Origin of the sequence: Flectobacillus rivi (genome assembly GCF_030056655.1) — a bacterium.
GTDB lineage: Bacteria > Bacteroidota > Bacteroidia > Cytophagales > Spirosomataceae > Flectobacillus > Flectobacillus rivi.
Window position 1 is genome coordinate 57672 of sequence record NZ_JASHIE010000010.1, and the last position, 115343, is coordinate 173014.

Sequence of the window (115343 nt, forward strand, 5' to 3'; positions counted from 1 at the left end):
TTAAATTTGTAGCTTATGTCAAAGTCACTTTCTTATCTGCTTACCTTCGTTATGAGCTTGGCTCTTTTCGAAGTATCTGCTCAGGATATCAGCAAATATAAGTTTTTAGCTTATGGCGCATTGCCTGCTTGGACGGGTGTGGCGGTAGACTGGAGTACTACTTCCAAAGTGTATATTTATGACCCCAAAGAAACCCGTGGTCACGCCGAATTTGTAAACAAAAAGTTAGGGAGAACTATTACATTTAAGCAGTTTAAAACATTGGCTTCAACCTCAAAAACACGCCAATATCTTCCTTTTTTTGTATATGACCTTAGTGCTAAACCTTATATGGTTTCTGGTAAAAAATATACCTATGCTATACGTGTAGAGGATTATTCGTATGATGATACTCCAGCTTCAATGACAAGCTCTATACAGAAATTGACGCAACTGATATCAACAACTTACAAGCAGTTTAAGGGAAAACCATTAATAGTTCTCAATACAAAAGAGAAACATATTTTAAGTCAGAAGGTGCTTGCGCCCCTTCTTCTCAAACAGCAATTACAGTCGGTAACAGCTATGAATCTCATTAAGCATTTCAATGGATTCAAGGTTGAAGTGCTCAATGAAGTTGTAGCAGTAGGTCGATTGGTTTATGTTAAAAATGAGAAAAACCTTACAGAATTAAGTTCAAAAGATATTGCCATTTTTGAGCACATTCCAGAAAGAGTGCCGCCATTGGCAGGTATTATTACGCTCGAACCCCAAACACCTCTTTCGCATGTAAATCTTTTAGCTAAAAATAGAAAAACGCTCAATGTCTCATTGACAAGTCTTTCGGATTGGCCAGAATTAAAGGCAAAAATTGGTCAAATAGTAGAAATAAATCCAAAATTTCAGAAACTGATTATTAAAACGGTTACAGCAGATTATGCGGCAAAGTTTTTGGAAAAAAATCAACCCCCAAAAGTAAATATTCCTAATCCTGAATTGACATTTGAGTCTACTATTCCGCTTAATAAACATTTCAAACAATACCAGAAAGTAAACTTGATTGGAGCGAAAGCCAATAACTATGCTTTGATTCATGAGCTTTTGGGTGAAGAGTATGTTTTGCCTGCTTATGCGATTGGTTTTAAGCCTTATATGGACTTACTAGCACAAGGAGCTGATAAGGAAATAAACTTTTTTCTGAGTAAAAAAAGTACGTTAAATAAGTCTGAGAGGCAAAAAGCTTTAGCCAGAATTCGAAGTGTGATCGCAAAAAGCACCCCAAGTGTGGCAATGCTTGAGTCTTTGCGTGGAATATTGAATAAGTATTATGCAGGTAAAAAAGTAAAACTTCGTAGCTCAACTAATTGCGAAGATTTACCCCAGTTCAATGGAGCAGGTTTATATACCTCCAAAGGATTTAATGTGGCAGATAACGATAAAGTTTTAGCCGAAAAAATCACGAAGGTTTATGCGTCATTGTGGAACGATGAGGCATTTGAAGAACGAGAATATTTTGGGATTGACCACAAAAAAGTGGCTATGGCTATTTTGGTGAGTCCAGCCTTTGTAGATGAATATGCCAATGGTGTCATTTTGGTTACACCACATGAAAAGAGTGGAAATGTGGATGTGTTAGTCAATACCCAACCAGGCGAAAATGAAGTGGCAAACCCGAAGAAAAATGACAAGCCAGAAGCTTTTTTGGTAGGACAAAATGGGGTGGTTAGCTCCGTAAAAAGTCATTCAAATATCGGCAAGGTATTTATTGGAAACGAACAAGCTTCTTTACTGCTAAAAGTCTTGAGAATCAATGCCATCAAAGTACATCAAGCCCTGATGAACCGTCAGAAAGAAGCAGGCGATAATCAGTTGTATAGCACAGATATCGAATTTAAAGTGATAAAAAACACCGATGGGCAATACTTCTTGTATTTCAAACAGGCACGATTGTTACGAAATCATATTTTGCCTGAGTAAGTTTTAGCTTGATAGAGACATTTTTTAGGGTAAGTTAGAGTTAACAAAAAAGGTCAGCACTCATGAGTGTTGACCTTTTTTGTTTATTGGGGCAAGTTTTTCACGCTCAGGACGCCTGTTACTCGACGAAGCGTATAATCGGTAAAATCTTGATTAGAATCCATTCCTACACCGTGTAAGACTTGTTCAGGGGTTTTGATATCAACAGGTTTATCTGTGTAAACCTTCTTGGTATCAGGGCTCCAAAACATCTCATCGGTTTGTAAGGTTTCATTTTTGATTTGGTTATTTACCAACACACGCCCCATAATATGATAAAGGTTTTTCGAGCGAATAAATCTTGCCGAATCGCCTCTGAGTGTTGTGGTATTATTCCCTAACTTATCAAAAAAGAATATCCTTACTTCTTTGGGATATACTTTATCTTCGTTTTGAAGTGTTAGCTGTGTTTCGGTTGACATTTTGACCATAATCTTTGCCGAATCAGTATATGCCATATTGATACCATGTAGCTCGGATAATGGACCATTGTAAATTCCCTTCTGTACAATTTTCTCTTCCTTTTTACAACTTATCAGCGTCAATGTCCAGCACAAAATAACACCTATTGCCACTTTATATCTGTCTGTTTTCATACCAAAATCGCAATTAGTATTTCGATAATTCCCTCAATTCACAGAAAATTATCTCACTTAATAAGATTAGTCGATTTTTGGTTTACGGAACCAAGAGAAGTCACCCAATGAGAATCCAACTACAATTTTTGAATAAACCTCTTCGATGCCATTCGTTGCCAAGGTACCTCTTTTACCATGTACAAAAGCAACATTTAGGTATGAAATCGTACGCATTGGAAACGATGCTCCCACTGAGAAATTATAGTCTTTAGCTCCTGCTGTTCCTGTTACAGTATATGGAGATTGCGTATAACTAGCACCCACGCGATATACTACATGGTTGAAATAACCAGAGATTGCTTCGAAATCTGGAATGTATTCTGCTCCAAATGCGATAGTTGACGCATCTACTAATTTCTCTGAATTACCTTCAACATTTCTGAAAGCTGTCCACTTAGTCATAGAGTAATCAAGAGATACGTTCAACTGACCAGGTTTTTCTAAACTGATACCAAAACGATAGGTTGATGGCAAAGTGATATGACCTGTAGTTTGTGTCAACGTATCGGCATTGATTGCTGTAATCCCCGAAGCATCCAAAGTACGAAACTGACGAAGTGACTTAGCTTTGAGTGTTTGAGAAAAATCAGCAGTCGCTGCAATATTCAAGAAATACTCTTTGCTGATTTTTGGACGCCAAGCACCGCCTAGTTTGAAGATTAAACCAGAATAGTTGGTGCGGTCAGCCAATTTGATTTGATAGTTTTGACCATCACTATAGTTTTGAGTCGTAATATCGTTGTTGATTACACCAAAAGTATAGCTAGTTTCAAGCCCAACATAAACATTCTTGTTCAGTCTAACTCCATTTGACCAAACGGCTTTGTTCAAACCACCGCTCCCATTGTAAGCAATCGTTGTACTGTCTTTGCCCAATAGGTCAAGTTTATTTACTGAAAAAGTAGAGTAATCCACATTGGTAGATGGACGCAAGCCCAACAACATTGTCCAACGAGAGCTCACTGGCAATGCCAACGAGATAGGACCAATAGTACCACGTGTGGTATTAGAGCGTTTTGAGAAGTTTTGCAAACCTTTTACTTCCGTATTTACACCCATTTCAAAAAGCGTATAACGGTTGCGAGCCAACAAGGCAGGGTTTAGATTATTGATATATAAGCCAGAGGCATTGGCAACGCCAAGTCCACCCATCATATAGTTTACAGAACCGGCTTCTGTAACAGCCTCGCCAATACCCAAATACGAATAAGGTGAGTTGGATTGCTGAGCACTAGACCACTGAGAGTGGAGTACTAGACCCAGTACCAATAGAGAGACAATTTTTAATTTAGCCATTACAGGCAGGCCTTTACGATTGTGTAAGCTTGTCTGGTGAGCTAGCGTTTTTAATTTCGACATTATGTTCTAATATTCTGTTAAGACCAATCAACACTAAAGCTGGTTCTACAAAGTTCGGTGATTTTATGCGGTTTGCAAAAAATGTAGCGTCTCCCCCGCATAAAATGACGTTAATTTTTGTTAAAACTGCCTCGTATTGTTCGATGAAACCATTGATTTCTGCAAGAAGTCCATTTATTACACCACTTTGCATTGCTTTGGAGGTACTTTTTCCAATTAATTCTGGAAAGCCTTCGGGTTCTATTAACGGTAATCTTTGGGTAAAAGTGTGCATTGCTTTAAAACGCATTGCCATTCCTGGTGAAATAATACCTCCATGAAAATTAGCTTCGGCATCAACCAAATCATAGGTATTGCAAGTTCCCAAATCTATTACCACACAATTTTGTTGTGGAAACAGCACCATTGCTCCAATCGCAGCAGCGACACGGTCAGCACCAAGAGTATGAGGTGTATCATAAAGTTTTTGAATAGGCACAGAGGTTGTGGGTTGCAACAATACTAGTTCTGGGTCGTATTTTCCAAAATCAGCCTTTAATTGTTCCTCCGAATAACTGACTGTAGAGATGACAATATGTTTTGGGTTGATACTTTCCACGTATGCCAACAACGTAGGATAATCCAAGCCTTTTTGTAATTCTTGAAGTTTTCCACCGATAAATACCCCAGTTTTGGCAAAGGTATTGCCTAAGTCTATCGCTAAATTCATGAGATTTGTTTTCAATAATAAAGCAAAGGTAGGGTTTTGATTATTAGGCACAATGTTAAGATGAGCATTCCTATTACATTGTGCCCAATCAAAGGCATTGAGGTGAGTGATTTATTTCATAACTAATATTTTCTAGAATCTTAAAACAAGAATATTGGTTGGTCTTTATATTTGCTCCTGCTTTGGAAAAGCAGGAAAGTACTTATGCTAGCCAAATGACCAAAAACATCTTTATCAAACAAACTTTTTATGAATTTCTTATCTCAATCCATACTCGAAAATACTGTAATAGACTTAATCTGGTTTACAGGAATTTGCCTTTTGGGAGTATTGATTAAAAGGTATTTCTCTATTGTCTTGAGTAAAGTCCTTTATCGAGTTTTGCGCCACGACAAAGTGCCTATCTACACCTGTATTGAATTACTTCGGAAGCCGCTTGAAGTGTTTTTTATTCTTAATGCTATATGGCTTGCTTCTTATCATATCAAAGTCCCTAGAGCTTGGCATTTAGCACCAGTTGAACAATTTGGTATCCTGATGTTTGTTTGGAAAACCTTTCAGCTTACGCTTATTATGTCGTTTTCGTGGATACTTATTCGTATCACAAAGTTTCTAGCAATTGTTTTTCAAGAAAAAGCTGCGCTTACAGAAAGTAAACTCGATGACCAGTTTGTACCATTCACCAAAGATTTAGTGATTGTTGCCTTGGTCTTAATGACGTTTTTTTCGATGCTAGGAATAGTTTTCAAAATTGACGTAATAGCACTGATTACGGGTTTGGGGATTGGGGGTTTGGCTATCGCCTTAGCTGCTCGTGAGACTTTAGAAAACTTATTTGCTTCGTTTACGATTTTCTTGGACTTACCTTTTTTGGTGGGCGATACCATTTTGCTTGATAAAGTAACTGGCGATGTGGAAAAAATTGGTTTTCGTAGTACCCGCATTCGTACAGGTGATGGTAGCTTGGTAACAGTACCTAATCGCCTCATTACAGCACAAGCCTTAGAAAACCTCAGTCAAAGAAATTACCGCCGTGCTCGTTATGCCCTTCGTTTACGTTTGGACACACCTACCGAGGCAGTCAAAGCAATTGTGAATGATATTCAAACTTTGGTAGAATCACACGATAAAATATACCATAGCGACCCTGGCAAAACTCGTTTTGACGCTATTGGCGATAACTCACTTGATATTTTAGTTTCTTACCATGTAGCTACCAACAGCATTGTTGTTTTGAATGAGGTAAAAGAAGAAATTAATTACCAGATTTTATCCATTGTCCAAAAACATCAAGCGCAATTAGCCTATCCTACTTTCCGAATTATCAACTAATTTATTTGCCATCCTTAAAAACATCCATTTACCCTGATTTCGTGTGTCTGGTGTAGAAAATGCTCGTGGATTAAAAAGAAACACACAACTTTAATCCATGAACAAGCGCAAGATACCAATAGAGCTAATCATCTGGGTAAGTGGACTTTTATGGCTGGCATTCTCCCGTCCCGAAAGCACTCACTTTACAATTTGTCCCTTAGCTTTAGCAGGTTTTGAACATTGTCCAGGTTGCGGATTAGGTCATTCTATTTCTTATTTGTTGAGAGGTGAATGGCAATTATCTTGGCAAAGTCACCCTCTAGGTGCTTTTGCATTGCTAATACTACTTAAACGCATTTTTGAACTTGGTAAAACAGCATTTTGCTCAAACGTTTGCTCAAACAAAACTGAAGACTTTTATCCATCTAAACTTTTAAGAAAATGAATCCCAACTTCGTAATTATGATGGCCAACTTAGAACCTGAGGAAGCTATTTTTATCCAAAATTTAGTCAGAGATTTGGACGAAACACAACAACAACAGTTTTTGGCAATGTACCAAAACAAACGTCGTGATACAACCTTGATACTTATTACAACAATCATGGGATTCTTCGGTTTCGCTGGTATTCAACGCTTTTTGACAGATAGAATTGGTATGGGTATCCTTTACTTCTTTACAGGTGGACTTTGTATGATTGGTACAATCGTCGATTTGGTTAACCACAAAAGCATGACAATGGAATATAACCGTCAAGTAGCAGCCGAAATATTAGCCTCGATTAAACTTTGGCAAAATCGATAATGGCTGTCAAGTAAAAATCTATTAGGTAGCTTATTTCTCTTTTCAACCTTTAGATGACGAATCGAGATGTTCGGCAACAAGGTATCATTTATCAAAAAGATATTGTAAATTTCATAGGAAAACATGGAATGAGTATATTATCCATATATTCGTATTTATCCCATGTAACATTTTCATTATCGTACTTATGGAAAACCCAATATCTCGTCGTTCGGTATTACAAAAAACCCTAGCGGCGACTACTGCTACCATGCTGACATCCTCCCTCAACAACCGCATCGAAGCTGCCGACAACCATATTGGTTCGGCTCTCAAAGGACGCATCAATCACTCGGCTTGCCGTTGGTGTTATGAGTCAGTTCCTTTTGAGGATTTGTGTAAATCTGCTAAAGAAATCGGCATGAAGTCGATTGAATTGACAGGCCCTGAAGAATGGTCTATTATGAAAAAATATGATCTTACAGCAGGTATGGGTTGGGGAAGCTGGCCAAAAGGTACAGGGTTGACAAATTTCTTTAATGACCCAAAAAATCATGACCTGTTGGCAAACTACTATATCGACTATCTGATTCCAGAAGCAGCAAAAGCAGGTATCAAAAACTTGATTTGTTTTTCAGGAAACCGTAATGGTATCAGCGAAACACAAGGTTTGTTGAACTGCAAAAAGGTAATTCAAAGAATTATCAAAACTGCCGAAAAACACGATGTGACACTTTCGATGGAATTGTTGAACTCAAAAGTAAACCACAGAGATTATCAGTGTGATCATACCGAATGGGGCGTGGAACTTTGTGAAATGGTTGGTTCTGAAAAATTCAAATTGTTGTATGACATCTACCACATGCAAATCATGGAAGGGGACGTAATTGCAACAATCAAAAAATATAATGAGTATATCTCTCACTACCACACAGGTGGTGTACCAGGGCGTCATGAAATCAACGACTCTCAAGAGTTGAACTATCCTGCTATTATGAAAGCTATTGTTGATACTGGCTACAAAGGCTTTATTGGGCAAGAATTTATCCCAACTCGTACCGACAAAATTGCTTCATTGCGTGAAGGTATCTTGATTTGTGACATCTAGATATTGAGTGAATTAGTGGTTGAGTGATTTAGTGATTGTATTAAAACATGAGTTATCTCGAATTTCAACATTAGGCTTATTCTCCAATTATTCATCAAAAAAGGCGTTCGAAATGATTTTTTCGAACGCCTTTTTTGATACTATCTTTCTGAACCATGTTTGTATTGAAAACTCCTATCTAAGGTTATGTACTCACACTTCCGAAATCAGCAATCACAAATCCAAAATCGAATTATTCTTCTCTGTTTACGGTATCAATTGAAAAGGCAGGAAGGCATACGCTCCAATATTCACAAGCCTCGTCGAAAGGATTGCTATATCTGACTCTACTTCCCTTTGTGATCAAAATGCTTTGCCCTGCCGAAATCTCGATTACTTCGCCATCAACTTCGATCAGTTTTTTACCTTTACTGACTAAAGTCCACTCGTCAAAAGCGGGATTTTGGTGTGGCTCACTCCAACCAGAAGGAGCAATCATACGAGCAATACTAATATTTTCTTGTTGTGTGGCTACTCTTCCGAAATGTTCTTCGATAAGTTTTCCGTCTGTAGTAGGTACGACGAAAGGTTTGGTTTGATGAATGTAACTCATATTGTTATTTTTTAGTAATAAAAATAATGCCATAAACCTTGGATATATGCTTCAAAGTTTTGCCAATCTTGTTAAAACAAAAACGCCTCGAAAGAGGCGTTTTTGCAAAGGTATGAATAGACTTTGTAAGTTCTACAAGTTTTTCTTTTTCAATTCACTTACAGCAAAATCAGCAGCACGTGCTGTCAATGCCATATATGTCAACGATGGGTTTACGCAAGAAGCCGAAACCATTGCAGCACCATCTGTAACAAATACGTTTTTCACAGCGTGAACTTGATTGTGCTTGTTCAATACCGAAGTTTTAGGATCACGACCCATACGAGCAGTACCCATTTCGTGAATACCCAAACCAATGTGAGTTGATTGGCTATTGTAAGTACTGATATTTTTGAAACCAGCTGCTTCCAACATTTCAGCAGCGTCGTTCATCATATCTTCACGCATTTTTAATTCGTTTTGTCCAAATTCAGATTCGAAAGAAAGCACTGGTAAGCCCCACTTATCTTTTTGGTCGCTCAAAGTAAAGCGGTTGCTTTCGTTTGGAAGGATTTCACCAAAACCACCAAATCCAATTGACCATGAACCTGGGTGAGTTAAATCTTCTTTGAATGAAGCACCGAAACCATCCATACCAACACCACGACCCCAACCTGCACGGCTAGCACCACCTTGGTAGCCAAATCCACGAAGATAATCACGCTTGTCTTTACCCCAGTTACGGAAACGTGGAATATACAACCCGTTTGGACGGTTACCGAAGAAGTAATCTTCATTGAAACCTTCTACTGATGCACTAGCACCAACTCCTAAGTGGTGGTCCATGATGTTACGACCTAATTGATCGCTTTCATTACCCATACCAGTAGGGAAACGGTTTGATTTTGAGTTCATCAAAATTGAAGCAGAAGGAATAGCTCCAGCATTCAAGAAGATGATTTTTGCATAGTATTCAGTAACAGCCATTGTATTTTGGTCAATTACACGAACACCTTTTGCTTTTTGTGTTTTATCGTCAAAAATTACTTCAGATACAATGGCATTATGAACCATTACCAAGCGTTTTGTACGAGCTGCTGCTGGCAAAGTAGCCGATAATGAGCTAAAGTAACCACCATAAGGACAACCACGCATACACTTGTTACGGTATTGACAAGAACCACGACCAACAGCTGTATGTTGTGGACCTGGCTTAGTCAAGTGAGCTACACGACCAACTGTTACAGGACGTCCCAATTTGCTTTTTACTGCATTTGTGAAGTGAGTTTCAGGAGCAGTCATTTGCATAGCTGGCAAGAAGTGGCTATCTGGTAATACATCCAAACCTTCTGCTTGACCAGAAATACCTGCAAACTTCTCTACATACGTGTACCAAGGAGCAAGGTCTTCATAACGAATTGGCCAGTCAACCCCAACGCCTTCTTTTAAGTTAGCTTCAAAATCTGCTTTGTTCCAACGGTAAGACTGACGTCCCCACAACAAAGATTTACCACCTGTATGATAGGCACGAATCCAGTCGAAACCACCTTTTTTCTCGATATAAGGGTTTTGCTTATCGTTTTCGAACAAATAACGGTGCTCTTCGTTGGCTGTATAACCAGTACGCATACCAGCCCAGTACTCTTCAGCAGCCATGTTTGTTGGACGACCACGGTGTGCAAAATCCCAAGGATCTTTCATTGCCGTTTCGTAACCTTCAATATGTTTGATTTCACGACCACGCTCAAGTACTGCTACTCTCAAACCTTTTTCTGTTAATTCTTTGGCAGCCCAACCGCCCGAAATACCAGAACCAACAACGATTGCGTCGAAGGTTTGGTTTTTTACTGCATCTATATTAAGATTCATTTTATATCTTCTATAAGTATTGAAAGAAATTAAATAAGTGGGTAAAATGAAATCTATTTTACCCGCATTAGGCTGTATGCTTTAAGCTGTAAACGTAAATATTACTCCATTTTTTAATACTTACGACTTCTTTCCTAAAGCCTAATAATGCCATCTTGCGTTGTTCTTAGTAAGCAAAAGCTTTTTGTCCTGGCTTCAACTTGGTATTTTCAAATTTGCCTGGGATTGGCTCATATACGAATGAAGCTTTCAAACCTTGCTCAGAAGTATAATAACCTGTTAAAGTAAGCTCTTTCATCAAACGCCAGAAAGGAACACCCATAGCGGCATCCATACTTTCTTTGTCAACGTTATCTCCAACTTTTACTTGCTTCACATTGTATTGTTTCATCAACTCTTTGGTATCTGATTCAAGTTGCTTCAATGTTGCAATTTGTTGGTCTTTTGATTGAGCTAAGAAGTTTTTCTTTTCTAAATCAGATACACCCGCCAAGAAGCTTTTGTGCTCTGGTGCTTTGTAACAATCATTCAACATCATTTCAATGAATGCTGGTACTCCTGCATCTTTTGCACCAGGAGTGGTAGTTCTTGGAATGATATGCTCGGCTACTTCTGCTACTATCTTACGCTGAGTATCATTGAGGCTAAACGACTCAAGCGCTATAGAAGTGTTTTTTGCTTCACCTGCTCTGCTCATTGCCAAAAGGGTTGGTGCCGAAAGCGTCCCTCCAATTAATAAGGCAACTTTTGAGAGTGCGTCTCTTCTGTTCATTTTAGATCGGGATTTTGATATAGTATTTATAAATTAGTTTTTGTTCTTCCAACATACCAATGAATTATATTGTTTTAAAACTCATTGTATCTCTTTGAGAAAATAAAGATATTATATTTCCCATTCAACGCCAAAGACAAAACTTTATTTGAAAAGTTTTATTTTTTGCGAGTTTAAAGATAACCAATATTCGGCAATACTTTGCAAGGAATTGCCATGGAAATATCATATTTCATCCCCTATGATGAGGTAAAATAGGGGTGTTTTATCTTTAAGAAAAGACTTTTTACAGTACAAAAAGGTATAATATGAAAAAAAGACCAAATAAAAATCCCCAAGGCTTGTTACAGCCTTGGGGATTTTATACAAAATATGACTATTGAATATCAATAATCGACCATTTTTTACCAGCTTATTTTACAAATTTTGCTTCTTCAATTCGTTTACAGCAAAATTAGCCGCACGAGCTGTCAAAGCCATATAAGTCAACGATGGGTTTACACATGACGCTGACGTCATACAAGCACCGTCCGTTACAAATACGTTTTTGATTGCATGCAATTGGTTGTTGCCATTTACTACCGAAGTTTTAGGGTCACGTCCCATACGAGCGGTTCCCATTTCGTGGATAGCCATACCTAGATATGAACCTCTATCATACGTTTTTACGTTTTTGACCCCAGCAGTTTCTAGCATTTCTTTGGCATCGTTCATCATATCGATACGCATCTTCTTCTCATTTTCTTTCAACTCTGCATCGAATACTACCACAGGAATACCCCATTTATCTTTCGTGTTTTTGTCGAGATACATACGGTTTTCGTGATATGGAAGCGTTTCCCCAAAACCACTTAAGCCCATTGACCATGGTCCAATACCACTTGCTTGTTCTTTGAAATCTGTACCGAAGCTCAATTCTGATACATTACTTGCCCATGCTCCACGACCACGACCACCACCGCCTTGATAGCCAAAGCCACGTAAATAATCACGCTTGTCGCTACCAATATTACGGTAACGAGGTACGTAGATACCATTGGCACGACGACCGTAGTAATATGTGTCTTCGTCGCCTTCCCATGTACCCGATGCACCTACACGGAAGTGATGATCCATCAAATTATGACCTAATTCTCCTGAATCATTACCCAAACCATTCTGAAAACGGTTAGACGTTGAGTTTAACATCAAAGCTGTAGTACCCAGAGCTGATGCACACAAGAATACAACTTTGGCGAAGTATTCAGTTGTTTGCATAGTTACAGAGTCAATAACTCTTACGCCAGTAGCTTTCTTTTTATTTTCGTCATACAAAACCTCACTTACAATAGAATCAGGGCGAAGTGTCAAACGACCTGTTTTCATACAAGCCGGTAGCGTAGATGATTGCGTACTAAAATAAGCTCCATAAGGACAGCCCAATGAACATTTGTTGCGATACTGACAACCCGTACGCCCAACACCCAATTGAGCCTGAGCGGCTTTTGATAGGTTGGCAACACGTCCGATAGTCATCACACGTCCGGGATAATTTTTTTCTATGCGCTTTCTTACCTCTTTTTCCACACAATACATATCCATCGGAGGCAAAAACTCGCTATCTGGCAATTGTGGCAAACCAAGTTTTTCACCCGAAATACCTACAAATTTTTCTACATAAGAATACCAAGGAGCTACATCTTTGTAGCGAATAGGCCAGTCTACAGCAATACCATCTTTTAAGTTTGCTTCAAAGTCAAGGTCACTCAAACGATATGATTGGCGTCCCCACATGATAGATTTACCCCCTACGATATTAGGACGATACCAGTCAAAACGTTTTTCTTCTTTATATAATGAATCCGCATCGTTGAACCAGTATTTTTCGGTCATTTCGTTGTACGGATAATCACGCATCAATTTTGGGTGAGTTTCTTTCTGCTCTACCGTTAGGCGACCATTGTATTTGGATTCCCAAGGGTCTTTCATGGCATTTTCGTAACCCGTAACGTGCTCTAAGTTTTTACCTTTTTCGAGCATCAATACGCGCAAGCCTTTTTCAGTAAGTTCTTTGGCTGCCCAGCCACCTGTAATACCCGAACCCACTACAATAGCATCGTAGGTATTGCCTTTTACGGCATCTATATTTAAGTAAGACATTGTTCTGATTAAGTTAAAATAGGGAATGATAAACCGTAATTTTTTACAAAGCCCAAGCTTTTTGTCCAGGTTTTAGAGGTACACAACCCTCAAAACGTCCAGGAATAGGCAAGTATTCTAAAGCTTTAGTAGCGCCAATTTCTGAAGTAAAGTAACCTGTTACAGTTAATTCTTTCATTTTCAAGAAAAATGGTTTGTTGTCTACCGTTGTTTGCTTTACCATTTCATTCTTTTGAGTTACATCCAAATCAACAAAGCCTTTTCCAAATTTGGTTTTGCTATCAGCATCCAGTTTGGATAATCCTTCATAAAATGCCTTTTGTTCCTCCTTGGTATAGCAATCTCTTACTACACGCACAATGAATTTCTCCACACCAGCAGCTTTTGCGCCTGGGGTATTAGTGGTAGGAATAATAATGTCTGCTACCTCAGCCAAAAGGGATTCTTGGTCCAAAGTCACTTTGAGGCTTTCGCCAGTGTAGGTTTTTTCGCCCATAACACCAGCCATCACTGGAGCAGATATAACACCTCCTAAGAGGATTGCTACATGCTGGAGTGCATCTCTACGGTTCATAGTTTTACAGAATTAATGAATTGAATAGTTGAGTTTGATTTGTATATGCGAGCAATTCTCGCTCGAACTGCTCTTGGTCTTTGGTAAGTGCGTTGTTGGATAGTATTGAGCCTAAACATGAGTACAAAAGCTCTTGAAATACATCTATTTTTTCTCTAAAACAGACAATTTAATCGAATAGTCAAAGTTATTGAATTTCTTCTAGAAAAAGCTCCTTTCTTATAGGTTCAAAGTATCATTTCGATACTTTTTACTACTAATCCTGTCAAAAATTCGACATAATGACTGAAATATTAGCCCAATTAAAGAGTAGCTCGTAAATTTAATATACTCTTTCAACGCAATTTAATTGATAATCAAGCATGAAAAGAACTTTTATCCTCACACTTACAAGTCTATCATTGTTACTTTTAGGGCATAATACCCATGCTCAAAAGGTAACCAAACTCAGCGAAACCGATTTGATGCTTGCCAAAATGCAAGGAAAGATATATGGTTGGATGACCGAATGGCAAGTGCCAGGTTGCGCCATCAGTATCGTCAAAGATGGGCAAGTATTGTGGACAGCGGGTTTGGGACAAAAAAATACTGCAACCAAACAGTTTGTTACTCCTCAAACCTTATTTCCGATCGCTTCTTGTAGCAAATCTTTTACCGCCGCAGCTATGGCAATCTTGGTAGATGAAGGGAAAGTAGATTGGAACAAACCCGTCAAATATTATTTACCCGACTTTGAGCTAAGCGACGTAGATGCAGAGCATACAGTAATGGTAAAAGACTTACTTTCACATCGCACAGGTTTGCCACGCCATGATTTTGTTTGGTTGTACAGTTCGCTCGACCGTCAGACGATTTACAAGAGTCTCAAATATCTCAAACTTAGCAAAAAACCTTACGAACAATATCAATACAACAATTTGATGTATATGGTAGCTGGCGTTTTGATTGAAAGAGTAAGTGGGATGACTTGGGAAAAATTTGTGGAGGAGCGCCTTCTAAAGCCTCTCAAAATGAATCAAACGGTATTGACATATCCCGAATTATTCAAATCAATGGATTATTCGAAATCATATCGTAAACTAAATGACCAGCTTGCTGAAGCAGGTTTTGGAAGTAATGTGGATGCTATCGGACCAGCAGGAGCTGTAAAGTCCAATGCCGAGGATATGAGTCATTGGCTATTGATGCAGTTACAACAAGGTAAATATGAGAACCAACAGATTGTTTCTAGTAAAAATTTAAAAGAAAATCACACTCCTTTAACTGTTGTGTATCCTGCCGAAGCCAAATACCCTGAATTAGGATTTAGTACTTATGGCATGGGCTGGAATCAAAATGTTTATAGAGGAGCTCAACGCCTTCAACACAATGGCTCAATAGAAGGATATCGCTCTCAAATGACACTTTTTCCTAATAATAATATTGGCATATTTATTACAACCAATAGCAGTGCCGCCGACTACTACTTTGTTAATGTGGTCACAAACAGTCTTACAGATATGCTTTTTAATCTTCCTGAGATAGATTGGCATAGTCGTATGAAGCAAGAAAAAGCAGACGCCACTTTTGCTGAAGAGAAACGTGCGAAAGAACAAAATGCCAATCGAGTACTCTTTGCTTCGATGTCACATAACCTCGATAATTACGCAGGTATTTATGAACATCCAGCTTATGGAATCTTGCAAATTTACAAATCTGACAAAGGGCTTATGGCCAAATATCATAACCAAACTATAGAATTAGTACACTTTCATTATGATTATTTTTTAGGAAAAGATATGCTCGACAATATGCCAATTCAGTTTCTGACAAACTTCAAAGGAGCAATTGATCAAGTACAAATTGATTTCCCTAATGCAGGAATTATCCAGTTTTTGAAAAAGTAATATACAACTAAAAAACAATAGCGAAATTTCGCTAAATGTATTTTGTGTAAATTTTTCAATAAAAATATTATTTCAAAAGAGAGAACCGAAACAGAATTTTATACTTTAAATTGAAAAAAAACTGTTTTAATTCACTAAAAATGAATCAAAATTCCCAAAATTAAAATTGGTATAAGTATTTATTACTAAAATTTTATTTGGCATTTTCTTGCATTTAAAAAATATACCTCTGTATATTTGTAAAGTACTAACAAAAACATCAGCGAAATTTCGCTAATTTTTTATGAAAGTTTCTGGATTTGTAAATATCATTCTCGTTCTCGTGATTCTCTGCTGTGAAGTGTGAGACGGGCTTTTATGTATATAATTGAAAAGACCTTTCTCACACACTGAGAAAGGTCTTTTGCTGTCCAGAAATATCGAACTTAAAATAAGTCAAAAAATAGAAGAATAATACAAACCCTCTGACTCGTGTTTTCTATCCTGTCGGGCAGAGTCTAAAGCATCTTTTCAAGTTATGGAACTGAACAAATTCTCAAAAACACTGACTCAAGAAGTAACCAACCCTGCAGCCAAAGCCATGCTTTATGGAATTGGTCTTACTAGCGAAGATATGCAAAAAGCACAAATCGGTATTGCTAGTACAGGTTATGAAGGAAACACATGTAATATGCACCTCAATGGTCTTTCGGTACATGTGAAAAAAGGTGTTCAAGAGAATGGCATGGTAGGCTTGATTTTCCATACGATTGGTGTATCAGATGGTATGACCAACGGTAACAACGGGATGTCATACTCATTGCCATCACGTGATTTGATTGCTGATTCGATCGAAAACGTAGTAGGTGCTCAATGGTATGATGGCGTGATTGCGGTAGTTGGTTGTGACAAAAACATGCCAGGAGCTATGATGGCATTGGCTCGTTTGAACCGCCCAGGTATGTTGGTGTATGGTGGTACAATTCGTACAGGTGAGTATAAAGGACAAAAATTAGATATTGTTTCGGCATTCGAGGCATTGGGTAAAAAATTCGCAGGTAATATATCTGACGAAGACTATGAAGGAGTTATCCGTAACGCTATTCCGGGTGCTGGTGCTTGTGGTGGTATGTACACTGCTAACACTATGGCATCGTCGATGGAAGCGATGGGCTTAACATTACCAAACTCGTCTTCATATCCAGCTACTCACGAAGGTAAAAAAGCCGAGTGTTTGGCTATTGGAGCAGCAATGAAAAACCTATTGGAGCAAAATATTTGCCCAAGAGACATTATGACTCGTAAGGCTTTCGAAAACGCCCTTACAATGGTAATGGCTATGGGTGGTTCGACAAACGCTGTATTGCACTATTTGGCAATTGCTCGCGCCGCTGAAGTTGAATTTACGTTAAAAGATATTCAAGCTATTTCTGATCGTACTCCATTAATTGCTGATTTGAAGCCTTCTGGTAAGTATTACATGGAAGATATGCTTTCTATCGGTGGGGTACCAGCATTGATGAAATACTTGTTGAAAGAAGGATATTTACATGGTGATTGTATGACTGTAACAGGTAAGACAATTGCTGAAAACTTGGCTGATGTTCCTGAATTAGATTTCGATTCACAAAAAATCATTTTGCCATTAACGAGCCCAATCAAACCAACAGGTCACTTACAAGTATTGTATGGTAACTTAGCAACAGGCGGTGCTGTAGCAAAAATCACAGGTAAAGAAGGGGAACGTTTTGAGGGTATTGCAAAGGTTTGTGAGCGTGAAGAAGAGGTAATTGAATACTTATCAAAAGGCGAAATCAAAGAAGGACAAGTAGTAGTAATCCGTAACGAAGGTCCTAAAGGTGGTCCGGGTATGCCAGAAATGTTGAAACCAACATCGGCTATTATGGGTGCTGGCTTAGGTAACAAAGTAGCCATGATTACAGACGGTCGTTTCTCAGGCGGTACACACGGATTCGTGGTAGGCCACGTAACACCAGAAGCACAGGTAGGGGGCAATATCGCTTTGGTAAAAGATGGCGATTTGATTACGATCGATGCAGTTAATAATGTTCTTCACTTACACGTATCTGATGAAGAATTGGCAGAACGCCGTAAAGACTGGGCTCCATCTGAATCACCATTCAAACAAGGTGTTTTACGCAAATATGTGAAAAACGTAGCCTCAGCAAGTGAGGGTTGTGTAACGGATTTGTAAATAGTTAAGCCATTGGACATAACTGAGTCCAATGGCTTGCTTTCCCAATAAAAGCTAGTCGTAGGCTTTTCATAATCTTAAATACGATAACACCTTGAAAACTTAAAGACCATAAATTATTTTACTCGACGAATATGAAAGATCTGAAAATGAAGGTATACAGATGACATCATAAATGTAGGGTTAATGGTCTTTACCTTCATCCGCATCACTAACACGATATAATTGAAATTTATGAACCTTAGTAATAAGGAGAAAAAGCAAACATCAATCCTAAAGTGGTGGAATGTTATGCTTATTTTACTCCCAGTCTTAGTCTATTACACGTGGGTTTGGTTTTGGGGAGTCGACTGCCCGCAATTAGACGATTTCGCAGTTTTGACAATAATGGTTGATATAGATAAAGCTATATCCCTTAAAGAAAAAATAGTAGTTTGGTTTACTCCACATAATGAACATAGGATAGTATTGACAAGACTAGTTTTTTGGCTGGTAGGCGCAACAAACAACGGAGCTGTTGATATATACAAAGTATTATTGATTGGTAATCTTACCTTAATAGGTCTTGCTAGTATTTTCTATCGAGCAATTTGTCAGATGCAACAATCATGGGTATATGCACTAGCTATAAGTTGTACGTTGTTTCAAATGCAATTTTTTGAAAATACGTTCTTTGGTATGGCAGCTGTCCAAAATATTGGAATATATCTATGGCTAGGATTAAGTTGTTGGAATATCGCACAAGTACCTCAATGTTCAAAAAAGTTACTCTGGGCATTTGTATTTGGCATTTTTGCCACTTTTACTTCAGGTAATGGTATGGTTGTCTTTCCAGCTGGAGCTATTACCTTATGGATTGCAGGTTCAAGAAAAGCTAGCATAATTTGGACTATTGGCGGACTTATCGTCATATTAATCTATTTATCTGGCGTACAACATCAAAGTCACAACTCTAGTCCAGTACAAATACTTCAAGGCTCAATGGGGTATTTAGGAAGTTTGACAGGTGTAAGTACAGGAAAATGGATTCCTATAATTGCAGGTTGTATAATAGTAATGATCGGAATAATACTAAATCTAAATTTAGTATTTGCTCAATTCATATCAATTCAGGTTTTTTCGAAACCTGTACAGCTTTTTCTATTTGCCTTTTTTATTGCAATGATAGCGACAGGTTGTATGATTTCAATGAACAGAGATGTAGTTTTAGCCATTTCAACGCCAAGGTACAAAATAGGCTCGGCAGTAGTTGGATGCTTAATCATATTAATGATTGCTAACACTCGAATAAGCCAATATAATAGTTTTTTGATTGGACTTGCTTGTGCCATTGGTAGTAGCATTTTTTGCTTCATGACTTACTACAAAATGACACCAATTATAAGAGCAAACCAAATGGGGTATCTAAATAATATCCAAGCATTTAGACAAAAAACTTTAGGTCAAGCTCATCCTCCTATTCTCTTTGAAAAGGAATGGTTGAAAATTTGGAAAGCAGGAAAATGGAATTTTCCAGAATCCAGCCGTTAAACAAAACCACAAAACATAGAATTAGCATTCAACTCTTCGGAGTTCAACATTTTAATTAAAAAATCGCATGGCAGCACAGACACAAACCATGACCGCAGAGCCCAAAGCAAAAGAAACAGAACAGTTTCTTACGGGCGCACAGGCCATAATGCAATCTTTAGTCGAGCAAGGTGTTGATACAATCTTCGGCTATCCGGGTGGCGCCATCATGCCTACTTATGATGCGCTTTATGATTATCAAGATAGACTCAAGCACATTCTGGTGCGCCATGAGCAAGGAGCAGGTCATGCAGCACAAGGTTACGCTCGTATGACAAACCGTGCAGGCGTAGCAATGGTGACTTCTGGTCCTGGAGCTACCAACCTCATGACTCCTATTGCCGATGCCATGCTAGACTCTACCCCGATGGTTTGTATTGTGGGGCAAGTAAAAGGTAATTTGCTAGGTACTGATGCTTTCCAAGAATGTGATATCATCGGAATTTCAATGCCTATTACTAAATGGAATTATCAAGTAGTAGATGCTGATGAAATTCCTGAAATTATTGCAAAAGCATTTCATATTGCAGAAGCTGGTCGTCCAGGTCCTGTATTGATTGATATTACTCGTACAGCACAAACTGACAAAATGACGAAACCTTTCCACTACCCTAAAGAAGTGGATATTATTAGTTATCGTCCTCGTACTGTGCCCAAACAAGAGCATGTTGAAGCCGCAGCTAAATTAATCAACGCTGCTAAGAAGCCATATATCTTGGCTGGTCACGGTGTATTGTTGGCTGATGCGCAAGATGAATTAAAAGAATTTATTGAAAAAACTGGTATCCCTGTAGCAACAACGTTGTTGGGTATGTCGGCAGTTGATGCTGATCACCCTTTATATGTAGGCTGGCCGGGTATGCACGGTAACTACGGTGCAAACGTATTAACTAATGAATGTGATGTGCTTATCGCTATTGGTATGCGTTTCGACGACCGTATTACAGGTGATTTGAGTACTTATGCTAAACAAGCTAAAGTAATTCATATCGAAATTGACCCTGCTGAAATCAATAAAAACGTATTTGCAGATGCTCCAGTTGTTGGTGATGCTAAAGAAGCATTAAAGGCATTGATTCCTTTAGTAAAACAAAACTCATTCCCAGAATGGCGCGCAGAGTTTGCTAAATACGATGCTATCGAATACGAAAAAATCACAAAGAAAGATATTTTCCACGACGGCGACCAAATCAAAATGGGCGAAGCTGTTGTAATGCTTTCTGAGAAAACAAAAGGTGAGGCCGTGACAGTTACCGACGTTGGTCAGCACCAAATGATTTCGAATCGTTATTATCGTTTCAAAAAGCCATTCTCAAGTGTAACTTCAGGTGGTGCAGGAACGATGGGCTTTGCACTTCCAGCGGCCTTTGGTGCTAAAGTTGGTGCTCCTGATCGTGAAGTAGTGGCAATCATCGGTGATGGCGGTTTCCAAATGACTCTTCAAGAATTAGGAACAATTGCTCAGAGTGGCTTGCCTGTAAAAATCATCATTCTTAACAATAACTTCCTTGGGATGGTGCGCCAGTGGCAACAGTTATTCTTCGACAGACGCTATTCATTCGTAGAATTACAAAACCCTGACTTTATCACGATTGCAAAAGGATTTGGTATTGCAGGACACACGGTTTCTGATCGTGCGCTACTTTCAGAGTCACTAGATACTTTGCTTAATTCTGACAAGCCTTATTTGTTGGAAATTATCTGTGAAAAAGAAGAAAACGTATTCCCAATGGTACCAGCAGGTACATGTGTTACTAACGTGATTTTAGAATAGTTTAAAAAGATAAAATAAGTTCAAAGCTAGGTTATGACATCAATGTAACTATCAGTGTTTAGAACATTTTTGGTATCACTCAGTATTTTAGTACTTTAACCTTCTTTATTAAAGGGGAAACGTTGAGGAAATCTAAAATGCGTTGATGCACAACCAATACATTTGACTAGCAATAACTCATGAAAACAACATACACGTTATCCATATTTACTTCCAATACCATCGGTTTACTCAATCGTATTACGATTATTTTTACTCGTAGACGTTTGAACATCGAATCGTTGACCGTATGTGAAACCGAGCGCGTAGGTGTATCTCGTTTTACTATCGTTATCCGTCACGATTCTCGCGAAGCTGTTGAAAAACTCGTTCGTCAAATCCGTAAGGTAGTCGATGTATTAGCGGTATTTGGATACCTTGACCACGAAATCGTTTTTAACGAAATCGCCCTTTTCAAAATTGCAACACCACTTGGAGGAACACCTTTGAATATCAAAGAAATCAACCTCGACTGGAATGCAAAAGTGGTGCATTGGGGACTTGATTATGTAGTAATCGAGAAAAATGGTACCGAACAGGAAATCTCAGAATTTTATGAATATATCAAAAACTGGGAGATCCTTGAGTACTTAAAATCAGGCCGCGTAGCTGTTGGTAAAACAGAAAAAGGCTTGGTAGAATACCTTCCTGAAGGCAACTGGGAAGTCGTATAAGTGAGGAGTGTTGAGTTGTGAGTGTTGAATTGTGAATACTTTCACCTTCCAATATTCAAATGAGAATATGTTTGAAAATTTTATTTGGCATTTGTAGAAGAAACAATATTTCCTTTCGCCACTCCTTACTTTTCTTGTCTTGACACAAGAAAAGTAACCGCAGCGGCGGCCGCAAAAGAAAGTCAAGAAATCCTAAACTCGCCTACGGCTCAGACAATAGGATTTCAGAAAAAGGAAATACAAAATTTTCATGGCTTACAAAATTTAAACATACTCTTAAATATGCTCAATTATCCAATGTGTAAAGTTTATAATTCGTAAATAATTTTCAGTAAAACATAATTCCAAAAAACAAATCAAATCATGGCACAAATTAATTTTGGCGGAGTGGTAGAGGATATCGTGACTCGTGAGGAGTTCCCATTAGAAAAAGCAAGAGAAGTATTGGCTAATGAAACTATCGCTGTAATTGGATACGGTGTACAAGGTCCTGGTCAAGCTTTGAACATGAAAGATAACGGCTTGAACGTAATCGTTGGTCAACGTAAAGGTAAAACTTATGACAAAGCTGTAGCTGACGGTTGGGTTCCAGGCGAAACTTTGTTCGAAATCGAAGAAGCTTTAGAAAAAGGTACTATCATTTGCTACTTGCTTTCAGATGCTGCTCAAATCGAATTGTGGCCAACTGTTAAGAAATATTTGACTGCTGGAAAATCATTGTATTTCTCTCACGGATTCGGTATCACTTACAAAGAGAAAACTGGTATCGTTCCTCCTGCAGATGTTGACGTATTCTTGGCAGCTCCTAAAGGTTCAGGTACTTCTCTTCGTCGTTTGTTCGTAGAAGGTAAAGGTTTGAACTCTTCTTTCGCTGTTTACCAAGATGCTACTGGTAAAGCTCGTGAGAAATGTATCGCTATGGCTATCGGTGTAGGTTCTGGTTATTTGTTCGAAACTGACTTCTACAAAGAAGTAACTTCTGACTTAACTGGTGAACGTGGTACTTTGATGGGTGCTATCCAAGGTATTTTCGCTGCTCAATACGAAGTATTGCGTGAAAACGGTCACTCTCCATCTGAAGCATTCAACGAAACAGTTGAAGAATTAACTCAATCGTTGATGCCATTAGTAGCTGAAAACGGTATGGACTGGATGTACGCTAACTGCTCTACAACAGCTCAACGTGGTGCTTTGGACTGGTGGAGACCATTCAAAGAAGCTACTAAGCCTGTATTCGCTCAATTGTACAACTCTGTGAAAACTCAAGCTGAAGCTGAGCGTTCTATCACTTTGAACTCTCAACCTGACTACCGCGTGAAGTTGGAAGCTGAATTAGAAGAGCTTCGTGACTCAGAAATGTGGAAAGCTGGTGCTGCTGTACGTAGCCTTCGTCCAGAAAGAAGCTAGTTTTTTAATTTGAAAATAGGAGAATTTTGAAGATTAGAAAATGCGACTTCGCTCTTAATCCTCAAATCATCTCACCTCAAATTGACAATAAAATGAGTGAGTAATGGATTTATATCTATTATTCACTCATTTGTGTTTTAGTAAAGCTAGAAAGTTATTGAAATACAATCAGAAAGTACCCCATAGATATACTATTCAGTCATTTAATTATGAGTTGTGAATAAGGTATGTACGAAGGATTGCAAACCGTTTCAGATTTGGGATTTCTGATTTTGGAAATAAAGAAAAATATAGAAACTTATACTTCCGAAATCCAACATCCGATATCCGAAATAGACACTTCGTTCACTGCTAATTCATGATTTACCATTCATCACTCAGAATTGTTTTCTCATTATCACCAACATTTAATCTATCGAGTAAAAGAATTTATTAAATTGATTCTATTGACCAATACTAATTACGGATATACTGTTAACCGATAACATCTTTTACCATCAACAATTTTTATGAATACACAAACAGCACAATTTCCTTCGCTCGAAAGCATCTATGATGCGGCAGAATGCCTCCGTGGAGTGGCATATCATACGCCTTTGATGGAAAACCTTATTTTGTCAGAACGTTATGAGGCTAATATTTTCCTAAAGCGTGAAGACCTTCAGATTGTGCGTTCTTACAAAATTCGTGGAGCTTACAACAAAATGTCTAAACTCTCAAAAGAGGCACTCGACAAAGGCGTTGTATGTGCAAGTGCGGGTAATCATGCTCAAGGTATGGCTTATGCTTGCCATAAAATGAAGGTGAAGGGTACGGTTTTTATGCCTACAACAACACCAAATCAAAAGATTAAATCCGTAAAAATGTTTGGTCGTGAGCATATCGATATTCAGTTGGTCGGCGACACCTATGACGATGCTTCAAATGCAGCCAAAATATATTGCGAAGAACAAAATGCGACTTATGTGCATCCATTCGATGATATGGACGTAATTGCAGGACAAGGGACTGTCGGTTTGGAGATTTTTAAGGATGCCGATGTCAAAATAGATTATATCCTTTTGGCTATTGGTGGAGGTGGTGTTGCGGCTGGCACATCTACGGTATTTAAACAACTTTCTCCACATACCAAAATCATTGGGATTGAGCCACAAGGGGCACCATCTATGAAAGTAAGTATCAATGCTGGGCATGTGGTAGAATTGGAAACGATCGACAAATTTGTGGACGGAGCTGCTGTTAAGCGAGTGGGTGACAAAACCTTCGAAATCTGTAAGCAAACCCTTGATGATATTATTGAGGTTCCTGAAGGAAAGGTGTGTACCACTATTTTAGAGCTATATAACGAATCTGCGATTGTGGCCGAGCCTGCTGGTGCATTAACAATTGCTGCTTTGGATTTTTTAAAAGAAGAAATAAAAGGTAAAAATGTAGTATGCTTGGTGTCGGGAGGCAACAATGATATTACTCGTACCGAAGAAATAAAAGAGCGTTCTTTACTTTACGAAGGATTGAAGCATTACTTTATCATTCGCTTTCCGCAACGTGCTGGAGCTTTGAAAAATTTTCTCAATAATGTATTGGGCGAAAACGATGATATTACCCATTTTGAATACCAAAAGAAAACCAACCGTGAGTCGGGGCCAGTATTGCTAGGTATCGAACTAAAATACAGAGAGGATTTTGAGCCTCTTCTAACTCGTATGGAAGAAAATAAAATCCAGTATCAACTGCTCAATGAAAAACCTGATTTGTTTACATTTTTGATTTAATCATATCTGGAACCTTTTCATATCATAAAATCATAACTTGTTCAACCTTATGACTCAACGCCCAACACCCGAAGAATTACAAAATAACATTGAGTTTGAATTGATAGATGCTTTTCATATTGATGAAATGGGTACGTTTTTGGCAAGAGAAATGAGTACAGGAACAGATGAAAACACGAATAAACCTCTTTCAAAATATCTTCCTTTAATCTTATTGATGTTTTTGGGAGCTTTAGTTGGTTATGGCTTAGTGAGTATAACTCCAGCGGCATTTCGAGGTGAATGGCATGGATTAAGTTCACTGTTTGGCGGAGTTTTGCTATTTTTTATATTATTGTTGCCCGTACATGAGCTTATTCATGGAGCAGTATTTAAAATATTAGGCGCACCAAAGATAGGTTTTGGTTGGAGCTGGAAAGGCATGATGGCGTATGCGTATGCTCAGAAATTTGCGATAAATCTCAGAGAGCTCATCTGGTTAGCCATTATGCCTTTTGCCATTATTACGCCTTTACTTATCATGGCTATTTTTCTTTTCCCTGCTTGGCAATTCACAACTATCTTATTGTTAGCGCTTCACACGATGGGCTGCATAGGTGATTTTATGCTGGTAAAATACGCTCTTCGCAACAAACATCGTGAAATATACACCTATGATGATATTGAGGGAAAAGGCGAATCATATTTTTATGAAAAAGTATCGATAAAATAGAAATGTTAGCATTGGGCTATCGGCTTTAAGCATGGGGCTTAATAGATATCTTTCCTAACTATTAGTCCTAATTCAGCATTAATACACTTTAGGCTATAATCCGTAGGCATAAAGTAAAAAATCTTCTTTGAGTTAATGGGAGATTTTTTGTCGAAAGCCCAATAGCTATATGCCATAAACAAAAAGTATTTCTCAATATCATGCATATAATTTTTGCCTAATGCATATGGCTTATAGCCTAGAGCGTATTAATAATTACTCAAAAACTGAACGACATATTCTTTGGACTTGAGTACTTGTTTATGAAACTCCAATTGCTTTGTAGCCTTTTTAATAGAATTCATTTCGGTAATAATACTGATATCCATTGTTTTATAATTTCCTCTACCGAATTGCCAATAAGCTCCCGACTGAATATCTTTTAGTTCTTTCTCCAAAAATAAAATCTGCTTAATCAAAATCTTATTGTAGCGCTTAAGCTGTGGTTCTACAAACGTCTGAGGCTTTTCTTGCTCAGTAATCAGCGTCATTCTAAGCTTTAATAACTCATAAAGGTCATTTTTTGAATATGCCTCTGTAATTAAGTGCATTAATTTGGTTTTACGAAGCTTTTCCTCTTCATCAGATTCTAAATCTGGATGAAACTCCTTTACCAATTCCATATAAATCGAACGAGCGGTTTTGTTGGTAATAGGTGGTAAAGTTTCTTCTACCTGCTCAAAAATACGACTATCTTGTTCACTCCATTCTTCGGGAATATCTTCATCATCGTCGTCCTCTTCAGTTGGCATGTCTACTTCTTGAGAATTGGACATGAGGTAGTCTTGGTATTTTTCGTATAAAGGCTGTAAATGCTGCAAACCCGAAGCCAATAGCTGACTAACCATTGTGGCAATATAAAAGCCTAATTTGTGGTTTTCCTCTTCCGATAACCGTCCATAATGGGTATCTAAAATCAGGAGCATATCTCCCAGACGTTGATTGTATTTGCGGTGCAGAGGAGCAATATCTTTGGCGACCTGAACTTCTACAGCACGCTCAAAGACTTTTGCTTCGGCAACTTCTACTTTTAGCGCCTCCAGACGTTTGAGGTTTTGGACAAATTGCTTTTGTAGCTTACTGGTAACTTTATCAAAGGTTTGGGAAGCAATCAAACCTTCATAACGGGTAATGTGATTGGACATGAAGTTGGGGTACAATAAATTAGGGTGCCGATTTCGACACCCCCAAGGTTTTATTCAATTTCTATACTTTCTTTTTCGCCTACTTGCTGACGCCACATCGCATAATAAAGTCCTTTTTTCTCTAATAGTATTTGATGCGAGCCGTATTCAACAATTTTTCCTTTTTCGAGTACAAAGATATTATCTGCGTGCATAATAGTGCTCAATCGGTGCGCAATCAAAATAGTGAGATGCTCGCCGTGAACAGATACCTGACGAATCGTTTCTGAAATTTCTTCTTCTGTTAAAGAGTCAAGCGCAGAAGTAGCTTCGTCAAAAATCAATAAATGTGGATTACGTAATAAAGCTCTTGCAATACTTAAACGTTGTTTTTCACCACCCGATACTTTTACTCCTCCCTCTCCAATGACTGTATCGAGACCTTTGTCGGCACGGGCTAAAAGTGGCTCGCAAGCTGCCTTTTTCAATACTGCCAAACATTCTTCATCGGTAGCATTAGGATTTACAAAAAGTAAATTTTCACGAATTGTACCCGAGAATAATTGCGTATCCTGAGTCACAAAGCCTATTTTTTCTCTTAATTGATCAAAATCTATCGTACGCCCATCATGACCATTGTACAATATTTGACCATTTTGAGGTTTATACAGACCCACAAGCAATTTTACCAAAGTACTTTTTCCTGAGCCCGAAGGACCTACAAAAGCGATAGTTTGCCCTGCTGCTGTTTGAAAGCTTACCTCACGAAGTGCATTTTTAGATGCTGACTGATGTTTGAACGAAACGTTATCGAAAGCCAGTGATTTGATACTAGGAATAGGCTGTGGAGATACTGGTTTTACTTCCACTGGAATATCGAATAATGACTCATAGTTTTGTAACGAAACTTGTGCTTCACGATACGTATTAATCACGTTACCCATTTCCTGTAATGGACCAAAAATAAAGAATGAGTAAATATTTAAAGAGAAAAACTGACCAAGCGTAATATCTCCACGATAAATCAAATACATCATGATAAAGGTCAAAATTACACGAAGCAAATTGACGCTTGTCCCCTGAATAAACATCATACTACGCACATAGCGAACCTTTTTGAGTTCAAGTCCTAAAATCTTTTGCGTCGTGCTATTGAGATGATTGATTTCTTGTTGCGCCAAGCCTAAAGATTTTACTAGCTCGATGTTTCGTAAAGACTCCGTTGTAGAACCTGCCAAAGCGGTAGATTCCTGAACAATAGATTTTTGAATTACTTTTACCTTTTTACTAAGCAATGAACTAATCCAACCAATCAGAGGTCCAATCGTTAAAAATAAAGGAACTATAGACCAGTGGACAGAAACAGCATAGATTGTCACAAATACGAGCGCAACCAAACTTTGGAAAAAGATATTGATACCCGACGAAATAAGCTTTTCTACATCGACTCTTACTTTTTGAAGTTTGCCAAGTGTTTCACCAGAGCGCTGGTCTTCAAAAGTCTCATAAGGTAATTCGAGCGAGTGGCGAATCCCATCGGCATACATTTCTGCCCCGATTTTTTGGGTAATAGTATTAATAAAATAGTCTTGAAAGTTTTTGGCAACCCTCGACACAAAGGCAACTCCAACAGAAGCGCCAAGCAATGGTAAAATAGCTCCTACAAAATCCTGAAAAGTATGATTCTTTTCGGTAAATTTAGTAGCTACATTATCGATAATATGTCTGAAAATCAGCGGGTCTAAAAGGGAAAAAACTTGATTAATAATTGCTAGCAATAGCGCTAGCCACACCGTTGTTTGGTATCGTTTAAGATAGGGTAATAGTATTTTCATGGTTTGATATGAGCGATTGTAAATTGGAGAATAAAATAATAGAAAGGTGTACATTGGTCTAGGCCAATAGTAGACTTTGACTAAGAGTTAACCATAAGGTTTTTAAAATAGTTCTGTAAAAATATCTAGACTTAAAAAATGATAGCAATTAAGATATTGAAATCTATTAAAATAAATTTTAGTAAAATTGTAAATTAGTAACTGGCTTTTTCAAAAGCCTTTATAGTCCTTACTTTTGGTGAATCAGTAAAAGTAGCATAGATTTCCTCATTCGCTTTTACTCTTCCTTTTTAATTTATTATGAAGTATATCCTTACCTTTTATATATTATTTCTGCTTACTATTAGCATTGCACTTAGCCAAGGAAAAAAGTCTTCTCCATGTGATTATGAGCAAAAAATGGTAGAACAAGGCTTGGTCAATGTCAAGAGCCTTGACCCTAGCATTGCGGTTTTACTCAAATATTCAACTACAGATAATTTTGTAAAAAAGGATGTTTATGGCTGCATGACGGCTTGTTACTTACAAAAAAAGCCAGCTCAAATGCTGACAAGAGCCAATGCCATTTTGAAAAAAAAACATCCAAACTATCGTTTATTGGTATATGACGGCGGACGGCCTTTTGCAATTCAAAAAATTCTTTGGAATAGTCTTTCCCAATACCCGCCGCACCAGCGCGAAACCTACGTGGCAAGCCCAAGTCAAAAGTCAATTCATAATTATGGCTGTGCCGTTGATTTGACGATTACTACCAGCAAAGGAGTACCCTTAGATATGGGAACGCCTTTTGATTTTTTTGGCAAATTAGCCTATCCAAGTCACGAAGAATATTTTCTAAAAAATAAGCAACTTACAGCTCAACAGGTAGCCAATCGTCGTCTTTTGCGCAGTGTCATGCAACAAGCTGGATTTATGCCTATTAAGTATGAATGGTGGCATTTCAATGCTCTTGCACGCAGCGATGCCAAACGTGTTTATCAGATAATTGAATAAAAATAAGATTAGGTCTATACGAAAACAAACCACTAATCCTTACCCACGAACCACTTATCCAAAATCGCTTCATGACTTGATTTTTCATTCGTAGTATTGGTTATTCAAAAAACTCTAGGGACTATATCGAGAGCGAATACTCAAAACTATCAAACGAAATATGAAATCAGGCGTTTACAGACTTTTATTGGGAGCTGCACTTATCGCTGGGACACAGGCTCAGGCGCAAAACGCAGTAGAGGCTCCTAGTTCAAAAGGCCCAAAAATTACTCTACAACAGGCGGTTGATATTGCACTTCGCAATAATATCTCTGTAAAGCAGTCAGAAATACAGCTTCAGAACGCCGTGTTGAATTATCAACAAGCTAAAAATAACCAGCTTCCTGGTGCTAATGGTACCGTAAGTGAATTCTTCAACTTCGGTCGAAGCCTTGACCCATTTACCAACACTTATGTAGCACGAAACATCAACTACAATAGTTTGGGTGTAAATGCTGGGGTGACGGTTTTTAATGGAAATCTCCTTAAGAATACAATTGCACAAAACGATTTGCTAGTAAAAGCCAATCAGTTGGATATGCAGGCGATGAAAGAGAATATCTCAATGCAGGTGGTATTGGCTTATCTGAATATTCTCAATGCTGAAGACCAACTTATCATTGCTCAAAGTCAAACGGCTATTACCAAATTGCAAATTGAGCGTACAGAAAAATTAGTACGTGCAGGTTCTTTACCACAGACCAATTTGCTTGATTTAAAAGCTCAGGTTGCTAACGAAGAAACGACTGTTGTTAACAATCAAAGCACCTTAGATTTGGCAAAACTTAATTTAGTACAGCTACTTAATGATAAGGAGTTCTCAAACAATGTCAATCTAGACAGAATTTCGGTACCAACACCATCTACGACAGCTTACGAAGCTCCTGTGGATCAAATCTATCAAACTGCCGAAGGAACTCAACCAACGGTAAAGGCTTCGGATTTGAGAGTAAAAAGTGCTGATAAAGGTATCGAAATTGCCAGAGCTGGTTTTCTACCAACCATCAACCTTTCGGCTTCGACGGGTGCCAACCAGTCCAATGCACAAAAAATCTATAAAGTAGATGGTACCAATCAGCAAAATTTAGGAACGGTCAGTTTTAATGGACAAGATATTCCCTTGGTTGTAAATACACCACGTACTGTTGAGGCAGGAACGGTTGGTTATTTCAAGCAACTAGAAAATACTTTTAACTATGCTTTCGGAGCGAGTGCTAATATTCCAATCTTTAGTCGTTTTGCTAACAAAACTCGTGTGAGTCAAGCTAAATTGCAAAAAGTAAATGCCGAATTGGAAGCTCAAAAAACACGCTTGACTTTGCGTCAGAATATCGAACAAGCTTATACAAATATGTCAAATTCGGCTAAAAGATATGAAGCGTTGACCGTACAAGTAACTGCTTTGGAAGAATCTTTCCGTGCTGCAGAAAGTCGTTTTAATGCAGGAGCAATTGATTTTGTAAGCTACAACTTACAAAAAACGAATTTGGACAAAGCAAAAGCAAACCAAATTCAAGCCAAATATGACTTTATTTTTAGAACCAAGATATTAGATTATTACCAAAATAAACCGCTCACATTTTAACCAAACACTCGATTGAATGTAAAACCTTGAAAAACTATTATGTTTCATCGTTTTTCAAAAACCTTAACATCAATCTTTCAAAACTTTATATACAATGAAAAACAAATCCAATAAAATCTGGGTCATTTTAGCCGTTGTCGCAGTCGTAGTGGTAGGTGGGTTGATTTTAGCGAAAAAGAATGGTTGGATCGGAAAAGAAGAAGCTACAGAAGTAGAACTATCTAAAGCAAAACGTACAGACATTATCGAGCGTGTTTCTGCTTCAGGTAAAGTACAACCCGAAATCGAGGTAAAACTCTCTCCAGATGTTTCTGGCGAAATTGTAGGTCTTTATGTAAGTGAAGGCGACTCAGTTGTAGCAGGTCAATTATTGTTAAAAATTCGCCCTGATAACTACGAATCGTTATTGGCTCGTGCCGAAGCACAAGTAAACTCTGCCAAAGCTTCATTAGAGCAGTCAAAGGCTATCCAATCGCAATCAGAAGCTCGTTTATTAAAAGCAAAAACTGATTTTGATCGTAATAAAAAGTTACATGATGATAAAGTAATTTCTGATTCTGATTACGAACAATTTAGTTCACAATATTCTGTGGCAAAACAAGATTTGGAATCAGCAAAAGCAAACGTTCAAGCAGCGGCATTTAACGTAAGAAGCTCGGAAGCGGCCTTGAAAGAAGCTCGTACCAACTTGACTAAAACAACGATTTATGCACCACAAAGTGGTACTATCTCAAAATTGAACGTAGAGCTTGGCGAAAGAGTTGTTGGTACTTCTCAAATGGCTGGTACAGAGCTACTTCGTATTGCCAACTTGAATAAAATGGAAGTTCGTGTAAATGTGAACGAAAACGATATTACCCGTGTTAGTCTTAATGATACCGTAATCATCGACGTGGATTCTTACAGTGCTTCAGGTCGTAAATTTAAAGGTATTGTTTACGAAGTGGCTAGCTCTGCTAATGGTTTGGCAACTTCTTCAGCTGCAGCTTCAGTATCTAACGACGCTGTTACTGAATTTGAAGTAAAAATTAGAGTTCTTCGTAGTTCTTATGCTGACCTTATCAAAGGCAAACGCTCTTATCCATTAAAACCAGGGATGACGGCTTCGGTAGAGATTGTTACTGATCGCAAAAATGGTGTTTTGTCAGTACCTCTAGCAGCAGTTACAACGCGTGACCCTAAAGCAGCTAATCAGGAGAAAAAATCAGAAGAAGAAAGCAATAATTCAGAAGAACCAAAGGTTATTAAGAAAGAAAAGCTCAAAGAAGTAGTGTTTGTTTTGACCAAAGACAATCATGCTAAATTGAAAGAAGTTACCACTGGTATCTCCGATTTTGATAATATCGAAATTTTAAGTGGATTAACAGAGGGAGAACAAATCATTTCAGGTCCTTATGTGACAGTTTCTAAGAAATTGAAAGATGGAGAATTAGTGAAGAAAAAAGAAGCTAATAAGGACAACAAAGAGAAGAAGTAAAAGATAGAGGCGTGAATCTCTAGAAATGATTAAAAAATGAACTAAGATTATTATTAGATAAATTTAGTTTGGTTTAGGGTTTATGGAAAAGCCATCTCAGATTGTCGGAGATGGCTTTTTTTTATGGCTTTATTACTTTGAAAATTGTTATACCTTGCGAAGTTTGAAGATGTAGCAAATACATTCCTGAAGCCCATTCTTTACTGTTTAACATTAATCGATATTCGCCTGCCTCTTTATATTCTTGTTGGATAAGTTGAACAATTGGCTCGCCCGAAGCACTGCTCACAGTAAGTGATACAAGGGTAGATTGTGGGATTTTGAAATGAATAAAAGATTCGTCTTGTACAGGATTGGGCGAAACTGTCAAAGACACACTTGTAATGGATTCTTTTAAAGGAAATTGTAGAATTTTGGCACTGAAGCTATTCTTTCCCTTTGCCTTAAATCCTGACTGTAAAACTACAGCCTTTGACGCTCGATAATGAGTCGGTACAGTGGTTGCTTTGCTCGACTTTATATAATCGGATTGTACTTCCTGTATAGAAGTACTTTGAGGATATGCTTTTGTAATAACTCCTATAAAGAAAGCGATAAAGTAGTTTTTAGTCATGACATTAGGCTGATAAAAGGCAATAGCAAGAATATGATAAAGAAATATTAGCGTTTTTTCTTTTGAGAAAAACCTTCTTTTCGAGTTCTTTTCAAGGATTCTATTTCTTGCTTCATTTGTTGATTTTCCTTTTTCAACTCAATCATATACAAGGTTAATTCTTCGATTTTTTCAAGAAGCTTGGTATCTGTTTGATGCAAATCATTTCCAGAAATAACCATTTCTGCTGCCGAAGGAATATTGGGTAGGTGCTGATGCTTTTTGATATAATCTTCTACTTTTTGTAACGGCATTAAACGATGTTTTTTTGAAAAAACATGGTCTGCCCAATCTTCTGTATTTTTCAAAGCTACCTTTACTTGTTCCGTCAAAATACCCTCAGACACATACAAATTATAGCCTTCGGGCAAAGAATTAATACCATCTCCAATCACCACTCCTCTAATACTGTTATTCTTTAAAAAACCTGATTCATTACTAGTCCAAAGGATATTATTAATGCTATTAGTCATCAATTTGACCTCTGGGTAACTATTGGCAGTGGTTGTCATTTGAAATGTAACAAGGTTCCCTGCTTCATCAGCAAAAAGCTGTCTTAATCCGTTGACAGTATTACGGGTCGGGATGTTCCTCAATTGTAGAACATTGGCGTTATTTCCAGCCCCTACAATGACCAATTTTGCGCCATTGGTAACAGGGTCATTCGTACCGATTCCAACGCTAGCATTGTTGCCCAATACAATCGAGTTCGATATAGCCAATTCGGTATTAGCACCAATAGCCGTGGCGTTGGTGATATTACTTGCACTCGAAGCCACACCTGTTAATGCACCAATGAAAGTGTTATAGTCGCCCGACATGAGTTTACTACCAGAGCTAAATCCCACAAAGGTATTCTGCGAGCCAGATACATTATCTTGCCCTGTCAAAGTACCTAGTCCTGTGTTATTATTCCCAGTAATGGTATTGATACCACTTGCTGTACCGATATAGGCGTTGCCATTCGCCAAAGAGCGTCGCCCTGCGTTGACACCAATAAAGGTATTGGAGTAGCCCACCGCATTGGACAGTCCTGCGGCAGTTCCCAAAAACATATTGTTATTGCCAGTCGTGTTTGAATACCCTGCCGATTCGCCAATAAAAGTATTAGCAAAACCTGATGCATTCAGAAAACCAGCCGTTTTTCCAATAAAAATATTATTTGACCCTTGATTATTAAAGCCTGCGCCATCACCTAGCAAAACATTGGCAATACCTGCAATACTCAGGATAGGCTTTCCTCCGATTTTGTAGGCACTATCCGACATGATATTAATACTACCACCCGCAATATCGAGGGGGTTATTAATAGTCAGGCTTTGACCATAAGGAGCGGTTATGGTCTGCGAAAATGTGCTGAAAGTGATACCAAGTATCACTAGTAATAGAGAGTAGTAGCGTTTCATGTTTACTTAGGACAAATAAAAAGAGCACAGTCTTTATCAAAGACTATTCTCCAAGTTAAAACTGTTCAATAGACTATGCCAAACAAATCCTTTACGAAAGAGTATTCGGGCATTAGACTCATCAAATTAAAGGGTGGTTAGTATAATGGAGTGTTTTAAGATACCAGATGAAGATTAAAGAAATAACCCACCAAGCAAGTTATTAGCAGTTACTTAATATTTTCAACAATCTTCTTGCCAAAAATGTATCAAGTCGTTTGTGATGAATGAGTTACCGATTGAATACATTGAAATTAGCATATTCTTTAATGAAATTGAAATTTTGATGACTCACAAAAACTATTTTTATAAATAGCAATAGAGTCATTAATAAAGTTTTCTCTCGAATAGGTACTTCTGCTTGCTAGAGCTTGGGATTTTAAGGCTTGATAAAGTTGGGTATTCTTTTCTAATAACTCGATAGATTGAATAATACCTACTATTTCTTCCTCGTGATCTGGTGATGGAGGGATAAGAACGCCATTATGCAAATGCTCGATCACTTCATTATTCCCTCGACTATCCGAAGCAATCACTGGTATACCCATTGCCAAGGCTTCGAGTACACATACAGGAATGCCCTCTTTTTTACTCGGAAAAACAAAATAGTCAGAAATAGACAAATATTCTTCCACCTTGGAAGTAAACCCTGTTATCGTAATATCTGGATGTTGTTCGATATATGTCCACTGCGAGGTACTGAGCCCGCTCGAATGCACTGGATCAAGACCACCTATCAACAATAACTTAAATTGCTGTGGATAACTTTGTGCCAGTTGTAGAAAAGTCTTTACGACAATATGAAAGCCCTTGAATGCGACAAAGCGTCCTGTAAAAGCAATGACCTTTTGTTGCTGAATCCCTAAAGCTTGACGTAAGGTTACTCGTATGTTTTCTGAAAAATTATGAGGATTAAATTTTTCTAAATTACATCCCAAACCAAGACTTTGATGCTTATATACTTTGTTTTTATAAACTGTTTGGACAATTTTTACATCGGGTTGGTTGAGCAAAATAATTTTATCAAGTTTTTGAAAACAATGATTTTCCAAAAAATAAAAAAGTCCTTTTTTCCAGCCAGAGCTACTATTGAGCCCTAATCCGTGAAATGTACCCCAATAAGGAATACCCATTTTCCGAAAAAGAATCGTAGGGAATATGCCCGTAGTAAAATGTGCATGCACCAAATCAGGCTTGATGTCTGCCACCAAGCGCCGAATCTGCCAAGCTACTTGTAATTCGTGCTTGATACGAAGACTTCGTGGAATACCTAAATAATGAAAATGGATATTGAGGTGATTGAAAGAATAGAGATTGGGTATATCTATGGTTTTTTCAGCCGAGCAAATAATATGCAGCTCGATGTCTGGAAAATGTTCGAAAATCGATAAAGACAATTCCGATAGAAAAATATTAAAACTCCCTACATCGGAAATAATAAACATAAATTTCATAAACTATACTAGGCAAAATGATGGCTCAATAACTAGGAAGATAACCTAGACTTACCCACTCTATTGACGATACCATCGTACCAGCCATAAAGAATGTACTTGAGATATTTTCTTTTTTGTGGAACTAAGGCTATATAAACAACCACTCTAGATACGGTATAGAAGAGTTCTCGGACTTTATATTGCCAATGAATATGTGGTTGCTTAAGCATTAATATCGAATTGCGAGCCAAATAATATCTTCTTAAAGGGCTATGTATCGAAATTTCTCTTCCTAAAACCTTCAGACGGTCGTCGCCTACCTGATGCCACATAATAGCCGTAGGAATAGCAAACAGCTCGAATCCTTTATTGCAAGCCCGAAAACTCCATTCAATATCAATATAATCAATAAAAAAGTCTTCATTCATGAAGCCTGTAGCCTCCAAAGTCTTACGATCAATTAAGCATCCAGAAGAAATCAGGAAAGAAGCAGAAATAGGCTGAGTATCCTTGTTTTGGGGATAATTATGAATGAGTCGAAATCCCTGAAAAACCGAAATGGGGTAATTGCGTAAGGTACGTGGGTCTCTATAAATAGGCCCAACTGCACCAAGATAATGACCATTGATTGCTAACAATTTCCATGCCTCTAATAATTGTTGTACCATTTGCGCTTCAGGCAAACTATCGTGGTCGAATAAGATAACCCCACCTATTTCTGGTTTTTCTAAAGCAAATACTATTCCTTTATTTTGGGCAAAGCCTATTCCATGGTTATCTGCTAGCGAAATAAGGGTAGTTTGTGGGTAATTATCCAATATTTTTTCAATTTCTTCGACATTATGACTTCCATTATCTACCAAAACAATACTGTCTACCTGCGGACTAAGCCTTTCAAGTAACTGTTGGATATTAGCAATCAATGGGTGGTAAGTGACAATTACTGCCGCAATTTGACCAGTCATAAGTAGGAATACTGAATTGTGAATTGAATTTATTTAACCAGAGAAATTTATTGTTTTCTAAATCAAAAAATCACTTGGTATCAAACCATTTTATCTCTACTTTTTTCAAAAAAAACATTACCAAAACAATGTAAAACCAATTGGTTAGCCATCTGAAATATTGCTCCTCGATGGGTTGCATTAATAAAGCATATATCAAAAAGCCCAAAAGATAGCAGGAAGTTATATGAAACCTTTTCGCTCGAAAATAAAGCAGATTATAGCCAAAACCCAGTAACAAAGGAATAACAAATACCCCTATCATACCAAAATCCATATAATAAGGTTTGAGATATGAATAAGTATTAGTGGGCAGTGGTGTACTAATCCATTCTGAGATAACTGGTGCTACAGGAATATTAAAACCCAAACGCCCTATCCAAAGCCACACTACTCGAAAAGTATAATAGCCCCAATACGGTACAGGGTCGATGCTTGCCAAACTCAGAGCGGGCAGTGATGCCACCGAATAAGTCAATAACATAGGAATAATGGATTCCCCCGAAAAATCAGAAGCTCTACCTATCGTAATAAGTACAATCAAGCTTATAAGCATGAGACTTCCCAGTATGGCTTGTCTTGCCGAAATTTTGTTTTTCCAAAGTAAATCATAAGCCAAAGGCACCACAAAAAAAATCAATTGTCCACGTGAGCCTAGCAAATAGGTATAAACTAAAAACGCTCCCAATAGGATGCCATTGCGCCAAGAAAAAGAGGTATGGGTCAGTAACAAAACCAAATAAACGGAACTCAAGGTTTGAATCAACCCGTAAAGTCCAAAACGTTTTCCATCATTTTCGACTAAGGTATTCCGTAATTCTTGAATATCACCCCATGAAAATTGTCCTACCTCTTTCAGCACCATCGGAAGAGTAAGCGCCAAAGAAAGTAAAACGATTGGGTAAAATAGGGAAAGATTTTTTACTAAAAGCGTATCGTCATCAAGAGGCTCAGCAATAGTTATTTCGGGTATTACTTTTTGGTATAGCCCCCAACAGATCAAACCTCCCAGTGAAAACCCCAAACAACTTAGCCCTATGAAGGGGGCAATATCATCGAGATTAACAGAAAAATAAGCTTGATTATACCAAAAAATAAAATAATACATCAACCATAACCCTGTTTGTATTACGATAGGATTCAGCAGGCTTCTGTAAAGTAGACTGTTTCCTATCAATAATATCAAAAGTAAAGCTAATGTCATAATTCATGATTTTGGACAGTCGGATAGTAAGCTAACTTACCCTCTAAAAAAGTATTTTTTTGCTTTCATAATTACTAAAACACTTATCATACTTTCAGTAACTAATAGCGCTAAAGCAGTACCAAGTACCGAGAAATAAGGAATTAGCAAAACGTTTAACAAGATACATACCAAAGCTCCCCAAGATAAAATCTTCGTACTACTTTTTCCATGATCTGAGATAAGTAATAGCTGATAAAAAGGGATATTGATACACACAATTACAGGTATAAAAGCCATATATCTCACCAATTGAATAAACAGACTTTTTTCTGAAATTTCTAATTTTACCAACGTACTAATCAGTGGTGCTCCCAACCAGCATACCAAACATCCAATTCCGACCAAAATACAGAAAGGCAAGAATAGTTTTCGCAAAAATGACTGCATCGCTTCATACCCTTGTGTGAGAATATGGCAAAGTTGTGTATAAATAGCTTGTGAAAACATGACCAAAACTTGACGAAGCAAAAGCGCTATTTTTTCGGCTATGCTATAGACCCCAAGCATTTGCTCATTGACAAACCACCCTAATAGGATAATACCAGAGTGCATATACAGACTTACCGAAAAATGGGAGGTAAAATAGAAAAATCCTTCTTTTAGTTGTCTAGGAATACCCTTCAACCATCGTTTCTGGAATACCAACTGATATTTTTTTGACAAATAAATATTGGCAATAACTCCAATCAAGATATTGCTTCCACCTAATATCACATTTACCCAAATGGCTTCAGATGCCCTATATACCCATAAATAAATCAAACTAACACTAAGGATTTTTGAGCAAAAATTGGCATAAGTAGCCCAAGGCATTTTTTCAACTCCTTGAAAAAACCAAATAGGCAATAGCGCCTGACCTACGACCATTATATAGCTTCCAAGAATCAATTTAGTGTTATGCGCAAGGGTAGGATGCAAGGGTAAAATCATCAGTAAAATACCAAAACCTAAGATAAGAAGGATTATTTTGGATAAACTCACTTCATAAAAAAGTTGACCTAAATCTTCTTTTTGACGGTGCTTTTCACTCAAAGTCTTTACCGCAGAAAGGCTAAAGCCATAATCAACCCAGACATAGAAATATAGCATGGTACTTTGTGCCAACGCCACAACTCCATACTGAGCCAAGCCAATACGTTGAAGTAAAAGGGGAATTAACAAAAGAGGAATTAATAGGTTAGTCGCTTGCAAAAATGCCAACGCCACGAAGTTGCGAATAACACCTCGGTATTCATGAAAGGTATTTCGAATCGTAGCAAAAAACTTCATTGTTAGAGGATATGTATGAGAAGCCTAAAATAAAACATGAGTCATTCCAAATTTAGTGATTTGTGATTGAGTGCATGAGTGATTATTTTATTAGTTGTATGCTAGAAGTAGAGTCGAAATTTGCGTCTAAAACCGTGTATCAAAAAAAGCGGTCGAGAAAACAATTTTCGACCGCTTTTTTTGAGAATAGCCCTAATTTAAAAATTAAGAATGACTCATATTTATAGCTATTGAAGACGCAAAGTATTGCGTCTCTACTGATTTTCATCAAAATCAATCACTAAATCACAATTCACCAATTCACTCAATACCCTACAATCTCGCGTCGGAGAATGATTTGTCCCAGAAAGATTTAATATCATAAATCACGGCGTCTTCACCTTTGAGTGCATCAATGTTTAAGCTTGCAAACTCGTTGTGCGATACACATAGCAAAATACCTTCGTAGTCAGTGCCCAATTGGTCGAGCAACTGAATGCCATATTCTTCCGAAACTTCGTGTTTGTCTGCCCAAGGGTCATATACATCCACATCGATTCCAAACTCTTTTAGTTCGTTATACACATCAATGACACGAGAGTTGCGAATATCTGGGCAGTTTTCTTTAAAAGTGACACCTAAAATCAAGACTTTACAACCATCGATTTTATGTCCTTTTTTAATCAATAACTTCACTAATTTGTTGGCAACAAAAATCCCCATATTATCATTGACACGACGACCTGAAAGAATCACTTGAGGATAATACCCCAAACTTTCGGACTTGTGAAGTAAATAATAAGGGTCAACCCCAATACAGTGACCACCAACCAAACCTGGTTTAAATTTGAGGAAGTTCCATTTTGTCCCTGCTGCCTCTAATACTTCGGTGGTATCGATTCCCATTTTATCAAAAATCAAAGCCAATTCATTCACAAATGAGATATTGACATCACGCTGGGCATTTTCAATCGCCTTCGACGCCTCTGCTACTTTGATAGAAGTCGCCAAGTAAGTACCTGCTGTGATGATTGAACTATAAAGGCTATCCACAAATTGGGCGATTTCAGGAGTTGAACCAGAAGTAACCTTTTTGATTTTGGTCAAAGTATTTACCTTATCTCCTGGGTTGATACGTTCTGGAGAATAGCCACAGAAGAAGTCTTGGTTGAATACCAAACCACTTTCTTTTTCCAAAATCGGCACACAATCTTCTTCCGTACAACCTGGATATACCGTTGATTCATAAATCACAACATCACCTTTACGAAGGACTTTTCCTACGGTTTTGCTGGCAGCGATTAAAGGAATCAAATCAGGTTTTTTGAAACGATCTATCGGCGTAGGTACGGTTACGATAAACACATTGCAATCTACCAAATCATTGATATTGGCCGAAAAACTCAATAGAGTAGAAGACTGTAAATTATCGGTCTCTACTTCCTGTGTGCGGTCATAACCTTTTGAAAGTTCATCGATACGACTTTGATTAATATCAAAACCTATCACTGGAAATTTTTTCCCGAACTCAACAGCCAATGGAAGCCCTACATATCCAAGACCGATTATTGCTATTTTACTTGTACTTAAGTCCAATATTTTGAGATAATTTTATGGAAAATCAAAAACCAAAAAGTCAGTATAATTGAAAGCTTGTCTTTATACTTTAGTCAAAAACCGAATTGCAGCTACGACAATGAAAATCAAAGGTAATCAATTTATTTTTTTAGTGGAAAAACAAATAACTCACCAGAATCGCTGTGATGATTCCAGCTAAATCTGCGGTCAAACCAGCCCAAAGAGTGTAACGTGTTTCTTTGATGTTGACAGAACCAAAATACAAAGCAATCACATAAAAAATCGTATCTGCCGAACCTTGGAACACACAAGCCAATCTGCCCGCAAACGAATCTGCGCCAAAGGTTTTCATCGTATCAATCATCATGGCTCTTGAACCACCGCCACTCAATGGATGCATCAAAGCTGTGGGAAGGGCATCAGTAAAGTCTGTATTGATACTTGTTAGGGCAAAAAGGTATTTCATGCCATCAACAATCCAAGTCAAAGCTCCTGAGTTACGCAATGCTCCAATAGCTACCAACATGGCTACTAAATAAGGAATAATACGAACAGAAGTCTCAAAACCACCTTTTGCACCTTCGATAAAAGCGTCAAAAATGTCAACTTTTTTACGCAATGCACCAAGCAAAAATGAAATGATGAGCCCAAACAAAATCATATTACTCGATACCTTCGAAAAGATTTCGATTTGTTCTTTCGGAATGCTTGATAAATACCAAAGCAATAGCCCGATAGCAGCTGTAATACCTCCCAACCAAGTGATAATGACTCTATCTAACAGATTAATTTTTTGCTTGAAAGAGACAAATAGCAAGCCTGTAACCGTAGCAACATAGGTAGCAATCAAACATGGGATAAAAATGTCAGAAGCGTCTTTGGCACCATAAATTGCACGCTGTGCCATAATACTCAGTGGAATCAAAACGGGTCCTGCGCTGTGCAAAACCATAAACATAATCTGAGCATTAGAGGCTACGGTTTTGCTTGGGTTCAACTCTTGCAAACTCTGCATTGCTTTTAGTCCAAAAGGTGTAGCAGCATTGTCGAGCCCTAACATATTGGCAGAGAAGTTCATAATCATTTGCCCACTCGCTGGGTGATTTTTAGGAACCTCAGGAAAAAGACGATTAAAGAATGGTCCAACAATACGAGCCAAAAAGTTGATGGCCCCAGCTTTTTCGCCAATATTTAACAAGCCCATAAAGAACGTCATTACCCCAGCTAATGGAAGTGCAATGTTCATGACCGAAGTTTCTGCTGAGTCAAACATACCGTCGACAATCAGTTTGAAGATTTCGGTGTCGCCCAAGAAAATCAACTTAAGCAAAGCCACAATAAAGGCAATCAAAAAAAATGCAATCCAGAGGTAATTAAGAGCCATTCTATCAGGTTGGGATTTGTATATGTTTATTGACAAGTATCAGCCTTAAGGGTACATAATTGCTGCATGGCGGAATACTGCCAAAAGTAAGGCAAACAAGGTTAGCATTACCGCCGAAAATGGAATCCAATGCCACTGTTTGATTACTTTAGCCAATTCATACGAAGCAACAGTAAAAGCAAATGCAGCAATCACATCGGCGGTATAATGTACATGTTGTAAAAGTAGGAAAAAAGCGATTAAAATACAGGCGATACCAGCCAAGATTTTAGCAATACGCCCTTCTACAATAATCCAAATGAGCACCATTGTAGCGGTATGTCCCGAAAAGAATAAATCTTTGGTTACAGGCGAAGCCGTACCATACACCGCTGCTTCAGCAAAAGGGTCTGCCAAATTAATTAATCCCACGGGCGCATCGAGTGGCACTAAAGTGATAGTTACCATACGAAAAATCGTCACGCAAACGTAAGTAATAGCATAAAGTAAAAACACTTCGGCCTTTTTTAGACTTTGTATTAATGAGAAAATCAAAATACTGTACAATACCGTAAATATGGGTACAGATACGTCTATTGAAGGCAAGGCGTTCAACACTAAATCCTCAAGAGCGGCTCCTGGTCGTTTTTGGATATGGTTCAAATAACTCGGAAACTGCGTAGCACCAATAATTAAAATCCCTAGGGTTAGAATTATCTTTACGCTAAAATCGATGGTTTGAAAACCTTCTTTCCAACTCTTTGCAAATGCCTGAAAGTAGGAAAGTTTTTTCATTTCTTGAGATGTTGTTTTGGGTTTTTGTGTTAACAAATCGTTATCCATAAATCATGAGAAGATTATCGAGTCGTTGTAGCGTTTTGTCGGAAAGATGACAAAACAACTATAAAAAGATTGCAAACTTACATCAAGTTTTAAATGTTATCAATTATGAAAAGAAAAATTAGTGCCATTGTTCTTGGAATATTAACATTAGTAGTAAATATTTCATGTGCACAAAAACCTGAAAATCAGAAAAATACTAAAATGGAGAACAAAGAAAAAGATAAACCGAGTGGCAAAACAGAAATCGCAACTTTTGGTGCAGGATGCTTCTGGTGTGTAGAAGCAGTATTCCAAAACCTCGAAGGAGTCGAAAAAGTTGTATCTGGTTATTCTGGAGGCTCGGTTCCTGATCCTACCTATCGTGCTGTTTGTACTGGTACTACTGGACATGCCGAAGTTTGTCAGGTAATTTATGACCCTCAAAAAATCACTTTTGAAGAGCTTCTAGAAGTTTTCTGGAAAACACACGACCCAACTACCTTGAACCGCCAAGGAGCAGATGAAGGAACGCAGTATCGCTCGGTAGTTTTTTACCATAATGCCGAACAAAAACAACTGGCAGAATATTGGAAAGAAAAACTTAATGCCGAGCACGTTTTTCCAAATCCTATCGTGACTGAAATTAGTGCCTTTACAAAATTTTATCCAGCCGAAAACTATCACCAAGATTACTTCAATCAAAATGGCTATGAACCTTATTGCCAAATTGTAATTAAGCCAAAGCTAGATAAGTTTAAAAAGGCCTTCAAAGATAAATTGAAGCATTAATATGAGTCATTCCTAATTTAGTGATTTAGCGAATGAGTGATTAATTTAAAAATTGTATTCTCGCAGTAGAGACACAATGATTGCGTCTTAAGCCAAGTCATATCTAGCATAGTTTTTATCAAAAAAGGGGTCGAAATTTATTTTTCGACCCCTTTTTTGATAAAAGCTTGGAGCATAATCCCTATCCTAAAAATTTGGAATGACTCATGTTTGATACTATATTCCAGAATGATACTTCTTTAGACGCAATGCTTTGCGTCCCTACTTGTGAGAATAATCACTCATTCGCTCAATCACTAAATCGCTAAATTCGAGATGACTCATGGTTTCATCCCGTGAATTTTCCTAGAAATTCAGTGGGTCTAAGTTCTTAAAATGCCCATTCATACGAATACGCTCCTTGGTTCTTTCCAGTTCTTGTAGAACTGGTAAAACCTTTTCTAAATGTTTGGAGATATAAGCCTGTCTTTCGGCTTCTGTTGGCATTTTGAGCAACTCATATTCTTTCTCTATAGATAAACCGATTTTATGGGCTATTTGGAAAGAATAAGGTTGAGGCTTTTGGATATTGAATTTGTTGTCTTCTCCAAGAAGCAAATAAAGGTCATTAATCTGCTCCAATAATTTTGGTAAAACGGGGGGAGTAATTTCTGGATCTTTTAGGGCTTCGACCTCTCCTCCAGCATACAATTTACCTTCTACTGGATTTTGGAAATCTAGAATTCTAAACACACGAACACCTTGTGTTTTGATATCCATTCTACCATCATCATATACTTTGTAAACCGAAGTAATCTTCACCTCTGTCCCAAAACCTTGCATTTTACCTTCAATAAATGCTGGTATTCCAAAGGTTGAGTCTTGTTGAATAGCATCTTTGATCAACTGGCGATAGCGAGGTTCAAAAATATGAAGATTGAGGTCTTCCAAAGGAAAAACCACTAAATTGAGCGGAAACAGTGGTAAAAACTTTTGCATGTGATTAGTATCTACTTAAAACTAATGGGTATGTACTGTTGGCGGTTAGCAGTAGGTATTAGGCTAAATTCTCAGGAAACCTTAGAGACATTTTACCAAGTGCCATAGCCGACCACCGAAAGCCCAATAATGCAATTTTATTTTGCCTTATTACTTTAGTAATCGTACAAACTTAAATTAGATAATTGTGGATATAAAGTATTGAAAATTTACATTCACAACTCAAAATTCAGTATTATTATTTAATGCCTGCTTTTTCAATGGTAAAACCTACGCTGACAATGTCAGCAAGGGGATTTTGACGCATATATTGTTTTACCTGAATTTTGTACTTTCCTTTTTTGGGAAAAGAAAAACTTTTAAAAGCTAAAATTTTATGATCATACACATCGCCTAAGCCTTCGCCTAATTTTTTACCTGTACTTGGATCAAAAAGTACTAATTCATCCAATTTTTGATGAATTACTTTTCCTTTATCATCTGATAAATAATGCGTTAGATAAAGGTTATAGTACGGATAAGAACGATTGTTACGAACATTGTAAAACACATTATAAGTCGTTGTTGTATCATCGACGTTGAATTCGAATTCGGGGGTATCTTTAATAAACCACTTGGCGTCAGCAATGTTATAATTATCTTTCAAAATAGTATTTGAATCACAAGCTGACATGGCCGTTGCCAATAAAATACTTCCAATAAAAATTTTCGATTTCAAACTTTTGAGGAACATAAGAGTACGATGGATTAAAAAAAGGAGTTGGATTTGAAATGTTTCATTTCTCGCCCAAACTCCTTTTTTATTTATATAATGAGTTCACCTTCTATTTTGTGAAAATGGGTATTACTCTTTCAACTAGCTTTGAGAAGGTTTATTGTTATCATTCTTGCCATTTTTATGTTGATGTGGCGGACGATTATGATTTCCTTTCCCATTTTTATTAGCTCCTTGAGGATTGTTTTGCTGAGGCTTATGAGCCTGTTTTGCTTGCTGTCCTCCTTGTTGTGGATTATTAGGGTTATTCCCTTGATTTGGATTAACCTTTGGAGCGTTATTTGGCTGTTGTGGTTGTGTTTTTGCCTGAGGGTTTTTATTATGATTAGCTTGATGCTTATGATGGTTATTACCCTTTTGGTTATTGTTTTGAGGTTGTTGCTGCGGCTTTTTATCTACAACAACAGCTTTATCTTTTTTGTCAGAAACATCCAGACGAGTATCTTTTCTCTCATGCTTGTGTTCTCTGCGCTCAGATTTAACCTCTTGATGTTTATCGTTTTGTTTAGTTTTATTATGAGGCTTTTTCTTGTTGTTGCTGTATTTCTTGTCCATTTTGTCCAAGTCAGCATTCAAACCAGAAGTTGCCTTATCTAAATCTAAAGCTGCTGGTGTGCTCTCCATTACGTCTAAAGATTGAGGTTGGATACCTTTTTCATTTAGTTCAACCACCTCTCTCACTTTATCGACCGTCACTGGAATCCAGTTACTTTCTTCACCACGATAACCAAACCACATGACACGTTTGAAGATGTCAGTTTTTTGTAAAAGCGCTTCGCCTTTCAACGTTTGTAGGGGCTTCTCGATAGTTGGAATATCTTTGAGGGCGTCCATATAAGTCTCAAGTTCATAGTTGAGACAACATTTCAGACGACCACATTGTCCTGATAATTTCACAGGATTCAATGAAAGATTTTGATAACGAGCTGCCGAAGTAGTTACGTTTTTGAAGTCCGTTAACCACGTCGAGCAACAAAGTTCGCGACCGCAAACGCCAATTCCTCCCACACGAGCAGCTTCTTGACGCAAAGAGATTTGCTTCATTTCTACTCTAACTTTGAATTCGCTTGCCAAAATTTTGATAAGCTCACGAAAGTCTACACGGTCGTCGGACGAGTAATAGAATATCGCTTTGGTATTATCTGATTGGAACTCTACATCAGACAACTTCATGTCCAATTTTAGTTCTTTGATAATCTCGCGAGTACGATACATCGTTGGCAAGTCACGAGCGATAGCTTGCTCATGTTTTTCCAAGTCTTTATCATTGGCTTTGCGATAAACCACACGAACATTTTCATCATCTTTGATGCTCTTTTTCAGCATTTGGAGGCGAACTAATTCACCTTGAAGCGAAACAAAGCCAAGATGATGACCGTTTGGCACATCTACAATTACAGGGTCGCCTGCATATAATTCGATTTGATTAACATTTCGAAAATATTCTTTGCGACCACCCTTAAATTTTACCTCAATGATATTAAACTTACTAAATGCGGGTACTTCCATATTTGACAGCCAGTCAAATACGTTCATTTTATTACACCCACCTGTACTACAAGCACCGTTATTTTTACAGCCACTTACAGCACCATTGTTATTACGAGTACCACAACTACCTGTGGAACATGATTTGCATCCCATATATCTTCAAAAGTGAACGAGATAATGAGGATAAGTAAGGTTTGACTTTGGAATATATTTCCTGAAATCTTTTTTACTATGGCTCAAAACTCAGTGAAACACTGACCTCTTAAAGTATAAAGATGGCGCACAAGCTAACGTTTCTGTCTTTAAGTAAATTCAGAAACGACTGATACATGATAGCCTCTAGCATTGTGTAATTCTTTCCATTCTTTAAGAGACTCAGCGACTAACTATACCTGAGCACGTCCAAACCAATATCGCGACGATAATACTTACCTTCAAATGAGATAGTACCTGCCGCTTTCTGTGATTTTTGGATAGCTCTTTCTAATGTATTAGACATTCCAGTCAGAGCCATTACTCTACCACCATTTGTCACGACAAGGTTTCCATCTAGTTTTGTACCAGCATGGAAAATTGAGGCATCTTCTACGTTTTCGTAACCTACAATTACATCACCTTTGTTATAGTCACCCGGATAGCCACCTGCTACTACTACTGTAGTTACGGCGTGCTGTTTGCTTACAGAGAACTCTGCTTGCCCCAATTCGCCTTTAGCGGTTGCTATCATAAGAGTTAATAAATCTGACTCGATACGTGGTAGAACAACCTCTGTTTCTGGGTCGCCCATACGTGCGTTGTATTCAATCACGATAGGTTCTCCTTCGTGATTCATCAAACCGATGAAGATAAAGCCATTATACTTAATACCTTCTGCCTGTAAGCCAGTTAGTGTAGGTTTAACGATATTTTCTTCTACAGATTGCATAAATTTTTCGGTAGCAAAAGGCACTGGCGAAACAGCTCCCATACCACCTGTATTCAAACCTGTATCTGCTTCGCCGATACGTTTGTAATCTTTTGCCTCAGGAAGAATTTTGTACGATTCTCCGTCAGTAAGAACAAACACCGAAAGTTCGATACCTGTCAAAAACTCTTCAATTACCACTTTGCTACTAGCATCACCAAATTTGGCATCTACAAGCATTTCAGAAAGTGATGTTTGAGCTTCTTCTAATGTTTGGGCAATAATAACTCCTTTACCTGCTGCTAGTCCATCAGCTTTTAATACAATAGGGAGTTTTTGGGTAGCCAAATATGCTAAACCATCCTCTAGCGTATCTTTCGTAAAAGTCTGTGATTTTGCAGTAGGAATACCATATTTTACCATAAAGTTTTTCGAAAAATCTTTCGAACCTTCTAGCATTGCCCCTTTCGAGTCTGGTCCTACCATCAAAACATGTTGTAAATCTGGGCGACTTTGGAAATAGTCACGAACACCTCTTACAAGTGGTTCTTCAGGACCAACAATTACTAGTTCGATTTGATTTTCTAAAACTTGCTCTGCGATTTTTTCAAAATCATTGAAGCCAACAGCCAAGTTTGTAGCAATAGCAGCTGTACCAGCATTACCTGGAGCTACGAATAATTTTTCGCAAAGGGGGCTTTGAGCGATTTTCCAAGCAAATGCGTGTTCACGTCCGCCCGAGCCTAAAATTAGTATGTTCATTGAATTGGTTAATCTAAAATAAACAGCCTTTAAATAAGACTATTTGTTTGAAATTGAATTGAGTACAAAGGGATAGCAAAATTAACGCACAAAGAGGCATTTATGAAATCCTAGCTCAGCATTTTTAACAAAACTATCAGAATCTTATTAATTGGAAGATTTTGAAGATGTGTTTGAAGTCATAAATTGCCAACAAATATTATCGACTTTTTATTCCTTAAACCTATAGTTTGTTTATTTAAAATGCTTGAACAAGGTTTTCTTAATACCTCTTCGTAATAGTTTTTTTGATAATCTAGTTGGCAAGTTCGCTCAAGAATTTGATTCTCATTAAGCGTAATTCCTCCTCTGTAATATCATCAATTCCACATTTATCTAATGCTACTGCAATATTGTCGGTTTCGGCATGCAAGAAATAATCATAGATTTCGTCTTGCTTGTCTGGCTCAACTACTTGATTGATATAATAATCCAAGTTGAGTTTTGTTCCCGAATAACAGATATGCTCGATTTCTTCGATTAGGTCTTCCATTGCCAATTCTTTTTGTTCGGCAATAATGTCCAAATCTACTTTACGATCTACCTGTTGGATAATATGAATTTTGATTTTTGACTTATTAACTGTCGATTTTACGACTACCTCAGTAGCAGTTTCAATTTCGTTGTCCTCTACGTACTTTTTGATTAAGTCAATAAATGGACGACCAAATTTCACTACTTTACCCATACCCACACCGTTGATCTGAGCCATATCCTCTTTGGTAGTAGGATATGTTGTGGCCATTTCTTCGAGTGAAGGGTCTTGGAAAATTACGTAAGGAGGCAAGTTTTTGTCTTTCGCAATTTTCTTTCTAAGGTTTTTCAACAATTCGAACAATGCTGCATCGTACGAACCGCCGCCACCAGCCAATGATTCTTTTTCGTCTTCTTCCTCAATATGTTCGTTTTCGTAGTCGTGATCTTTCGAAAGCGTTAATGGGAAAGAATCCTTCAAGAAAGCATGACCTTTTTCAGATACTTTTAAGATACCGTAGTTTTCAATATCTTTTTCTAAGTAGCCTAAAACAGTGATTTGACGAATAACCGATAACCATTGTTCTACAGGTTCTTGCTGCTGTGTTTTTTTCTTAGCTGTTTTTGGCGCTTTTTTAGCTTTGGGTTTCGGAATCGGATTTCCATCCTCATCTTCTTCATCTGAGTATTCTACTTCCTCGTCTTCTTCATCCTCCTCATCCTCATCATCGTCGGATTGAAGTTTGAAGTAGCTTTTCCCTTTTCCAAAAATGTCTAATTTATGATGCTCGTAGCTTGTTACGTACTGGTTTTTGTGACCAAGCAATACATCTGCCAAGTGTTGTGCATCAAAACGCTCACCTGTCATGATGGCTGCTTGTAATGCCAAAACTACCTCTTGTTCTACTTTGAACTTTGGTGTTGGTTTTTTACAGTTATCACAATAGCCACAATCTTTTTCTACTTGCTCTCCGAAATAGTGGAGCAATTGACGACGACGGCAAACTCCTAGAGTAGAGTAGGATACCATCTCGTTCAATAACATACGGGCATTGTCGCGCTCGTTGATAGTTTTGTCTTTGTTAAACTTATCCAGCTTGTTGATGTCCTCTTTTGCATAGAACATGATACAAATACCCTCCAAACCATCGCGACCTGCACGACCTGTTTCTTGGTAGTATCCCTCTAATGATTTTGGTGCATCGTAGTGGATTACAAAACGAACATCTGGCTTATCGATACCCATTCCGAAGGCAATCGTTGCTACCATTACTTCAGCCTCCTCGTTTAAGAAAGCCTCTTGGTTGGCCATACGAATGTCACTATCCAAGCCTGCATGATAAGGAAGCGCTTTGATACCGTTTACATTCAATACCTCGGCTACTTCTTCAACTTTTTTGCGACTCAGACAGTAGATAATCCCTGCCTTACCGTGATTCACCTTGATGAATTTGATAATTTGTTTATCAATATCATCACGCTTAGCACGGATTTCGTAATACAAATTCTTGCGGTTGAAAGACGACTTAAACAAAGTAGCATCATCCATATTCAGGTTTTTCTGAATATCCTGTTGCACCTTTGGTGTTGCAGTTGCGGTGAGCGCAATAATTGGCAAAGTACTATCTAAGCTTTCGACAATACTGCGAATTCGACGATATTCTGGGCGGAAATCGTGTCCCCATTCGGAGATACAGTGCGCTTCGTCGATGGCTACGAAAGAGATTTTGGCTTGCTTCAAGAAAGCAAGGTTATCCTCTTTGGTCAAAGACTCAGGAGCAATGTACAACAATTTCACTTGACCACTGATTACGTCATTTTTTACTTTCGTCATCTCAGCCTTATTGAGCGACGAGTTCAAAAACTGCGCATTGATACCAAAAGCGTTCATCTGATCCACTTGGTTTTTCATCAATGCAATCAATGGCGAAATAACAATAGCAGTCCCTTCAGTGGCTATGGCTGGTAATTGATAACACAATGACTTGCCTGCCCCTGTCGGCATAATTACGAAAGTATTTTTTCCTGCTAAAGTATTCTTAATGATATCTTCCTGCTCGCCACGAAACTGGCTGTAACCGAAGGTTTCTTTGAGTTTTTCCTTCAACAAGTCGGTGGTCTCTTGACTAACACTCATTGTCTTCAAACTTATTTGAGGTTATGAATAAAATTGATATTTGGTGGTTGTGAGACTGTACTTATATAATAGTTTATCTTTGCACTAAAATTAATACAAAACCAGTCATTAAAAACCGTTTCTAAAATTGAAATTAGTAAAAAATATTCAATCAACAGCAAAAAAAGTTTTGCAGGAAGAAGCCGAAGCGATCCAAAAAATTATTGATAAAATTGATTCAGATTTTGAATCATGTGTAAATCACTTACTTAACAGTCGTGGTCGCTTTGTGATTACAGGTATTGGTAAATCTGCAATCATTGCTCAAAAAATCGTTGCAACGCTTAATTCGACAGGTACGCCAGCTTTGTTTATGCACGCTGCCGATGCTATTCATGGCGACCTCGGAATGATTCAAGATGGAGATACCGTTATGTGTATTTCTAAATCTGGAGATACTCCTGAAATTAAGGTACTTGTGCCCTTAATTAAGCGTACAGGGGTGAAACTCATTGCGATGGTTTCAAACCCCCAATCGTATTTAGGGAAAAACGCTGATTTTATTTTACATGCTTTAGCCGAAAGAGAAGCTGACTTACTTAATCTGGCACCAACAACTAGTACAACTGTGGCACTTGCGCTAGGCGATGCATTGGCTGTATGTTTATTGGAATGCCGTGGTTTTAGTAGTACAGATTTTGCTAAATATCATCCTGGAGGAGCTTTAGGTAAAAAATTGTACTTGAAAGTAAGCGATATTTATCCAAATCATGAATTACCGATTGTTCAATACAATACCTCTATCAAAGATGCTATTGTCGAAATCAGTTCGAAACGTTTGGGTGCAACTGCCGTTGTGAATGCAGACGGTACTTTGGCAGGTATTATTACCGATGGTGACGTTCGTAGAATGTTGAATAAGTACGAGGTTTTGACAGGTTTGGAAGCGAAAGATATTATGACCGCTAACCCGAAAACAATCGAACCTGATGCGTATGCAACAGAAGCCCTTCAAGTAATGCAGGAGAAAAACATCACTTCTTTGGTAGTACTAGAAAATCAAAAACCTATTGGTTTTGTGCACTTGCATGATTTGCTGAAAGAAGGACTAGTTTAGATTTTAGATTTCTGATTGCGGAAGTCGGATTTATTATTGAGGTATTATTCAAGTATTAAACGAAAATCCTCGTTGAGAATATAGAACTTCTATACTCTCAACGAGGATTTTCGTTTGTATTTGATTCGTAATACTCAGAAAAATCTGAAATTACATATCCAAAATCTACAATCGAATCTATCTCATTCTATCTGCTGAGCGCACTAGCATTTCATCGCGACGGATTAGACGATTCGCAATCATATTTGCTAATAAGGCAAATACGCCAGCATAAAAGCCTAAAGCATAGTTTCCTTGATTTTCTGGTTCGAAAAGAGGAATGCCTTCTTTGAAAATATTGAAAAAACTAGCGCCTAATACACCCGCCAAAACTGCCGAGTTTAAGGCTCCTAAAGACATTTGCAATACTCTTTTCTTGTACTGAGAAATAGAAAATGCCGCAATTAGCGCTGCCAATCCAGCCAAAATTGCAATATAAATCGTGCTTGAGCTCACAGTAGTAGCTCCTTGTGTATGTTCTAAAGCTTTGGCTGTCAATACGACTTTTTGATTGAGTGCAGCACTACTTTTTTCCCAAACTGGACTACTAATTACAACTCCCATGGCAATTACTATTAATGCCAATAAAAGACTTTGTGTACGTTGAATCATTTTGTTATAGCTAAATCTTGTTTTTCAAAAACCCACAGGGTTTGTTTTGATTTGGCAAAGTTCCGAAACTTTAATTAAGTAAACAAGTGGGTATTTCAAAGTTCCTTTGCCATGATTTTGGCAGAAGACAAAGCCAATGGAATTCCTCCGCCAGGATGTACGCTTCCTCCCACAAAATATAAATCTTTGATGGTTTTTGAAAAATTCGCATGTCTCAAAAAAGCCGCATATTTGTTGTTAGAAGAGTTTCCATACAAAGCTCCTTGCGCCGAAGATGTTTTCAGCTCTATACTCCTTGGATCTAAAATAGCCTCAGTTTCTATCAAAGAAGCTAAGTCACAAGACAATATTCTCGAAACTTTTTGAATTACCTGTTGTCGAAGGTCTTGAATTAGCTTATCCCAATCTTGCCCCTCATTGGCTGGTGCATTAATGAGTACAAACCAGTTTTCACAACCTTCTGGTGCATCGTCTGGCTTGTGTTTGGAGCTAATATTGATATATACCGTAGGGTCATTGAAGATTTTTTTATCCTCAAACATCACTCGAAATTCTTCGCGATAATCATCACTAAACAGGATATTATGAAGTCCCAACTCAGGAAAAGACTTTTTAACTCCCCAATAAAAAATCACACCCGAACTAGATTTAGGTTGATTTAGTAGCTTATCTGGATGAGGCGATTGTGGTAATAACTTGCGATAGGTATGAGTAACGTCCATATTAGAAACTACCTTGTCGAAGAATAGTTCTTGTTCTTGCTCTTCTCTATCCTGAGATGCAACACGAATTCCTTTTACTTGTTGATTTTGAGTAAGAATTTCCTTTACACGATATTGAAAATGAAATTTCACTCCGATTGATTTTGCCAAATCGACAAGTACATTGGTAATATCAACCATTCCTTTTTTAGGGAAAAAAGCACCCACATTATATTCCAAATGTGGAATAATATTCAATGTTGCAGGAGTTTGATATGGGTCTGAACCATTATAAGTGGCGTATCTATTGAAAAGTTGTACCAGTTTAGGATGTCGGAAATACTTTTCATTGGCATGATTCATCGTTCCGAAAATGCCAAGTTTAGGAAGATTGAGGTAACCTCGTAAGGCCTTTTTTGAAGTCCATGTGGATAACTTGTGTAAAGAATCTTGTAAGAATAAGCCATCTAACACTTCGTATTTAAAAGCACTATCTTTTAAGAATTGTTCTACTTTCAAAGCCGAAATACCCAGAATCTTTTCTACTTCTTGAGCAAATTTGGAAGGTTCTGCGTAGGCATTTAGTCTAGTTCCATCTTCCCAGAAATAATGACAAATGGTGGATAGTCGCTCATATTCAAAAAAATCAGACGCTTTTTTCCCTACTAACTGGAATAGTTCTTCTACCAAATGTGGTAGGGTAAACAAGGATGGACCTGCATCAAATCGGTATCCATCTTGCTCAAAACTACTGAGTTTTCCACCAGCATATTCATTAGCCTCAAAAACTTCTACTTCATAACCCTTATGCGCCAAGCGAATCGCCGACGCGATTCCTGCAATACCTGCTCCTATGATTGCGACTCTTTTCATTCTTTTTGTGTTAGCATTCTTCCTTCAAATATCACTTTTCCTCCTTTTATGAAACTACTGATTAGTAAGAATGTTTGAGGCTTATACGTTTGTTTTCTTCTCTTAAGATGTGATTTTTTCTGGTAAAAAGTAAAATGACGACCTCTCCAAGCCTACAAATACTTGTGAGGTGACTCTTCTATCTTGACATTTTTTTACTAATCCTAAAGAAAGTTACAGATTCTACTCAAATAGATTTTAAATTCTTTTGGGTGACACCCTACAAATTCTGTAATTTTGCGAATTATTTAGCTCGGACAGGTATGTCCATATTTTTTCATAAATAAGAGATTACATAGACGGACAATACCGTCCGTATCAAAAACTTATGTTAAGAACTCACAACAACGGCGAACTTCGTATCGCTAACGTAAACGAAATCGTAACGCTTTGTGGATGGGTACAACGTACTCGTGACAAAGGTGGTATGATTTGGATTGACCTCCGTGACCGCTATGGTATTACCCAATTGATGTTAGAAGAGGGTAAAACTCCAAAAGAAGCCATCGAAACTGCTCGTTCACTTGGACGTGAATTTGTGATTTCGGTGACAGGAACTGTAGTTGAGCGTCTTTCGAAAAATGATAAATTACCTACTGGAGATATTGAAGTGAAGGTAACGGAATTGAGCATTTTGAACCCTGCTAAACTTCCTCCATTCTTAATTGAAGATGAAACAGATGGTGGCGATGATATTCGTATGAAATATCGTTACCTTGATTTACGTCGTAATCCTGTTCGCCAGAACTTGATTTTACGTCATAAAATGGCTCAAGAAGTACGCTCGTACCTCGACAAGCAAGGGTTTATCGAAGTAGAAACACCTGTTTTGATTAAATCTACGCCAGAAGGTGCTCGTGACTTTGTAGTTCCATCACGTATGAACCCAGGTGAGTTTTATGCTTTGCCTCAGTCTCCTCAAACATTTAAGCAACTTTTGATGGTATCGGGCTTTGACCGTTACTTCCAAATCGTTAAATGTTTCCGTGACGAAGACTTACGTGCAGACCGCCAACCTGAGTTTACTCAAATCGACTGCGAAATGTCCTTCATTGAGCAAGAAGATATTCTTCAAATGTTCGAAGGTTTGATTCGCCAGTTATTCCAAAACTTGAAAGGTCTTGAAATCAATGAAATTTCTCGTATGACTTATGCTCATGCCATGAAGTATTATGGTTCTGACAAACCAGATATTCGTTTTGGTATGGAGTTTTATGAGTTGAAAAGCGAAGAGGTTGATTTAACTTCTGGTAAAAACTTCCCAGTATTCGATGCCGCATCAGTAGTAGTAGGTATCAATGCAAAAGGTTGTGCTGAGTACACTCGTAAGCAAGCAGACGAGTTAACTGATTTTGTAAAACGTCCTCAAATTGGTGCGAAAGGCTTGATTTATGTACGTTACAATGCTGATGGTTCAATCAAATCTTCGGTAGATAAATTCTACTCAGAAGAGGATTTGAAAAAATGGATTGAAGCAGCAAATGCACAGCCAGGCGATTTATTGTTGATTTTGTGTGGTGATGGCGACAAACCAAGAAAGCAATTAAACGAATTGCGTTTGGAAATGGGTAACCGTTTGGGCTTGCGTAACCCTAACGAATACTCGGTACACTGGGTTGTTGACTTCCCATTGTTGGAGCACAGCGAAGAAGAAAATCGTTGGTTTGCCATGCACCACCCATTCACGTCTCCTAAGCCAGAAGATATCGAATTCTTGAAATCTGGTGATTTAGGTAAAATCCGTGCCAATGCTTACGATATGGTTATCAATGGTGTTGAAGTAGGTGGTGGTTCAATTCGTATTTTCCAAAAAGACCTTCAAGCTAAAATGTTTGAAACACTTGGATTCTCTGATGAAGAAGCGAAGCACCAATTTGGCTTCTTGATGGATGCTTTCGAATACGGCGCTCCTCCTCACGGTGGTTTGGCATTTGGTTTCGACCGTCTTTGCTCATTGTTTGGTGGTTCAGACTCAATTCGTGACTTTATCGCCTTCCCGAAAAACAACTCAGGACGCGATGTAATGATTGACTCTCCATCTACGATTGATGCAAAACAATTGGATGAATTAAAAATCAAAACTATTGTATAGTTTTGATTTCTTGAAATAACAAAAAACGGCAAAGAGCTATTCTTTGCCGTTTTTTTGTTGCTAAAACTTTATATAGGTGACATTACTTCAATTCCGCAATAATATCACTTACTTTTTGTTCATAAGTTTTGTCTAAAAATTCATTGTTGTACCAATACTCAAGTTTCTCTACAATTTGGGGAAGGTAGATGTATGATTTATTTTTGAGATTATCTTGATAAATCATATCTGCTTTGGTATTATCCCCAAGCAATCTAGCAATGATAACCTCATTAGCTCTATTGAAGTGCTCATAAAGGCATATCTTCCACTGGCTGTATCCTTGTTCTGACATTTTACCTCTGATAGGTTCAAATAAAGATTCCTTGTCTTGTATCAAGCTTTCATCAACTTTATCGATGGCTGGGTTAACAAAAGAATGACCAAACTCGTGTACACAAATATCTCGTAACGAAACAGGATTGCCATATCCTAATTGAAGATTTGATATTTGGTTCACTTCTTTAGGCTTGTTAAAAGAGGCAAAAATATTACCAATTGTATTGGCATTACCTGCAGCAAAACCTTGCCCAAAAGGAATCGTAAGGCTAGGATATAGTCGATAGTTTTGAACACTCTTCCCATATATGTGCTCCATCTCAACAATGAAACTTTCTTGAGGAATATTATGCTCCACTTCCTGAATCATTTTTTGATAGTACGGACTGTATCTTTTCAAGAAATCTTGAAAATTAATTTCAATAGCAAATGCATTGAAGGCATTAACTAGCTTTTCCGCTTCTGCTTTTGATGAGTAATGGCTTAAAAAGGGATTATCTTCGCTCAATGTTGCATTAGGAAAATTGTCGAGTTGTAATAAAAAATTAGAGTTATGGAGATAAAAGTCTTTATCAAAGAAAGTTTTTATGACAGCTAAGTTTTTTGAGGCTAAAAAAGGCTTAAACTCGTTGCCAATTTTGGTAGTGAGTGCATACAAATCTTTGATTTTCACTTTCTCTCCATTCATCTCAAAAGTTTGGTCATCTGGAATTTCATTAAAGTCGCTTAGATTTAGCAGTGTATAGCATAAACCTAGCAATTCAATATTTTGATGATAGTCTACCTGAATTTTCTTTTCGATTAAAGTCGGATATAGCAATGCAAAAGAACCTTGTGCTTTCTCCCCAGAAATTTTTAATACTTGAGATTGTGACAAACTAATTTTCTGATGATTGACTTTATGGGATGTTGACAGTATTGTATTGTTCGATGCAAGTACAACCTTACCTTTTGAAGTATTTGTCGATGAGCTTAAATAAACTAAGGCGTTGGTTTGTTTAGGAAATTTTAGTTTTTCTGTCCCTGTAAATTCATCAAAACTGGCTTTAATAAAGTTGTCATGAGGGTGCTCACTTTTCCAGTTTTTTGTTACTGAGCATGAACTAACAATGATTGATGCAATAAGCAATAAGGATAATTTTTTAGTCATTTGAGAGAGTTGTTTTGGGCGTAATACGATTTTAGTTTACGATAATAGCTAAGTTTTAGATGGAATTCGCTATTGATTTGATAGATGTACACAGAAATTGTTGAATGGGAAATTAAATGTATGGAATCATAAAAAATAAAACCTCGGAAGTGTCAGCTAGGCTACTTCCGAGGTTTTTATCGAATACCGAAATGCTATTAGTTGCAGGTATCTAAGATTTTTTTGACAGCCTTGACATCTGTAATCGTCTTTTCGCCACCCCATTCGTTATAAATATAGGTGGTGATTTCGGCTACGTCTATGCCTTGTAATTGCTTGTTGGCTGGCATAGGCTGGTGATAGGTTTTACCGTTTACAACAATGGTATCATTTAAGCCATTGCGGATACCACAAATAATACGATTTTTATTCTTTTTCAAAAAATCTGAACCATTAATAGGAGGGTATAGCCCTGCTAATCCTTTCCCATCTATTTGATGACAGTTTTCACAATGTGTTTTGTACAAAGCTTGTCCGTCGATATAATATTGTTTGAGCTTGAGTTCTTCTTGACTTTGGCAGGCCATCATCAAGGTTGTAACAAACAAACCGAATAAGAATTTTTTCATAAGAATATACCTATATTAATATGCTTTAGGCTGTAAGCCGTAAGCATTAGGCAAAATGTATCAATAATTTCTTAAAAATACTTTTATACTTTAGCTTACGGCATATAGCTTAATGCCTATTGCGGGTAAAATTAATCTAATTTTGCCCATTAACTCATTTCAACGCTATTTTTGTGGATATTGCTCAGCTAAAAGCACTTCAATATCCTTGATTAAATTATCAACTTTTTCAGGAACAGTTCCGTCATAGATACCTCTGATGTGACGGTCTTTATCTACCAAAATGAAGGCGCCACTGTGAACAATTCCTCCTGGTTGAGTAGGGTCGTCGGTAGCGGTAACCATATAGCTTTTTTGACCAAGTTCATAGATTTTCATCTTGTCGCCTGTCACCATTTGCCATTTTTTAGAATCAAGCCCCAAGTTTTGTCCAAATTCTTTCAAAACGCTCGGCGTGTCGTGACGAGGGTCGATGGTATGTGACAAAATCATGAAATGAGGATTGTCTTTATATTTTTCAAAAACTCTCAACATTTGAGTTTTCATTTTAGGACAAATCGTAGGACAAGTCGTAAAGAAAAAGTCGGCGACATAAATTTTGCCTTCAACGTCTTTCTGCGTAAAAACTACAGAATCTTGATTGATAAAGCTAAAATCAGGAATAGTATGATAAACCGAATCGGTGATGCTTTTACCGTTTTCTACTTTGGTTTCTACGCTTTTTTGACCAAGATAGGGGAGTTTTTTTGAGCCATCAGAGCATGACCAAGCCAATAATGCTATACCTACCATTAAAGCTTTTTTTGTTAATGAATATAGTCGCATTATTTGCTTAAAAATTGTTTGGCGTTCGTAATACTTGTATTGGTAATATCTTTTACTTCATTGATTCTTTTCTTCTCGTTTTCGAGATATTTAATCACCTCTTCATTGCCTTTGCCTTTCACTGACTCTGGATTATATTCAGCCATCCAATTAGACATTTTAATATCGGCAGAATCAAGCTGAATAAACAAATCACGTGCTTTTACTGAGTCTTTCGAAACTTTAGCTACACTGTCGAGTTGGCTTTTGAGGGTCATGATTTCATCCATTTTGGGCATTACTTCATCATGTACCGCAATCACTTCATCGATGAGTTTTTTTTGTTGATCTTCTTGTTGCGCTTTCTGACAAGAACTTGCTCCAAGCAGGAACAACACTGGAATAATAATCTTTTTCATAAGCATTTAAAATATATCGTTCTGTGAACTAGCAAAGGGTGTTTGGTGATTAGATAGAATCAAACAACAAAAAAAGGGGATGTTTGCTCCTTATAAAATGACGACGGTCAGTTATTGTTCTTGAAGGTGTTTTTCAAGAATTTCACGTGCATTGTCCAAAATAGCCGCAGATGGGTTTTGCCCACCAATCATTTGAGCTATTTCCATGATACGTTCGTCTTTAGATAACTCTTTAATTCTAGAAACGGTTCTTTCAGATGAGTGGTCTTTGTACACAAAGTAATGAACTGACCCTTGAGCTGCAATCTGATGTAGGTGGGTAATGGCAATAATTTGGTGGCTTTTACTCATCTCACGCATCATATTCCCTACTTTGATAGATACTTCTCCCGAAATACCTGTATCAATTTCATCGAAAACGATCGTTGGCAAAGCGCGTTTATTAGCCAAAATATATTTGATTGCTAGCATCAAACGGCTAAATTCACCACCAGAAGCTACATTTTTGAGAGGCTGTGGTTTAATCCCTTTGTTGGCAGAGAATAATAAATTTACCACGTTGATTCCCGTAGGAGATGGCTTGATAAATTCATTCTCAACTTTTAGAGCAGCGTTTGGCATTCCTAAGTCTATCAAAAGGCTTGTAATTTGAGCTTCAATCGTACTCAAGACATTTAGTCGAGACTTCGAAAGGGCTTCGGCACTTTTTTGTAAGGCTTTTTCTGCCTTTTCAACTTTAGCTTTTGCCTCGGCTAAATTCTCATCAAGATTCAAAACCTTGCCAACTTTAACTTCTAAGTCTGCTTGAATCTTTAGTAAGTCGGTGTCCTTTTTAACCTGATGTTTTTGTAATAAATGATAAATAGTATCTACTCTTACCTGAAGCGCTGCAATTTTCTCGTTATCTATTTCTACTTGTTCCGATTCTCCTTCTATTTCGTTAGAAATATCCTTGATTTCGATCAAACAAGAATTCAGTCTTTCACGCAATTGTTTAAAATGCTCGCCATATTGACTAATAGCGTTGAGGTTGGCTAATGTGGTACCAAACAATGAAATGATAGATTGCTCAGAGCCACTCAGTATCTCGGCAGATTGCTGAAGTTTGGACTTGACATCTTCAGCATTTTCGAGCTTATTGAGCTCCGCTTCGAGCCCCTCCAACTCATTTCCTTTTAGTTTTGCTTTTTGAAGTTCATCGAGCAAAAAGGAATTATAGTCAAACTCTTTTTTACTGTTTTTTGCGTCGTTAACTAATTCATCATAAGCCTTGTAAGCTTTTTGATAATTGCTAAAGTCAAGTTTGTATTTTTCGAGAAGCGTATCATTTTGAGCAAAAGTATCAACGATTTGGAGTTGATATTCGGTTGCTCCCAACAACAAATTATCGTGTTGAGAATGCACATCCATCAATTGGGAAGCAATACGACGGAGTGTTTCAAGATTTACAGGAGTATCATTGATAAAAGCACGAGTTTTGCCCTGAGGCGAAATTTCTCGGCGAATAATACAATGGTCTTCGTAATCAAGTTCCTCTTCTTCAAAAAGGCTTTTGATGATAAAACCAGAAAGGTTAAACTCTCCCTCAATCACACATTTATCTTCTGGATTGTAGAGGGTTTTTGTGTCGGCACGATTCCCTAACAACAAGCCAATAGCCCCCAACATAATAGACTTACCCGCACCTGTCTCACCCGTAATGATGTTTAAGGCGGGATTTGGAGTCAACTCCAGGCGCTCAATCAGCGCATAGTTTTTTATCTTTAAATGAGTAAGCATCGTATTATGAAGAATCCGGAAAGGTAAAACTACCCATCCAAAGATGATGTACCTTGATTAAGTTTTATAAGTTTTGCTCAAAATCCTAAGCAAATCTCAAAGCTCTTGGCTAATAACCGTAAGCTACGACGACATTTTTACAAAAATACAATCTATAATATTATCAATCGGTAAATTTAATCTTCAAATTTTGCGCTACGTTTTTGCGTTTGCGCCAAAAACGCCTCCTGCAAGTCATTGGACAATAGCATAGCAGCGTTCCAAGTGGCCATATATTCAAGGCTATCTTTGGTCGAATGCTCCAAACTGTAGTTCAAAATGTGTTTAGTGCCTCTAATAGCTACGGGCGATTTGGAGGCAATTTGTGTGGCAATTTCCCATACATATTTATCAAGTTCCTCTCTCGACTCGAATGCTTTATTAACGAGTCCTATTTGCTGTGCTTCTATGCCCGCAACCGCCCTGCCAGTAAAAGCTAGTTCTCTAGCTACACTTGGGTTGATGAGTTTGGGCAAACGTTGTAAAGTACCAAGGTCGGCTACCATTCCCATATCTATCTCTTTGATGGTAAAATACGTATCATTGGTACAATAGCGCATATCAGCTGCGCAAATCAGGTCGACACCTGCACCTATGCACCCTCCATGAATAGCCACGAGAACGGGCTTTATACAATTTTCTATGGCATTGATAGGTGATTGGAGCTCAATAATTTGCTTACGAAGTTTCTCTCTTCTTTTTCCTTCGCAAGATATGGTATTTTGAGTAACCGACATCAATAGTGATAAATCAATTCCTGCACAAAAATGTTTGCTATCTCCTCCTGAAATAATTACTACTCGTACAGAATCATCGTCATTAATTTGTTCAAATATTAATTGTAATTCTTCCCATGACTTGGCGTCAAGGGCATTGGCTTTATGAGGTCTGTTGATAATGACTTGAGCAATATGGTTTTGGATGCTGAACAGAAGTGTTTCCATGTTAAAAATAGTTTAGCCTATTATTGAAAGATTAAGATAAGAATTCTTTTGTTACAGAATGAATCTATAAAAATTTAGCAGAATTTAATTAAATATTAAAGTCTTGTATGTCAAATTGTTGTAATATTGCCCCCGAATAAAAATGAGCTAAATAATAATTACTTTTTGCTCTTTGGCATTCACCTTTTACCTTTACGAAACTTTTCTTAATAATAGGAATTTTCAATAACAGATAACGACACGAAAAAATGAGTGTACTTGTTAACAAAAACTCTAGAATAATTGTACAAGGCTTTACGGGCTCGGAAGGTACTTTCCATGCTCAGCAGATGATAGAATACGGCTCGAACGTCGTAGGTGGTGTTACTCCAGGAAAAGGTGGTACTACTCACCTTGACCGTCCGGTTTTCAATACTGTATTGGAGGCTGTTCAACAAGTAGGTGCTGACACTTCGATTATTTTTGTTCCGCCTGCATTTGCTGCAGATGCTATCATGGAATCAGCTGACGCAGGTATCAAAGTGATTATTTGTATCACTGAAGGTATTCCTACTAAGGACATGATCTACGCTAAAGAATACATCAAAGGCAAAGAAACTCGTTTGATTGGCCCTAACTGTCCAGGCGTAATGACTGCTGGAGAATGTAAAGTAGGTATCATGCCTGCATTTATCTTCTCTAAAGGTAAAATTGGTATCGTTTCAAAATCAGGTACTTTAACTTACGAAGCAGTAGATCAATTAACAAAAGCTGGCTTAGGTCAGACTACAGCTATCGGTATTGGTGGTGACCCAATCATTGGTACTACTACTAAAGAAGCTGTTGAGTTGTTGATGAATGACCCTGAAACTGAAGGTATCGTAATGATCGGCGAAATCGGTGGAGGAATGGAAGCTGAAGCTGCTCGTTGGATCAAAGAAACTGGTAACAAAAAACCAGTTGTTGGTTTCATCGCAGGTCAAACTGCTCCAAAAGGTCGTCGTATGGGTCACGCTGGTGCTATCATCGGTGGCGCTGACGATACTGCTGCTGCTAAAATGGCTATCATGGAAGAGTGTGGTATCCATGTAGTTCACTCACCTGCTGACATTGGTGAAACAATGTTGAAAGCACTAGGTTTGAAATAATTGTGAGTCGGCAGTTGGCTTTTGCTCATAGGTGATGTAATTTTGTAAAAATATTACACGGTATTGCAACAAGTTAACGCTTCATATTATCAAAATACGGCAAAACCTGACAAATCGATATTTGTCAGGTTTTTGTGCTTCATGCCGTTGCAAGGATTCTTTATCGGAATGTTCTTGCTTTCTTCTATTTCATCTTCGTTGGCTGGCAATGTGGGTCCAAACAATGCCTATTATTTGGTATATGATTACCATGATGATTGGCAGGTATTTGACGAACAATACAAAGCCTATGTTCCTTACATCCGTAATGAGCACAAAGACTATAATTCTTTTAGTTTATTTTTTGATTCTGAAAACTACAGAGGCTATAAGCTGCTATATTTTTCGAGTAAAGAAAACTATCTTTTTATCAACGCTTCTTTGCAGCGTAAGCTACCTGTAGACCAATGGGTCGTTATGGATGTTGATAGTTTGAAAGAGAAATATGGTAAGACTAAAGTATTTTTGACTTTCTATGGTAACAATACTAGCGTTGAAGCCATCTCTGTATTAGTGGGAAATAAGGTTTCGAAGGTGGAGAAAAGTATCCAAATCTCAGATTCTTTGTTGACTGTAATTCCTAGAGAGCTGACTCCTTTTCAGGATTATTTGATACTGAGTATTTTGTTTTTGGCAATATGCTACGCCTTTTTATATAACATACAGCCAAAGGCATTTGACCGATACTTTAGTATTAAAGATTTACTTACGATTAACCTTCGGGAAGATTCTTTAGTAATCAATAAACCCTTCGATTTAGCCAATTTATTATTTGTACTCAACCTGAGTTTTACGCTATCGTTTATCATCATGTTGGTGCAAAACGAAGAAACCGATTTGTTTTCTGTCAGTACAATTTTGATAGAAAGTGAGAGTTTGATGGGCTTTTTTATCAACTTTCTAGAGTTGGGGATAGTTGTATTTTTTATTTTGATTGGAAAATACATCGCATTGGCTATCTTGACAAACCTTTATCGACTAGAGAATATCACTAATATTCACTTTTTTAAAGTTATTCAGGCTTCAAGTATATTTTTCTTATTGTTGGCGATAGGATTAAGTTTTTGCTCAGTATCTTACCCCGACGTACTTCGAAATGCTCAAGAAATCCTGTTTGTACCTATTTCATTCTTTTTTATCGTAAGATTAATATTGATTTACTTTACGATAAATAAGCTGACACCGTTAAAAAATCTGTATTTATTTTCGTATCTTTGCATCGTTGAATTAATCCCCTTGATAGTAGGGATACGATTTGCCATATAATAGGCCTCAACATTTATCACCACATTAAAGTTTAACTGCATTGAGCATGAGCGAAACAACAGTAAACGCACATCCAGACAGATTAACCAAAGTATCCAGCATTTTAGTGTCACAAGCACGGCCAACTGATGAAAAGTCACCTTATTTTGAGTTGGCAAAAAGATACAATATTAAGGTAGATTTTCGTCCATTTATTGAGATACAAGGCGTTTCATTCAAAGATTTCCGTAAGCAAAAAATCAACATTCTAGACCATACGGCCATTATTTTTACAAGCCGTAATGCTGTGGATCATTTTTTCCGTATCTGTAAAGAAGCACGTATTGAAGTTCCAGCAGATATGAAATATTTCTGCATTACAGAACAAACTGCTATTTACCTTCAGAAATATATAGTTATTCGTAAGCGTAAAATTTTCTCAGGTCAAAAGACCGCAGCAGATTTGTTGGAGTTGATTAAAAAGCACAAAAGTGAGAAGTTTTTATTCCCTTGTTCAGATAAGCGTCGTAACGACATCCCTGAATTTATGGGTACAAACGATCTGCATTTGACTGAGGCTGTAATGTATGAAACAGTTTCATCAGATTTGTCTGACTTGGAAGATGTGTATTATGACATCTTAGCATTTTTTAGCCCATCTGGAATAAAATCTTTGTTTGATAATTTTCCAGATTTTCAGCAAAATAAAACTCGTATCGCAGCATTTGGTCCTACGACAGCAAAAGCCGTTACTGATGCTGGATTGATTTTGGATATTCAAGCTCCACTTCCAAACGCTCCGTCTATGTCGGGTGCGTTGGAATTATACATTAAAAAAGTAAACGGATTGTAAAAAAGTTTACTACCAAACTAGAGAGGTCAGATTTGCTATGCAAGTCTGACCTCTTTTTGTTTTACCTACAACAAAAGCGTTAGTTCGACCGTTTATATCTCGTGATTATATGCAGTTAAAATTTTCTCAAAAAATCTGAAACGATTTTTGTAATAATCCTGTCTCTGAAAAGAGAAATTGTAGTGAATATTTGGAAATTGTTATTAGTTTTGGGAAAGCAGAAGTTTTGGGTATTCTGAACTATTGCAAAAAAGCTATATGAACGATTGCCTCTTAATCATTTGAGTACATTGATGTACGAGCATACCTAGTTCAAGAACATTATGCAGAAACAACTATTATTCATTTTATTAGCCTTTGGATTGATTGGGATTTTTCCTGCACGCGCACAGCAGGATGCTCAGTTGAGTCAATATATGTTTAACCCTTTATATATCAACCCAGCGGCAGCAGGGCTTGACGGGGCGCTCAAATTTCAACTACACTATCGTAATCAGTGGACAGGTTATCAAACTTCGTTAGATGGTTCTGGCTCATTGGGAACACAAATTTTTAACGTGTCCATGCCTCTCAATGGCCTTCGAAGTGGGGTTGGTCTATCGTTTGTTAATGACAAAACTCCTTCAGGTGCAGGATACCAAGATTTAAAGCTTGCTTATTCATTTCAATTAAAACTTTCTGATGCCAGTTTATTATCTTTAGGGGCAAGCGGAGGGTTTCATATCAAAAACTATGACAATAGCTTTCGCCCACGTGATGAGAACGATCCCATTTTGGATGGTTTGACTGGCAGAGTAAGTCAAAGTAAACCTGATTTTAGTGTAGGTGCCATTTTTAAAAGTAGCAACTTTCAGATAGGTGCTAGCTTTAATCATGTCAATCAGCCTGAATATAATTTTGGAATCGCAAGTTTGTCAAACAAAGCGGTTCAAACGGTTAATATTCATGGAAATATTAATTATTACTTGAGTGAAGATTTAGAAATCGTCCCAACAGCATTATTTAAAACAGACTTTAAATCGCAAGTCTTAGAAGGAGGGGCTGTGCTAAACTACCAAGAAAAATACTGGTTTGGTGGCTCTTATCGTTTGAATGATGCTGGCATTATTATTGCTGGAATTTCGTTGTTACAAAATAACGCATTACGAATCGGTTATTCGTTAGATTTGACCTCAACGCGAGGAGCATCCGCCAAAGCCCCAACCTCGCATGAAATATTGCTCAGTTATTCGCTACCGGCTCCTAAACTTTTAGCAGGAAAGAAAGCGCCTGTTAGGACTCCAAGATTTAGAAAATAAGGTTCAGTTTCTCTTGAATTAGCAGAGAAGCTTAAAAAAGCACTGTTTCTAATCAGATGCTTGTGAATCAAATCTATATTGTATTAGAGTACTAGGTAAAAAATTATTAACTTTGCTTATCTTGGATAGCATACTAAATTATTTTTTTGCTCGTTTTAAGAAAAATTAACAAAGATAATTTTGCCTTCTGAGTAATTTCTGCCATCCACATATTTCAGGCAAGAAACTTTTTCTAGTGTACCATTAGTAATAAAATCAATATCACTTACAATTTTGAGAATTATTTACCCGTTTCAAAGCAGGTATCAATCGCAAAAGTAAAATCAATATGAATTACAGTGTAATTTTCAGGAAAACTCTATTATTAATCCTACTAGCTGTTCCTGTACTATTGTTGGATAGTTGTAGTTCTTCATCTGGTAAAAAAGGTGGAAAGACTTCAAGTAGCAAAAGCAAAAGTGGGAAAGGTAGAGAAGTTGCCTCGAAAGGAAAAGGAGGTAAGAAGGGACGTAACAGCAAAAAAGACGACATTGGTATGGTCAATGGAGAGGTTGCTGCTACCGCTCGTAAAGGGTGGAAACAAACTACTCCGCTTGGAATGGTATTAATTCCCTCTGGCTCTTATATGATGGGTCAAGCTGATGAGGATATCGTTTCATCATCTGTAAACTTTAACAAACGAGTATCAGTTGCACAGTTTTTCTTGGATGATACAGAAATCAGTAACAACGAGTATCGTCAATTTACAACAGCTATGTTGACAGACTCTATTTCTGTATTAGGAGAAGAGAAAATTATGTCAGAATATTATCCCGATACAACTGTATGGAGTAAAGACTTTACCTATCACAATGGTGACCCTATGACAGAATATTACTTCTCAAGCCCAGCATTTGACCTTTACCCTGTAGTAGGTGTGAGCTGGAGAGCTGCTAAGTATTTCTGCGAATGGCGTACAAAAGCACTAAATGATTTCCGTACGGCTGAAGGAATGTATATCTCTCCTCGTTTTAGATTACCTTCTGAAGCAGAATGGGAATGGGCAGCTCGTGGTGGAAAAGCTTCTGCGAAATATCCTTGGGGTAACCCTTACGTTGCAAACGGAAAAGGTTGTTTGTTAGCTAACTTCAAACCACATAGAGGTAACTACGATTCGGATGGATATGCTTATACTGCTCCTGTAAATGCTTACAATCCAAATGATTATGGTTTGTATAATATGGCTGGTAACGTAGCGGAATGGTGTATTGATGCTTATTCTGATAACGCTGTAGCGATTACTTGGGACTTGAACACGTTGAATGACGATAAGGACGAGCCACGTAAAGTAATCAGAGGTGGTTCATGGAAAGATGTTGCCTATTATCTTGAGACAGGTACTCGTTCTTATGAATACGAAGATAAAAAACGTTCTTACATCGGCTTCCGTTGTGCCATGACGCACTTGGGTCGTTCGTCAGGAAAAGAATTTAGATAGAATATTTTCAAAAGGTAATCAGTTGTTTGGGCAAAGTGTGCATCAACAACTGATTACCTTTTGCTTTGAAATAAAGAATAAAGTAATATTGAAGAAAAACTACTTTTGAATCATTTTTAGATTTAGGTATTACGAAAAAGACTCTAGTTTTTTTCAATTTTTAAAAACAAAACTCGAAACTGTACATTTTAAATTCCACTTTTAATCATTTTCAGATCAAATGAAGGGCTTAGAAAAAATTATTAACGTTATCGCCAGTGCTGGTGCCGCAGTAGTTATTGTTGGAGCATTGTTCAAAATCTTACACTTAGAAGGAGCCAATCAAATGCTAATGGTAGGTATGCTAACAGAGGCTGCTATCTTTATCCTTTTTGCCATCCTTTACGCTACGGCTAAGCCTGAAAAAGAATATGAATGGGAAAGAGTTTACCCTGAATTATCAAAAGATTTCCAAGGAGAATTACCAAAATCATCTTCTCGTGGTTCATTTACTGGAGGTTCTGGTTTGACTGCTAAAATGGATGAAGCATTAGCTAATGCAAAAGTTTCTCCTGAGGTATTCGACAACTTAGGTAAAAGTCTTAAATCTTTGACTGAATCTGTTTCAAAAATTGGCGAAATCTCAGATGCTACCATTGCAACTACTGAATATGCTAAAAATGTAAAAGCTGCTTCTGCTTCAGTTAGTGAAATGAACAAAGCGTATGGTATTACATTAAATGCCGTTTCAGAATTGTCTACAGCTACACAAGATGCGAAAGACTACCGTGCTCAGTTCCAAAAAATCACACAAAGTATGTCTGCTCTTAATGCAGTATATGAATTGGAATTGCAAGATACTAACAAGCATTTGAAGGCGATGAATACCTTCTATGGCAATCTTACTTCTGCTATGGAAAATATGTCTGATGCTAGCAAGGATACTCAACAGTTTAAGCAAGAGCTTGCTAAATTGACAAACAACTTAACTTCTTTGAACAATGTTTACGGAAGTATGTTGTCAGCTATGAAAGGCTAATAACCAGTAGCTGATTGTAATGTCAAAGAGACAGAAACGTAAGTTTCGAAAGTAGTCATTCTTAAATGTTAAAATCCTCAAGTATAATATACGATGGCAGGTTTAAAAGAAACGCCCAGACAGAAGATGATTGGGATGATGTATTTGGTGCTAACAGCCTTGCTTGCATTGCAAGTAAGTGATGCCCTCTTACAGAAATTTGTGCTATTAAATAACAGCTTGGAAACGGCTAACCAGTCGGCAGCTGAGAAAAATAAAGGAACAATCCAAGGTATTGATTCAAAAATTAAAGAGTTACCAAACCCTGGTGCTTATGCAGATATTTCACGCAAAGCTGCTGAAGTACATAAGATTGCTGAGGCTGTAGTTTCTCAAATTGAAGAAGCAAAAGCTAAAGTAATTGAGTCGGGTGGTGGTATTGACCCTGAAACTGGTCAAATCAAAAATCCTAAAGAAGAAGAAAAAGTGTATCAATTGATGGTAGGTGCTGGTAAAAAAGGCATTGCTTATCAGTTAGCTTCTTCAATGGAAGATTATGTTACCAAGCTTTCTGCTATTGCTGATAAGGGTACTGTATTTCCTGCTCTAGCTTTAGGTGCTAAAGATGATCCGATTGCCTCGAGAGATGCTAATCAAAGAAATAAAGACTTTGCAGAATTAAATTTTGCTCAAACTCCAGTACCTGCAGCATTGGCAACTTTGAGCCAAAAGCAAGCTGAAGTTAGACGCTATGAAAGTGAAGTTTTAGGTCAATTGGCTGCTAAAGTAGGAGCAAAAGAGGTGAAATTTGACAAAGTATTTGCTCAGGTTTCTGCTAATGCTAATACGGTTGTAGCTGGTATGGACTATGAGGCTGAGGTATTTATTGCGGCTACTTCAAGTGGTTTTACTCCACGTATGAGCTTGAACGGTTCGGCACTTCCAGTAAAAGATGGCCGTGGTCAAATCAAATTCAAAACTGCTGGTGGTGAATATGACAAAAATGGCTTAGCTCGTAAATCATATACAGCTTCTGTATCTTACATGAGCCCAACAGGACCAAAAACAGAATCAATCACAAAAGAATACTTTGTGTTGAAACCAACCTATAACATCGAAACAGCTACATTACCTGCGTTATATTTGGGTTGTGCAAACCGTTTGAGTGTTGTAAGTCCAGGTTTGGGTGCTTTGTGGAATCCATCTTTCTCTGCTGATGGTGGTGAAACAATTGCAGGGGAGCGTGGTAAAGTTACCATCGTTCCGAGTGCTGCTACTGTTACTTTGAATGTAACAAACGGAGGAACGTTGTTGGGTAAAGAAACTTTCCGTGTAAGACGTGTGCCAAGACCAGAAGTTAAAATCTATGGTAATGGTGGCGAAATTGACGAGAGACGTGGCGCTAGTGCAACAGGTCTTCGTTCAATCGAAGCTCGTGCGCTTGCTGACGAATCTTTTAAGTCAACAAACCCAGAAGATGCTCAGTTCCGTGTATCTGAAATCTATGTAGCGTTGGCTCGTGGAACGAAGAAAGTAGGAGATGTTACAGGAAGCGGATCAGTGAATGTTTCAAGCTTAGCATCCCAAGCTCAAGCAGGAGACAGATATTTTATTGAAGTAAAAGGAGTACAACGTAGAAATTTTAAGGGTGCTGTAGAAAATATCCCTTATACTATGTCTAAGGTACTTCCATTGAACTAATTACTGAATAAAATATTAGTTTGATTTCAATAAATATTGATAATCTGTCGTTTAGAATTCGAGGTTTATTGGTAAAAGCCAACCCTCTTTCCTGAAATTTGGTTGGTAATTGTAAAACTAATAGCGACTTAACTCAAATGAAGAATTTAGTAAAATATGCAAGTGTAGCCCTCATAACATTGGCAGCTTGCTCGTTGGCAACAGCGCAAGAAAAAGATAACAACGGAAAAAATCCAGATTCTGTTCGTCCGATTGATGATTCAAATATCATGTGGAAGAGACGTTTGTGGAGAAGAATGGATTTGAATGAAAAGCAAAATCAGCCGTTTTTCTCTAAAAATAACGAAATCACTAAATACTTGATTGAATGGGTTCAGAGTGGTGTTTTACAACCATACAAAGACGATTCTTTGAAAAGAAAACTTTCAAAAGAAGAGTTTATGAAGAATCTCGAAATCGACGAAGATTTCAATGATGGAGCTCTTTCTGCTGAAGAAAAAGCTGCTGGTTTTGGTAACGAATCAGCCGCAACTTCAGGTGGTGGTGCAGACGATGGTTGGGGTGATCCTAAGCCAAAAGCTGGTGATAACAAAGTAGCTGGTTCAAAACCAGCACCTGTTGTGGCTACTAATGGAAACTACCGTTTTCCAAGAGAATTGACTATTCTTGAAATCAAAGAAGATGCAGTTTTTGACAAACAACGCTCAAGATTGTATTTTGATATCCAAGCAATTACAATCATTATTCCTGCAAGCAAAACTGCTGCTGGTTTTGATAAAACTGTAGCGTCGTTTCGTTATAAAGACTTAGATAAATTGTTCCGTAGTAATCCAAATTGTATCTACTACAACACGCAAAACGAGGCTCAACATAAAAATATGGCAGATGCTTTTGATTTACGTTTGTTTAGTGCTCGCCCAATTAAGTTTGGAAACCCAGAGGATAAAGACTTGGTTCAGATGTATGGTGGCGATAAAAAAGGATTGGTAATGTCTCAACAGTTAGAATACAAACTAATGGAGATGGAGCACAATCTTTGGGAATACTAAAATCAATGATATTGTGTAATAAAAAAGGAGATTCGATATGTCGAATCTCCTTTTTTATTACACTGGATTAATGATATTGAGTTGTTCTTTGAGCGATTTAGCTTTGGCTTTACCCAATAGCGTTTCTAATTCTTCAAGAGGTGCTTCATAAATCTTACTAACCGTTCCAAAATGTTTTAAGAGTTTGGTTGCTGTTATCTTTCCAATTCCTTCAATATTTTCGAGCTGACTAATAATGAAATTCTTGCTGCGTTTGTCTCTATGCTTAGTAATACCAAAACGGTGAGCTTCGTCTCTTAGGCGCTGTATGAGCTTCAAAGACTCTGATTTTTTATCAATATAAAGAGGAATACTGTCCTCTGGAAAATAGATTTCTTCAAGTCTTTTAGCAATACCAATAATCGGAACTTTTCCGTAAAGATTTAAAGCTTTTAGCGCATCACACGATGCCGAAAGTTGTCCTTTTCCACCATCTACAATAATTAAATCAGGCAAGTCTGCTTCTTCTTCCAAAAGTCTTGAATAGCGACGCGTGATTACTTCATACATCGTTGCAAAGTCATTTGGCCCTATGACTGTTTTAGGAGTAAAGTGGCGATAATCTTTCTTTGAAGGAATCCCATCTTTAAAACAAACCATGGCAGATACAGGATTTGTACCTTGAATATTGGAGTTATCAAAACACTCTATATGTCTAGGAAGAGTCTTGAGTTGTAAATCATTTTTTAAGGTAAGCAAAACACGCATTTTACGATCGCCACCACTTTCTTCGGCAACTTGTCGGTCAGCTTTTTCTTTTCTAAAATACAATACATTTTTAAGAGACATATCTAAAATTTTTCGTTTGTCTCCAATCTGCGGAAGTGTATTTTCAACGCCTTTAAGTTCAATCGCCAACGGAATATTTGTGATAACTTCTTTTGCCTCACTCTGGTATTTATCACGCATTTCCCAAACCATCATGGTCAAGATGTCTTCATCTAGCTCGTCGAGCTTCTTTTTCACATCCCATGTTTGAGTTTGAGTAATAAAGCCATTCGTAATTTTCATGAAATTTAAGAATGCTGTTTGCTCATCGGATACAATTGAAAACACATCAACATCTTTAATATTGGGATTGACAACTGTTGATTTACTTTGGAATTTATCTAGAACCAAAAGCTTTTCCTTAAATTCTTGGGCTTCTTCGAATGCAAGTTTTGAGGCTGCGGCGAGCATCATTTCCTCAAAATACCCCTTAGGTAAACTCAAATTTCCTTTAAGGATATGTTTTGCTTGGTCGATTTCGGCGATATATTCTTCCTCTTTTTGTAATCCTTCACATGGACCCTTGCAGTTACCGATATGATATTCAAGGCAAACCTTAAATTTGCGATTATTTATATTAGAAGGAGTAAGATTGAGAGAGCAAGTTCTGAACTTATAGAGCTGCCCAAACATCTCCAAAATCGCATACATGGCTTTTTGATTGGCAAATGGTCCAAAGAAAGTTCCCAGTTTACGGTCTACTCTTCGTGTGGTAATTACCTTAGGAAAAGGTTCGTTTGTGATGCAAATAAAAGGATACATCTTGTCGTCACGCAACAAGATATTAAACTTTGGTTGATACTTTTTAATAAGATTATTTTCCAAAAGTAGGGCATCAAACTCGGTATTAACAATCGTAAATTCGATTTTACGAATTTGACTAACAAGCCTTTTGGTTTTTCGGTCATGCTGGTTTGATTTTACAAAATAGCTACTAACACGATTTTTAAGATTTTTTGCTTTACCAACATAGATAACAGTTCCTTCGCTATCAAAATATCGATACACACCGGGTTCTTCGGGAACTTTGGCCAATTCGGCCTTATAATCAAAATCACTCATAGAATTAATTCCTTTGTACAGTAACTAGAACAACAAATCTACTTAAAAAATCAACGATGAAAGAGAAATGTTTGAGAGTGATTCTCAAAAGTAGGTAGGTCTAAATCCATTCATCCTTAGCAATATATCCATTCGATAAGAATCGAGAATTAATTTGGTTTAAATATTTTTTGATTCAAAGATATAATTGTATTTTCGTGGTAAAATAAAATAACAGAACAGTACAGAACAGTTGAGTCTCTGTTTAACAAAAAAGCTAACTAAAAAACAATCCCTATAAGATGGCAAACATTACATTGGGCGATAAAGAATATTTCGCTGGTATTGGTAAAATTCAATTTGAAGGCCGCGAGTCAGACAATCCTCTTGCATTCAAATGGTACGATGAAAATCGTGTGATTGCAGGTAAAACGATGAAAGAGCATTTGCGTTTTGCGGTTGCTTATTGGCATACATTCTGTGGACAAGGCGCAGATCCATTTGGTCCAGGAACACAGCAATTTCCTTGGGATGTAAAAGCGGGTGCTGTTGACAGAGCAAAAGATAAAATGGATGCCGCTTTTGAATTCTTTACTAAAATCGGTGCTCCATATTACTGTTTTCATGATATTGACTTAGTTGATGAAGGAAACTCAATGAGTGAGTACGAATCAAACCTACAGTCAATCGTTGACTATGCAAAGCAAAAACAAGCAGCTTCTGGTGTGAAGTTATTGTGGGGTACTGCAAACGTGTTCTCTAATCCACGTTATATGAATGGTGCTTCTACAAACCCTGACTTCTCTGTGGTTGCACACGCTGGTACACAGGTGAAAAATGCGATTGATGCTACAATTGCCTTGAATGGTGAAAACTATGTATTCTGGGGTGGTCGTGAAGGTTATATGACCTTATTGAACACAGACATGAAACGTGAATTAGCTCACATGGGACAATTCTTAACAATTGCTCGTGACTATGCTCGTAAAAATGGATTTACAGGTAAATTCTTCATCGAACCTAAACCTTGTGAACCAACTAAACACCAATATGACTTTGACTCAGCAACAGTAATTGGATTTTTGAAAGAATACGGTTTAGAAAATGATTTCATGTTGAACCTTGAAGTAAACCATGCTACCTTGGCTGGACACACATTCCAACACGAATTACAAGTAGCTGTAGATAACAACATGTTGGGTAGTATGGATGCCAACCGTGGTGACTACCAAAATGGATGGGATACAGACCAATTCCCTAACAACTTAAATGAGTTAACAGAATCTATGCTAATCATTTTAGAAGGAAAAGGGATTACACAAGGAGGTATTAACTTCGATGCTAAAATCCGTCGTAACTCGACTAATTTAGAAGATATTTTCTTTGCGCATATTGGTGGTATGGATTCATTTGCAAGAGCTTTGGTAATTGCAGATAATATCTTGACAAAGTCACCATACAAAAAAATTCGTGCAGACAGATATGCTTCTTTTGATTCAGGTAAAGGAGCAGAATACGAAGCTGGTAAATTAACATTAGAAGATTTGCGTGATATTGCATTAGCACACGGTGAGCCAGCTCGTACAAGTGGCAAACAAGAACTTTTGGAAAATATCATTAACCAATACATCTAAAAGTAAAAGTTCGTATTAACAGAATAATGGATATAAAAAATCCCTCTTACGCTTGTGAGAGGGATTTTTTGTTTTATATATAAAGTAAAAATATTTTATTAAAAATAAGAAAAAACATATATTGTGTATGATTTTATACGATTAACATTGAATGGTTGTTGGTTGTGAAATATTTTTACTTGCTAAAATCTTCTACAATTAGAACATCTCACTAAAATTAAAACCTAAAACAATGAAAAAATACTATTTCCTAATTGCTTTAATATTATACAGTCACTATCACCTTTTTGCTCAAAGCGTTTCTTTAGATACCCTTGTTTTGGCTTCTGGAGAAACAAAAATAGGCACACTGAAGGAAAAAGGATGGATGAAAAATCCTTCAAAAATTAAATTTATTACGACCGAAGGCAAATCCCTTGAATACTTTCCGACACAACTTAAAGGGTTTAAAGTTGGAGAATCTGGAGAACAATATGAAACACATACTGTTTCTATGGATTTGAGCATGTTGGGTAATAGTTATACATCTAATACTGAGTCAATAATCGTAAAAGATACAACGGTATTTTTGTCAGTTTTAGTTGAAGGGCAAGCTCGATTGTTATATTACATGGATAATCGAAGAAAGGAGCACTTTTATCTACAATTAAAAGGAGAGGCTAAACCAGAAGAATTGATTGAAAGAAAAGAGTATATTCTGCGAAATGGACAGAGAGTATTGGCAACAAGCAAAGACTATATAGCGCAATTATCTGTACTTGGGAATTGCAATGAGTTAAATGACTTTTCAGGGGTAAGTTTAACAAAGAGTTCTCTAATAAAAACATTGGTCAAATATAATCAGTGCGTCGGATATACTACTGTCAAAGTTGTTCGAGAAGACAATGACGTCTTTGAAGTTTGGACACAACTTGGTGTAGGTATGGGTTTTCAGAGGCAGTACGACTACAAAAAAACGCCACTAGATTTTAATAATATTCATCCAGTAATTGGAATAGGCTTGGACATGGTAATACCTCGAACAAAAAACAAATTTAGGGTTACTGTTGATGCCAATTATCACTCATTTGACGGAAATAATATTTCGTATCCCTCTGAGGCAAAATACATCAACCTGACATTAGGTCCTAAATTTGACCTTCTAAATAATAAGAAAACAAGACTATATGTAACGGCAGGATATGGAATTTATGTGAAATTATCTAATGCGCAGAAGGACAATAGTTGGGTGCGCCCAATAGATTTGAGTGGAGAATATGGAGGGTTAGGTTTTGTACACAAAAGAGTAGCAGTAGAATTAAAATATGAAAATGTAAATAATGCCTTTAATTGGTTGTATTCAACTCAGTCTGCTTATAATGTCAGTCTTTTACTTAAGTATCGTTTACATTAAACGGTTTAATTAATAGCAAAAAAACGAGGCTATCCCTAATAAGATAGCCTCATTTACTACAAACTGCCACGAACAATAAGTGAGCATGGGCTTGCGACTTTTCCTTTTTGTCTATTTCTGACCATTCTACCTGCAATTTTTCCCATTTTTTGGAAGTCATTCGAGATGGTTGTTATACCATCTTCTCCCAAAATTTGTTTGATAGGCGTATCGTCATAAGTTAATAGACCAACATCTTCTCCTAATTTTAGACCTTTTTTATTGACATGATTCATAAAACGTATGATATCACTTTCAAGAAAAAGAATGTAAGCTTGTCCTGCTTCAATACAATCAACTTCAAGGTTGTCGATAATACGGGAGTCTATATCAAAATCATTTGTAAATCTTTTAAATCCTTTGGTGATACCATTAGGCGTGTATTGAAACTGATTTTTACTTAGAAAAAGCGTAATAGCTTTGTATTTCTTGAGAAGAGGTAATGCTTCCTGCAAACCAGAGTAGATATTTTCCTCAAAGTTTTGATACAATACTGCATAGTCATTGTCAAACTCATCTATGTCAATATCTAAAACCAATAACTTCTCCTTTGGTATTTGTCCTACGATATGCGATACATCCTCATTGAAGTGAGGCATTACAATATAAAAGTTATAGTTACCAATATTGTTGATTAAAACGTTTTCAAAGACCTTTAAATCATGATAATGGAAGAATAAGTTAATCGCAACATTATCACCAAGAGCTTCTTTGAGTGAATGAAATAACGTTTCTTTGTAAGCATTCATAGCATCAAACAGAACAAATACGTGCATGGTTGTTTGCACGTCAGTTGACGCTACAAAATATCCCTTTCCATGTTGAGCCGCCACAATCCCACGTTCTCTCAATTCTTCATAAGCTCTAATAATAGTCATACGTGCAACACCCAGTGACTGAGTGATCTCATTGATTGTAGGCAGTTGGTCACCACGTTGTAGGGTGCCATTCTGTATTTTTTCAATGATATCATCAATGAGTTGTTGGTACTTGGGTTTTTGAGCGTTTGGCTCTATTTGTAAATATTTGCCCATCTTTAATAATAAATGATTCCAGTCCTAGTGCCTAAAATGGATAATAGACCAAGTTAGTCAGGAAATTGCTGATATGAAAATTTTGCTTGGTGGTGCGATTAACTTAAGTAGAATAAGTGTGACAATCGATAAAGCAATTATGTGTGGTAAAACTAATAAGTTTTTTATAAAAAAATGAAGAAATATTTGCATGAAAAAAATATTATATAGAATTTTACTTCATAGAACAGTACAGAACACGATTCAAATTGTCTTTTTTTAATATATAAGTTATCAAAACATCAATTTGAATATTCCATTATTGTATTTTTCTTATTTTTTAACAGTTGATAAAAAAACTTTAAAAAATCCACTATTTCACGCTTAAAGAAAGGAGGACATCACAAAAAAGTAAGGACACATCACCCTAATCGTTTTCAGTTCATTATTATCCAAAAAACCAATTATATGAAAAACAAATTACTAAATTATTTCAAGCATGTATGTGTCTTGAGTATAATGCTATTGTATGCTGTTTCAACAGTAGCTCAAGACAGAAAAGTAACAGGAAAGGTTGTTGGTGTTGACAACCAAGGTATCCCAGGTGTGAGTATTGTTATCAAAGGCACACGTACGGGTACTACTTCAGATGCTAATGGTAATTTTTCCATCAATTCAAAATCTTCAAATGACGTACTTCAATTGTCAGGTATCGGCTACAAGGCAAAAGAAGTAAATTTAGCAGGTCAAACTTCAATCAATGTTACTTTAGATGAGGATATCGCAGCTTTGGAAGAAGTTGTAGTAACAGGTTATTCAAGTAGTTCAAAGAAAGAAAGTACAGGTTCGGTTGCAACAATTAAGTCTAAAGACTTAGTAATGGTACCTTCTGGAAACGTTGAACAACAATTACAAGGTAGAGCTTCTGGGGTTACGGTAATTTCAAGTGGTCAGCCTGGTGCTGCCAGCTTAGTGCGTATTCACGGTTTTGGTTCATTTAGTAATAACAACCCATTGTATGTTGTTGATGGTGTTCCTGTACAATCTACAGATTTCTTAGCTCCAGGTGATATCGAAAGTACATCAATCCTTAAAGATGCAGCAGCAGCTTCTATTTATGGAGCAAGAGCAGCAAACGGTGTAATCGTATATACAACAAAGAAGGGTACTAAAAGAGCTAGAAGCCTTGAAGTAACTTATGATGGACTTTATGGTGTAACTGACCCAGGAAAAGGACAAGCAATGTTGAATCCACAAGAACAAGCAGATTGGACTTGGAATGCGATTCGTAACACAGCTATTGCAAATGGTACAACTCCAACATTTGGCCATCCGCAATATGGAACTGGAACATCAGCTGTGCTTCCCGATTATCTAAATGTAGGTGGTCGTTCTGGTGTAAGTGGTACAGTTGATTTGGCAGCAGAAAGATTAAAATATAATATTGACCCTACAGCGGGAGCAATTTACCAAGTAGTAAAAGCTAACAAAGCTGGAACAGACTGGTATGGTGCTATTACAAGAATGGCTCCTATTTCAAGACATAGTTTGGGCTTCTCTGGTGGAACAGAAAATGGAAGATATTATTTCGGTTTATCAGCACAAGAACAAGCTGGTATTTTGGTTTATAATAAATTTTCAAGATATACATTTAGAGCAAACTCTGAGTTTGATTTAAGCAAAAAGGTTCGCATTGGAGAAAACTTGCAGTTTACTTATAAATCTGTATTAGCACAAGATGGTAACGATTTGTTGAATCCAAACAACAGTGGTTTATCTACAATAGCAGGTGAAGGTGATATCTTATCTGCTTTCCGTATGTCTCCAATTATTCCAATTTATGATGAGTTTGGAGGATATGCTGGTACTGCTGCGAAAGGTTTTAACAACCCAAGAAACCCAGTTGCTTCTCGTGATGGTTCTAAAAATGACAGAAGTTTTACTGCAAATGGCTTCGGTAATATCTACTTAGAATATGAGCCAATTACAAACTTAGTATTACGTTCAAGTATTGGTGGTCAGTATAATAATGCTTATCAGTATGCTTATTCTCGTTTGCAATACGAAAACTCTGAAAACAACGCAAGTTTTGGTTATAACGAATTTTCAGGTTACCAATTTAGCTGGACTTTCACAAACACTATTAACTACCAAAAGCAAATTGGCGATCACAAAATCAAAGCTTTAGCTGGTTATGAAGCGTTGAATACTGGTTCTGGTAGAGGTATTTCTGGATCAGGTATCAACCCATTCTCAACAGATATCAATTATATCACACTGACAACAGTTTCTTCAACTGGTAAAGTTGTGAATAGTTATATCAACTCAGGTATTACGTTTGCTTCTGTGTTTGGTCAGTTAGACTATAACTTGAGCGACAAATATTATGTATCTGGGGTTGTAAGACGTGATGGTTCTTCTCGTTTCGGTATCAATAGTCGTTATGGTGTATTCCCTGCGTTCTCAGCAGCTTGGCGTCTATCAAAAGAAGACTTCATGAGAGATCTTCCTTGGATTAGCGATTTGAAAATCAAAGGTGGTTGGGGACAAATGGGTAACTCAAACTCTGTAGATCCAAATAACCAATACAGTCTTTACGCAGCAAACGTAGGTAACTCTTATTATGATATCAACGGTTCAAATACATCGGCAGTGTCTGGTTTCTATAGAAGCCGTATTGGTAACCCAAATGCTAAATGGGAAACAAACACAACTACAAACATTGGTTTTGAAAGTTCATTGTTCAGAGGAAAATGGGATTTAGCAGTTGATTTGTGGAACAGAGAGACTACTGATGCTTTGTTTAATGTACCACTTCCAGGTGTATTGGGTAACTATGCTGCAGCTCCAGCTGTAAACGTAGGTACCTTAAGCAACAAAGGTATTGATATCCAGATTATTAACAGAGGTAATATTATCAAAGATTTGAACTACGAAGTAACAGCTACAGGTTCATTCTTGGATAACAAAATCACTTCATTTGCTCCGAATATCACATATTTACCAGGTACTACTTACCGTGGTTTGACACCAGTAAGAAACCAATTGAATTACCCAATGTCAGCATTCTATGGCTACAAAGTAGTTGGTTTGTTTAACTCTACTTCAGAGGTTGCTTCTGCTCCAAAACAAACAGGTGCTGGTTTAGGTCGTTTCCGTTATGCAGATATCAACGGCGATGGTGTAATTGATGCAAATGACAGAACGTATTTAGGTAGTCCTGTTCCTGTATTTACTGGTGGTATGACAATTAGATTGACTTACAAGGCATTTGATTTCTCTACTTTCATGGCAGTGTCATTAGGTAATAAAATCGCTAACGTAAGTAAATGGTATACAGATTTCTATCCTTCATTTACTGGTGCTGCTGTTAGTGCTCGTGTTAAAAACTCTTGGACACCAACTAACACAAACACAGATCAACCAATTTTTGAAGGTGAATCTGGATTCAGTACAAACGGTGAGTTTAACTCATTCTATGTAGAGAACGGTAATTATTTAAGAATGCAGAATATGTCTTTAGGATATACAATTCCTAAGAATGTATTGACAAAAATTGGTTTGAAGAGTGCTAGAGTTAGTGCTTCTGCCAGCAATATCTTCACAATTACAAGCTACAAAGGCTTAGATCCAAGTGTAGGTGGTGCAGCGGATACAAACTTTGGTATTGACATTGGTAACGTACCAATCACAAGAAGTTATAACTTAGCTCTTAGCTTAAGCTTCTAATTAGTGATTGTACTGATTATCAAAAAAGAAATTATACAACCAATTAAAACAGGATTGATAATGAGAAAATATATAAATAGTAAAGTTTTAATATCGTCAGTATTTTTATCAACGGTATTGGTAACAGCCTGTAAGGACAGTTTCTTGGAGGTACCTCCAACTGGCCAGTTGGCAAATGCTCAACTAACATCAAAAGCAGGTATCGAAGGCTCATTAATTGGAGCTTATAGTATGTTGAACGGTAGAGGTGTCCGTTTGGCAAGTAGTGCAAACTGGGTATTTGGTAGTATTTTAGGAGGTGAAGCTAACAAAGGTACCAACTCTGGTGACTATACTGCTATCAACCCGATTCAGAGATTTGAAACTCCTCCAACGAATACAGAAATTAACGATACTTGGAGAGTGAAATACGAAGGTATTCAGCGTTGTAACACGACTTTAGCATCGCTTGCAAAAGCTGGTTCAGATGTGACTGCTGATGACAAAAAACGTATTTCGGGTGAAGCTCGTTTCTTGAGAGGTCACTATTATTTTGAATTGAAAAAACTGTATAACAACGTCCCATATATTGATGAATCAATGGACTATGGTACAGGTATTGAGAAAGTTTCTAATGCTACCGATGTTTGGCCTAAAATTGAGGCAGATTTGAAGTATGCAATGGATAACCTTCCTGAAACTCAGGCTGCTGCTGGTAGAGCTAACAAATGGGCTGCTGCTGCTTATTTAGGTAAAGCTTATTTGTTTCAAAAGAAATATACTGAAGCTAAGGCAATGTTTGACCAAGTGATTGCGAGTGGTAAAACTGCTAACGGTAAGAAGTATGGCTTGGTTACTAAATATGCTCAAATCTTTAATGCAGAAAACGATAATAACGAAGAATCAGTTTTTGCTATTCAATCAGCTGCAAACACAGGTAGCGTGAACAACGCTAACTCTGATGATGATTTGAACTACCCATACAACACTGGTTCTAGTGGTCCTGGTAACTGTTGCGGTTTCTTCCAACCAAGTTTCGAGTTGGCAAACTCTTTCCGTACAGATGCTAACGGCTTACCTTTATTGGATGGTTCTTACAATAGCACTGCAAACGCTTTGAAAACGGATTTTGGTATTCAGTCATCAGCTGCATTTACTCCTGATGCTGGTAACCTTGACCCTCGTTTGGATCACTCAGTAGGTCGTCGTGGTATTCCTTATTTAGATTGGCAAGATCACCCAGGATTTGACTGGATTCGTGATCAATCTTATGCAGGTCCATACTCACCGAAGAAATATATTTATTACAAGTCTCAAGAAGGAACTTTAACAGATGGTAGTTCTTGGACTCGTGGATATGCTGCAATGAACAAGCCTCTTATTCGTTATGCGGATGTATTGTTGATGGCTGCAGAATGCGAGATTGAAATTGGTAGCTTAGAAACAGCTCGTAATTACGTGAATTTAGTTCGTGCTAGAGCGGCTAATCCAGCTAGCTGGGTAACTAAAAATGGTGCCCCTGCTGCTAAATACGTAATTAGTACTTACACTGCAGCTTGGACTGATAAAGCTGTTGCGCGTACTGCAGTTCGTTTTGAGCGTAAACTTGAATTGTCAGGTGAAGGCCACCGTTTCTTCGACTTAGTTCGTTGGGGTATTGCTGAATCAACAATTAACGCTTACTTGAGTTATGAAGGAGCTAAATTGATTACAGCTTTGGGTAGTGCTAAATTTACAGCAAACAAAAACGAGTACTTACCAATCCCTCAAACTCAAATTGATATTCAAGGTAAAGATATCTTGAAGCAAAACCCTGGTTATTAATTTTAACCAATTGTAAATTGCTTTAATACAAAAGAGATGGTATATATTGCCATCTCTTTTTTTATAAGATTTAACTCTAATATCATGAAAAAACTATTACGACTTTGTATCTGTTTACTCCCTGTTGTTTGGCAAGTTTCGTGTACGAATGATACAGCATTGTTTACTCAGCTCAATGCAGAAGACACAGGTATTACCTTCTCAAATAGAATTACAGAGAGTGATACGATGAATGTTCTTACTTTTGAATATATCAACAATGGTGGGGGCGTTGCAGTGGGTGATTTTAATAATGATAGCTTGCCTGATGTCTATTTTACAGGGAATATGGTAAGCAATAAATTATACTTGAATAAAGGTGATTTTAAGTTTGACGATATTACTGCCAAAGCAGGAGTGGATGGTGCTAAAAAATGGTGTTCAGGCGTGGCAATTGTCGATATCAATAATGATAACAAATTAGATATTTACGTTTGTGCTACTGCCAAAAAAGTAGCTTCAGAACGAGCAAATTTACTCTATGTCAACCAAGGTGTAGATAAAAACAATGTACCTATTTTTAAAGAAATGGCACAAGAATATGGTATTGCTGATACAACCCATACGACTAATGCTGCTTTCTTTGACTATGATAATGATGGTGACCTCGACCTTTATGTACTTGTCAACGAAATGGATGATACCCGTTTCCCCAACAAGTATCACGAAAAAATTGTAGATGGTTCTTCGAAAAGAACTGATAGACTATATAGAAATGATTGGGATCCTGTAAAAAAACACCCAGTTTATACCGATGTGTCTAAACAAGCAGGAATTCAGATTGAGGGATATGGTTTGGGACTGAATATCACCGACATCAACCGCGATGGCTGGAAAGATATTTATGTGACCAATGACTATTTAACGAATGATTTACTTTATATCAATAACCATGATGGCACCTTTACCGACCAAGCAAGTTTGTATTTCAAACATACTTCTTACTCTGCCATGGGAAATGATGTGAGTGATATTAACAATGATGGATTGGTCGACATTATTGCATTGGATATGATGCCAGAGTCGAACTATCGTAAAAAAATGATGACTCCAGCCAATAACTATGTAACCTATCAAAATAATGAGCAATATGGTTATGGTTATCAATATCCACGAAATACCCTTCAGGTGAATTTAGGAAAAGATCCTTACTCACACCGTCCGTTATTTAGTGAAGTGGGACTGTTAGCTGGTGTTGCAGAAACAGATTGGAGTTGGACTCCTATGGTGACAGATTTTGATAATGATGGTCTCCGTGATATTATTATTACCAATGGATTTCCTCGTGATATTACGGATCAAGATTTTATAGCCTATCGTGCGTCTATGTCGAGTATCATGACTCGTATGATGTTGTTGGATTCGATTCCTTCTGTCAAAATCAAAAACTTTGCTTACAAGAATAAAGGAGATTTGAAATTTGATGATGTTACAGAAGCGTGGGGTATTACACAACCTAGTTTTTCAAATGGAGCAGCCTATGCTGATTTAGATAATGATGGTGATTTAGATTACATCGTGAATAATATCAATGATTCGGCATCTGTTTTTAGAAATAATGTGATTCAACAGAAACCCAATGAAAGTAACTATCTAAAGGTTCAACTTAAAGGTGGCAAAGACAATGTTCAAGGATATGGAGCATGGGTTGAAATTGCCTATGCAAATGGTCAAAAACAAGTGTATGAATATACACCATATCGTGGATATTTGTCGAGCGTAGACCCCACTGCACATTTTGGTTTGGGTAAAACGCAAACTGTGACAGAGGTAAAAGTAACATGGCAAAGTGGTAAAGGACAAATTTTTAAAAATGTCAAAACGAATAAAACCTTGTATGTAGACGAAGCTCAAGCTCAGGTATTGCCCGATGAAAAAGAAAATGCTGTAAGCCCTTTGTTTGTAGATATTACGGATGTTTTAAATACAGGATATATTCATCAAGAACAGGATATTATTGATTTTAACGTACAAAAATTGTTGCCTCATAAATTCTCACAGTTTGGACCAGCATTGGCTGTAGGAGATGTAAATGGCGATGGATTGGATGATATTTTTGTGGGTGGTGCAAGTCAATATAAAGGACGATTCTTGTTACAAAATGCTACAGGTAAATTTGAGGTAAAAGACTTTTTGCCAGGGCTTGAAGGAAAAGAAAAACTCTCGGAAGATATGGGAGTATTACTTTTTGACGCTGAAAAAGATGGAGATTTAGATTTGTACGTAGTAAGTGGGAGTTATGAATTCCCTGCGGGAGACCAAAACTACAAAGACCATTTGTTCATCAATGATGGAAAAGGACATTTTCAGTCTGCCAAACAAGCTATTCCTGCTTTGATAAAAAGTGGTTCTTGTATCAAGGCCGTAGATTATGACCGAGATGGTGATTTGGATTTGTTTATTGGGGGTAGAGTAGAACCAGGAGCATATCCTAAACCTGTGAATAGCTATATTCTCCGTAATGAAGCTCCTCAATTAAAATTTACAGACGTTACAGCACAAGTAGCACCGCAATTAAATCAAATTGGTTTGATTTGTGACGCTTTATGGACTGATTATGATAACGATGGTTGGATGGATTTGGCGCTTGCTGGAGAATTTATGCCAGTGACTTTCTTGAAAAACCAAAATGGTAAGTTAGCTCCAGCACAAGAAACAGGTATTGAATCCTATAAAGGCTGGTGGAATAGCCTTAGTGCTGGTGATTTTGACAATGATGGCGATATGGATTATGTGGCGGGTAACCTAGGGCTAAACTCCTTGAATCGTGCATCAGATTCGAATCCTATTACTGTTTATGCAAAAGACTTTAATAACGATGGACATTATGATGCTATTCCGACGGTATTTTATAAAGATTTGGATGGCGTGCGTAAGGAATTTCCATTTAGTACTCGTGATGATTTAGCAAAGCAGTTTATCCAAACTCGTCAGCGTTTTGATTCGTATGCAAAATATGCCAAAGCTACCATCAATGAAGTATTAAAACCAGAAGAGTTGAAAGACGCCATTATCCTAAAGGCCAATTGGATGAAAACAAGTTATCTTGAAAACCAAGGAAATGGTAAGTTTAAGATAAAAGAGTTGCCGATTCAAACGCAATTTGCTCCTGTATTTGGTATGGTAGTACAAGACTTCGATCAAGATGGTAATCTGGACGTCCTCATGACTGGCAATGATTATGCGACAGAGCTAACAGTTGGACGTTTGGATGCGTCACAGGGAAATCTTTTGAAAGGCGATGGCAAAGGAGGTTTTACTGTATTGCCAATTAACCAAAGTGGTTATCGTGTAACTGGAGATGCCAAAGCATTAGTAGAGCTTCAGTCTGCAAAAGGTAGCTTATTGACTGTTACATCTCAAAATAGAGATAAATTGAAGTTTTTTGAAAGTACAAAGCCATACAAGATGCTCAAACTCGCACCCAATGAAAGCAGTGCATTGTTGACACTTAAAAATGGTAAAACACGGAAAGTTGAAATTCCTTATGGCTCATCATTCTTGTCACAATCGGCTCACAAACTCATGGTAGGAGGTGATGTTATAAAAGCGCAAGCAATGAATGAAAAGGGTCAGAAACGAATGTTAAACTAGATTAAAATAGAAAAGGGGCGTTAGCCCCTTTTCTATTTTAATTCAAAAATCCATCTTCGTCTTTAGGTTTTACCGTTGGTGATTGAACTTGCGTTGAATCGCTTGGTGCGGCATAACAGTTAATATCTACTCCGTCGGGCTTATGGAAGGGTTCTTTTTTATATCCTGCAATCCGAAGCGAAGGGTCGGCATATACTTTATCCATAAACATGGCATACGCAGGCATCGCCATTTTGGCACCTTGTCCTAAACTAATACTACGGAAGTGAATACTACGGTCATCGCCACCAACCCAAACACCGCCGACTAAACTTTGTGTTACGCCCATAAACCAACCATCTGAATAGTTGGATGTAGTACCTGTTTTAGCGCCTATTTCGTTGCCTTGTGCGCAACTATAACGACGTAAGCCTTCAGCAGTACCTCCTGGTTCTTGCACTGCCCCTTGAAGCATGTGTACCATTTTATAGGCCGTCTCTTTATTCATCACCTGTTTGGTGGTTGTTTCAAAACGGCGAAGCTCGTTCCCATTTTTATCTTCAATACTTACAATCAAAAGGGGCTCAATACGATAACCTTCATTTACAAAAGAACAGTAGGCATCTACTTGCTCAAATATCGAGACTTCACTAGCACCCAAACATAAAGCTGGCGTTTCATTCAAAGGACTTGTAATACCAACTCGGTGAGCAAATTCTGCTACTTTTTGAGGCCCTAGTTGTTTCATCAATTTTGCAGAAACAGTATTGATAGAACGAGCCATTGCTCTACGCAAAGACATACTTTGGTAAGAGTATTTTCCGTCAGAGTTTTGTGGCGTCCATGTTTTCATGATACCATCTTCTTGTCCGAAAGTAACGGGTTCGTCTACAACATAATCACATGGAGTCACAATATCGCTTTCGATGGCAGACGCATACACAAAAGGCTTGAAAGTGGAGCCTGGCTGGCGCTTACTTTGACGAACGTGATCATATTTAAAATACTTGAAGTTAATACCTCCAACCCACGCTTTTACATGCCCGTTGTTAGGATCCATCGCCATAAAACCAGCATTCAAAATTCTTTTGTAATAATTCAAAGAATCTAAGGGAGAAAGCGTAGTATCTTTTTCACCTTGCCACGAAAACACTGTCATACGTACAGGTTTTTTGAGCACTTCCCATACTTTATCTTCGTCTCCATCCATTTCTTCCATCAATTGACGATAACGGTCGGTACGTTTCATGGCATCTTTCAAGAAGCCCTTAATCTCACGCATGTGCTCGTCAACCCAAGGGTTACGCCCTTTCCAGTGTTCATAAAACTTCTTTTGTTGAGCCATCATGTGTTCACGCATCGACTCTTCAGCATATTGTTGCATACGCGAATCAAGTGTTGCATGAATCTTTAACCCGCTAGTATAAAGATTTAACTGCTCGTCATCGCCACGACTCTGATTGAGGTCTTCAATGATGGCTAACAATTGTTTTTTGATAGCTTCTCTAAAGTAAGGAGCTAAACCAGTGTTATGGTTTTCGACCTTAAATTTCAATAGGATGGCCTGATTTTGAAAATCTTGAGCTTCCGATTCAGGAAGGTAGCCATACTTCACCATTTGTGCCAAAACAGTGTTTCGACGAATCAAACATTTTTCTGGGCGTCTTCTTGGGTCGTAAAGATTAGGGTTTTGTAGCATACCTATCAAGGTAGCAGCTTCATTGACACTCACATTGCCCACTTCTTTACTGAAATAGGTTTTACAAGCTACTCTAATTCCATAAGCATTATTGCCAAACTCAACCTCGTTGAGGTACATTTTCATGATTTCCTGTTTGGTATATCTACTTTCTAAACGAATTGCTAAAATCCATTCCTTCGTTTTAGCAATTACAGTACTTATTTTCGGAATACGCATCAACAAGCCTTTATATTCCATTCCGTCCTCAGCCGATTCGGCACTGCGAGTATTAAAAAGGTTTTTAGCTAATTGTTGTGTAATCGTACTACCACCGCCCGCCGTACCAAAGCTGGTCACAACACGGAATGTACTACGCAAATCTATACCAGAGTGCTTGGCAAAACGAGCATCTTCGGTTGCCATCAAGGCATTGATGATATTGGGCGAAAGTTCTTCGAATTCTACTGGACTACGATTTTCTCTAAAATATTTGGTGAGTTCGACGCCATCTTCTGAAATTAAAACGGAGGCTAATTGGCTTTTAGGATTTTCGAGTTCTTGGAGACTAGGCATTCCTCCAAACAACCAGAAGAAGTTATAGTTAACAGCTAGAACATATAAAACAAGCGCAATAAAACCACGAATAGACCATTTCCAGAGGCTTTGAATGGTACGTTGGTATTTACCGGGTTGGAGTTTTATCATGAGTTTATAGTTATGACTTGAGTCGTTTATGGGGTTTAAATATTTTGCCGTAAGAGCCTTGGCGTATTTCGGTATATTCAATGTAGATGCCGAAGTCTACCATCTAATATCAGCAATTAGGGTAATTCTCTTTTACAAATTTAAAAATTTAATACATATACGCTTGATTTACCAGAAAAGTATTCGAGTCTATCATAATTATTGAGTAAATGGATTATTACAAGAATGATATCTTTCCCAAATATCAATTTCTCCTTGTCAATAATCCTTTTTGACTAAACTGTGGATATTTAGTTTCAAAATATTTTTGATAGATTTCAATAGATAAGATAGCACTGATAATTCCGACGATTGAACCACCTAATAAGTCTTCAGGAAAGTGCTGAAAAAGATATGGTCTAGAATATGCTGCCATGAGTGCCAAGGTAAGGAAAATAGGATTCAATGCTGGTTTCTTAGCAAAAAATACCCAAAGCGTAAAAACACAAAATGCGCTAGTAGTATGGCCAGAAGGAAAACTATTGAAGCCATGAAGTTCAACGCCATTCACGTATTTCCAAGGGTATGATATATTCTTAAAAAACTCACTAGGTCGTAAGGTTTGAAATGAAAACTTTAAGCCTTGCGAAATAAGCGTACTAACCGCAAAAGCTATCATACCGATTAGCGCACGTTCGTACTTGAATAATAACCAAATAAGAATCATAGTAGCGAAAAACCACCCTTCTCCTAATTGAGTTGCCCACCAGAAAAAAGTATCAGACCAAGAGGTTCGATGGGTATTAATCCAAACCATTTGTTCGAACTTGGGAGTTGCCCAAATCCATCCCAAACCTGCTAACCAGACAAGGAAAAAAGGAACAAGAAAAGACAGATTATTTTTCAAAAGATTTTTCATAACTACAAAGTTCGTAAAAAATGAGCCTCCTTCAAACTCCCATGTTTTGATAGTAGACCAAATACCGTCGAACCTATCAGAGAAGTAAGTGGTTCATTGCCTGAGAATTAATAAAAAATCTTTTTCTCAAAAGTATTGCTTAGAATTGTTGCCATTTTCAAAAAAAGTATCTAATTTTGCAGTCTTTTCGGGATAACCTAGCTTTAGGTTAGCTTGAAAGTATGCGTACAATACAAAGAATACGGTAATATTACGTATCCAAACCAAGTCTGTCGAACAGACCTTTATTTGATTAAAAGCCTTGAAAAAGAATTATTTAGCAAATTATAAGGTTGATATTTTTCGCCTTGAAAACAAGCAATATGTGCTTGAATTCGAAGGGGATAATCAGTTTTTTGCTGAGTTTGAGCAAGATGAAGTAGGAAAGGGGAACTTCAAGGCAAAAGTAACTTTAGACAAGTCAGAAACGATGATTCAGTTACTTTATGAAATAGAGGCAGTCGTAGAATTAACTTGTGATAGAAGCCTTGAGCTGTTTGATTATCCTATCAGTATCACCAAAAAGATGATTCTGAAGTTTGCTGACCGCACAGAGGAAGTTACCGATGAACTGATGTTAATCGACCGCCATGTACAACAGATTAATGTAGCGCAAGATATATTTGATTTCATATTTTTAGAAATTCCAATTAAGCGATTACACCCTAAGTTTGTACAAGAAGAAGAGGTATTCGATGAGGACGACGAAGATGATGAAGACTGGGACGACGACGATTTGCTTTGGGAAGATGAAGAAGGGGAGTTTGTTTATACCACAGGAGGCGGAGATGATGACGATGAGGAGGAAGAAGAATACGATGAAGTAGAGGAAGAAGAAAGCTCAGAAGATGACTCAGAAGCACCAATAGACCCACGTTGGGCTATATTAAAGAATTTGAAAAATAATCAAAATTAATTTTAGAGCAAGACGCTCATACATAAGTTAAGTAACAACGTAACAAACATAACGGAAATAAGAAAATGGCACATCCTAAACGAAGACATTCGACAACTCGCAGAGATAAGAGACGTTCACATGATTTTGCTACTCCAAAAGCAATCACTGTAGACCCAACTACTGGCGAAATTCACTTGCGTCACCGTGCACACGTATTCGAAGGTAACCTTTACTACAAAGGTAAAATGGTAGTAGAAGGTTATGCTGCACAAGCGTAATTGACACAATATTTTAGGTATTAAATAGGTGAAAAGTTCTGATTATCAGAGATATAGCTGATAGTTGTGTTTTTTAATATATAAAAAACACAAAAAAATACTGTTTTCAACTTCTTAAAATGCTATTTTTGCAGTTACCAATTTTGCGTAAACAAAAATAACCAATGAATATAGGAGTTGATGCAATGGGCGGCGACTTCGCCCCGCAAGCCATAGTTGAAGGAGCAGTATTAGCAGCTAATGAGTTGCCCGAAGGTGTGACAATCGTATTGATTGGTCAAACAGAGGCAATTCAAGGAGTCCTAGATAAACAAAATTATACGGGATCAAACATCAAAATTGTTGAGGCTAACGAAACAATTGAAATGGGTGAGCATCCTGTAAAAGCCTTACAAGCTAAACCCAATTCCAGCATCGGAGTTGGGTTTAAACTTTTAAAGACAGGTGAAATCGATTCATTTGGCTCGGCAGGTAATACTGGCGCAATGATGGTAGGTTCACTTTTCTCAATAAAGGCAATTGAAGGTGTTCAGCGCCCTGCAATCGCTGGCTTTGCACCACAAACCAACGGCAAAATGGCCGTAATGGTAGATATTGGTGCCAATGCCGACGTAAAGCCAGAAATGCTTGAGCAATTCGGCTTGTTAGGATCTATTTATTACCAAGCTACAACAGGTGAAGAAAATCCCAAAGTAGGCTTGATGAATATTGGAGAAGAAGCAGAAAAAGGTTCTGTTATTGCTCAACAAGCTCACAAACTAATGAAGGAAAATGCTAAAATGAACTTCATTGGTAACATCGAAGGAAAAGATTTCTTTAAGGGGAAAGCTGATGTGATTGTCACAGATGGATTCACTGGAAATATTCTTTTGAAAATGGGTGAGTCGTTATACGGTATTATGAAAGATCAAGGTGTTGAAACAAATTTCCTTGACAAAACTAATTATGAAGCCGTAGGTGGTAGCCCAATCGTTGGAGTGAATGGCAATGTTATTATTGCACATGGTGCTTCATCGGCGAAGGCTATTAAAAACATGATTCATCTTTCTACTAAAATTGTAGAATCTAAGGTTACAGAAAAGATCAAAGAAGCACTGAGTGCATAGTGAGTGTTTCTGCTAACTATCGTGTAGTGCATTCAAGCATCACACAATAGCTGGTAGGTCACTATTTATATTATTGAACATGACAAAGATCATTGCTGCAATTACAGGCGTTCAGGGGTATGTGCCAGAGGATGTTTTAACTAATGCCGACTTAGCAAAAATTGTTGATACCACTGATGAATGGATCATCTCCCGTACAGGTATTAAAGAACGTCGTATCTTGCGTGGAGAAGGTCAAGGTACTTCGGTTATGGGAGCTGAAGCTGTAAAGAAACTATTGGAAAAAACCAATACAAAGCCTGAAGAGGTGGATTTGTTGATTTGCGCTACAGTAACTCCTGATCATTTTTTTCCGTCAACAGCAAATTTGATTTGTGATAAAGTAGGCATTTCATTCAATGCTTCCTATGATATTGCTGCCGCTTGCTCAGGCTTTTTGAATGCCTTAGTAACGGGTGCCATGTTTATCGAATCAGGTCGCTATAAGAAAGTAATTGTAGTGGGTGCCGATAAAATGTCAGCTATTGTTGATTATACCGATCGCTCTACTTGCGTATTGTTTGGTGATGGTGCTGGCGCAGTATTGCTTGAGCCTAGTTCAGATGGTTTAGGTCTTCAAGATTTTATCTTAAAATCAGATGGGTCAGGAGCTAATCACTTGATTCAGAAGGGTGGAGGTAGTGCATATCCTCCTACGTACGAAACCATTGACAACAAATGGCATCATATCCATCAGGAAGGGCAAGCTGTATTTAAGTTTGCGGTAACTCGTATGGCAGATGTTTCGGCTGAAATTATGGAGCGTAATAATCTTTCGGGTGACGATGTAGCCTTTTTGGTGCCACATCAGGCCAATAAAAGAATTATTGATGCAACAGCCAACCGAATGGGCGTTGGTCCTGAAAAAGTAATGCTCAATATCCATAAGTACGGAAATACCACTGCCGCAACTATTCCATTGTGTTTGTGGGACTATGAAAGTCAACTTAAAAAGGGTGATAATCTTATTCTTGCCGCATTTGGTGGAGGCTTTACTTGGGGGAGTGTTTACCTCAAATGGGCGTACTAAAGCATCAAAACAGTAAACTTCCTAGCTAAATTTCATTAAACTGGGCAGTTTACTGTTTTTTTTTGTGCTAAGTTCAGAGAACATTTTTGTAATTTTGCACATTCAAATTTTTGTAATTATCAAATTTGTAACTATTTAGTGTTCAGAAAGCAAAATTGCTTATGGTATTTCTTGTTTTCTAAATAATTGACAAAATGGCAACTACTGCAGACATCAGAAACGGACTAGTAATCAAATTTAACAACGATCTTTTTTCAGTTGTTGAGTTTTTACACGTAAAGCCAGGCAAAGGCCCTGCTTTTGTAAGAACAAAATTGAAATCATTGACTTCAGGTAAGGTAATCGATAACACATTCAACTCAGGGGTAGCGATTTTCCCTGTACGTGTTGAGCGTCGTTCTTTCCAATACTTGTACGAAGAAGAGTTTGGTTATACTTTTATGGATAACGAAAACTTCGAACAAGTGACATTGAACAAAGAAATGGTTGAAGGAGCTGACTTAATGAAAGAAGGCCAATCGGTTGAAATCTTAATTAATGCCGAAACAGAGCAGCCTATTTCTTGTGAAATGCCTCTATTTGTAGAGCTTGTTGTTACTTATACCGAACCGGGTATCAAGGGCGACACAGCCAACTCTCCTAAAAAACCCGCTACTGTTGAAACTGGTGCAACTATTACAGTACCATTATTCATCCAGAATGATGAGAAAATCAAGGTAGACACTCGTACTTACGAATATGTAGAACGAGTAAAATAATACCCCACGATAAGTAATTGATTTTCAATAAAGTTTTACTCCTCAAGATTTTACTGGCTCAACTAAAAATACTTATATTTACTGTATCTTTAGTCCTGAATTACTAGGACGCTGTCCTCTTTCGGCCTTAATTTTTGTGAGATGTATTCTTGAAAACGATTACTTATCTGAAATTCCCTTATACGTAAAATTTATCAACTAGACATTGTAACACCAACCTCCAATGGAAAATAAAGAAATCCAAAAGCTATTAGATTTTATTGCTCAATCAACTCTTGATGAGGTAAACATCGAAACTTCTGAGTTGAAACTTTCAGTAAAGCGTTATGGTCAAGCGCCAGTGGTACAACAAGTGGTAGCGGCTTCGGCTCCAGTAGTAGCAGCAGCTCCAGTGGCGGCAGCGCCAGCAGCACCTGCGACTCCAGCAGCAGCACCAGCGGTGGCTTCTAATCGCGTAACGATCAAGTCGCCAATGATTGGTACATTCTACCGTTCTTCTAGCCCAGACACTCCATCATTCGTTGAAATTGGTTCAGAAGTGTCAAAAGGTAAGCCAGTTTGTATCATCGAAGCTATGAAATTATTTAACGAAATCGAATCAGAAGTATCTGGTCGTATCGTTGAAGTATTGGTAGAAAACGCAACTCCAGTTGAGTTTGATCAGCCTCTTTTCGTAGTTGAACAATAAGCCAACCTTATTGAATTCCCCATCTATTTGGTTTTATTTTTCAATAAGTCAAAAACACTCAATACTATTGATTGGTTATAATGCCAGTTAAATAACGATAGAGATTGTTTGGTTGAGTTTATAACTAAAGCTAAAGAATGTTTAAGAAAATACTTATCGCCAACAGAGGTGAGATTGCCCTCCGTATCATTAGAACATGTAAGGAAATGGGCATCAAAACGGTAGCGATTTATTCTACTGCTGACCGTGAAAGCCTTCACGTAAAATTTGCTGACGAAGCTGTGTGTATTGGCCCACCGCCAAGCCGTCAGTCGTATTTGAACATCCCTGCGATTATTTCAGCTGCCGAAGTTACTGGCGCAGATGCAATCCACCCAGGGTATGGTTTCTTGTCAGAAAATGCTGAGTTCTCTCGTATTTGTTCTGAATATGGTATCAAATTTATTGGTGCTACTGCCGAACAAATCAATTTGATGGGTGACAAAGCTACAGCAAAAGCTACTATGAAAATCGCTGGCGTACCTGTAATTCCAGGTTCGGAAGGCTTGATTGATACGGTAGAAGATGCTAAGCGTATTGCAAAAGATATTGTTTACCCAGTTATCATCAAAGCTACGGCTGGTGGTGGTGGTCGTGGTATGCGTATCATCCGTCATGAAGACGAGTTTGAAAAGCTTTGGAATGACGCTAAAATGGAAGCTGCCAATGCTTTCGGTAACGATGGTATCTACATGGAAAAATATGTAGAAGAACCACGTCACATCGAAATTCAGGTAGTAGGCGACCAATTTGGTAAAGTATGTCACCTTTCAGAACGTGATTGCTCTATCCAACGTCGTCACCAAAAACTTTGTGAAGAAACTCCTTCTCCAGCGCTTACGCCAGAACTTCGTGAGAAAATGGGTGAAGCTGCCATCAAAGGTGCTTCAGCTATTAAATACGAAGGAGCAGGTACTGTCGAGTTCTTGGTGGATAAGCATGGTGATTTCTACTTCATGGAAATGAACACTCGTATCCAAGTAGAGCACCCAATCACCGAAGAAGTAACTGACTTTGACCTTATCAAAGAACAAATTAAAGTTGCTGCTGGTGTAGCCATTTCTGGACAAAACTATACGCCAAAATTGTATGCACTAGAGTGTCGTATCAATGCTGAAGATCCAGCAAACGGCTTCCGCCCATCGCCAGGTAAAATTACTAATTTGCACTTACCTGGTGGTCACGGAGTACGTATCGACAGCCATGTGTATGCAGGCTATACAATTCCACCAAACTATGACTCAATGATTGCGAAAGTAATCGTTTCAGGTCAGAGCCGTGAAGAAGTATTGTTGCGTATGAAGCGTGCTTTGCAAGAGTTCGTAATCGATGGTATCAAAACTACGATTCCATTCCACATTAAATTGATGGATGACGAACGCTTCAAATCAGGTCAATTTACAACTGCTTTTATGGAGAATTTTGATTTGAAAAGCTTGTAGTAATACAGCAAAATAGAATAATAAAAAGGGGCTTTGCATTAGCAAAAGCCCCTTTTTTATGAACCAGATTTTTCTTCAAAAAGTTTTTCGATTGTTTCACGATAAGATACGCCCAAAGGAATTTTTAACTTATCTAAAATCACATGTCTCGACGAAATTCCTGTTACTTTGAATCTTGGAACAAGATATGATTTGTGAACACGAATAAAATTAAGCGGTTGGAGCTTGATTTGTAAATCAGAGATAGACTCACTAATCAATACAGGTTTTTCTTTGCTAAAAACCCTTGTATAGGCTCCTAATGCTTCGATATATTGAATGTCATTCACAAAGAATTTTAGAGACTCTCTCCCTGCTTTTAAGAAGATAATTTGTTCTTCCTGAACAACAGGCTTTTGTGAAGCTTTATTCTTGATATTGATATTGTCAATTGCTCTATTAACAGCTTTTAAGAATCGCTCAAAACTAAAGGGTTTGAGTAGATAATCTGTTACTCCTACATCGAATGCTTCCATAGAATAGTCGGAGTGGCTGGTAGTAAGAATAATTTGCGGAGGTGCTTCGAGCGTTTTGATTAAATCTAGTCCAGAAATTTCAGGCATTTCAACATCAGAAAACAGAATATCTACCTTTCCTTGATGTAATAAAGGAATGGCTTCAATAGGATTGCCAAAAACTTGAACGATTTCAAGATGTGGTAATCTTTTGATATTCGTTGCTAAAATTTTCTGAGCGATGTCATCGTCCTCTAAAATGACACATCGATAAATTGTCATGAATTAGGTGAATTATTCTGTTAAATTGGCTAAAAGATATGGCGACTTCTAGAGTTTAACTTGGGAAGGTTGGGTTAATTCGACGAAAAGTTTCAAAAACCATTACCTAGAATGGGTTTTTGCATCGCAACTTACGGGATTTTTGTTAGAAAATAAAATATAGAAGACTAGAATTTAACAAAAATCCCAAGATATACTCAAGTTTTGAGCACATCTTGGGAAATGTATAGTTTTCAAAAAGTAAGAATTAAAAATTCTTTAACTTAGACGAATTACTGTATTAATGATAATGTCGAGTACTTAAACGGATTTGAAATATTATAAACTACTTAAGCTACTTATTTGTCTCATTTGTAATTTCTTAGGCGGTCAGATTTTTAAGGGTATTGAGTAAGGATGTAATTGCATTACAAAATTACATTTTAATATTGATGTTGAATATTGTCAAGAACTGATAGCTAACCAACACACAAATTATCCTATGAATTGATGAACTAATGTATCAATTGAAGCCTTATTATTTATGAACTGCATGAATATCTTACGAACGTGCAGTGTTTTCATTTATAGATGGTAATTTTAGCCAATAAATCATTAACACATGAATAAGTTTTTTTTACAAATAGGAGCCATCTTGGCTGCATTATCTGTTGCACTTGGCGCATTTGGAGCACATGCGTTTAAAGCTAGTTTAGAAGCGATTGGTAGGACAGATACATTTGAGACAGCTGCTCGTTATCAAATGTATGGTGCCTTGGGATTGTTAGCTGTAGGAATATTGTCGGGAACATTCAAGCATGCTTTTGTAAGATATGCAGGCAATGCTTTGTTGGTAGGTACGATTATTTTTGCAGGAGCCTTATATATGATTTGTGCTACAGGAGTTACCATGTGGGGAGCGGTTGCGCCAATTGGAGGCACTTGCTTGATGGTAGGCTGGGTTCTATTAGCTTTCGGAATTACTAAAAGCAAATAAGCATTGATGTGATATAGAATAGATACATTATTTTATTAATTGAGTTAAGATTGATTGAATAAGTGATTATCTTTAATATGATAGATGGAATGCTTTACATTTAAAGAGGTATCACTCTAAACATGAGTCACCCGAATTTCATCAAAAAAGCGGTCGAAAAATATTTTTCGACCGCTTTTTTGATGCTACTATACTAGATTTTATTCAGCTCAAGACGCAATCATTGCGTCTCTACTACTAGAATACAAATTTTTACATAATCACTCATCCGCTCAATCACTGAATTAGGGATGACTCATGTTTGATAAAATAATGCTGAAAATTTATTAAAATAATCATTCACTCAATCTCAGCTTACTCAATTGCTAATGAATCAAGACTTGTTCTAGGCTTGCCCAAACGATTTCGCCCATGGTTTTACATTTGAGAAATCTGTCTGATTGATACCATCTCGCTAGTTCTTTCTTGAGTGATTCGGTATTATCTACAGAAGCAATTTCATCTCTCGCCATTACCGACATCAGCTCGTACATTCGTTGTTGCTCTACCCTCAATCTTCCTGCAATGAGCGATCTTTCTTCAATTTGGTATTGCTGAACAGATTCAGAAGTCATGTATTTCATTCCAATTTCGACTAAAGGATAGTTTTGCTTGAAATACTGAGGCATATATACCGACCGTTTGCCTTCGTAGCTTTGTTGGTCAAAATCGATGGCTCGAATACGATAAAATACTTCTTCAAAATCGGGGGTAATATCAATAATAAAATTTGATGAATGCATATCGCCCAATAGCTTTACAAAACATCGTTCATTAAACTTCACAAATTCTTTGGCCAATCGACGGTAATTTACTTCTTCATAACTAGGTAATTGCTTAAAGAATAAATCTCCTGGAATACCAATAATATGTTCTTCTACGACTGTATCTTCGAATGTCAGATAACTCATTCTATTGGGAGAAAGAAGGTGTTCTAGTTCCATTCCATATATCCGTGAAGAATCGGCTCGCTTGACATAAAAATAGTCAAAGTTATCGTTCATCTTGTTGACAATTCTTATGCGAAATGGCTGAGTATTGCCATAAGTACACAAATCAACCCTATCCACGTTAAGGTGTTTGATGACCTTCTCATCACCATCAGTTCGTAAATCGGCATAGATTTTTTTTAACCCTTCATACACAAAATCTATGTCACTATGTGGATAAAAGACTGTTTGCCAGAGTGTGTCATTCCCAAACTTATCATAAAGGTTTATGGAACTTTCAAACCTCAGTAAGTCAGTGTATTGTAAAGGCATAGTTATCTCACGCCCATATTTAATTAGGTATTTTCTGAGCTGAAGATTGATTTTGAATGGAAGTTTCTTTTTTGAAATAAGAGCCATATTGCAAGATTTAGGCTGTAAACATCTTCTTTTTCAAGACTAAAATCAAGAGTTTTATTGGTAAAAGGTATAGGTGTCCAATAAATTTTATCTACATTACACCTAGTCGATAAAATCTAAATCCTTATCAAATGTTTCCTCAGACATATAGGATGCCCAGAGAGCAGCGAAGTTACAAATACAACCGACAATCAAGGCTGCATAGATTAATCCCACATGACCCATTAAAAATTTAAAGCCTAATGTAATAAGAATCAATGCCCCACGAACGAAATTTGGTACTGTCGTAGTTACTGTTGCACGAATATTAGTGCCAAACTGCTCTGATGCCATGGTGATAAATACCGCCCAATATCCTCCTGAAAAGCCCAACGCAAAACATAGGAAATAAAAAATCGTAGTACTTAGTCCATGAACTAAGAGATATATACCCATCAGAATAATACTAGATCCTACAAACCAATAAATGGTCTTTTTACGACTTTGTAAAAATTGACTTACGAGTCCGCTAAGAAAATCACCAGATGAGAGCCCTGCATAACATAAAATTACAACAGTGCCTGCTTTAATTTCACCCTGTACGCCAATCGCCTTACTGAGTTCAGGTGCTACCAGTACAAGAATACCCACTGTGTACCAAACAGGAAGTCCTATCAAAATACAATAGATATATCTTTTGAGTTTATTTGAATCGGTGAATAGACTAAGAAAATTGCCTTTGGGAGCACTTTTTTCGATGTTCTGAAATAATGATGACTCCATGGTGCCAATACGCAATAGCAATAATGCTAAACCCATAGCACCACCAATATAATAAGTCATACGCCACCATTCTGGGTCGGTACTCAAGCTTGCTATATAGGCGGCTGTTACGGCTCCTAATGCCCCTGTACCTGCAATGAATAAGGCACCGTATCCTCGTTTTTCTTTTGGTAACGATTCATTTACTAAGGTCACCCCAGCACCTAATTCTCCTGCAAGACCAATACCTGCCAAAAATCTTAGAATAGCATATACTGTCAAATCTTGTACCATTCCATTAAAAGCATTGGCTAGGGAATACAGCAAAATAGAACCAAATAAGACAGATTTGCGTCCACGCTTGTCACCCAAAATTCCCCAGATAAGTCCACCCAAAAGCATACCTGCCATCTGTATATTAAGTAGGCGAAGACCTTCTGATAGTTGCCCGTCTTTATCAAGTCCGAGACTTGCCAAACTAGCATTACGAATTACTCCAAAGAGAATGAGATCGTACACATCCACAAAATAGCCTAAAGAAGCTACAAGGATTAACAGTTTGGCATTTTTAGAAATAGTAGTTTCCTGCATAGAGAGAGGTTTTATGTAAAGGAAAGATTCATTCCGAAAATAAGAATTTTAATAGTCTATAACAAAAAAACTACCGATTATCTAGATAATCGGTAGTTTTTGTATGAAGTGCTATTTTACCATCTTGAAAGCATTTGCGAACGATGGGCGTCTAATTTGAGAAAAATAAATAGTAAAATAGAAAACGACCAAAGTGAAGAGCCTCCATAACTAAAAAATGGAAGCGGAATCCCAATTACTGGCATCAAACCGATAGTCATTCCGATGTTGACGAGAAAGTGGAAAAATATGATGGAGACGACCCCATAGCCGTAGACTCGTGCAAATCGGGATTTCTGTCGGTCTGCGAGATAAATAAGCCGTAGCATCAAGCCAATAAATAAACCAACAACGGTTAAGCTTCCTGCAAAACCAAACTCTTCACCTACAGTACAGAAAATGAAGTCGGTACTTTGTTCGGGTACAAAGTCAAACTTAGTTTGTGTTCCCTGCAAATATCCTTTACCAAGCAACCCACCCGAGCCAATCGCAATTTTGGCCTGACGAACATTATAACCTGTCTTTTTACGGTCAAAATCAGGATCAACTAATACTCGAATACGATTGCGCTGGTGTTCTTTTAGTACATTGTTAATAGCCCAATCTACACCTGTCACAAACAGACCCATGCAAAAGGCAACACCTAAAATGGCTAAAATATTTTTGGTTTTGCGTTCATAACGAGGCATTGCCCAAACGACCAAAGCAGATACTACAGCCAAGCCGATATAAATCTGCCATTCTTCAAAAATAAGAGATAAAATAAATAAGGTTACTACCGCCAAGAAAATAGCAGGATACATGCCTGGAAGTCCTTCACGATACAATAGAATCAAAAATGAAGCAAAAACCAAAGCAACGCCAGTTTCGTTAGATGCTAGAATCAAGATTGGAGGAATCGCAATGATGATTGCCACATTGAGCTGGTCTTTGAATCTGGATAGATTAGTTAGTGGTGTGCTCAAATATTTTGCCAGTGCCAGACAGGTTGCCATCTTGGAGAACTCGGCGGGCTGTAACTGAAAAGAACCAATTCTAAACCAAGAGTGTGAGCCTTTTACTTCTGTTCCTACTACAAGTACTGCCAACAACATAAATAGGAAAAATCCATAAATAGGGAACGCAAAAGTATCGTAAAAACGATGGTCGATTACTAAAATTGCAATAATGAGCAAAACGGTTGTTCCAATCCAAATAAGTTGTTTACCTGAATTGGTATCAAAGAAACCGTCATCAAAAATCCAAATTGGGTGCTCAGGATTATAAATTGCGGCATAAATATTGAGCCAGCCAGCCACAACACAAAGTATATATATTAATACGGTCACCCAGTCGAGGTTTCGCGATATTTGTTCTTCTCTTTTCAAGGTCTTATTCTTAGAAATGCTAAATCAATTTGTTTGGTACACTTGAGTAAAGGCTTGAAATCTTTCTTACTATCCTAATTACTCATTAAATCCTAGTGTGTTTTTTTCGGTGCAATTTTCTGATTTTTAGGTAAAACTGCTTGTGGCTGCATCGGAATCTTGAATACAGGCGCTTTTGGTTTATTTGCCTGATCTAGTTTAAATAGCTCTTCTTTCAGATTGCGTAATTGATAGTCTTCGATTGTCGAATCTTTTTCAACTGTAGCTTTTACCTCTTTATTAGGTCTGGCTGAAGCATTTTTGGCACTCAACACATTGGCCAGATAGCTTTTATTCATCCATCGAGTTTCCATAGCTTTGCGTTCTACTTTACCCTTCAAGTATTTTTCGATACAAAGCGATGCAATAGGAGCGGAGTGCGTTCCCCCAAAACCAGCATTTTCAATAAATACTGCAATGGCAATTTTAGGGTTTTCTCTTGGCGCAAAAGCAATGAAGATGGCATGGTCTTGACCATGTTTATTTTGAGATGTACCTGTTTTACCACAAATCTGAATATCGCTTAGGCGTGCTTCAGCTGCTACAGTACCTGCATTTACAGCACCAACCATTCCTTCGATAACAGGTTCGAAATGGCGACGGTCAATACCCGCAGAAATATGCTCTTTATATTTGTTGTCTATGTTTCCGATTTCGTTAATACCTTTTACTAAGTGCGGACGAACATACCAACCTCTGTTGGCAATGATAGCGGCAACATTCGCCATTTTGAGTGGGTTAATAACAATTTCCCCTTCACCAATACCCACAGAGTAGATATTAGAAAATTTCCAACGAAGAGGACCTTTATACACTTTGTCGTAATATTCGACGCTCGGAAGTTTTCCTTTTGTTTCGTTTGGTAAATCAATGCCTAATTCTTGCCCAATACCAAACTTGCTAGCCATATCATTCCAGCGTTGAAGACCAACAGCCGATTTTTTGAAAAGATTTTGCTCCTTATTGTTATAAATAATTCTTTTGAAAACATTATAAAAATAAGGGTTACAAGAATTTTTGATACCTAACTGAATCGATGAAGACGTTCCCCCACAGTGACACTTCATTGGTACACCTGCGTGACCAAACCCTGTACTTGGGCTGATTACTCCTAACTGCAAACCAATCAAGGCCTGAATCAATTTGAAAGTCGAGCCAGGGCGATAATAAGCACTTGGTGGGCGGTTGATAAGCGGGTGCAATGGGTCAAGGTTGAGTGTTTGGAAATATTTCGAGAAAGTCCTTCCCGATAGCTTACTTGGGTCATAAGTAGGTGCTGACACCATCGCCAAGATTTCGCCAGAAGACGGCTCAATTGCCACAACACTTCCTACTTTGTGTTGCATCAAACTATCAGCAAAATCTTGTAAGGCAATATCTACAGACGAAATTAAATTTTTGCCAGCTACAGGTTCTCTATCAAATTCTCCATTTTTGAATGGCCCTTTTTCTACGCCACGGCTATTGACCATCACATATTTTTCGCCACGTTGTCCACGTAGTTCATCTTCATAAAATCTTTCAAGACCAGTAACCCCTACATAATCTCCTTGTCGGTAGTATTCGTTACCTTTTTCTTGTTCTTTCAAGAGACGCTCAGGACTAATTTCGCCAACATACCCTAAGGCATTTGCCATACCTTTTGACTGATAAGTACGCAAAGAACTAATCTGGAAAGAAAACCCTGGGTAGTCTACCATAGCATCTTGCACGCGAGCATATTCTTCCTTGGAAAGCTGACGTAAAAATAAAGAAGGGCGTACAGGTGAGTAAATTCTTGCCAAATGAGTCAAGCTATCAAACTCACTGCGGGTAATGTCAAAAAGTCTACAGAATTTTAAAGTATCCTGAACATGTGCTTTTTTGGGCGTAATGTACAGATCATACACAGGGGTGTTATAGACAATCAACTTTTTGTTGCGGTCATAAATTAACCCTCTGAAAGGAACTTGTACAATTTTACGAATAGCATTGTTTTGAGCATCTAACTTGTAAGTCTCGTCAATAACCTGCAAATAAAATAGCCTTCCGATGTAAAGTATGGCAATAAGGATAATGAATCCTTGGATAAATCTCTTTCTAATCTCGTCCACTGGCTTTAATATGATTTTAGGGATATATAGAAAATGTTTTCTACTTTCAGGAAAATTTGACTGGCTTTTAATAGCTAACCAATCTGTAAATAATCTACTAACTATTACTGTTTTTGTATTTTGAGTAAAAGCTTGGCTGTTATCTGCTCATCAAATAAGAAATATTCATTTAAACAAAAACAGACCTGTTTTATAGTTTAAACGGAAAAAACTATCTGAAGAAACATAATTAAAGTGCAAAATTTGCTGTTTTTCAATAATTTGTCAACAAACTCATTGAGAATCAAAACATAATTTTGCCGAATGATATTATTCTTTAGGAAGACTACGAATTAATAAATAAATCGCAGCAAAAATGAATAGCAACGAACAGCCAATAGAATACCAAGGAGTGGTAGTATGGAAGGTCTTATCAAGCCAGTTACCTAACAGTACGCCACTCGCAATGGTGATAAGCATTTGGCTTCCTGCTCCCATATAGCGCATGTACTTGTTGGAATTTGGCGAATCGTTTGACATGAAAGTAAAGAAAAAAGGTTGTTCGACGTCGAAAATGAAATGGTATTTTTCCGTAGGATTACAATTAAAAAATCCAAGAACGAATGTTTTATATACCTGTAACAAAAATACTTAATTGGCACGGAATCTGATAATAAAATCTCGTTATTTTGCGTTAAACCCCTTGTTATTCAAGATAGATTTGTGCTGTTGACTCGTGGTATTGTTTTGAGTACTTTGAATCTTATCTTAAGAACCATCAAATTGACCTATATTTGTATTTTGGATGGTGAATCAATCAAATCATTGTAGTTTTTCTGCATAGCTACTTCACATGAATAGAATACCGTTACTTTTAGTACTTGCCATATTTTTGTGCATAGGAGGATGCTCACAGTATAGCTCTTCGCCTATCAGCGTGGGCTTCCATAATCTTAATGCCAAATACAACGCGCTTTTTCAGGCTAATCAAAAATTGTTTGAGGCCGAAAAAAAGCTCTTTGAAGACCGTCACGATAATTACTCTCAAATACTTCCTGTGTTATTGCCTCTCGACTCGGCAGTAGCCAGTACGGTGTCATCAGAACTGGCGGCCGTTATCAAAAAGGCTTCAATGGTGGCAGAAAGACATCAAAACTCTCGTTGGCTCGACGATGCCTATGTACTCATAGGGCAAGCTCGCTTAATACAAGAAGATTATAAAAATGCGATAGAAACATTTAAATATGTCAATACAACAGCCGAAGATGATGACGCTCGTCAGGCAGCGCTGATTGGACTGATGCGTGCCTATGTCGAACAAGGTGAGTTTACTACAGCTTTGAGAGTTGCTGAGTTATTACGAGAGGAGGACTTGAACAAAAATAATACAGCGAATTTCTATCTAACCAAAGCGTATTTGCATCAACTTAAAAAGGAATATGCTACTTCTGTGGCTATTTTGGAAGAAACATTTCCATTGCTTCCTAAAAATGAGCAAAAAGCCAGATTGTATTACGTAGCAGGTCAGATGTATGAGATATTGGAAAAATTTCCTAAATCAAGTGAATGTTTTACAAAGGTTGCCAAAAACAGACCTTCGTACGATTTAAGATTCTATGCCTCGTTGAATAGCGCATTGGTTATGAATCAGAAAGGTAATTTTGATAAATTATTAAAAGATAGCAAGAACAAAGATTTATCAGATAAAATTTATGAAGCTATGGCCTCGGCAGAAATGCGCCAAGGCAACACTGCTAAAGGAATTGCTTTATTGAAAAAATCTGCCAGTATCAGCAAGGATACAAAACAATTGCCTTATACCTATTTAACGTTGGCAGATTTGTATTATGACAAATATGCTGAGTATGAAACGGCTTTTGCGTATTATGATAGTTGCTTGTCGCTGTTGCCTAATACTGATGCTGCTTTTGCGAAAGTAAAGCAAAAACAACAGGTACTTGGAGAGTTTGTGAAGCAAATGAATATTGTCAAAACAGAGGATTCTTTACAAAAACTTTCGAAACTTACTCCAGCAGAATTGGATAAAGTTTTGGAAAGAGCTATTCGCTTGAAGAAGGCCCAAGAGTTGGCTAATTTGGCAAAAGCAAAAGAAATTGTAGCTGGCTCTACCACAGCAACTAAGGATCCATTTGCCACATCAGGTAAAACAGATTGGTATTTTTCTAATGCTATGTTGGTAAGTCAAGGTCGTACCAATTTTATGAATCGCTGGGGAAATCGACCTCTGGAAGACAATTGGCGTAGAAGTAGTCGTGACGATGCCGCATCTTTTGCTAGTTTTAATACTTCAAGCACTGAAAATACATCTTCTTCAAAGAATATAATCGAAGGGGTAAGTGACAAAGAATTAGCAACCGAAAAAGCACTCATGAAAACCAAGATTCCATTTAGCGCAAAGGCGCTCGAAACTTCGCAAATCAAACGACAAGATGCGATGTTTGAAGTGGGTAAAATCTTTAAGTTGAGTTTAAATGAGCCTAAGAAATCCATTTCGACCTTCAAACAACTACTTTCCGAATACCCAAATTCAATTCATGAACCAGAGGCACTGTACTTTTTGTATTTATTACACGAAAATAATCCAACAGAAAAAGCAGGCTACAGAAAATCACTCTTTGATAAATTTGGCGATTCGTATTTTGCAAGAATGTTAAGTCGTGAAAATATTGTAGAATTGAGTTCAGACAAAGAAACAGAGGCTCAAAAACTTTACACCGAAGCATACCAATACTATCAACAAGGTAATTTCGCAGATGCTTTGTCATTTGTGGATACGGCCTTGAAAGAGTATCCCAATAGTCATACAGAGGATAAATTGGCATTTTTGAAAGCGTTGTTATTAGCTAAAACTCAAAATTTTGATGGTTATGTAAAAGCATTGAACAACTTTATTAAAGACTATCCTAAAAGCCAATTGTTAGGTCTAGTAAAAGAGAATTTAGCGGCTGCGAAGAATGCTAAGCCATAGTTTTAACTTTTGGCAAAAGAATATTATTGATCTGTCGATTTTTAGAAAGTATAGACGAAACAATTATTTTTTTTACTTTTGCCAAAACGTTATCACCATTGCGATTGACGATTTATTATGCAAACAAGACATTTATCCTACATATTAATAACTGCTCTAGGGGCAGTTTTTTTTATCCCATTTATTGGTAGCTCCCATTTATTTGACTGGGACGAAATCAATTTTGCCGAGTCAGCAAGAGAAATGATTTTGACAGGAAATTATGCTACTGTGCAAATTAATTATATGCCATTTTGGGAAAAACCTCCTTTGTTTTTCTGGATGCAGGTCTTAGCCATGAAAGCATTTAATGTTTTCGACCCTAATTCTGGATTTGCTCCTGAATTTGGTGCTCGCTTCCCAAATGCTATCATTGGTATCATTACCCTTTTGGTTTTTTATCGAATCGGACGAAAACTCTATAATGAAAAGTTTGGTTTGTTGTGGGCTTTGGGATATTTGGGCTCATTTACGCCACATTTATATTTTAAATCAGGTATTATTGACCCTACTTTCAACCTATTTATCTTTTTGGGCGTTTGGTATTTCTCACAAAGTGTTTCTACAAATCAAAATACATCTAAACGCCAGACTTGCGGCTTACTTTCGGGGCTATTTGTAGGCTTGGCGATTCTAACCAAAGGACCTGTCGGTGGTTTATTATGGGGACTTACGGTATTTACTTTTTGGGGAGTCAATGGTTTTAGTGCTAGTTTCTTAAAAGATGCGATTAAACCATTTTTCTCGGCTATTGCTATTGCCTTTTTGGTGGCTTGTATTTGGTTTGGACTATCTATCTATCAAAATGGATGGGGTTTATTTGTAGAGTTTATTCAGTATCAAATTCGCTTATTGACCACAGGTGATGCTGGACATGAACAGCCATTCTATTATCATTTTGTGGTAGTATTAGTAGGCTGTTTTCCTATTTCAGTGTTGGCGATTCGTGCATTGGGAACCTCAGGGTCGGGTAATTCTCAAGGAGAATATTTTAGAAAATGGATGATTTATTTGTTTTGGGTAGTCATGATTTTATTCACGATTGTGAAGACCAAGATTGTTCATTATTCATCAATGGCATGGTTTCCTGTGTCGTATTTGGCGGCGTACCATGTCAACAACTTACTATCAGGAAATTGGAAGTGGTCAAAATTCACGGGTTTTGGTCTGTTCTTTATTGGTTTGGTGATGGCCATTGCTCTTACAGCAGTACCATTAGTAGGTCAGTATGCAGCTCAATTGATTCCATACATCAAAGATGATTTTGCCGTAGCAAATCTCAGTGCAAAGATTACTTGGGGTGGATGGGAGCAATACATGGGCTTGGCTTATATTGTGTCGGTAATAGTCATGGTAAGTATGCGCAATATTCGAGGTTTGTATATCGCCACGGCTTTATGTTTGTTTGGTTATTCGGCGGTAGTGGTAAGTAAAATCGAAGGGTATTCTCAACGTGCTGCGATAAGTTTTTATGAGTCTTTGAAAGGTAAAGATGTATATGTAGAGCCGATAGGATTCAAGTCGTATGCACAATTGTTCTATTTCCAAAAGCAACCTCAGAAACCTAAAACAGAGGCTTACTTATTGAATGAACCTCATTTAGACAAACCTGCGTATTTTGTGATGAAAATTACAGCAGATAGTGCCATGAAAGCACACCCTAATCTACGATTGATCAAAGAGGAAAACGGATTTTTGTTTTACGAAAGAAAATAAAATGGAAAAGCTGGCAGTGATGCCAGCTTTTTTGGTAAAGAAAAATATATGTAGTCAGGTAGTAAACAATTTTTTCGAAGCCATTGCTAGCTTGTAACTTTTTATTCAAAACTCATTAATCATGAGCAACTAATGTTCTCGGACGGTCTTCAAGAGCTTTGAAGAATGAATACATTGGATTGACATCCAATTTAATAAATTTCTGCCAAATTTTAATGGCTTTCGTAATCAATTCATTTTCTATTAAGAAGCCATCATGGCCATATAACGAGTCCAAAGCCTGAAATGTAGCGCCAGGAATATGTTTAGCCAAAAATTCTTGCTCATTAATAGGAAATAGTGCATCTGATTTAATACCCATCACTAAGGTTTTGGCTTTGACTTGCGAAAGCGCATTGATAACCCCACCTCTTCCACGACCCACATCTTGCGAGTCCATTACTTGTGATAAGACATAGTACGAAAAAGCATTGAATCGTTGGGCTAGTTTTTCCCCTTGATAACGCTGATAGGTCACCGCACGATAGGTTTTGTCCAGACCTTCCTCACGACGAGCTTGGGTTACACCATAAGTTTCGTAGTTACGATATGAAATCAAAGCTGTTGCACGAGCGGCTTTCATGCCATTAATACCAGCCAGAGGGTGGCTTTCTGTCCAAGTAGGGTCTACTTCAATAGACATTCTTTGAGACTCGTTGAAGGCAATTCCCCAAGGAGAATGTTGGGCATTAGTCGCAATCAAAATCAAATTTTCGATAAGCTCAGGTTGAGAAATCGCCCATTCCACAGCCTGCTGACCACCCAAAGAACCACCAACACAAGTTTTGATTTTTGAAATACCCAAATGCTCTCTCAATAAATCAAATGAGTTGACTATATCACGTATCGTAATGGTTGGGAAAGTATGAAAATATGGCTCGCCAGTTACGGGATTAATCGAAAGTGGACCTGTACTTCCATAATGTGACCCCAGTACATTTACACAAATAATAAAGTATTGTTCAGGGTCAAACAATTTGCCTTTGCCGACCAAACCTTGCCACCAATCTGCTACATCTTGGCTACCTGTAAAAGCATGGCATACCCATATCACGTTCGAACAGTCGGTATTGAGCTGTCCAAGCGCTTGATAAGCTAATTCAACTTCTGGCAAAACTCCTCCTGCTTCGAGTTTGAAAGGAGCATGATGTTTAAAAATTGACGTATTTAACACGAATTGAGATGCTGTTTTTGATAATAATAACGAATCAAGAAGAAAACATTTCGTTGGAAGTTATTGAAAATGATACGAGCTATTGTTTTTAACTTAGAAATGAAAGAAACAACTCATCGCACCCAACTTCTTTAGTTCTCCATCAGTTTGGCTGAAATCTCCTCAAAAGACTCCTCATATTCCCAATACATCAAACGACCAAATGCCCCTGTAACTAAAATATATTTTTCGCTCAGAGATTGAATACGGTCGACTGCTACAATTTTTAAACTTGCTTTTTCTACCTCGACACTTTCGATGATTTCTCGATTGTGCTCGTCATAACCATGGACAACTAGATAGCTGCCTACGGTAATTGGAATAAATTTTTTCATGGATGCGTACAGACATATAGCCACAATGAATTGTGACAGTGAAACGATACATCGTAAACCTGACGAATACTGAACAGCAGAATGTAAAAATGTAGCTGGATTAGTTTCGTAATTGGTTTATATTTCCCAATAATGATGAATTTATTGGGTAGGAATTAGCACCTTGCCTTTACGAATCAGTAGGTTGCCAGAAGTTCATAGAGCCTATTCTCTCCCTTCTTCTTTATAAATCAACTACTACCTTTTGTGAAGAGTAATTGACTTGATGTTGCAAATATAATAGCTAGAATCTCGAAAATGCAAACGTTTCTTAAAGAGTTTATCATTTTGAGAATTGGCTCTCGGTTAAAAGCACTATTTGTGGCACCTCAAACACTACCAGTCATCAAGAAATCGTTGTAATTTCGCTTTTCTTTTTTTAAATCGCTAGTTCGAACCATTTTACCGTTCTAAATCAAACCAATTGCAATGAAAAACAATTTAACCTATTGCTTTATTACTTTATTAAGCCTGCTGTGTTTTACAAACGCCTCACATGCACAAGAGCAACCTGTTTATGAAAAACTTCGTGCTACTTTAACTAAATACCGCTATTCGTATCCTCAAGAAAAAGTGTATCTCCATTTGGATAAACCATATTACATGGCTGGTGAAACTATGTGGCTAAAAGGCTATTTGTTCGATGCTTCGTCTAATGGTGTTGACTCGGTGAGTCGAGTACTGTATGTAGATTTGGTACAGCCTGCTACAGGTAAAGTGATAGTTCACAAAGTTCTCAAAGCTTTGGCCGTTTCGGTGGGTGATATTCAATTGCCAGATACTCTTGCAAACGACCTTTATCGCATAAGAGCCTACACCAATTATATGCGAAACTTTTCAGAATCTCTATTTTTTGAAAAAGATGTGCGAGTATGGCAAAATACTAATATGTCTTCTATGAATGAGAATAAAGCTCAGGCTCTCAATGAGGTAGCTTCTATTAGCTTTTTCCCAGAAGGCGGATATCTGGTTGAAAACCTAGAAAGTAGATTAGCCTTCAAAGTGGTGAATAAATTAGGGAAAGGCGTTGAAACCTCTGGTTTCGTTTTGGCTAATGATAAAGACACTGTGGGGGTGTTTAGCACAGCTCATTTAGGACATGGGGTGTTCAATTTTCATCCTGAAGCTAATAATATATATGCAGCTTACGTAAAAAAATCAGATGGTAGCTATATCAAGCAAGAGTTACCCCAACCTCAAAAAAGTGGCTACATCATGAGTGTAGACAATGTGACGTATAAGGATAAAATCCGACTTTATATTCAAAACTCTAGTCCTAAATCTGCTGGACAAGGAAAAGAACTTCCTATCATTGTGCAACAACGGGGAGAAGTTTGTATGATTGCAAAAGGTTCAGAATCAAGTAAAAGTTTTGTTGCAAATATTCCCAAAAATCAAATTCCTGATGATGGGGTAGTGCAAATTACTTTATTTTCGCCCGAAGGATTACCCATTTGTGAAAGATTGATATTTGTTGAGCATGGTAATAGAACATTACAAGTGAATGTTTCTTCGAATAAAACAGAGTATAAAAGTCGCGAGGAAGTAGATTTGAATATCGAAGTAAAAGACGCCGAAGGTAAACCTGTTCAAGGGACTTTTTCTGTAGCAGTCACTGATGCCTCACAAGTAAAAGGTGAGCCTTATGCTGACAATATATTGACTTACGTGTTGCTAAACTCAGAAGTCAAAGAATCGTTGAGTGGACAGTATTATCAACAAATACAGGGCTCTGTAGAGCAACCACAATATTATTTTGACAACACACAAGAAAACCGTCATTTACACCTTGACTTGCTAATGATGACGCAAGGTTGGCGCCGATTTACTTGGCAACAAATGTTGAATGATGTCAAACCAAAAATGGATTACTTCGTTGAGCAAGGATTAGAAATTACAGGAAAAGCACTTCGCCCTAATGGCAAAGTAACAGATAAGCTTACTTTAACTTTGATGCTGAAAAAGCCTAAAGAAAACCCTATCATAGCCATGACAAGTGTGGATTCATTAGGTAGATATGGTTTTTATAACTTAGATTTTACGGATAGTGTAGATGTGTATCTACAGGCGGTAAAGGCTAATGGTGCTCGTAATTTGACCCTAACGATAGACGAAGCTCTTTCGTTACCCAAAACAAGACCTCTCCAAATCCCTAATGAGGTGAGAATTTTTGACCCCAATGCATTTGCGACGTTCTTAAAATACTCAAGAGAATCCATAGAACTTGAAAAAAAGCTCATTACTGAAAAAGTACAAATGCTTCAAGAAGTAACAGTAACGGCCAAAAAAGAGCCAACAGATAGCCGTAAAATTTATGGGCAAGCCAGTAATACCCTAAAAGTAGACGATACCCTTTGCGGAGGTATGTTTAGTGTCTTACAAATGCTACAAGGTCGAATTCCAGGTGTTCAGGTAATACAGACGGGTATGGGAACCTATTCTGTATTAATTCGAGGTCAAGGATCTATTAATGCCTCTAATGACCCACTATTTTTGATTGATGGTATGCAAGTAAGTAGTGATGTAATTAATACCTTGCCACCATGCGATGTAGAAAGTATCGATGTATTGAAAGGAGCAGATGCTTCTATTTTTGGTGTTAGAGGAGGCAACGGTGTTGTTTCGGTATTGACAAGAAAAGGGAATGCCAATTACGACTGGAGCAAATCTAATATTGATGGTGTAAAAATTCAGAAGCGTATGGGCTATGCCATGACCAGAGAGTTTTTTGCCCCACAATATGGACAAGCTAAGCCAGAGCACGTTCGTCCAGACTATCGTTCTACACTATATTGGAATGCCAATATTACGACTGATGCTTCAGGTAAAGCCACAACAAGCTTCTGGAATAGCGATGCCAAAGGTAATATGAACATCAAATTAGAAGGAATGTCAAATCAAGGGCGAGTTGGTGTTGCTC

At 37.5% G+C, this 115343-nt stretch carries 87 protein-coding genes and 1 riboswitch (1 of these 88 only partly in view); of the genes, 43 read left to right on the forward strand and 44 right to left on the reverse strand.

Annotation, left to right across the window (positions count from 1 at the left end):
* Positions 1–15: 15 nt before the first annotated feature.
* A complete protein-coding gene (locus QM481_RS14615) occupies positions 16–1956 on the forward strand; it encodes a PEP/pyruvate-binding domain-containing protein (protein ID WP_283382272.1) in 1941 nt (646 codons plus the stop codon).
* An 83-nt stretch (positions 1957–2039) separates the two neighbouring features.
* Here the strand turns inward: QM481_RS14615 and lptC are convergent, their stop codons facing one another.
* From lptC to QM481_RS14630, 3 genes are all read right to left on the reverse strand, one after another.
* The gene (gene lptC / locus QM481_RS14620) at positions 2040–2591 is read right to left on the reverse strand and encodes an LPS export ABC transporter periplasmic protein LptC (protein WP_166549885.1); all 552 of its coding nucleotides are present in this window, start codon (positions 2589–2591) and stop codon (positions 2040–2042) included.
* Positions 2592–2657: 66 nt separating this feature from the next.
* Complete coding sequence (bamG, locus tag QM481_RS14625; protein ID WP_283382273.1) at positions 2658–3992, reverse strand: BamG family beta-barrel-assembly machinery protein; 1335 nt, start codon at positions 3990–3992, stop codon at positions 2658–2660.
* Entirely contained in the window at positions 3943–4701 is a 759-nt protein-coding gene (locus QM481_RS14630) for a type III pantothenate kinase (RefSeq protein ID WP_283382274.1), read from the reverse strand. Before QM481_RS14630 ends, bamG begins: the two co-directional genes overlap by 50 nt.
* Positions 4702–4950: 249 nt before the next feature.
* Between QM481_RS14630 and QM481_RS14635 the strand changes: the two genes are divergently transcribed.
* From QM481_RS14635 to QM481_RS14650, 4 genes are all read left to right on the forward strand, one after another.
* Positions 4951–6033 (forward strand): mechanosensitive ion channel family protein, encoded by a 1083-nt coding sequence (locus tag QM481_RS14635; protein WP_166549888.1) that lies wholly within the window; start codon positions 4951–4953, stop codon positions 6031–6033.
* Between the two features lie 97 nt (positions 6034–6130).
* Complete coding sequence (locus QM481_RS14640; protein WP_166549889.1) at positions 6131–6460, forward strand: DUF2752 domain-containing protein; 330 nt, start codon at positions 6131–6133, stop codon at positions 6458–6460.
* Complete coding sequence (locus tag QM481_RS14645) at positions 6457–6819, forward strand: TM2 domain-containing protein (protein ID WP_166549890.1); 363 nt, start codon at positions 6457–6459, stop codon at positions 6817–6819. The genes QM481_RS14640 and QM481_RS14645 overlap by 4 nt, the downstream gene beginning before the upstream one ends.
* A gap of 187 nt (positions 6820–7006) precedes the next feature.
* Positions 7007–7906, forward strand: coding sequence for a hydroxypyruvate isomerase family protein (locus QM481_RS14650; RefSeq protein ID WP_283382275.1), 900 nt, complete (start codon positions 7007–7009; stop codon positions 7904–7906).
* Positions 7907–8138: 232 nt separating this feature from the next.
* On the opposite strand, the gene QM481_RS14655 is transcribed toward QM481_RS14650, so the two are convergent.
* The 5 genes from QM481_RS14655 to QM481_RS14675 form a co-directional block, all read right to left on the reverse strand.
* A complete protein-coding gene (locus tag QM481_RS14655; RefSeq protein WP_166549892.1) occupies positions 8139–8498 on the reverse strand; it encodes a cupin domain-containing protein in 360 nt (119 codons plus the stop codon).
* A 132-nt stretch (positions 8499–8630) separates the two neighbouring features.
* Entirely contained in the window at positions 8631–10346 is a 1716-nt protein-coding gene (locus tag QM481_RS14660) for a GMC oxidoreductase (protein ID WP_283369850.1), read from the reverse strand.
* A gap of 166 nt (positions 10347–10512) precedes the next feature.
* Positions 10513–11118, reverse strand: coding sequence for a gluconate 2-dehydrogenase subunit 3 family protein (locus QM481_RS14665; protein WP_166549894.1), 606 nt, complete (start codon positions 11116–11118; stop codon positions 10513–10515).
* A 417-nt stretch (positions 11119–11535) separates the two neighbouring features.
* Entirely contained in the window at positions 11536–13257 is a 1722-nt protein-coding gene (locus QM481_RS14670) for a GMC oxidoreductase (protein ID WP_166549895.1), read from the reverse strand.
* Between the two features lie 43 nt (positions 13258–13300).
* Positions 13301–13831 (reverse strand): gluconate 2-dehydrogenase subunit 3 family protein, encoded by a 531-nt coding sequence (locus tag QM481_RS14675; protein ID WP_166549896.1) that lies wholly within the window; start codon positions 13829–13831, stop codon positions 13301–13303.
* Between the two features lie 362 nt (positions 13832–14193).
* Between QM481_RS14675 and QM481_RS14680 the strand changes: the two genes are divergently transcribed.
* The 8 genes from QM481_RS14680 (at position 14194) to QM481_RS14715 (ending at position 25858) form a co-directional block, all read left to right on the forward strand.
* Positions 14194–15717, forward strand: a complete 1524-nt coding sequence (locus QM481_RS14680) for a serine hydrolase (protein ID WP_283382276.1) — start codon at positions 14194–14196, stop codon at positions 15715–15717.
* A gap of 517 nt (positions 15718–16234) precedes the next feature.
* Complete coding sequence (gene ilvD / locus QM481_RS14685) at positions 16235–17911, forward strand: dihydroxy-acid dehydratase (RefSeq protein ID WP_166549898.1); 1677 nt, start codon at positions 16235–16237, stop codon at positions 17909–17911.
* A 387-nt stretch (positions 17912–18298) separates the two neighbouring features.
* Positions 18299–19441: a hypothetical protein gene (locus QM481_RS14690; RefSeq protein ID WP_283382277.1), complete on the forward strand. Its 1143-nt coding sequence runs from the start codon at positions 18299–18301 to the stop codon at positions 19439–19441.
* 67 nt (positions 19442–19508) lie between these two features.
* Positions 19509–21254, forward strand: a complete 1746-nt coding sequence (ilvB, locus tag QM481_RS14695; RefSeq protein ID WP_374760912.1) for a biosynthetic-type acetolactate synthase large subunit — start codon at positions 19509–19511, stop codon at positions 21252–21254.
* 179 nt (positions 21255–21433) lie between these two features.
* A complete protein-coding gene (gene ilvN / locus QM481_RS14700; protein ID WP_095161261.1) occupies positions 21434–21967 on the forward strand; it encodes an acetolactate synthase small subunit in 534 nt (177 codons plus the stop codon).
* A gap of 363 nt (positions 21968–22330) precedes the next feature.
* Positions 22331–23374 carry a ketol-acid reductoisomerase gene (gene ilvC, locus QM481_RS14705; protein WP_166549901.1) on the forward strand — a complete coding sequence of 348 codons (1044 nt, stop codon included), beginning with the start codon at positions 22331–22333 and terminating at the stop codon, positions 23372–23374.
* A 509-nt stretch (positions 23375–23883) separates the two neighbouring features.
* Complete coding sequence (ilvA, locus tag QM481_RS14710; protein WP_283327983.1) at positions 23884–25146, forward strand: threonine ammonia-lyase; 1263 nt, start codon at positions 23884–23886, stop codon at positions 25144–25146.
* A gap of 49 nt (positions 25147–25195) precedes the next feature.
* A complete protein-coding gene (locus QM481_RS14715) occupies positions 25196–25858 on the forward strand; it encodes a DUF3267 domain-containing protein (RefSeq protein WP_283382278.1) in 663 nt (220 codons plus the stop codon).
* A 248-nt stretch (positions 25859–26106) separates the two neighbouring features.
* Here the strand turns inward: QM481_RS14715 and QM481_RS14720 are convergent, their stop codons facing one another.
* Together QM481_RS14720 and QM481_RS14725 are read right to left on the reverse strand one after the other, a co-directional pair.
* Positions 26107–27042: a hypothetical protein gene (locus tag QM481_RS14720; RefSeq protein ID WP_283382279.1), complete on the reverse strand. Its 936-nt coding sequence runs from the start codon at positions 27040–27042 to the stop codon at positions 26107–26109.
* 50 nt (positions 27043–27092) lie between these two features.
* Positions 27093–28856 (reverse strand): ABC transporter ATP-binding protein, encoded by a 1764-nt coding sequence (locus tag QM481_RS14725; RefSeq protein WP_283382280.1) that lies wholly within the window; start codon positions 28854–28856, stop codon positions 27093–27095.
* A gap of 300 nt (positions 28857–29156) precedes the next feature.
* Here QM481_RS14725 and QM481_RS14730 point away from each other — a divergent pair, with 300 nt between their 5' ends.
* From QM481_RS14730 to QM481_RS14740, 3 genes are all read left to right on the forward strand, one after another.
* Complete coding sequence (locus QM481_RS14730; protein ID WP_283382281.1) at positions 29157–29849, forward strand: M15 family metallopeptidase; 693 nt, start codon at positions 29157–29159, stop codon at positions 29847–29849.
* Positions 29850–30009: 160 nt separating this feature from the next.
* On the forward strand, positions 30010–31473 hold the full coding sequence (locus QM481_RS14735; protein WP_166549910.1) for a TolC family protein: 1464 nt from the start codon (positions 30010–30012) through the stop codon (positions 31471–31473).
* A gap of 94 nt (positions 31474–31567) precedes the next feature.
* The gene (locus QM481_RS14740; protein ID WP_166549911.1) at positions 31568–32950 is read left to right on the forward strand and encodes an efflux RND transporter periplasmic adaptor subunit; all 1383 of its coding nucleotides are present in this window, start codon (positions 31568–31570) and stop codon (positions 32948–32950) included.
* Positions 32951–33071: 121 nt separating this feature from the next.
* Here QM481_RS14740 and QM481_RS14745 read toward each other — a convergent pair whose 3' ends face one another.
* From QM481_RS14745 to QM481_RS14785, 9 genes are all read right to left on the reverse strand, one after another.
* Complete coding sequence (locus tag QM481_RS14745) at positions 33072–33563, reverse strand: T9SS type A sorting domain-containing protein (protein ID WP_283382282.1); 492 nt, start codon at positions 33561–33563, stop codon at positions 33072–33074.
* 47 nt (positions 33564–33610) lie between these two features.
* The gene (locus QM481_RS14750) at positions 33611–35008 is read right to left on the reverse strand and encodes a coiled-coil domain-containing protein (protein ID WP_283382283.1); all 1398 of its coding nucleotides are present in this window, start codon (positions 35006–35008) and stop codon (positions 33611–33613) included.
* Between the two features lie 305 nt (positions 35009–35313).
* Entirely contained in the window at positions 35314–36492 is a 1179-nt protein-coding gene (locus QM481_RS14755) for a glycosyltransferase (RefSeq protein WP_283382284.1), read from the reverse strand.
* Positions 36493–36533: 41 nt separating this feature from the next.
* Complete coding sequence (locus tag QM481_RS14760) at positions 36534–37448, reverse strand: glycosyltransferase family 2 protein (RefSeq protein ID WP_283382285.1); 915 nt, start codon at positions 37446–37448, stop codon at positions 36534–36536.
* Positions 37449–37518: 70 nt separating this feature from the next.
* Complete coding sequence (locus QM481_RS14765) at positions 37519–38691, reverse strand: O-antigen polymerase (RefSeq protein ID WP_283382286.1); 1173 nt, start codon at positions 38689–38691, stop codon at positions 37519–37521.
* Between the two features lie 36 nt (positions 38692–38727).
* Entirely contained in the window at positions 38728–40002 is a 1275-nt protein-coding gene (locus tag QM481_RS14770) for an oligosaccharide flippase family protein (protein WP_283382287.1), read from the reverse strand.
* A 312-nt stretch (positions 40003–40314) separates the two neighbouring features.
* Complete coding sequence (locus tag QM481_RS14775) at positions 40315–41580, reverse strand: nucleotide sugar dehydrogenase (protein WP_374760914.1); 1266 nt, start codon at positions 41578–41580, stop codon at positions 40315–40317.
* 127 nt (positions 41581–41707) lie between these two features.
* A complete protein-coding gene (locus tag QM481_RS14780) occupies positions 41708–42943 on the reverse strand; it encodes a spore maturation protein (RefSeq protein ID WP_283382289.1) in 1236 nt (411 codons plus the stop codon).
* 45 nt (positions 42944–42988) lie between these two features.
* Positions 42989–43717, reverse strand: a complete 729-nt coding sequence (locus QM481_RS14785; protein WP_283327998.1) for a phosphatase PAP2-related protein — start codon at positions 43715–43717, stop codon at positions 42989–42991.
* A 153-nt stretch (positions 43718–43870) separates the two neighbouring features.
* Here QM481_RS14785 and msrA point away from each other — a divergent pair, with 153 nt between their 5' ends.
* Entirely contained in the window at positions 43871–44533 is a 663-nt protein-coding gene (gene msrA, locus QM481_RS14790; protein WP_283327999.1) for a peptide-methionine (S)-S-oxide reductase MsrA, read from the forward strand.
* A gap of 345 nt (positions 44534–44878) precedes the next feature.
* On the opposite strand, the gene QM481_RS14795 is transcribed toward msrA, so the two are convergent.
* The 5 genes from QM481_RS14795 to QM481_RS14815 all read right to left on the reverse strand — a co-directional run bounded on the left by QM481_RS14795 (position 44879) and on the right by QM481_RS14815 (position 52093).
* Positions 44879–45511 (reverse strand): LON peptidase substrate-binding domain-containing protein, encoded by a 633-nt coding sequence (locus QM481_RS14795; RefSeq protein WP_283382290.1) that lies wholly within the window; start codon positions 45509–45511, stop codon positions 44879–44881.
* A gap of 238 nt (positions 45512–45749) precedes the next feature.
* Positions 45750–46244, reverse strand: coding sequence for a gliding motility lipoprotein GldH (locus QM481_RS14800; RefSeq protein WP_166549922.1), 495 nt, complete (start codon positions 46242–46244; stop codon positions 45750–45752).
* 123 nt (positions 46245–46367) lie between these two features.
* Positions 46368–47930: a PSP1 domain-containing protein gene (locus tag QM481_RS14805; protein ID WP_283382291.1), complete on the reverse strand. Its 1563-nt coding sequence runs from the start codon at positions 47928–47930 to the stop codon at positions 46368–46370.
* 229 nt (positions 47931–48159) lie between these two features.
* Positions 48160–49443, reverse strand: coding sequence for a phosphoribosylamine--glycine ligase (gene purD, locus QM481_RS14810; RefSeq protein ID WP_283382292.1), 1284 nt, complete (start codon positions 49441–49443; stop codon positions 48160–48162).
* A gap of 295 nt (positions 49444–49738) precedes the next feature.
* A complete protein-coding gene (locus QM481_RS14815) occupies positions 49739–52093 on the reverse strand; it encodes a RecQ family ATP-dependent DNA helicase (RefSeq protein ID WP_283382293.1) in 2355 nt (784 codons plus the stop codon).
* A gap of 127 nt (positions 52094–52220) precedes the next feature.
* On the opposite strand from QM481_RS14815, the gene QM481_RS14820 reads away from it, so the two are divergent.
* Positions 52221–53189, forward strand: coding sequence for a KpsF/GutQ family sugar-phosphate isomerase (locus QM481_RS14820; RefSeq protein WP_166549926.1), 969 nt, complete (start codon positions 52221–52223; stop codon positions 53187–53189).
* A gap of 177 nt (positions 53190–53366) precedes the next feature.
* Here the strand turns inward: QM481_RS14820 and QM481_RS14825 are convergent, their stop codons facing one another.
* The gene (locus tag QM481_RS14825; RefSeq protein WP_166549927.1) at positions 53367–53840 is read right to left on the reverse strand and encodes a DUF4293 domain-containing protein; all 474 of its coding nucleotides are present in this window, start codon (positions 53838–53840) and stop codon (positions 53367–53369) included.
* A gap of 95 nt (positions 53841–53935) precedes the next feature.
* Entirely contained in the window at positions 53936–55414 is a 1479-nt protein-coding gene (crtD, locus tag QM481_RS14830; RefSeq protein WP_283382294.1) for a 1-hydroxycarotenoid 3,4-desaturase CrtD, read from the reverse strand.
* Between the two features lie 367 nt (positions 55415–55781).
* On the opposite strand from crtD, the gene aspS reads away from it, so the two are divergent.
* Positions 55782–57545, forward strand: a complete 1764-nt coding sequence (gene aspS, locus QM481_RS14835; protein WP_166549929.1) for an aspartate--tRNA ligase — start codon at positions 55782–55784, stop codon at positions 57543–57545.
* An 82-nt stretch (positions 57546–57627) separates the two neighbouring features.
* On the opposite strand, the gene QM481_RS14840 is transcribed toward aspS, so the two are convergent.
* From QM481_RS14840 to QM481_RS14865, 6 genes are all read right to left on the reverse strand, one after another.
* On the reverse strand, positions 57628–59013 hold the full coding sequence (locus QM481_RS14840; protein WP_283382295.1) for a DUF4932 domain-containing protein: 1386 nt from the start codon (positions 59011–59013) through the stop codon (positions 57628–57630).
* A 197-nt stretch (positions 59014–59210) separates the two neighbouring features.
* Positions 59211–59621, reverse strand: a complete 411-nt coding sequence (locus tag QM481_RS14845; protein ID WP_283382296.1) for a c-type cytochrome — start codon at positions 59619–59621, stop codon at positions 59211–59213.
* 165 nt (positions 59622–59786) lie between these two features.
* Complete coding sequence (locus QM481_RS14850; RefSeq protein ID WP_283382297.1) at positions 59787–60413, reverse strand: SCO family protein; 627 nt, start codon at positions 60411–60413, stop codon at positions 59787–59789.
* A 32-nt stretch (positions 60414–60445) separates the two neighbouring features.
* Positions 60446–60844 (reverse strand): viral A-type inclusion protein, encoded by a 399-nt coding sequence (locus QM481_RS14855; protein ID WP_166549933.1) that lies wholly within the window; start codon positions 60842–60844, stop codon positions 60446–60448.
* 111 nt (positions 60845–60955) lie between these two features.
* The gene (gene recN, locus QM481_RS14860) at positions 60956–62623 is read right to left on the reverse strand and encodes a DNA repair protein RecN (protein WP_283382298.1); all 1668 of its coding nucleotides are present in this window, start codon (positions 62621–62623) and stop codon (positions 60956–60958) included.
* 176 nt (positions 62624–62799) lie between these two features.
* Complete coding sequence (locus QM481_RS14865; protein WP_283382299.1) at positions 62800–63606, reverse strand: crotonase/enoyl-CoA hydratase family protein; 807 nt, start codon at positions 63604–63606, stop codon at positions 62800–62802.
* Positions 63607–63854: 248 nt separating this feature from the next.
* Here QM481_RS14865 and sucD point away from each other — a divergent pair, with 248 nt between their 5' ends.
* From sucD to porN, 8 genes are all read left to right on the forward strand, one after another.
* Complete coding sequence (sucD, locus tag QM481_RS14870) at positions 63855–64733, forward strand: succinate--CoA ligase subunit alpha (protein WP_095161283.1); 879 nt, start codon at positions 63855–63857, stop codon at positions 64731–64733.
* Between the two features lie 141 nt (positions 64734–64874).
* On the forward strand, positions 64875–66038 hold the full coding sequence (locus QM481_RS14875; RefSeq protein WP_283382300.1) for a DUF4271 domain-containing protein: 1164 nt from the start codon (positions 64875–64877) through the stop codon (positions 66036–66038).
* Between the two features lie 46 nt (positions 66039–66084).
* The gene (locus QM481_RS14880) at positions 66085–66870 is read left to right on the forward strand and encodes a uroporphyrinogen-III synthase (RefSeq protein WP_283382301.1); all 786 of its coding nucleotides are present in this window, start codon (positions 66085–66087) and stop codon (positions 66868–66870) included.
* A gap of 323 nt (positions 66871–67193) precedes the next feature.
* Entirely contained in the window at positions 67194–68168 is a 975-nt protein-coding gene (locus QM481_RS14885; RefSeq protein ID WP_166549938.1) for a PorP/SprF family type IX secretion system membrane protein, read from the forward strand.
* A 328-nt stretch (positions 68169–68496) separates the two neighbouring features.
* A complete protein-coding gene (porK, locus tag QM481_RS14890) occupies positions 68497–69645 on the forward strand; it encodes a T9SS ring complex lipoprotein PorK/GldK (RefSeq protein ID WP_283382302.1) in 1149 nt (382 codons plus the stop codon).
* Positions 69646–69865: 220 nt separating this feature from the next.
* Entirely contained in the window at positions 69866–70663 is a 798-nt protein-coding gene (gene porL / locus QM481_RS14895; RefSeq protein ID WP_283369864.1) for a type IX secretion system motor protein PorL/GldL, read from the forward strand.
* Positions 70664–70756: 93 nt separating this feature from the next.
* A complete protein-coding gene (gene porM, locus QM481_RS14900) occupies positions 70757–72343 on the forward strand; it encodes a type IX secretion system motor protein PorM/GldM (RefSeq protein WP_283382303.1) in 1587 nt (528 codons plus the stop codon).
* Positions 72344–72480: 137 nt separating this feature from the next.
* Entirely contained in the window at positions 72481–73392 is a 912-nt protein-coding gene (gene porN, locus QM481_RS14905; protein WP_283382304.1) for a type IX secretion system ring subunit PorN/GldN, read from the forward strand.
* A gap of 57 nt (positions 73393–73449) precedes the next feature.
* On the opposite strand, the gene uvrC is transcribed toward porN, so the two are convergent.
* Complete coding sequence (uvrC, locus tag QM481_RS14910) at positions 73450–75261, reverse strand: excinuclease ABC subunit UvrC (RefSeq protein ID WP_283382305.1); 1812 nt, start codon at positions 75259–75261, stop codon at positions 73450–73452.
* Positions 75262–75542: 281 nt separating this feature from the next.
* Here uvrC and xylA point away from each other — a divergent pair, with 281 nt between their 5' ends.
* Positions 75543–76874 carry a xylose isomerase gene (gene xylA / locus QM481_RS14915; RefSeq protein ID WP_166549944.1) on the forward strand — a complete coding sequence of 444 codons (1332 nt, stop codon included), beginning with the start codon at positions 75543–75545 and terminating at the stop codon, positions 76872–76874.
* A 232-nt stretch (positions 76875–77106) separates the two neighbouring features.
* Positions 77107–78267 (forward strand): hypothetical protein, encoded by a 1161-nt coding sequence (locus QM481_RS14920; RefSeq protein WP_283382306.1) that lies wholly within the window; start codon positions 77107–77109, stop codon positions 78265–78267.
* A gap of 56 nt (positions 78268–78323) precedes the next feature.
* Here QM481_RS14920 and QM481_RS14925 read toward each other — a convergent pair whose 3' ends face one another.
* Positions 78324–79340, reverse strand: a complete 1017-nt coding sequence (locus QM481_RS14925) for a GntR family transcriptional regulator (RefSeq protein ID WP_166549945.1) — start codon at positions 79338–79340, stop codon at positions 78324–78326.
* 447 nt (positions 79341–79787) lie between these two features.
* Here QM481_RS14925 and QM481_RS14930 point away from each other — a divergent pair, with 447 nt between their 5' ends.
* The 3 genes from QM481_RS14930 (at position 79788) to QM481_RS14940 (ending at position 88484) form a co-directional block, all read left to right on the forward strand.
* A complete protein-coding gene (locus QM481_RS14930; RefSeq protein ID WP_283382307.1) occupies positions 79788–83048 on the forward strand; it encodes a SusC/RagA family TonB-linked outer membrane protein in 3261 nt (1086 codons plus the stop codon).
* 60 nt (positions 83049–83108) lie between these two features.
* A complete protein-coding gene (locus QM481_RS14935) occupies positions 83109–84851 on the forward strand; it encodes a RagB/SusD family nutrient uptake outer membrane protein (protein WP_283382308.1) in 1743 nt (580 codons plus the stop codon).
* Positions 84852–84935: 84 nt separating this feature from the next.
* Positions 84936–88484, forward strand: a complete 3549-nt coding sequence (locus QM481_RS14940; RefSeq protein ID WP_283382309.1) for a VCBS repeat-containing protein — start codon at positions 84936–84938, stop codon at positions 88482–88484.
* A 37-nt stretch (positions 88485–88521) separates the two neighbouring features.
* Here the strand turns inward: QM481_RS14940 and QM481_RS14945 are convergent, their stop codons facing one another.
* Complete coding sequence (locus QM481_RS14945) at positions 88522–90849, reverse strand: penicillin-binding protein 1A (RefSeq protein WP_283382310.1); 2328 nt, start codon at positions 90847–90849, stop codon at positions 88522–88524.
* A gap of 244 nt (positions 90850–91093) precedes the next feature.
* Entirely contained in the window at positions 91094–91747 is a 654-nt protein-coding gene (locus QM481_RS14950) for a phosphatase PAP2 family protein (protein WP_283382311.1), read from the reverse strand.
* 301 nt (positions 91748–92048) lie between these two features.
* On the opposite strand from QM481_RS14950, the gene QM481_RS14955 reads away from it, so the two are divergent.
* The 7 genes from QM481_RS14955 (at position 92049) to accC (ending at position 98064) form a co-directional block, all read left to right on the forward strand.
* Positions 92049–92702, forward strand: a complete 654-nt coding sequence (locus QM481_RS14955; RefSeq protein WP_283382312.1) for a YceD family protein — start codon at positions 92049–92051, stop codon at positions 92700–92702.
* 65 nt (positions 92703–92767) lie between these two features.
* On the forward strand, positions 92768–92962 hold the full coding sequence (gene rpmF / locus QM481_RS14960; RefSeq protein ID WP_095161299.1) for a 50S ribosomal protein L32: 195 nt from the start codon (positions 92768–92770) through the stop codon (positions 92960–92962).
* Between the two features lie 164 nt (positions 92963–93126).
* Positions 93127–94068, forward strand: coding sequence for a phosphate acyltransferase PlsX (gene plsX / locus QM481_RS14965; protein ID WP_283382313.1), 942 nt, complete (start codon positions 93127–93129; stop codon positions 94066–94068).
* Between the two features lie 79 nt (positions 94069–94147).
* Positions 94148–95137 (forward strand): beta-ketoacyl-ACP synthase III, encoded by a 990-nt coding sequence (locus QM481_RS14970; RefSeq protein WP_283382314.1) that lies wholly within the window; start codon positions 94148–94150, stop codon positions 95135–95137.
* Between the two features lie 194 nt (positions 95138–95331).
* On the forward strand, positions 95332–95895 hold the full coding sequence (gene efp, locus QM481_RS14975) for an elongation factor P (protein WP_283382315.1): 564 nt from the start codon (positions 95332–95334) through the stop codon (positions 95893–95895).
* Positions 95896–96118: 223 nt separating this feature from the next.
* Complete coding sequence (gene accB, locus QM481_RS14980) at positions 96119–96583, forward strand: acetyl-CoA carboxylase biotin carboxyl carrier protein (RefSeq protein ID WP_283382316.1); 465 nt, start codon at positions 96119–96121, stop codon at positions 96581–96583.
* 137 nt (positions 96584–96720) lie between these two features.
* Positions 96721–98064, forward strand: coding sequence for an acetyl-CoA carboxylase biotin carboxylase subunit (gene accC / locus QM481_RS14985; protein ID WP_166549956.1), 1344 nt, complete (start codon positions 96721–96723; stop codon positions 98062–98064).
* 56 nt (positions 98065–98120) lie between these two features.
* On the opposite strand, the gene QM481_RS14990 is transcribed toward accC, so the two are convergent.
* Complete coding sequence (locus QM481_RS14990; protein WP_283382317.1) at positions 98121–98840, reverse strand: LytR/AlgR family response regulator transcription factor; 720 nt, start codon at positions 98838–98840, stop codon at positions 98121–98123.
* A gap of 601 nt (positions 98841–99441) precedes the next feature.
* Here QM481_RS14990 and QM481_RS14995 point away from each other — a divergent pair.
* The gene (locus tag QM481_RS14995; RefSeq protein WP_283382318.1) at positions 99442–99816 is read left to right on the forward strand and encodes a DUF423 domain-containing protein; all 375 of its coding nucleotides are present in this window, start codon (positions 99442–99444) and stop codon (positions 99814–99816) included.
* 365 nt (positions 99817–100181) lie between these two features.
* Here QM481_RS14995 and QM481_RS15000 read toward each other — a convergent pair whose 3' ends face one another.
* From QM481_RS15000 to QM481_RS15020, 5 genes are all read right to left on the reverse strand, one after another.
* Complete coding sequence (locus QM481_RS15000) at positions 100182–101204, reverse strand: hypothetical protein (RefSeq protein ID WP_283382319.1); 1023 nt, start codon at positions 101202–101204, stop codon at positions 100182–100184.
* Positions 101205–101306: 102 nt separating this feature from the next.
* Positions 101307–102536, reverse strand: a complete 1230-nt coding sequence (locus QM481_RS15005; RefSeq protein ID WP_095161308.1) for an MFS transporter — start codon at positions 102534–102536, stop codon at positions 101307–101309.
* A 116-nt stretch (positions 102537–102652) separates the two neighbouring features.
* Positions 102653–103942, reverse strand: a complete 1290-nt coding sequence (gene rodA / locus QM481_RS15010; RefSeq protein WP_095161309.1) for a rod shape-determining protein RodA — start codon at positions 103940–103942, stop codon at positions 102653–102655.
* A 92-nt stretch (positions 103943–104034) separates the two neighbouring features.
* The gene (locus QM481_RS15015; protein ID WP_283382320.1) at positions 104035–106074 is read right to left on the reverse strand and encodes a penicillin-binding transpeptidase domain-containing protein; all 2040 of its coding nucleotides are present in this window, start codon (positions 106072–106074) and stop codon (positions 104035–104037) included.
* 309 nt (positions 106075–106383) lie between these two features.
* Positions 106384–106593 carry an AtpZ/AtpI family protein gene (locus QM481_RS15020; RefSeq protein WP_095161649.1) on the reverse strand — a complete coding sequence of 70 codons (210 nt, stop codon included), beginning with the start codon at positions 106591–106593 and terminating at the stop codon, positions 106384–106386.
* Between the two features lie 313 nt (positions 106594–106906).
* Between QM481_RS15020 and porW the strand changes: the two genes are divergently transcribed.
* Complete coding sequence (gene porW / locus QM481_RS15025; RefSeq protein WP_283382321.1) at positions 106907–109042, forward strand: type IX secretion system periplasmic lipoprotein PorW/SprE; 2136 nt, start codon at positions 106907–106909, stop codon at positions 109040–109042.
* Between the two features lie 117 nt (positions 109043–109159).
* Positions 109160–110797: an ArnT family glycosyltransferase gene (locus QM481_RS15030; protein WP_283382322.1), complete on the forward strand. Its 1638-nt coding sequence runs from the start codon at positions 109160–109162 to the stop codon at positions 110795–110797.
* A 115-nt stretch (positions 110798–110912) separates the two neighbouring features.
* Here the strand turns inward: QM481_RS15030 and QM481_RS15035 are convergent, their stop codons facing one another.
* Both QM481_RS15035 and QM481_RS15040 read right to left on the reverse strand, forming a co-directional pair.
* Positions 110913–112010, reverse strand: coding sequence for a homoserine O-acetyltransferase family protein (locus QM481_RS15035; RefSeq protein WP_166549963.1), 1098 nt, complete (start codon positions 112008–112010; stop codon positions 110913–110915).
* A 131-nt stretch (positions 112011–112141) separates the two neighbouring features.
* Complete coding sequence (locus tag QM481_RS15040; RefSeq protein ID WP_283382323.1) at positions 112142–112384, reverse strand: hypothetical protein; 243 nt, start codon at positions 112382–112384, stop codon at positions 112142–112144.
* 114 nt (positions 112385–112498) lie between these two features.
* A riboswitch (SAM riboswitch) is annotated at positions 112499–112616 on the reverse strand.
* Between the two features lie 236 nt (positions 112617–112852).
* On the opposite strand from QM481_RS15040, the gene QM481_RS15045 reads away from it, so the two are divergent.
* Positions 112853–115343, forward strand: partial view of a TonB-dependent receptor plug domain-containing protein gene (locus QM481_RS15045; RefSeq protein ID WP_283382324.1) — the 5' portion only. Its footprint extends 23 nt past the window's final position; only the first 2491 of its 2514 coding nucleotides appear in the window; its start codon is at positions 112853–112855; the stop codon falls past the right edge of the window.

Bases quoted from the DNA above. Each gene is read 5' to 3' on its own strand.
- porN (WP_283382304.1), top strand. From the start codon at position 72,481: ATGAAGAATTTAGTAAAATATGCAAGTGTAGCCCTCATAACATTGGCA.
- QM481_RS14840 (WP_283382295.1), bottom strand. From the start codon at position 59,013: ATGACTAAAAAATTATCCTTATTGCTTATTGCATCAATCATTGTTAGT.
- porK (WP_283382302.1), top strand. From the start codon at position 68,497: ATGAATTACAGTGTAATTTTCAGGAAAACTCTATTATTAATCCTACTA.
- QM481_RS14765 (WP_283382286.1), bottom strand. From the start codon at position 38,691: ATGACATTAGCTTTACTTTTGATATTATTGATAGGAAACAGTCTACTT.
- QM481_RS14635 (WP_166549888.1), top strand. From the start codon at position 4,951: ATGAATTTCTTATCTCAATCCATACTCGAAAATACTGTAATAGACTTA.
- QM481_RS14925 (WP_166549945.1), bottom strand. From the start codon at position 79,340: ATGGGCAAATATTTACAAATAGAGCCAAACGCTCAAAAACCCAAGTAC.
- QM481_RS14730 (WP_283382281.1), top strand. From the start codon at position 29,157: ATGAAGTATATCCTTACCTTTTATATATTATTTCTGCTTACTATTAGC.
- efp (WP_283382315.1), top strand. From the start codon at position 95,332: ATGGCAACTACTGCAGACATCAGAAACGGACTAGTAATCAAATTTAAC.
- QM481_RS14650 (WP_283382275.1), top strand. From the start codon at position 7,007: ATGGAAAACCCAATATCTCGTCGTTCGGTATTACAAAAAACCCTAGCG.
- QM481_RS14935 (WP_283382308.1), top strand. From the start codon at position 83,109: ATGAGAAAATATATAAATAGTAAAGTTTTAATATCGTCAGTATTTTTA.
- QM481_RS14780 (WP_283382289.1), bottom strand. From the start codon at position 42,943: ATGGCTCTTAATTACCTCTGGATTGCATTTTTTTTGATTGCCTTTATT.
- QM481_RS15040 (WP_283382323.1), bottom strand. From the start codon at position 112,384: ATGAAAAAATTTATTCCAATTACCGTAGGCAGCTATCTAGTTGTCCAT.
- QM481_RS14660 (WP_283369850.1), bottom strand. From the start codon at position 10,346: ATGAATCTTAATATAGATGCAGTAAAAAACCAAACCTTCGACGCAATC.
- porM (WP_283382303.1), top strand. From the start codon at position 70,757: ATGGCAGGTTTAAAAGAAACGCCCAGACAGAAGATGATTGGGATGATG.
- QM481_RS15005 (WP_095161308.1), bottom strand. From the start codon at position 102,536: ATGCAGGAAACTACTATTTCTAAAAATGCCAAACTGTTAATCCTTGTA.
- QM481_RS14800 (WP_166549922.1), bottom strand. From the start codon at position 46,244: ATGTTCCTCAAAAGTTTGAAATCGAAAATTTTTATTGGAAGTATTTTA.
- QM481_RS14750 (WP_283382283.1), bottom strand. From the start codon at position 35,008: ATGAAACGCTACTACTCTCTATTACTAGTGATACTTGGTATCACTTTC.
- accB (WP_283382316.1), top strand. From the start codon at position 96,119: ATGGAAAATAAAGAAATCCAAAAGCTATTAGATTTTATTGCTCAATCA.
- QM481_RS14680 (WP_283382276.1), top strand. From the start codon at position 14,194: ATGAAAAGAACTTTTATCCTCACACTTACAAGTCTATCATTGTTACTT.
- QM481_RS14885 (WP_166549938.1), top strand. From the start codon at position 67,194: ATGCAGAAACAACTATTATTCATTTTATTAGCCTTTGGATTGATTGGG.
- QM481_RS14875 (WP_283382300.1), top strand. From the start codon at position 64,875: ATGCCGTTGCAAGGATTCTTTATCGGAATGTTCTTGCTTTCTTCTATT.
- ilvN (WP_095161261.1), top strand. From the start codon at position 21,434: ATGAAAACAACATACACGTTATCCATATTTACTTCCAATACCATCGGT.
- QM481_RS14745 (WP_283382282.1), bottom strand. From the start codon at position 33,563: ATGACTAAAAACTACTTTATCGCTTTCTTTATAGGAGTTATTACAAAA.
- QM481_RS14640 (WP_166549889.1), top strand. From the start codon at position 6,131: ATGAACAAGCGCAAGATACCAATAGAGCTAATCATCTGGGTAAGTGGA.
- QM481_RS14720 (WP_283382279.1), bottom strand. From the start codon at position 27,042: ATGTCCAATCACATTACCCGTTATGAAGGTTTGATTGCTTCCCAAACC.
- QM481_RS14815 (WP_283382293.1), bottom strand. From the start codon at position 52,093: ATGAGTGTTAGTCAAGAGACCACCGACTTGTTGAAGGAAAAACTCAAA.
- QM481_RS14770 (WP_283382287.1), bottom strand. From the start codon at position 40,002: ATGAAGTTTTTTGCTACGATTCGAAATACCTTTCATGAATACCGAGGT.
- QM481_RS14645 (WP_166549890.1), top strand. From the start codon at position 6,457: ATGAATCCCAACTTCGTAATTATGATGGCCAACTTAGAACCTGAGGAA.
- crtD (WP_283382294.1), bottom strand. From the start codon at position 55,414: ATGAAAAGAGTCGCAATCATAGGAGCAGGTATTGCAGGAATCGCGTCG.
- ilvB (WP_374760912.1), top strand. From the start codon at position 19,509: ATGGCAGCACAGACACAAACCATGACCGCAGAGCCCAAAGCAAAAGAA.
- QM481_RS14740 (WP_166549911.1), top strand. From the start codon at position 31,568: ATGAAAAACAAATCCAATAAAATCTGGGTCATTTTAGCCGTTGTCGCA.
- QM481_RS14785 (WP_283327998.1), bottom strand. From the start codon at position 43,717: ATGAAAAAACTTTCCTACTTTCAGGCATTTGCAAAGAGTTGGAAAGAA.
- msrA (WP_283327999.1), top strand. From the start codon at position 43,871: ATGAAAAGAAAAATTAGTGCCATTGTTCTTGGAATATTAACATTAGTA.
- QM481_RS15030 (WP_283382322.1), top strand. From the start codon at position 109,160: ATGCAAACAAGACATTTATCCTACATATTAATAACTGCTCTAGGGGCA.
- sucD (WP_095161283.1), top strand. From the start codon at position 63,855: ATGAGTGTACTTGTTAACAAAAACTCTAGAATAATTGTACAAGGCTTT.
- QM481_RS14655 (WP_166549892.1), bottom strand. From the start codon at position 8,498: ATGAGTTACATTCATCAAACCAAACCTTTCGTCGTACCTACTACAGAC.
- rpmF (WP_095161299.1), top strand. From the start codon at position 92,768: ATGGCACATCCTAAACGAAGACATTCGACAACTCGCAGAGATAAGAGA.
- plsX (WP_283382313.1), top strand. From the start codon at position 93,127: ATGAATATAGGAGTTGATGCAATGGGCGGCGACTTCGCCCCGCAAGCC.
- ilvC (WP_166549901.1), top strand. From the start codon at position 22,331: ATGGCACAAATTAATTTTGGCGGAGTGGTAGAGGATATCGTGACTCGT.
- QM481_RS14735 (WP_166549910.1), top strand. From the start codon at position 30,010: ATGAAATCAGGCGTTTACAGACTTTTATTGGGAGCTGCACTTATCGCT.
- QM481_RS14825 (WP_166549927.1), bottom strand. From the start codon at position 53,840: ATGATTCAACGTACACAAAGTCTTTTATTGGCATTAATAGTAATTGCC.
- QM481_RS14725 (WP_283382280.1), bottom strand. From the start codon at position 28,856: ATGAAAATACTATTACCCTATCTTAAACGATACCAAACAACGGTGTGG.
- purD (WP_283382292.1), bottom strand. From the start codon at position 49,443: ATGAACATACTAATTTTAGGCTCGGGCGGACGTGAACACGCATTTGCT.
- QM481_RS14990 (WP_283382317.1), bottom strand. From the start codon at position 98,840: ATGACAATTTATCGATGTGTCATTTTAGAGGACGATGACATCGCTCAG.
- QM481_RS14970 (WP_283382314.1), top strand. From the start codon at position 94,148: ATGACAAAGATCATTGCTGCAATTACAGGCGTTCAGGGGTATGTGCCA.
- QM481_RS14950 (WP_283382311.1), bottom strand. From the start codon at position 91,747: ATGAAAAATCTTTTGAAAAATAATCTGTCTTTTCTTGTTCCTTTTTTC.
- ilvA (WP_283327983.1), top strand. From the start codon at position 23,884: ATGAATACACAAACAGCACAATTTCCTTCGCTCGAAAGCATCTATGAT.
- xylA (WP_166549944.1), top strand. From the start codon at position 75,543: ATGGCAAACATTACATTGGGCGATAAAGAATATTTCGCTGGTATTGGT.
- QM481_RS14865 (WP_283382299.1), bottom strand. From the start codon at position 63,606: ATGGAAACACTTCTGTTCAGCATCCAAAACCATATTGCTCAAGTCATT.
- QM481_RS14940 (WP_283382309.1), top strand. From the start codon at position 84,936: ATGAAAAAACTATTACGACTTTGTATCTGTTTACTCCCTGTTGTTTGG.
- QM481_RS14630 (WP_283382274.1), bottom strand. From the start codon at position 4,701: ATGAATTTAGCGATAGACTTAGGCAATACCTTTGCCAAAACTGGGGTA.
- QM481_RS14930 (WP_283382307.1), top strand. From the start codon at position 79,788: ATGAAAAACAAATTACTAAATTATTTCAAGCATGTATGTGTCTTGAGT.
- QM481_RS14880 (WP_283382301.1), top strand. From the start codon at position 66,085: ATGAGCGAAACAACAGTAAACGCACATCCAGACAGATTAACCAAAGTA.
- QM481_RS14665 (WP_166549894.1), bottom strand. From the start codon at position 11,118: ATGAACAGAAGAGACGCACTCTCAAAAGTTGCCTTATTAATTGGAGGG.
- QM481_RS14795 (WP_283382290.1), bottom strand. From the start codon at position 45,511: ATGCAAAAGTTTTTACCACTGTTTCCGCTCAATTTAGTGGTTTTTCCT.
- aspS (WP_166549929.1), top strand. From the start codon at position 55,782: ATGTTAAGAACTCACAACAACGGCGAACTTCGTATCGCTAACGTAAAC.
- porL (WP_283369864.1), top strand. From the start codon at position 69,866: ATGAAGGGCTTAGAAAAAATTATTAACGTTATCGCCAGTGCTGGTGCC.
- QM481_RS15000 (WP_283382319.1), bottom strand. From the start codon at position 101,204: ATGGCTCTTATTTCAAAAAAGAAACTTCCATTCAAAATCAATCTTCAG.
- QM481_RS14805 (WP_283382291.1), bottom strand. From the start codon at position 47,930: ATGGGATGCAAATCATGTTCCACAGGTAGTTGTGGTACTCGTAATAAC.
- QM481_RS15020 (WP_095161649.1), bottom strand. From the start codon at position 106,593: ATGTCAAACGATTCGCCAAATTCCAACAAGTACATGCGCTATATGGGA.
- bamG (WP_283382273.1), bottom strand. From the start codon at position 3,992: ATGTCGAAATTAAAAACGCTAGCTCACCAGACAAGCTTACACAATCGT.
- QM481_RS14675 (WP_166549896.1), bottom strand. From the start codon at position 13,831: ATGAACCGTAGAGATGCACTCCAGCATGTAGCAATCCTCTTAGGAGGT.
- QM481_RS14920 (WP_283382306.1), top strand. From the start codon at position 77,107: ATGAAAAAATACTATTTCCTAATTGCTTTAATATTATACAGTCACTAT.
- QM481_RS14670 (WP_166549895.1), bottom strand. From the start codon at position 13,257: ATGTCTTACTTAAATATAGATGCCGTAAAAGGCAATACCTACGATGCT.
- QM481_RS14690 (WP_283382277.1), top strand. From the start codon at position 18,299: ATGGTTGATATAGATAAAGCTATATCCCTTAAAGAAAAAATAGTAGTT.
- QM481_RS14855 (WP_166549933.1), bottom strand. From the start codon at position 60,844: ATGAAAAAGATTATTATTCCAGTGTTGTTCCTGCTTGGAGCAAGTTCT.
- QM481_RS14845 (WP_283382296.1), bottom strand. From the start codon at position 59,621: ATGAAAAAATTCTTATTCGGTTTGTTTGTTACAACCTTGATGATGGCC.
- lptC (WP_166549885.1), bottom strand. From the start codon at position 2,591: ATGAAAACAGACAGATATAAAGTGGCAATAGGTGTTATTTTGTGCTGG.
- QM481_RS14615 (WP_283382272.1), top strand. From the start codon at position 16: ATGTCAAAGTCACTTTCTTATCTGCTTACCTTCGTTATGAGCTTGGCT.
- ilvD (WP_166549898.1), top strand. From the start codon at position 16,235: ATGGAACTGAACAAATTCTCAAAAACACTGACTCAAGAAGTAACCAAC.
- uvrC (WP_283382305.1), bottom strand. From the start codon at position 75,261: ATGAGTGATTTTGATTATAAGGCCGAATTGGCCAAAGTTCCCGAAGAA.
- QM481_RS14755 (WP_283382284.1), bottom strand. From the start codon at position 36,492: ATGTTTATTATTTCCGATGTAGGGAGTTTTAATATTTTTCTATCGGAA.
- recN (WP_283382298.1), bottom strand. From the start codon at position 62,623: ATGCTTACTCATTTAAAGATAAAAAACTATGCGCTGATTGAGCGCCTG.
- QM481_RS14850 (WP_283382297.1), bottom strand. From the start codon at position 60,413: ATGGTAGGTATAGCATTATTGGCTTGGTCATGCTCTGATGGCTCAAAA.
- porW (WP_283382321.1), top strand. From the start codon at position 106,907: ATGAATAGAATACCGTTACTTTTAGTACTTGCCATATTTTTGTGCATA.
- QM481_RS14945 (WP_283382310.1), bottom strand. From the start codon at position 90,849: ATGATAAAACTCCAACCCGGTAAATACCAACGTACCATTCAAAGCCTC.
- QM481_RS14715 (WP_283382278.1), top strand. From the start codon at position 25,196: ATGACTCAACGCCCAACACCCGAAGAATTACAAAATAACATTGAGTTT.
- accC (WP_166549956.1), top strand. From the start codon at position 96,721: ATGTTTAAGAAAATACTTATCGCCAACAGAGGTGAGATTGCCCTCCGT.
- QM481_RS14760 (WP_283382285.1), bottom strand. From the start codon at position 37,448: ATGACTGGTCAAATTGCGGCAGTAATTGTCACTTACCACCCATTGATT.
- QM481_RS14995 (WP_283382318.1), top strand. From the start codon at position 99,442: ATGAATAAGTTTTTTTTACAAATAGGAGCCATCTTGGCTGCATTATCT.